This is a genomic window from Arthrobacter sp. 05L428 (assembly GCF_056397665.1).
In genome coordinates this window covers 1-112,402 of record NZ_JBFTNW010000004.1, presented here as the reverse complement: position 1 = coordinate 112,402, position 112,402 = coordinate 1, and the positions used below count along the sequence as shown (strand labels likewise).

Here is a 112,402-nt window from a genome sequence, read left to right as displayed (position 1 = left end):
ACCGCTGACCGGCTGCTGGGCGATGATTACCAGTGGTCCATCCTGGGCGCCGGCAAGAACCAGATGCCGCTCGCAACGATCGGTGCGGCCATGGGTTCGCATGTCCGCGTCGGACTGGAGGACTCGCTCTGGATCGGCCCCGGCCAGCTCGCCACGTCCAACGCCCAGCAGGTCACCCGGATCCGCACCATCCTGGAGGCGCTCAACTTCGAGATCGCCACCCCGGACGAGGCCCGCGAAATGCTGCAGCTCAAGGGCCGCGACAAAGTGGGATTCTAGGCCGGTGAGCATCCTCGTTGCCCCGGACAGTTTCAAGGGGACCTTCCCGGCAGCGGACGTCTGCGCCCACATCGCTGCCGGGATCCGCGCGGCCGGGGCGGCCGCCGTCCAACTGCCGGTGGCCGACGGCGGCGAGGGGACCTTCGACGTGCTGGTCCGGGGCCTCGACGCCCGGCCGGTCCGGGTCCGCACGGTGGGACCTTGGGGCGACGACGTCGAGGCGGTCATCGCGCTGGCGCCGGACGGCACCGCCGTCGTCGAGCTCGCGTTCGCCAGCGGCCTGAACCTGCCCAGCACCGGCGACCGGGACCCCTTCCGCGCCAGCACGTACGGCACCGGGGTGATGATGGCGGAGGCCGTCCGGCTCGGTGGCCGGCGGGTGCTGGTGGCGGCCGGCGGCTCCGCGACCACCGACGGCGGGGCCGGGGCCATCGCCGCCATCGAGGAGCGCGGCGGCCTGGACGGCGCCGAGGTGGTGGTGCTCAGCGACGTGACCACCCGCTTCGCCGACGCCGCCCGGGTCTTCGGCCCGCAGAAGGGCGCGGACCCGGCCACGGTGGAGGTACTCACGTGGCGGCTCGACGAGCTGGCGGACGGGTTTGCCCGCGAACTGGGCCGTGACCCCCGGCCGTTGGAGCGAACCGGGGCCGCCGGCGGCTTCTCCGGCGGCATGTGGGCGAAGTACGGGGCCAGCCTGGTCTCAGGCGCCGACCATGTGCTGGACCTGCTCGGCTTCGAGGCCCACGCCGCCGCCAGCACCGCGGTGGTGGTCGGGGAGGGCCGGCTGGACTCCCAGACCGGCCAAGGCAAGATCATCGCCGCCATCCTGGCCCGCAGCGGCACGACGCCCGTGTACGCCGTCGTCGGCTCCGTCCACGAGGACCTGGGCGACTATGCCGACAACTTTGCCGGCGTAATCGTGGCCAGCGATGCGGAAGCCCTGGTGGCCGCGGGGTCGCAAGTGGCACGCATCGCCGGACACGCCCTGCCCTGACCCCGGGCTGCTCCCCCGGAGGACGGACATGCCCATCCCCGGCCTCGAACGGTGGGCATAATCCCACTATGTCCATTCTTCGTGCCAAGGGTTGGGCATGTCCCCGGGGCGGCCGCGGGGAGAGGGGGCATGCGCGGCGGCAGGCGTCGAGGGTTGGACATGTCCCGCAAAAAAGAAGCGATCCGGCGGTCGGCTCCCCCAAGGAACCGACCACCGGATCGAATTATGGCTACACGCAAAGCTTGTCACACGTTTGACAACTTTGTCACATGACGCGCGGGCGGTACTGGCCGGACCTCTGTAATCTGGGAGTCATGGATGAGACTCCGGCACCCGGGCACAGCACCCGCAGCGTTTTCCTGGACAAGGCGCACCCCGCCGCGTGGCGCGCGCTCAACGGCCTGGGCCTGAAGGCCAAGGAAGCCGCGGAGGAGGCAGGGCTGGACCAGACGCTGATCGAGTTGCTGAACGTCCGCATCTCGCAGATCAACGGCTGTGCCTTCTGCCTGGACCTTCACGTGGGGGACGCGGTCAAGAACGGTGAATCAGCCCAGCGCCTAGCGGTGCTCCCGGCCTGGCGCGACACCACCCTTTTCAGCGAAAAGGAACGTGCGGCCCTGACTCTGGCCGAGGCGATCACCAACATCTCCGACGCCGAGGCCCGCGAGCGCGACGGAGGCCGGGCGCGCAGGCACCTCACCGACGTCGAGTTCTCCGCCATCAGCTGGCTGGCGATCACGATGAACGCCTTCAACCGCGTCTCGATCGTCAGCCAGCACCCGGTGCGGAACAAGGCCCAGGGCAGCAAGGACCAGGAAACCCAACCCAAGTAACAACCGGCCCCGCAGCCGGCGGCTACGGGATCAGCCGGTCCGCCCGGAGCCGGTCAAAGAGCACTGTGAACGAGTCCAGGGTCCGGCGGTACCCGGTGAAGCCCGCGAGGCGGCTCTTGCTCATGTCGGCCAGCACCTCGATGTTGCGTCCCAGGTCGCCGTCGGTGTGCCACCACGAGGAGACCCGCGCGAGGTCCGGTTCGGCGAGTCCATGCCGGGCGGCCAAATCCGCCCACACCGTTTCCATGCCCCGCATCTGCTCTTCCAGCGGCCTGGGTTCGTTCTCGAAGCCAACGGCTTCGACGCCGAAATATGCGGCAAGGCGCGGCCACATCCAGCGCCAGCGGAAGACGTCGCCGTCGACGATGTTGTACGCCTGATTGCCTGCCGACTCCGCGGTGGCTGCCCAGAGCATGTGCTCTGCCAGCAGTCCGCTGTCGGTCATATCGGTGAGGCTGTTCCACTGCGTCTCCGAGCCGGGGAAGATGAACGGCCGGTCCAGCTCCTTGCAGAGTGACGCCTGTACCGCGAGGGTGGTCCCCATGTTCATGGCGTTGCCCACGGCGTGGCCGATGACCGTGTGCGCACGGTGAACCGACCAGCTGAACCCCTGGCGTTCGGCCGCGGCCCACAGTTCGTCCTCCTGGGCGTAGTAGAAGTTGGGCACCGGCAGCCGCGGTTCCTCCTCATGGAAGGGCGTGTCCGGCATTTCCCCCGCGGCGTAGGCCTCAAAGGGGCCCAGATAGTGCTTCAGCCCGGTCATCAGGGCGACGTGTTCCACCGGGCTGTCGCGCAGGGCGTTAAGCAGGTTCCGCAGCAGCGCGGCGTTGACTTCGATGTTTTCCCGTTCGGTGTCCTGCCGCGACCAGGCGGTGAAGAACACGTGGGTCGGGCTTTCGCCGGCCAGCGCGGCCGTAAGGCTCTCCGGTGAGCTGAGGTCCGCACTAACGGGCCGCACCCCGGGGCGGGCAACGACGCCGCGGGACAGGGCCAAGACGTCCCAGCCTGTTTCCGCAAGGAGGGTGACGAGGGCGGACCCGGCGATGCCGCTGGCTCCGACCACCAGTGCGGTGCGTCCATGGGCTGGGGCTGGGTTGTTCTGCACGAGATTCCTCCTGGTTGCGGGGCGGGCCTCTCTCCACCCTAGGCCGTGGGGCCGGCCCGGCTGATACCGGGGCGTGGCCCAGAGCCGCCGGGACCGGGGCGTGGCCCAGACCCGGCCGGCACTCCAGTGCCCCTACGCCGGGTAAATCGACACCGCCGCCGCCTTGACCACGAAGTAGACGCCCACTCCGGGCGCCAGGCCGAGGTCCGCCGACGCGGCGGGCGTCACGTCCGCGGACAGTTCCCCGGCCCGGACCCGGATCTGGTCGCCATGCGGTTCCAGGTCGGTGACCGTGACCGGGAAGGAGTTGCGCGGGCTGCCGTGTGCTTCGCTGAGGAAGACGGAGACGGCCGACGGCGGGAAGGCCGCCACGCCGCTTTGGCCGGGAACCGGCGGATCCTCATGCCGGCCGGCGAATTCCTGGCCCGCGGCCGTCCGGAGCCCGGCCGCGGTGACGGTGCCGGCCACGAGGTTCAGCCCGGCCAGCCCGGCGGCGAAGCGGCTGCGGGGCCGCTGGAGCACGTCCCGGGTGGGGCCGTCCTCGGTGATCCGGCCCTGTTCCAGCACGATCACGCGGTCGGCGAGCATGTAGGCGTCCAGGACATCGTGCGTGACGATGATGGCCCGGCGCCCGGCCAGGACCCGCTTCAGCAGCCGCCGCAGCAGCGGGGCTGCGTGGACGTCCAGGGCGGCCATCGGCTCGTCCAGCAGGAGCAGCCCGGGATCGGCGGCCAGAGCCCGGGCCACCGCGACCCGCTGGGCCTGACCGCCGGAGAGCTCCCCAGGCCGCCGTCCGGCGAGGTCCGCCGCGTCGACCTCCGCCAGCCAGCGCCGGGCCGTCTGCCTTGCGTGGGCCCTCGGAACGCCGGCGCTCCGGGGGCCGAAGGCAACGTTTTCGAGGACCGTCAGATGCGGAAATAGCAGCGGCTCCTGGGCCAGCAGGGCGGTGCCGCGGCGGTGCGGCGCGGTCCAGGTGTTCTGCCCGGGCCCCAGCTCGAAGAGGATCCGGCCGTCCACCTGCGCCCGTCCGGCATCGGGGCGGAGCAGGCCCGCGACCACGGAGAGCAGGGTGGACTTCCCGGCCCCGTTCGGCCCGAGCACGGCCACCGTCTCCGCGTCCGCCAGGCTCAGCGAGACGTCGAACCCGCGGGCGGCGACGGCGGCGTCGAGCGTGAACGTCATCCCCGCACCTGCCCGGCGGCCGCGGGGCTGCCTGCACGGCGGCCGGCCGCGGCCGGTCCCCGGTAGCTGAGCCCGACGACGATGACCGCCACCGCGACGAGCAGCAGCGAGAGGGCGACGGCGGCGTCGGCGTCGGTCTCGCGCTGCAGGTAGATTTCCAGCGGCAGGGTGCGGGTGACGCCCTGGAGGCTGCCGGCGAAGGTGAGGGTGGCGCCGAATTCGCCGAGACTGCGGGCGAAGGAGAGCACGGCCCCTGAGGCGAGGCCCGGCAGGACCAGCGGTACGGTGACACGGCGCAGCACCGTGGTGGGACGGGCGCCTAGGGTTGCCGCCACCGCCTCGTAACGGCTGCCCGCGGAGCGCAGCGCACCTTCGAGGCTCACCACGAGGAAGGGCAGCGCGACGAAGGCCTGGGCGAGCACCACCGCCGTCGTCGAGAACGCGATCTGGATGCCGGCCACCTCGAGGCTCCGGCCCAGCAGGCCCTGCCGGCCGAAGGTGTAGAGCAGCGCGATGCCGCCCACCACCGGCGGCAGCACCAGCGGCAGCAGCACGAACGAGCGCAGCAGTCGCTGGCCCGGGAAGGCGCCCCGGGCCAGCACCAGGGCCAGCGGGACGCCGAGCAGCACGCAGAGCACCGTACTCGCCGCCGCCGTGCGCAGGCTGAGCCCCAGTGCCGTGAGCGAGGCTTCCGAGGTGAGCAGCGGGACGAACTGCGGCCAGTTGACCCTGGCGACCATGGCGGCGAGGGGCAGCAGAACGAACAGCGCCCCGGCCGCGGCGATGGCCTGCACCCAGCGCGGAATGCCGCTGTAGCCGTGGCGCGTCACGGGCTGCCGAAGCCCGCGTCGGCGAGGACCTTCCGGCCACCGGCTCCGGTGACCAGCGAAATGAAGGCGTCCGAGAGTTCCTGGTTTCTGCTGGTCTTCAGCGCGGCGATCGGATAGTGGTTGACGGCGGCGGCCGCCTCGGGGAACGGGATCCCCCTGACCTTGCTCCCGGCCGCCCGGACGTCGGTGACATAGACGAGTCCGGCGTCGGCTTCTCCCGAGGTGACCTTGCCCAGCACGTCGGTGACGGAGGATTCCTCGCTGACGGGCTTCAGGGCCACGCCGCTCTTCCCCTCGACCGACTTCGCCGCCGCTCCGCACGGGACCTGGGCCGCGCACACCACCACTTTGACCCCGGGTTTCGCCAGATCGGCGAAGGAGCCGATGCCCGCGGGGTTGGCCGGTGGCACGGCGATGGCCAGGACGTTGCTGGCGAAGTTCCGGGGCGCGCCTGCCACCAAACCTGCGTCGGCGACCTTGGCCATGTTCTTCAGGTCCGCGGAGGCGAACACGTCCGCGGGTGCGCCTTGGCTGAGCTGGGTGGCGAGGTCGGCGGACCCGGCGAAGCTGAGTACCACCTTGGTTCCGGGGTGGCCGGCCTCAAACTCCCGGGCCAGGGCAGTGAAGGGCGCCTTGAGCGAGGCCGCCGCGAACACTGTCAGGTTCTTCTCCGCCCCTCCCCCGCCGGCCGGTGCGGCGCAGGCGGCGGTCCCTGCTGCGAGGGCTCCCGCCAGCAGGAGGGCGGCGGCCTTCCGCAGCCGGCTCATACGAGGGCCCTTCCATGCGGGCTTTCGATGATCACCGTGGTGGCTTTCACGACGGCGGTGGCCACGGAGCCCAGTTCCAGGCCGAGTTCGCGGACCGCCTCGCTGCTCATCAGCGACACCACCCGGAACGGCCCGCACTGCAGCTCCACCTGGGCCATGACGGTGTCGGCCGTGATGGCCGTGACCAGTCCGACGAAGCGGTTCCGGGCCGAACTCCCGGCGCGGGCAGGGTCCTCGGGCAGTTTCGCCTGCTCCCGGGCCAGGGTGGCGAGCTCGAGCCCGTCCACGGCGAGCCGGCCCGATTCATCCCTGAGCGGCGTGAGGCTCCCGTTTTCGGTCCAGCGGCGGACGGTGTCGTCGCTGACGCCGAGGAACCGGGCGGCTTCCGAGACGCGAAAACTAGGCATAGAGACACTGTAACCCGCATTTGCGGAGAATCCGGCCGTTTTCCTTTTCATCTCCGGGTCACCGCTCAATTTGGCCGCCTCGTAGACTTCCTGCATGGCCGTATACCTCGATCCCCCGCTCTGGCCCGCCCACGGAACGCACTTTTCGCACCTCATCTCGGACAGCTCGCTGGATGAGCTCCACACCTTCGCGCGGGCCGCGGGCATCCCGGAGCGGGCGTTCGACGGCGACCACTACGACGTGGCCGAGGCCCGCTACGACGCCCTAGTGGCGGCCGGCGCCGTCCCCGTCGAGGGCCGGATCCTGGTCCGCAAACTGATCGAAAGCGGCCTGCGGATTCCTGCGCGGCGACGCAACGGATCGCTGAAACTGCCGCTGCTGACCCGCTGGAACGAGGCCCTCCCCGGCCACGACGCGCTCTTCCTCGACCTGCTGGACCGCTGGGGCGAGGACCACCGGAAGTACCACGGCCGCACCCACCTGCTCGCCGTGCTGGAGGCCCTGGACCGGCTGACCACGCCGGCACGGCCACCGCGGACCGTGCTGCTCGCGGCTTGGTTCCACGACGCCGTCTACCTCGGCATCGCCGGCGAAGACGAGGAGGAGTCTGCCCGGCTCGCCGAGGAGCGGCTGGAGCGCGCGGGGCTTCCCGCCGACGAGGTCGACGAGGTCGCGCGGCTGGTCAGGATGACGGCGGACCATCGGCCGGATCCCGACGACGAACCCGCCGCCCTGCTCAGCGATGCCGACCTCTCCGTCCTGGCCGGCGATCCCGGCGCCTACGCCCGCTATCTTGCGGCCGTCCGCGAAGACTTCGCCCACATTGGCGACGCAGATTTCGCCGCCGGACGCGCCGCCGTCGTCCGCCAGCTCCTTGAACTGGACCCCCTCTTCCACACCGCGCGCGGCCGCGAACTGTGGCAGGACACGGCCCGCCGGAACCTGCAGGGCGAACTTGCCTGACTCGGTCCCGCCACCACATCGCGGGGTCACTTAGCGCCTATTAATCCCTTCGGGATGGCGCTAAGTGACCCCGCGATGCTTGCTTGTTTCAGGCCGCCTTGCGGAGGTGGTCGGCGAGACGGTCGAAGGACTCCCGCCAGCCGGTGCCGTTGCTGTCCCGGTTCTCCGCCGTATCAAAGGGTCCCTGCGTGAACGTCATCCGGGTACCGCCGTCGATCTCCTCCAGCCGGAAAGTCACCTCGGTCTCAAAGCCGCGGGTGCCGTCGGCCTTGTCCCAGGCATGGGTGAACACGAACAGGTTCGGCGGTTCGATGTCCGTGTGGACGCCGCTCCACCAGTACTGCTGGCCAGTGGCGTCCTGGATCATGCAGGCGCGGTAGAGGCCGCCAATTTCCAGGTCGGCATCGATGCTCTCCCGCGGGGTATGGAAACCGCGCGGCCCCCACCACGCGGGCGCCTGCTCCGGGTCGGTCAGGGCGGACCATACCGCCGAAATCGGGACCTGGAACTCGCGGGTGATGACCAGCATCAGTTCATCGTTACTGGTCTCTGCCTCCGGGATTGTTGGCTCTGGCATTGCTCTTCCCTCGGCTTCCTGTGGTTGTCCGGCCCGGGCGCGCCCTAGCGGTAGCTGACGGCAAACGGCCGGTCTGTGGGCACGATCTGCTTGCCCAGCGGCATCAGGGATACCGGAATGAGCTTGAGGTTGGCGATGGCCAGCGGGATGCCGACAATCGTGATGGCCATGGCGAAGGCCGTGACAACGTGCCCGATCGCGATCCAGATGCCCGCCACGAGCAGCCAGATGACGTTGCCCAGCAGGGTGAACACGCCGTTTCCGCCGGGCTTGTCCACCACCATCCGGCCGAACGGCCACAGGGTGTAGGACGCAATACGGAACGAGGCCAGCCCCCACGGAATGGTGATGACCAGCAGGCAGCAGACGATGCCGGCAAGGAAATACCCGAGCGCAAGCCAGAGGCCGCCGAAAAGCAGCCAGATGATGTTGAGCAGTGTCTTCATGGCTTCATTGTCTCCCGCGAGCCGCAGATTCGGATCAGGGGTTGGCCCTGATCAATCCCTGATCTTCGGACCGTTCTTAGGTGTCAGCCTGCTTGACCATGGCCGCTTCGACGTTGATCTTGACCTTGTCGCTGACGAGCAGTCCGCCCGCCTCGAGGGCGGCATTCCATGTCAGGCCGAATTCCTTGCGGCTGATGTCCGCCTCGGCGCTGAAGCCGGCCCGGGTCGCGCCGAAGGGATCCACCGCGACGCCGGTGAACTCGACTTCCAGGTCCACCGGCTTGGTGACGCCGCGGATGGTGAGGTCGCCGGTGAGCACGTAGTCCTCGCCGTCGCCCCGGACGGACGTTGCGCGGAAGGTCATCTCGGGGAAGTTCTCGACGTCGAAAAAGTCGGGACCGCGCACGTGGCCGTCCCGGTTGGCGTCGCCGGAATCGAAGCTCGCGGTCTTGATCGTGGCGTGCAGGCTGGCATCGGCCAGGGAATCCCGGACCCGGGCCTCCGCAGTGGCCTCGTTGAAGCGCCCCCGGACCTTGCTGATCCCGGCATGCCGAACGCTGAAGCCGATCTCACTGTGGGACATGTCCAGCGTCCAGACGCCGGGGGTCAATCCTGTGGGCAGGGTCATCGCCGTTTCTCCTTCGCATAGGTGGCGGGGCAGGCCCGCCTGGATTCGGAAGTCCCCAAGAAGCATGCTAACGAGGAAGCTCCCGCGGCGATAGGTGCGCCCGCCGGATGGTGCCGCCTCACGCCGTCGGGCCGCCGTCGGGACGTCAACTGGCCGTCAGAACCCTTTGGCCGCCGCCACGAAAGCTCGGATTTTCGCGAGGTCCTTGACCCCCCGGGATTGCTCGACGCCGGAGGAGACGTCCACGCCCCAGGCGCCGGCCGCCGCGGCCGCCCCGGCCACGTTTTCCGGGTCCAGGCCGCCGGCCAGCAGCCATTCCCGGTCATCCAGCCCCAAGGCGCGGACCGACGCGTAGTCCCAGGCCTCACCGGAACCGGGAACCGCCGCGTCGATGAGCAGCAGCTCCTCGCCCCAGTCCGCAAACGCGTCTGGAGCCGCGGACATGGTGACGGCGCGGATAATTTTGAGGCCGGCGTCGTGCACCGTGCGGACATCATCGGCGGTGCGGTCGCCGTGCAGCTGCACCCATTCCAGCCCGGCTTCGCGGGCCACGGCGACGGCGTCGGCCGCCGCCTCGTGCCGGAAGACACCTACCGCGGGAAGCCCGCGCGGCACCGCGGCGAGGAGTTCACGGACGAGGTCCGGGGACACCTCGCGCGGGCTGCGGGTCAGCACGAAGCCGAGCGCATCGGCCCCGGCGTCGACCGCGGCCAGCACCGATTCTGGGGTGCTGAGGCCGCACACTTTGACGAACATTCCGGCTCCCTCCGCAGTTTTTCGCTGCTTTGACGTTAGCAAGCCCGCACCGGCCGTGCTGACGTTACGTTCATTGGGCCCCGCGCCGGAGGGTTCCCGGGGGGCCTGCGGCCGGCGGCTAGGCTGGGTTGATGGAGATCATCCGGTATGCCGAGCTCAAGCCCCGCCCCTGGAGCAACGGCGGCGGGGTGACCCGCGAACTGGCCAGGTTCCCGGAATCTGCCGCCGGGCGGGCTGCCGCTGCGGACGACGCCTGGGACTGGCGGGTGAGCATCGCCGAGGTGGCGCGGGCCGGCGCTTTCTCCCGCTTTGCCGGGATGGAGCGGGTGCTCACGGTGGTCGAGGGCGAGTTGCTGCTCCTGACCGTGGACGGCTCCGAGCATCCGCTGGAGAAATACCGGCCGTTCCGGTTCTCCGGCGACGCGGATGCCGCCGGCGCCCTGCCTACCGGCGACATCCGGGATCTGAACGTGATCACCCGCACGGGCGCCTTCAAGGGCCACACCTCCATCATCGAACTCTCCAAGAAGCGCGCCCACCCGGTCTTTGCCGGCCAGTTCGGCATCCTGATGCAGGGACAGGCCACCGTCAGCGTCGGTGACACAGCCGACCCGGCGCCGCAACCGCTCGGCCGGTACGACGCCGTCGTCGGCTCCGACAGCGACACCCCGGAAATCCTGGGCCGCGGCTTCCTCGCCGTCGTGTCAATCGACCCGGCTGAGCCGGCCGGCGAGGGCACCGGCTAGCTTTCGTCGGCCTTCGCCCTCGCCGCACCGACCCCCACGGATTCGGCCGAGAGCCGCTGCGCCAGCCAGATCGGGACGATTGAAACAACGATCAGCACAACGGCCACGACGTTGACCACCGGCGCCTGGTTAGGCCGGAAGAGGTTCTGCAGGATCCAGATCGGCAGCGTCGTATCGCCGGCGCCGATGGTGAACGTGGTCACGATGATCTCGTCGAAGCTCAGGGCAAATGCGAGCAGGCCTCCGGCCAGCAGCGCCGAGCGGAGTTGCGGGAAAGTCACCAGCCGGAAGGTGGTGAACACCCCGGCGCCCAGGTCAGCGGAGGCTTCCTCCAGGCCCCCGTGCATCCGGCGGAGCCGGGCAATAACGTTGTTGAACACGGTTACCATGCAGAACGTGGCGTGCGCTATCACCACTGTCCAAAGGCTGAGCGATACGCCGAGGATGGTGGTGAACATGTTGTTTAGGGCGATGCCAGTGACGATTCCGGGCAGGGCGATCGGCAGGATCACCAGCAGGCTGATGACGTCCCGGCCGAAGAACTTGTAGCGTTGCAGGGCGATCGCCAGGAGGGTCCCCAGCACCAGCGAAATGACAGTGGACACCACCGCCACCCAGACCGAGGACAGCAGAGCCTCCCGCACGCCGGTGGAATCGAGGGCCCGGCCCCACCACTCCAGGGTGAAACCCTTGGGCGGCCAGCCGAACGTCCGGTCCGAGTTGAAGGAGTTCACCACCACCAGCAGCAGCGGGAGGTAAATGAAGAGCAGCACCAGTGCGGTGACGACGCCGAGGATGGCCTTGGCGCTTCGGGAAAGTCTCACGGTGCTCCTTATTTCCGGCGGTCGTCAAAGGTTGTTGAGGGCGCCCGAGCGACGGACGATGAACAGGTAAGCCATGATGATGACGATCGGAACGAGGGACACCGCCGCGGCCAGCGGCAGGTTGTTCGCGGCGCCGACATTGGCGTACACCACGGTGCCCAGCATCTGGGTGGTTCCGCCGACAATCTGGGCCGTGATGTAGTCGCCCAGCGAGAGCGAAAACGTGAAGATCGTCCCGGCGATGATGGAGGGCACCAGCAGTGGCAGCATGACTAGCCGCATGGTCGCCAGAGGTTTCGCGCCGAGGTCGCCGGACGCCTCCAGGAGCGAGTCCGGGACACGGTCGAAGCCAGCGTAAATGGGCAGAATCATGTACGGCAGCCAGATGTAGGACAGGGTCAGAATGACGGCGGTCTCGCTGTAGCCGGGCGACGCCAGGCCGATCGGTGCTCCCACCCACTCCAGCAGGCCGCCCTCGGCGAGGACATTGCGCCAGGCGTAGGCCTTGACCAGGTAACTGGCCCACAGCGGCATCAGCACCGCGATTACCAGCAGCTTCTGCCAGCGGGCACTGGCCACCTTGGCGATGAAGAACGCCATCGGCAGCGCGATGACCATGTCGATCACGGTCACGGCCGCCGCGATCCACAGAGTCCGGAGCGCGATCCGCTGGTAGACCGGATCGGTCACCACCGTCACCAGGTTGTCAGTTGTCCAGACCGTGGACACCTTCCCGGTGAACGTGTCCACGGTCCACAGCGAGGTGATCAGCAGGGCCGCGAGCGCGGCGATGTACACGAGCACCAGCCAGCCGGCGGGAGCCGTGATCAGCCCCGCCAGCCGTAATCCGGGCGAGCGGTGCAACATCGCTGAGAACTTGTTGGGACGTGCCCGCGGCACGCCGGCGGCCGGCGGCGAGCCGGGCGCCGGGTGCAGCGTCTGCAATGCCATGTCAGCCCTTGATCTCGGTCCAGGCCTTGGTCCATTCGGAGTAATCCGTGCACTTGGCGTCCTTGCGGCCGTCAAGGCATTCGGCCACCGGCGTGGTCCAGTACCAGATCTTCTCTGCGTACGCCGCGTCACCCGAGTGGTAGGTTTCGCAGTGCTTCTTATCCTTGGTCAGCTCGCAGGCCTTCGGGTTTGCTGGTGACTCACCGAAGTATTCGGCCACCGCAGCATTGGCCTTCGGGCTGGCGATGTAGTCCAGCCACTTGTACGCGCAGTTCTTGTTCTTGGACTGCGCCCCGATCATCCAAGTGTCAGACCAGCCGGTGGCACCCTCCTGCGGGAGCACGGTCGCTACCTTGGTCCCGTTAGCGGCGGCGATATTGGCACCCACCTGCCACGTGGTTCCGACCACGGTGCTACCGCCGGCGAAAGCCTGGACCTCCTTGACGACGTCGCTCCAGTATTCGCCGATGTGCTTGCGCTGCTGCTTGAGCAGATCCACGGCGGCGGCAAGCTGGTCCTTGTCCAAGGCGTAGGGGTTCTTTATGCCGAGTTCCGGCTTGTGCGCCATCAGGTACACGGCGGCGTCGGCGATGTAGATGGGTGAGTCGTAGGCCGTGACCTTCCCGGTGTACTTGTCGGCGTCGTCAAAGACGGCGCTCCAGGAGGTGGGGGCGGGCGTGACCTTGGTGGTGGAGTACATCAGCAGGTTTGCGCCCCAGCCGTGGGGCATCCCGTAGTTCTTGCCGTCCACCGTGTTCCAGGCCTTGTCCTTGAGGAACGGGTAAACGTCGGCGTAGTTCTTGAGCAGGCTCATGTTGACCGGCTCCACGTTGTTGCCGGCGATCAGGCGCAGGGAGGCGTCACCGGAGGCCGAGACGACGTCGTACTGGCCGGTCCGCATCAGCGTCACCGCTTCGTCGGACGTGCCGAAGGGCTTGAAGCTGACCTTGCACTGGGTCTCTTTTTCGAAGGGCGTGACCCAGTCGACGGCGGGGTCGTTGCTCCCGTTCTCGACGTAGCCGGGCCACGCGAGGATCGAGAGCTGCCCTTCGCCCTGGCCGATTTCGGTTTTGAGCGGCTGCGCCGACGGGGCGGCCCCGCCGCCGCCGCTGGTTCCGCAACCCGCCAAGGCGAGGGCGGCTGCGGCCACCCCGGCCACGAGGGAGGCCTTCATTCTTGTAGCCATGATTCTTACCTTTCGTTGTGGGGTGGAAAGTTACCTGCGGTCCGGCCTCAGGCGACGTCGGACGGCAGCCAGACGACGGCGTCGTCGTCCCAGCTCACCGACACGCGGCGCCCCAGCAGCTCGACATCGCTGCCCGGCAGCGAATCCGGCTCTAGGACAACGACGACGGGGCCGTCGTCGAGCTGTACCCGTACCTGCGTGGCGTGCCCCACGTACACGAGCGAGGTCACAGTGCCGGGACGAGCCGTGACACCGACGCCCGTCTCCGGCGCGCCCGACCAGGACAGGCGCAGCCGTTCGGGGCGGACGCACACGGGCTCGGGGCGGCCGTAGAGCTGCCGGGCGTGTGCGGCGTCGAAGATGTTGGAGGTCCCCACGAAGTTGGCCACGAAGGTCCCCGCCGGGCGTTCGTAGATCTCATGGGCGGTACCGATCTGTTCCAGGCTGCCGTTGTTGAAGACGCCGATCCGGTCGCTCATGGTCAGCGCCTCCTCCTGGTCGTGGGTGACGAAGATGAAGGTGATGCCCAGCGAGCGCTGCAGTTCCTTGAGTTCCACCTGCATCTGCTGGCGGAGTTTGAGGTCGAGCGCGCCGAGTGGCTCGTCCAAAAGCAACACTTTGGGTTCCACCACGAGCGCCCGGGCCAGGGCTACCCGCTGGCGCTGGCCGCCGGAGAGCTGGGCCGGTTTGCGGCCCACGAATTTGCCCAGTTGCACTCGTTCCAGGGCCTCGCGGGCACGTTCACGGCGCTCGGCCCTCGGCACTCCCCGCACCCTCAGGCCGTACGCGACGTTGTCCACGAGGGACATGTGCGGGAACAAGGCGTAGTCCTGGAAGACCGTGTTGACGTCGCGTTCGAAGGGAGCCAGCCTCGTGACGTCCCGGCCCTCCAGTTCGATGCTCCCCGAGGTCGGCAGTTCGAATCCTGCGATCAGCCGCAGCACGGTGGTTTTCCCGGAGCCGGACGGGCCCAGCATGGAGAAAAATTCGCCCTGCCGAATGTCCAGGTCGATGCCGTCGACGGCGACCGTGTCTCCGAAGACCTTGGTGAGTTTGCGCAGGCGGATAGCCGGGACGCTGCCGGAGGCGGTCGACGTTCCGGCCGTGCGCGTTTCGGTCATGTGGATGCCTAACTCAGTTGCCGGAAGACCGTTGCCGGACCTCCGGTAAGGTGACGCCGCGTGATGTGATTCACGCCACAATGCGGTATTGGGCCAAATACTATTACTTCATAGGTTTTGTGTATAGACCCTGGCCACGGGCGGCCATAGGATGGCATCACCCGCCGCGCGGCCGGCAACCGCACCGCTTCCGGAAACCGCGGGCGGACCGGACGGGAGACGCCAGACCGGAGTGCGAGGGAGGAACGGATGCTGCTTTCACCACAGGGCGCATCCCGCAGCCTTGCAGCGGTGTTTACCCCCATCAAGTCCCGCGGCCTGGTCGACGAGGTGTGCGGGAGAATCGAGCAGGCGGTCGAGACCGGACTGCTCACCAGCGGTCAGCGGCTTCCCAACGAGACCGAACTCGCCTCCGCGCTCGGCGTTTCAGCCGTTACAGCCCGCGAGGCCCTGTCCCAACTCCGTTCCTCGGGGATCATCCGGACCGTCCGCGGGCGCAGCGGCGGAAGCTTTATCGCTGACAATGTCCTGCCATCCCGGGAACGCGCCCTGGAGCAACTCGATGAGCTGACCCGGCTCCAGATCAGCGACCTGGGGCTGCACTATCAGGCCATCGCTTCCGTCTGCGCCAGCCTCGCGGCACGCCGCTCCGACGCGGCCGACGTGGATACCCTGCGCTCCTTCATCCCGGCCACCGACGCCGACCCGCTGAGTTGGCGGCTGGCGCTCTCGGAGTTCCTGCTGGAGGTGGCCGCCATAGCCCGCTCCGCACGACTGGCCCGCGAACTCATCCGCCTACAGGCCGATCTGGGCACGCTGACACTCCTGCCGTGCGCCGACGCCGGCTACCGGAACGCGTCCGCCCGGATTCTGGAGGGGACCGCCGGCGCCATCGAGGCACACCAGCCGGCCGAGGCGGAAACCGGAGTCAAGTCGCTCATTTCGACAACGACTAGTTGGCTCCTGGCCGAGCACGCCAGGCGCATTTGAATGCCTGCGCCGCCATCTCCAGACCGAGGGAAGGATCCCAATGACGGATAGCTCCACTTTCAGCTCCGGCGGTGCCGATTCTGCCGCTACCGACGACGCCGCCCGGGCCGCGGCGTGCGAGCTGGACGCCGTCGTCGTCGAAATCGAGTCGAGGCTCTCGGTCTGGGCCCGGGAGGCAGGTGCGGCCTTGGCGGCACTGGACGGCAAAGTGTCCGGAACTGCGGTGGACAAGCTTATCCGGCCGGTGGTGGAGGGACTGGTTCGCACCCCGGAGGGCTACGCCGCGGGCGCCGGCTTCCTTGCCAATGCCGGGCTGCTTGGTCCCGAGCGCAGCTACATCGCTTGGTGGCAGGGAACCGAGATGGAGCATGTGGACGCCCTGGCCAATTTCAGCCCGAACGCCATCAGCCGCTACGTGCGGGCCGAGTGGTTCCGAATTCCGGTGGAAACCGGCCAGCCACACGTCACGGGACCCTACGTTGATTTCCTCTGCACGGACGAAAATGTCCTGACTTTCACCCACCCGGTGTTTTGCCGCCCGGACGGCCCGGTGGCAGGCATTGTGGGCATGGACGTCACCGTTCAGCGCCTGGAACGCGGTGCAGTGCCGGCGCTGAGGCGCATCGGGGACCGCGCCACTCTCGTCAACCAGGACGGCCGTGCAATCGTGTCCGCGGCGTCCGATATCGACGCCGGGGATCTCGCCGTCGCCGCTGAGGGATGCCGGGTCTTCGGGGTGGGCCGACGCTTCAGTATCTGGAGCGGCGCCGCGGGTATCTAAGCTTGCTACGCTGGAATCAAGGCCCCTCCTTCGGCGGCCTCCGGACGACGGTTCAGTACCCGGCACGCGACAAGACTGGCCACAGGAGCAGTCATGTCGTGGTTGATTCTCATCCTTTCCGGGTCGCTGGAAGCCGTGTGGGCCGCAGCCCTGCACCGGACCTCGCAGGCCACCGGCCGCGGCCGGATCGCGCCGGCCGCCGTCTTCCTCGTGTCCGTGCTGGCCAGCACCGGCGGGCTCGCCATCGCCATGCAGTCCATCCCGACCGGCACCGCCTACGCCGTCTGGGTGGGCGTCGGCGTCGTGCTGACCGCCGTCTACGCGATGGTCACGAAAGTGGAGTCGGCAACCCGCGGTCGGATCCTGCTGCTCGGCGGAATTGTTGTCTGCGTGGCCGGCCTGAAGGTCGTGGCGTGATGGCAGCGGACCGCACACCCGCGGCGGCAAAGGCACCGGCGGCGACGCTGGCCTGGCTGATCCTGCTCGCCTCCGCCGTGCTGGAGGCTGTCTGGGCCACGGCCCTGGGACTGTCCGACGGCTTCACTCAGCCGCTGCCCACGCTCGTGTTCGCCGTGACCGCCACCCTGAGCATGGTGGGGCTGGGCCTGGCGGTGAAGCGCATCCCGCTGGGCACCGCCTACGCCGTCTGGGTGGGGATCGGCGCGGCCCTGACGGTCGGCTGGGCGATGGCGACCGGCGTCGAGCCCGCCAGCCCGCTGAAGCTGGTGTTTATTGCCGGAATTGTGGGCTGCGCGGCCGGGCTGAAGCTGCTGCCGGCCGGGAAATCCTAGGCATCCTAGGCGCTCCCGCCCAGTTAATGCGTGCCCCGAGCGGTAATCCCGGGCGACACGCCGCGGCTCCGGACCGCCCGCCGGCATGAACTGGGCGGGAGCGCCGGAATAGCCGCGCGCCTGCCGGGGTTCTTGGCTGGGACGGCAAATTCCGGCAGCGATAGGAGATCAAAGATGACTTCAGCAACAGTCCAGCTCGGCGACGGACTCAGCGTCAGCCCGCTGGGGTTCGGCGGCATGGCCCTGACCCCGGTGTACGGGGAAGTGGATCCTGCGGAGGCCCTGGCCACCCTGCACCACGCGGTGGACGCGGGCGTGAGCTTCATCGACACGGCGGACATCTACGGCGGCGGGAGCAACGAGGAACTGATCGCCCAGCTGCTCAAGGATCGCCGCGGCGAGGTGCAGCTGGCCACCAAGTTCGGCCTGGTGGGAACCCCGTCGACCGGCTACTCGGACATCCGCGGTGACGCCGCCTACGTGAAGCAGGCGGTCGACCGCAGCCTGCAGCGCCTGGGCACCGACACCATCGACCTGTACTACATGCACCGCCGCGACCTCCGCGTTCCGATTGTGGAAACCGTGGAGGCCATGGCGGAGCTGGTGCAGGCCGGGAAGGTGCGGCACCTTGGACTGTCCGAAGTGACGGCCGAGGAACTGCGGGACGCCAGCAGCGTCCACCCGATCGCCGCAGTCCAGAGCGAGTGGTCCATCTGGAGCCGCGACGTGGAACGCAACGTTGTTCCTGCCGCCGCCGAACTTGGCGTAGGTTTTGTGCCCTACTCGCCGCTGGGCCGGGGATTCCTCACCGGCACAGTCGACGCCTCGAAGCTGGGCAGCAACGACTTCCGCCGGAACATCCCGCGCTTCGCCGAGACCGCGTTGGACGCCAACCAGGCCGTAGTCGCCGCGGTCCAGTCGGTCGCAGCGGAGCTCAGCAGCCCCGGTCACGCCGCGACGCCGGCCCAGGTGGCGCTGGCCTGGCTGCTCGCGCAGGGCCGGAAACTGGGGCTGCCGGTGGTCCCGATCCCCGGGACGCGCAAGGCCTCCCGGATTGATGAAAACCTCGGCGCCCTGTCGCTCGACCTGACCCCGGCGCAACTGGAGAGGCTCGACGCCGCCGCGGACGCCGTCGTCGGCTCCCGCTCGGCAGACCCCAACTGGGTCTCCCAGGGCCGCGAATAGGCCGTCCTAGACTAATGCCCATGGACTCGCTCATTCATTCACTTCGTGACATCACCATCCGCCGGATTTCGGTCAGCGAGATGGACAACAACGTGTACCTGCTCACCGCCAAGGCGTCCGGCGCGCAGCTCCTGATCGATGCGGCCGATGATCTGGCCGCCATCCAGGGGCTGCTGGCCGACGCCGCCGCGGATACCACCGCGACGCCGAAACTTGCTCTGATCGCCACCACCCACCAGCACTGGGACCACGTCCGTGCGCTGCCGGGCCTGGTGGAAGCGACCGGGGTGAAGACGGCTGCCGGGACGGATGACGCCCCGGAACTGCCGGTGAAGGTCGATGTGCTGCTCGATCACGGCGACGTCGGCAATTTCGACGGGTTCGACGTGACGGCGGTGCACCTGCGCGGCCACACCCCGGGTTCGGTGGCATTCGTGTACCAGGACCCGGAGGGACCGGCGCACATCTTCTCCGGCGACTCGCTGTTCCCCGGTGGAGTGGGCAATACACAGCAGGATCCGGAGCGGTTTGCCCAGCTGCTCACGGATGTCAGCGAGCGGCTGTTCGACGTGTATCCGGACGACACCGTGGTGCACCCGGGCCACGGGAAGCCGACCACTCTGGGCGCGGAACGCCCGCACCTGGAAGAGTGGCGCGCCCGCGGCTGGTAACTGGCGCTAGAGGTTGTGACTTGCGCTGCGCATAATGCCGGTCGCTGCGGGAATTCCCGTAGCGACCGGCATTTTGCGCGTCATCAGCTACTTTATCTAGCGCACAAGCGACCTTAGCGGCTGCGGCGTTCGTTCGACGCCGGGGCCGACGCGCGGCGGGGTCCGCCGCTGCGGGCCGGACGGCCTTCGCCGGAGCGGCCGTTGCCGCCGCCTGCGTAGGATCCGCCGGAGGTGCCGCCGGTGTTGGAGGACCAAACCGCTGCGGAGCCGCCGGACTTGGCGCCTGCCGCGGCACGCTGGCCGGTTGCGGGGCGTCCGCCGCGCTGGCCGCCGGTCGAGGCGCCGGTACGGCCTGCGCCGGCGCGGGGTGCGCCGCCGGTGCGCGGTGCAGAACCGGTGCGGGGTGCGGAACCGCCGCGGGAGTCGCTACGACCCTCCGCAGCGCGACCGTCCGAGCCACGGCCAGCCGAGGCGCGGCCGCCGGCTGCGGGAACATCGTTGTGGTGCGCGTAGGCCGTGGTGCGGCCACGGCCCCGGGCGTTGCGACGCTCGGCGCGCTCGGCGTCGGCCCGGTCCTGGTTCTTTTCCGCGACGCGCTCTGCGGCGTTGCGGGCAGCGGCCTGGCCTTCGTAGGCCACGGCGCGGCGCTCGGCACGGGGAAGATCGGTGCGGGGAGCCTCGGCTCCGACGCGTCCTCGTCCGCCACGGCCGCCACGGCCACCCGCGGTGGGTGCAGCCTGGGTGGTGCGGCGGGCGCGCTTGCGCTCGGCGTTGGCACCGGTGGAGGTGCCGCCGCCCTGCTGCTTGGCCTTGGTGGCCAGCAGCGCGGCGCGGGTGCGCGGATCGATCTTATCGGCCATCTCGCCGACCAGCTCGGCAACCAGCGGGGAGTTGGCAGTGACGCGCTCGAAGTTGACCTCGACGCCGGCAGCCTTCATCAGCTTCTTGACGTCGGACTGCTGCTCCGGCAGGGTCAGCGTGACCACGGTGCCGTCGGAACCGGCGCGGGCGGTACGGCCCGAGCGGTGCAGGTACGCCTTGTGCTCCGTGGGCGGATCCACGTGGATGACCAATTCGACGTCGTCGACGTGGACGCCGCGGGCGGCGACGTCGGTGGCCACCAGCACGCGGACGTCGCCGGAGGAGAACTCGGCGAGGTTGCGGTCACGGGCGTTCTGCGAGAGGTTGCCGTGCAGATCGACCGCGGGGATGCCGGCGTCGGTCAGGGTCTTGGCCAGCTTGCGGGCATGGTGCTTGGTGCGCATGAAGAGCACCCGGCGGCCGGCGCCCGAGGCGAGCTCGACGATCAGCTGCTTCTTGACGGTCTGGTCGTTGACGACCAGGACGTGGTGCTCCATGGTGGTGACCGCAGCCTGTGATTCGTCCACGGCGTGGGTCAGCGGGTTGGAGAGGTAGCGCTGCACGATCTTGTCCACGCCGTTGTCCAGGGTGGCGGAGAAGAGCAGCCGCTGGCCCTGGCTGGGGGTCATGTCCATGAGCTTCTTGACCACCGGGAGGAAGCCGAGGTCGGCCATGTGGTCTGCCTCGTCCAGGACGGTGATCTCGACGGCTTCGAGGGTCAGGATGCGCTGGCGGATCAGGTCCTCCAGGCGGCCCGGGCAGGCGATGACAATGTCCACGCCGGAGCGCAGCGCCTTTTCCTGGCGGGCCTGGGAGATGCCGCCGAAAATGACGGTAGTGGTCAGGCCCATGGCCTTGGCCATCGGCTCGATGGTCGCGTTGATCTGGGTGGCCAGCTCGCGGGTGGGCGCCAGGACCAGGCCCATCGGGCGGCCGGGCTTGCGGAAGTGCGCGGCTTCCCGCTCGGCGAGCCGTGCCACCAGCGGAATGGCGAAGGCGATGGTCTTGCCGGAGCCGGTACGGCCGCGGCCCAGGACGTCGCGTCCGGCCAGGGTGTCCGGGAGCGTCTTGACCTGGATGGGGAACGGTTCAACGATCCCCTGGGCGGTGAGGGTGTCGGCGAGGGCCTTGGGCGTGCCGAGGGCAGCAAAAGTAGTCATGTGTTTCAAAGGTCTTTCAGGCGGTATCCAAGCGGATATCGGCCCCCGGTGCCGGTTGGCCCAGGGGTTCGCCGAAGAAAAGTCAGGTGATCAACCGGGCCGCTTGCAAAGTTTTGCAGGCCGCCGGGACCAAATAGAACGCGTTCATCGACGCAGGATGTGCCTCTCACATGAATAAAGCCCACGGCCTGCATTTGGAGTCCGGAGGAATCCTGCAGGGGATCCGGCCGGTGAACCGAGGCTGACCGAACCGAATCCAAAGTGGGCATCACTGCACATCAAGTTCCTCCAGTCTAGCATCTGCGCGTGCCCTCCCGTTTTCAGGGCCTCCCAACTAGCTCGCAGTTGTTGTCGTTTTGCGCGCTCATAACGACAACTATTGCGAGTCAGTTGGGCGGGCCTGCGGCGCCTAGGCTCGCCCGGATCCGGACACCCGGGGAGCGACCGCCACGCCCGCCACGCCGATCGCCGCAGTAAGCGCGAAGACCCCCGCGAAGGGCGCGACGCCGGTGCCGGCCGCCGTCGTGAACGCCGCGAAGACGATCCCCGTCGCGGCCAGCGCCAGGGCGCCGCCGAGGGAGTCGGAGATGGACATTGCCGAGCTGTTGAAGCCCTCGGTGTCCTTCGTGGACAGCGCCAGGGTCATCACACTCAGCCGCGGATACATCAGCCCCATCCCGCCGCCGGCGAAGATCCAGCCGGTGATCGCGACGGCGGCCGGCCACGCCAGGAGCGTGGTCGCCAGCGCCAGCAGCACGGCGCCGAGGACCAGCGCCGAGCCGATCCTGATCGCGCGGCGGTGGTCCAGCCTGGCCCCGAGCCGGCCCTGGATCGCGGAGGCCGCGGCCCAGGCGAGCGCTCCGCCGGTGAGGGTCAGGCCGGCGAAGGTGGGCGAGAAGACATAGCGCTCCACCAGCAGGTAGGGCAGGTACACCTCGGCGCCGAAGAACGCCGCGGACGCGAGCCCGCGGGCGAGGATGACGGCGGGCAGGCCGCGGCGGGCCGTCAGCGTCCCGCTGGGCACCAGGGGGCGGACGGCCACCAGCGCGACGACGACGGCGGCCGCCGCCAGCACCCAGCCGGCCGCCGGCAGCTCCACGGACAGGTTCAGCCCCAGCACGGCGAGCGCCGCGAGGCCGGCCCAGGCCAGCCGGCCGTAGTCCCACGGTCTGGGCGACGCCGCGCCGTCCTCGGCGCCGCCGGAGAGTCCGCGCAGGGCCGGGACGATCATCAGCAGGGCCGGCACCACCAGCCCCACCACACCGAGGAAGACCCAGTGCCAGCTGGCCAACTGGGCGACCAGCCCGGCGGCGAAGGGGCCCACCAGCGAAGGAATGACCCAGGCCGCGGCGAAGGCGGCGAAGATCTTGGGGTGCAGCACGGGCGGATAGACGCGGGCCACCACCACGTAGAGGGCCACCGTCACCGCGCCGCCGCCGAGCCCCTGGACCAGCCTTCCGGCCAGGAGCATGGCCATGGTCCCGGCCGATCCGGCGATCAGCAGGCCCAGGACGAACAGCGCCACGGAAGCATAGAGCGGGCCCACCGGGCCGCGCCGGTCCGACCAGTTCCCGGCGGCCACCATCCCGATGACGCCGGTCGCCAGCGGCCCGGCGAATGCGAGGGCGTAAAGGCTGGCGCCATCCAGTTCGCGGCTGACCAGCGGCATGATGGTGGTTACCGCCAGCGATTCAAAGGCCGCCAGGAAGACGAGGGCCAGGGCGCCCAGGGTCACCAGCAGGTAGCGGCGGTGGAAGATGCCGCCGGTATCCGGGGCGGTATCAGTGCCCGGTACGGGAGGGTCTATTTGAGGCACGTGCCACAGCCTACTAGAGGGGTGCCGGGCGAGTGCCCCAGCCGGGACGGAGCGCCCAGCCCGCCGGACGGTCCCCGGCCATCACCGAAATGCTCACCCGGGCGCGTCGAGCCCCTGGGCCGAAACCACCACGGCGCCGCTCGCCCTGGAATCCGGATTCAGCATCCAGCCCACCCGTTTGACCGTGCTGAGCATGACGACGCTTTCGACCAGTTCGATCCCGGGCACCTTCTCCTGAAGCGCCAACTCGATGCCCATGACATCCGCCAGGGACTGCAGCCACATGATGATCACGAAGTTGGTGGGACCTGTGGTGGAAGCGCTGAGCCGCACATTCCGCATCGTCTTCAGCTCGGCGGCCGCCGCCTCGTGCCGGCCGGCCGGGACGTTGACGAACCACTGGCAAGTGACGGGGAAAGCCGAAAACCTCTGGGCGACCTCGCAGCGGAAAGACAGGATCCCGCTCGCGAGCACCCGATTCAGCTGGCGCTGGACGGTGGCCGGGTGCCTGCCCAGTCCGCGCGCGATCTCCGCCGCCGTCGCCCGGCCGTCCTTGGCCAGGAACGGCAGGAGCGCCAGGTGGCTGGCCGGCAGGCTCTCCCTGGCGGCAGTCGGGGCGACGCCGGTGGCCTCGGGGCCGGCCATTGCCTTCACGGCGGCCTGCTGTGCACGGCTGAGCACGTTGAGCCGCCAGGACCCGCCGCTTGCGTGCAACCTGGTGCACAGCGCGGTCTGGTATTTGAGCAAGCCGTCAATCTCCTTCAGCCGTTGGATCACTTTCGTGCTGAACTCGTCCAGGGAGGGCGTGATAACGGTCAGCATCAGGTCCCGGTTGCTGGCCGCCTCCTCGACCGTGATGATTTCCGGCATCTTGGCGAGCCTGGCCGTGACTTCAGCGCGCCGGTGCATTTCGCAATCTACGGCAACGAACGCCAGGCACATCTGATGGGGGTCGCCGATCAGGTGGGCGGTAATCCAGGAGACGCCGGAAGCCCGCAGCCGTTCCCAGCGGGCGGCCAGGGTGGTGGCATGGACGCCCAGCACCTCCGCGGCATCCGCCCAGCTCAAGCGCGGCGCGATCTGCAGGACGTTGATCAGGGCGAGGTCGTCCTCGCTGAGTTCCATCATTCACTCCTTCACTCATGCACAAAAACTGTGATACAGGTCAGTGCCTGCATATTTCCAGCCCTTTGGCCGCCTGTGAACCACGTCACTTCAGAATAGACGAGAAAGCCGAACCCACCACATAGGAGAACACGTGCCGATCACCGCAGACGCCCGGCAAATGCAGGCTGACCTTGCCCGGTTCCGCCACGAGCTGCACCAGGAGCCCGAGATCGGACTGACCCTGCCCCGCACCCAAGAAAGGGTGCTCCAGGCACTCGACGGGCTCGGCTACGAGGTCACCCTCGGCACGGACACGACGTCCATCACCGCGGTTCTGCGCGGCCAGGCGGCCGGGAACGGCGTGGATACCCGACCGGCGGTACTCCTGCGCGCGGACATGGACGGCCTGCCGGTGCAGGAGAAAACCGGCGTGGACTTCACGTCCAAGGTCGACGGCGCCATGCACGCCTGCGGCCACGACCTTCACACCGCCATGCTCACCGGCGCCGCAACGCTCCTGGCCGAGCGGCGGCACCGGCTGGCTGGCGACGTCGTGCTGATGTTCCAGCCCGGCGAGGAGGGCTTCGACGGCGCCGGCCACATGATCCGCGAGGGCGTGCTAGATGCCGCTGGCCGGCGCGTGGACGCTGCCTACGGCATGCACGTGTTCTCCGCGCTGGAACCGCACGGCACCTTCTGCACCAAGCCGGGCGTCATGCTCAGCTCCTCCGACGGACTGATGGTCACCGTGCTCGGCGCCGGCGGCCACGGTTCGGCCCCGCATTCAGCCAAGGACCCGGTCACGGCCGCCGCCGAAATGGTCACCGCCCTCCAGGTCATGGTCACCCGCCAGTTCAACATGTTCGACCCCGTTGTCTTGTCCGTGGGGGTGCTCCAGGCCGGCACCAAGCGCAACATCATCCCGGAAACCGCGCGCATCGAGGCCACCATCAGGACCTTCTCCGAGCAGTCCCGGCAGAAAATGATGGACACCGTGCCGCGCCTGCTGAAGGGCATCGCCGCGGCGCACGGCCTCGACGTCGACGTCGACTACCAGCAGGAATACCCCCTCACCATCACCGACGAGGACGAGACGCGCACCGCGGAAACCGTCATCGAGGGCCTGTTCGGCGACTCCCGGCTCGCCCGCTGGGCCACCCCGCTGAGCGGCTCCGAGGACTTCTCGAGGGTCCTCGCCGAGGTCCCCGGCACCTTCATCGGGCTGAGCGCCGTCCCCCGCGACGCCGACCACGCCACCGCCGCGTTCAACCACTCCCCGTACGCGACGTTCGACGACGGTGTGCTGGCCGACGGTGCCGCGCTCTACGCGGAGCTCGCCATTTCCCGGCTTGCCGCACTTGCGGCAGCCAACGCCCCCGCCGCGGCCACGGCCGCCGGCTCCACCCTTTCCTAGCCCCATCCCCTGAGGGAGAAGACCATGACAGCAACCGCGTCCATGCCGACGGCAACCCGGACCTCCACCCGCAAGACAATCATCGGCACCGGCATCGGCAACGCCGTCGAATGGTACGACTGGGCCATCTACGCCACGTTCACGCCATTCATCGCCAGCCAGCTCTTCAGCAAGGCCGATCCCGCCTCGGCGGTGCTGTCGACGCTGGCGATTTTCGCCGTCGGCTTCGTGGCGCGGCCCTTCGGCGGCTTCCTGTTCGGCTGGATCGGTGACCGGATCGGCCGCAAGGCTTCGATGACCCTGGCCGTGGGGCTCGCCTCGGTGGGCAGCCTGATGATCGGCATCGCGCCGACCTTCGCTGCGGTCGGCGCGTGGGCCTCGCTCATGCTCCTGGTGGCGCGCCTGGTCCAGGGGCTGGCCCACGGCGGCGAGCTGCCGTCGTCGCAGACGTACCTGTCCGAGATGGCGCCGAGGGAACACCGCGGCTTCTGGGCCACCCTGATCTACACCTCCGGCACGGTGGGAATCCTGTTCGGAACCCTGCTGGGCGCCGTGCTGAACATGGTCCTCAGCACCGAAGTGATGAACGCGTGGGGCTGGCGCATCCCGTTCCTGGTCGGCGCAGCCATGGGCCTCTACGCGCTGATCATGCGGTCCCGGCTGCACGAAACGGACGTCTTTGCCGGCGAAGCCTCGGCGGAGAAGCACGCTCCGATCTGGCCGCAGATCGTCCGCCACCGCAAGCAGGCCCTGCAGGTGATCGGATTAACGGTCGGCTTGACGGTGATCTACTACATCTGGGGTGTTGTCGCCCCCAGCTACGCCACCACGGCCCTGAAGATTGACCGCGGCGAAGCCCTGTGGGCCGGCGTGATCGGCAACATCGTCTTCATCGCGGCACTGCCCTTCTGGGGCAAGCTCTCAGACCGGATCGGCCGCAAGAAGGTCCTGTGGGCCGGGGCGATCGGCGCAGGCATCATGCACTTCCCGATGACCGCGCTGCTCAAGGACTCCGCCTGGCAGCTGGCCGTCAGCATGTCCGTGATGCTGGTCTTCATCGCCGCCAGCGCTGCGATCGTTCCGGCCGTCTACGCCGAACTGTTCCCCACGAGCATCCGCACTGTCGGCGTCGGCGTTCCCTACTCGATCTGTGTGGCGCTGTTCGGCGGCACCGCGCCCTACCTGCAGCAGTGGCTCGGAACCAGCCTGCAGATGCCGCAGCTGTTCAACGTCTACGCCGTGCTGCTGCTCGCCATCTCCGCCGTCTTCGTCTTCACCATCCCGGAAACGAAGGGCAAGGACCTCACCCTCTGAGGTGGCGCACCAGGGCCGGCCTGCGTCAGTCGCCGACGAAACGATCCTTGCCGGCCCGGTACCCGAACACGGCGGCCAGCGAGCCGACCACCAGGAAGAGCACGCCCGCCGCGGCGAAGGATCCGGTGGCCTGGTGCAACTGTCCGACCAGCAGGGTTCCGGCCGAGCCGACGCCGTAGCCCACCCCCTGCATCATGCCGGACAGGTGGGCGGCGGTGTGGCCGTCGCGGGTGCGGAGCATGATCATGGTCAGGGCCACCGCGGTGAGGCTGCCCTGTCCCAACCCCAGCAGCCCGGTCCACACCCAGACCAGGTCCAGGGGGCCGAAGATGCTCAGGGCGAAGCCGCCGCCGGTCATCAGCGCCACCACCGTGTTGATGGCGCGCTGGTCCCGGAGCCGGGCGGCGAGGGCGGGGGCAAACAGGGATCCGAGCATCTGCAGCACGATCGAGGCGGACACGATCAGGCCGGCCGTACCGCCGTCGACCCCGCGCTCGCGCAGGATCGGCGCCAGCCAGGCGAAAACGCTGAAGGACATCATGGCCTGGAGCACCATGAACCCGGTCACCTGCCAGGCGACCGCCGAGCGCCACACGTTGATCCCGCTGGCCGCGATCTGGTGCCGCCCGTGGCGCTGGGCCGCCGCCAGCGGCAGGAACAGCAGGAGTACGACGCCGGCCGGCAGCGCCCAGAACCACAGCGCCGCCGTCCACTGGCCGCTCGCGCTGAACAGCGGGTAGGTGAAGCCGGCGCCGAGGGCCGCGGACGCGCAGATCGCGGTGGTGTAGAGCCCGCCCATCAGGCCGAGCCGGTGCGGGAAGTCGCGCTTCACGAGGCCCGGAAGCAGGACATTGCAGAGCGAGATGGCAGCGCCGCAGGCCGCCGTGCCGGCCAGGAGCGCAGGCAGGTGGCCCAGGCCGGGTACGTCCAGGGGGCGCAGCAGCAGGCCTGCGGTCAGCACGGCCATGGCTCCAAGCAGCACCCGTTCGGCCCCGAACCGGCGGGCCAGCCGCGGCGCGAGCGGGGCGAACACACCAAGCAGGGTCACCGGCGCCGTGGTCAGCGCGACGACGGCCCAGCCGGGCAGGCCGACGTCGGCCGTCACTTCCGGAAGGACCGCGGCGAAACTGGAGAAGACGGTGCGCAGGTTCAGTCCGATCAGCACCAGGCACACGCCCAAATAGGCCAATGCGCGGCGGCTGCCGAGTAGGGTGGGCTCCGCGGCGGGAACGTCGTCTATCTCCGCGTCCACCAGGGGATCCAGCCGCTGGTGCGGGTGGCCGCCGGCAGCGGTGCGGGCGGGCACGGGTGCGTTTCCAGGTGTCGTCACCGACCCATTCTGGCAGGCGCGGGGCGCCGCTTCGAAAGAATGGCGGAGCGACGCATGGACGCCCGGACCGTCCTCCGCGTGGCCGTATGGTGGTTCCCCGGTCCGTCGGGCCTGCGCGAACTCCACTATTCTGGGAGTGATGAGCGAATCCCCAGAATCCCCCCAGACGCCGCAGCCTCCCCGCCCGGTTACTCCCGGCAGCCAGGCATCGTTCGGCACCTACGGCGGCCGGCCGGTCAGCTTCGTACGCCGCGGCACCCGCCTACAGGGACGCCGCCAGGCCGCGTGGGAAGAGCACTCGGACCGGTGGGCGGTGGAGGTCCCCCGGCACATCGCCAACACGTCCGTGCACCCCGCTTACGTGTTCGACGCCGAGGCCGAGTTCGGCCGGACGGCTCCCTTGATTGTCGAGATCGGCTCGGGGCTGGGCGACGCCGTCTGCCACGCGGCCGAGGAGAACCCGGACAAGGACTTCCTGGCCGTGGAGGTCTACACCCCGGGCCTGGCCAACACCCTCATCAAGATCAACAGCCGCGGGCTGAGCAACGTCCGGGTGGTGGAGGCCAACGCCCCCGAGGTGCTTGCCACCATGCTCCCGGCGGGCTCGGTCACCGAGCTCTGGGTCTTCTTTCCCGACCCCTGGCACAAGTCGCGGCACCACAAGCGGCGCCTTATCCAGCCGGCCTTCGCCGAGCTCGCGGCCCGGGCGCTCAAGCCCGGCGGTATCTGGCGGATCGCGACCGACTGGTCCAACTACGCCGTGCACGTACGCGAGGTCCTGGCCGGCTCCGCCGACTTCGAGAACCTGCACGAGGGCGAGCGCAGCGGCGCTGACAGCCCGCTCACGCAGGTCTGGGAGTCCGGGGTGGAGTCCGTTGTGGGCGGGGCCCCGGTCAAGGAGGGCCGCGCGCCGGTCAGCACCGAACACACCGGGCCCAACGAAGGCGTCGACGAGACCGGCGGCTGGGCGCCTCGGTTCGAGGGCCGGATCCTGACGAGCTTCGAGAACAAAGCCCACGAAGCGGGCCGGCTGATCTTCGACCTCTGCTACCGGCGCCGCTGACACACGCACCCGCCCGGTCCCGGTGCCGGGACAGCGGCCGGCGTGGCACAAGTGCTGTTGCGCAGCAGGTTCCCGTGGCACGATTACCGAAGATGCATGGCTAGCGGCGGCACGAAGGCGCCGGCCGAGCCAGAAGACGCGAAGGACCGATCATCAAAAAAGAACTTAAGGACGCCGCGGAAGTCGCCGAGGACGTCACCAACTCCAAGCCACTCGAGTACGCGGCACGGGCAGGGTTCGCCGTTTCCGGCGTCCTGCACTTCCTGATCGGGCTCGTCGCGATCCGGCTCGCGATGGGCGGGCAGGGGCAGGCTGATGTCAGCGGCGCCGTTGAGGAACTCGCCAAGCAGCCGGCTGGACCGGCGCTGCTGTGGAGCGCCTTCGCGGCCTGCGTCGCCCTGGCCATCTGGCAGACCAGCGACGCGGTGTTCGACTTCAACCGCCTGCCCACCAAGGACAAGGTCGGCAAGAAGCTCAAGGCCGCCCTCCAGGCCGTGGTCTATGCCGGGTTCGGGCTCACGCTGGCGTCCGTGGCCCTCGGGGCCCACGCAGACCACCGCCGCTCCACCAGCGACCTCACGGTCCAGCTCATGAAGGCCCCGGCCGGCGTGCTGCTGCTGATCGTCATCGGCGCTGCCATCGCGGTCACCGGCGTCGTCTACGCCATCCGTGGCTTCCGGAAATCGTTCCTCAAGTACCTGCGCCTGCCCGCCAACGAGCACACCCGCACCGCGGTGACCGTCGCCGGTGTCGCCGGCTATGCCGCCAAGGGTGTGGCCCTGCTGTTGACCGGGCTGCTGATAGTCATCGCCACCGTGAAGGCTAACCCGGCGGAATCAACCGGGCTCGACGGCGGGCTGAAGGCCCTGCGCGAGCAGCCGCTCGGGATGTACATGCTCGCCGCCGTCGGCGCGGGCCTGATCTGCTACGGCATCTTCCTGGCCGTCCGGGCCCGGCTCGCCCGGATGTAGGGGCTTCCCTACCGCGGCGGCACGGTGATGACCGCGACGGTCTGCTGCTGGCCGTTACGCATCTCGATGCTGGCGATGCTGGCCAGCTGCAGCGGCGTGGCCCCGGTGATGCGCACCTTGCCGCTGGGGGTGGCCGTCCAGGCGCACGCCCGGTCCTCGCCGCCGTCGCGGCCCTTCACCCAGAGCGAGAGGGTGCCGTCCACTGGCATGCTCCTGCCATCGACTGCCAACTCGGTGCCCCACGTTTTCTTCACGAGGCCGACGGTGAACTGCGGCCCGTTGCCGGCCGCCACGGAATAACTGGCGTCCGGCTGGGGCTGCTGTGCCAGCAGCGGCCCGGCCAGGAAACCTACCGCCAGACAGGCCGCGGCAACCGCCGCCAGCGCCGCCGACCACAGCCGTCGCGCCTTCCGCCGGCGGGCCGCGAGCGCGGCCAGCAGCCCCCGAGGGACGGACACCGGAGCAGCCTCGGCGGCCGGGGCGGGCCGCGTGAGTGTGGTGAGCGCGACGGCGTCGGGCACGGGGACGGCGTCGAGCAGCGCCGGGAGGCTGGCGAGTTCGTCGAGGGCCGTGCGGCAGTCCCGGCAATCGGCCAGATGCCGTTCGAAAGCCGCAGCCTCACCGGGTTCCAGGCCGCCGAGCAGATACGCGCCAAGCAGCTGGTGGAGTTCGGTTCCGTTCACTGCTGCACCCCCATTTCGTCGAGGATCGTCCGCAGGGCCCGCACCGCGTAAAAGGCCCGGGACTTCACCGTACCGGCTGGAATGTTCAGGTGCGCGGCGGCTTCCTGGACGGTGAAGCGGCGGTAGTGGAGGGCGACCAGGACGTCCCGGTGCTCGGCACTGAGGCGCAGCAACGCCTCCTCCATCAGGACCCGGTTGAGCAGCTCATCGACGCGTTCCGCGGCGCCCGCAGGGTCGGCGACCTCACGCTCGGCGGCCTCCCGCGGCCGGCGCTGGGCCTTGCGGTAGTTGTCGATCATGATGTTGCGGGCGGTCCGGAATAGATAGCTGCGCAGGCTGCCGGTGATCTGCGGCGCCTGCTGCCAGACGCGCAGCACCGTTTCCTGCACGACGTCGTCCGCCAGCTGCGGGTCGTGGCACGCGCCCAGGACGAACCGCCGCAGCGCCGTTCCGTGCTCGCGATAGATCGCGGCCACCACGTCTTCATCCAGCGGCATGCGGCACCTCCCGGGCTTGGTCCCTCTGCCCCACTAGGACGTACACGCCGGCCCGAAAGTTCAACGGAACACCCTTGAACCATTCTTCACCCGCCGCCGTCGTAACAGCTAGCCGGACAGCGAGATGGCCGGCACCTAGCCTAGGAGCCAACAATGACAAAGCACTTCGGCGCCACCCTGTCTGCCCTCGCTCTTGCCGTCGTCGTTTCCGGCTGCGCTGGGGGCAGCGGGACCACGACGCCGGCGCCGGCTGCCGGCACAACGGCGGCCTCCGCCACCACAGCGGCTGCCTCCCCGGCGCCGGCAACTTCGGCGACCGGCACCTCCGGGTCCAGCGCCCCGGCGTCGGCCGCTGAGCTTAAGACTGCCGCGACCAGCGCCGGGCAGGTGGTCGTGGACGCCAAGGGCATGAGCGTCTACCTCTTCACCAAGGACACCAAGGACTCCGGCACGAGTGCCTGCACCGGTTCCTGCATCGCCGCCTGGCCGCCGGTGCTTGCCGGCTCCGACGCACCGGCGGCGGAAGGCGTCACCGGCAAGGTGGGCACCATCCCCACGCCGGACGGCAAGAAGCAACTGACCATTAACGGGATGCCCTTGTACTACTATGCCAAGGACCGGGCGCCCGGTGACACCACCGGCCAGGGCGTCGGGAACGTTTGGTACCTCGTCAACCCAGCCGGTGAAATGATCACTTCCGCCGCTGGCGGCGGCTACTAGGCCCCGGACGCGAGGCCGTCGTCGGACTCGTCCTCGAACTCGACGGCGGCCACGATCTCCCGGGTCTCCGGGTGGATCATGTACGCCTCCTCGTCGTCCTCCAGCATGAGGAACTCGCCCTGGTCCGTGGTGAAGTGCCAGGCCAGGACGCGTTCGCCGTTGTGGTCATGGTTCGGGTCGCCCATGGTGATCTTGAGCAAGGTGTGTCCGGCCACCTCGCAGAGCTCCCGGATGATCAGCTCAAACTCCGGCGCGCTGCTGAGTTCCTCCTCGGCCGCTGCTGCCTGACGCTCCGACAGGTTCGGGATCCGGGACACCCGCTCGTGGATGTGCCGGTCGAGTTCGTCCTCGTCCAGGACCAGCAGGTCCGGCTGGCCGCGGAGCCAGGCGGCATTGAGCGCGACAATGTCCTCGGTTTCCAGCAGCGGCTCGAATTCGTCGTCGAGCTGCTCCAGGAGCTGGACCGCCTCGGGTACCGCCGCCGCACCGCCGTCTTCACCACCCAGCTCGGCGTCGCCGTCGAGATAGGCCTCCGCTTCCTCCTCCGAGAGCGAGTCATAGGCAGCCACGCTGCGGTTGAACAGGTCCAGGTGCGCGGCGGCGCCCATGCCGGCCAGCCCTTCGCGGACGTACTCGTCGATCTCCTCGCGCTCCGGCACGGTGAAGACGTACTGGGCGAAGCCGCCGCCGAGCGACTGCGTCAGATAGAAGTCCACGTAATAGCTGCGCAAGGCGTTGGCCGCGATTTCCTCGGCATCCAGCAGTTCCGCGTACATGGCGTTGACGACGTCGACGTTGTTGTCCACGATGTCCACGTTGCCGCCGTTGAGGCTCTCCCTGGTCAGCACCGGGGCATGGCTGGTGGCGGTCGGGCTCTGGGTCAGGCTGGTGCTCATGGGGATCCTCACGGTGGTGGCGGGCGCTGCTCCGGTCCCTTCCACGGTAGGCCCGCCCGGTTCCGGGGCGTCCGAGCGCGAGGTGAACGTCAGGCGAAGTTTCCGGGCACCGCCAGGCTGGCTAAGATGGATCAGATGACCAACTGCTGGAAGTAGTGCGCACATGCCATCCCATCCGGACGAGAGTGCGGCACTGGCAATACAGACCCCCGCAATCAACGACCGCTCCCTCGCGGCCGGACTTGCTTACGCCATGGGGAGCCGGGTTTCCGGGATTTCCTTCGACGCCGCCACCGGGCTGATGCTGGGCAAGGTCCGCGGCGGCGCGGACGTGCCGTATTCGACGACGGCGAAGCTGGTCCGCAAGGGCGGCGGCTGGAGCTGCACCGTCGGTGTCTGCAGCTGCCCGGTGCGCAAGGACTGCAAGCACGTGGCGGCCCTGCTGTTTGCCGCCGAGGACAACCCGGCGACCCGCGTCCAGCTGCTCGCGCCCGCGGAATCCTCCCGGCTGTCGCGCCAGCCCTCGGCGCTGGACCTGCCGGACTGGGAGCAGGCCCTGAGCCCGCTAATCGCCCGGCCTGGGATCACCCAGTCGACCAACGGCGTGCCGCTGGCACTGCAGTTCGAGATCGAGGAACCGGCCCCACACTTCTCCTACACGGGCCGCCGGGACCCGCTGCGCAGCGTCCGCCAGCTCAAGGCCCGGCCCGTCATCATGGGGGCCAAGGGCAAGTGGATCCGGGGCGACGTCTCCTGGAACACCCTGAGCTACCTGAACTACCGGCGCGAATGCAACGAAGCCCACGTGGAGTGGATGCAGGAATTCCTCGCCTCGCACACGGCCCTGGCCAACCGACAGCACGCCGGCACCGCGCCCTGGCTGGGACTGAACACTTACGCCGGCAAGAACCTCTGGAGCCTGCTGGCCGAGGCCCGGAAGATCGGCCTCGCCCTGGTCCACGGCCGGGGCGACGAACCCGTACGGCTGGCCGACGAGCCAGCCGCCGTCGGACTCAACCTGACCCGGCTCGGCGCCGAGGAGGCCGACGGCGGCGGGCTGGCGCTCGCACCGACGATCACCGTCGAGGGCGCGGTGGTGGATCCGGCATCGGTCGGGACCATCGGCCGCCCGGCCCACGGCATCTTCCTGACCTCCGGCGCCGACGCGCTGCCCGGCGTCGCCCCGGGCGACTCCGCGATCACCCTCGCACCCCTGGAGGCCGGACTCAGCGAGGAACTCCTGACCTTCGTCACCGCCGGCACCACGCTGCATATTCCGTCCCGGGACGAGGGGCGCTTCCTCACCGGGTTCTATCCCAAGCTCAAGCAGACCGCCCGGGTGACCGCCTCCGACGAATCCGTCGAGCTGCCCGCCCTGGCCGTCCCCACCCTGTCCCTGCTGGCCAACTACGGCGCAGACCACCGGGTCCGGCTGCACTGGGAGTGGCACTACAAGGCCGGAACCCTGGTCACGGCCCAGCCGCTGTGGCGGCACCCCGGCGACCACGGCTACCGCGACGACACCGCCGAGGCCCGCATCCTGGAAACCGTGGGCCAGCCGTGGGACATGGTGCCGAAGCTCGGCGAATCGGCTACCGGAGGCTGGGGCACTCCGCGGCTGGCGGCGTCCGCGGAGCTCAGCGGCCTGGACACCCTCGCCTTCACGGAGGAGGTCCTCCCTAAGCTGCGCGAGCTTTCGGAAGTTTCCGTGGACACGGCCGGCGAGATTGCCGACTACCGCGAGGCCGAGGAAGCCCCGGTGGTGTCGATCTCCACCAAGGCCACCGACCAGCGGGACTGGTTCGACCTGGGCATCCAGATTTCGCTCGAGGGCCAGCCGGTGTCCTTCGCCGCCGTTTTCTCCGCCCTGGCGTCGGGCCAAACCAAGATGCTGCTGCCCAGCGGCGCGTACTTCTCCCTGGACCTGCCCGAGCTGCACCAGCTGCGCGCCCTGATCGAAGAGGCGCGGGAACTGCAGGACAACAAGGACGCGCCGCTGCAGATCAGCCGGTTCCAGGCCGGGCTCTGGGACGAGCTGGCACAGCTGGGCATCGTCGACGAACAGGCCGCCGCGTGGCGCGAGGCCGTCGGCGGGCTGCTCGAGGGCGGCGTCAAGGGCCTGCCGCTGCCCGACACCCTGGACGCCGAGCTGCGCCCGTACCAGCTCGAGGGCTTCAACTGGCTCAGCTTCCTCTACCGCCACGGGCTCGGCGGCGTCCTGGCCGATGACATGGGCCTGGGCAAGACCGTCCAGGCGCTGGCGCTGATCTGCGCCGCCAAGGTCGCCGCCGCCGAGACCGCCGCGTCCGCCGTCGCCGCCACTGTCGCCCCCGGGGCCGCGGCCGACGTCGTCGTCAGCCCGCCCGGCGGCGCACCCGGCGGGGCGCCCTTCCTGGTGGTCGCGCCCACCAGTGTGGTCGGCAACTGGCAGGCTGAAACCGCGCGGTTCGCGCCGGGCCTGACGGTGCGGGCCATCAGCGAGACCTTCGCGAAAAGCGGCTCGGTGCCGGCCGAGGCAATGGCCGGGGCCGACATCGTGATCACCTCCTACGCGCTGTTCCGGATCGACTACGAGGCCTACGCCTCCCGGCAGTGGGCGGGGCTGGTGCTCGACGAGGCGCAGTTCGTAAAGAACCACCAATCCAAGGCCTACCAGTGCGCCCGGAAGCTCCCGGCCGCCTTCAAGCTGGCGATCACCGGCACACCGCTGGAGAACAACCTGATGGAGTTCTGGGCGCTGACCTCGATCGTGGCGCCGGGACTCTTCTCCAGCCCCAAGCGCTTCGCCGAGTACTACCAGAAGCCCGTGGAGAAGAACGGGGACCGGGCACAGCTGGAGAAGCTCAGGCGCCGGGTCCGGCCGCTGATGATGCGCCGCACCAAGGAACAGGTCATCCACGACCTGCCGCCCAAGCAGGAGCAGGTCCTCGAGGTCGTGCTGAACCCGCGGCACCAGAAGGTCTACCAGACGCATCTGCAGCGCGAGCGGCAGAAGATCCTGGGCCTGATCGAGGACGTCAACAAGAACCGTTTCACGATCTTCCAGTCGCTGACCCTGCTGCGGCAGCTCAGCCTGGACCCGTCCCTGATCGACCCCTCGCTCTCGGGGGTGCGCTCCAGCAAGCTGGACGTGTTGTTCGAGCAGTTGGAGGACCTCGTGGCCGAGGGCCACCGCGCGCTGATCTTCAGCCAGTTCACCGGCTTCCTCGGCAAGGTCCGCGAACGGCTCATCGAGGAAAATATCGAGTTCTGCTACCTCGACGGCAGCACCCGCAACCGCACCGACGTCGTCAACGAGTTCAAGAACGGCGCCGCACCGGTGTTCCTGATCAGCCTCAAGGCAGGCGGCTTCGGCCTGAACCTGACCGAGGCGGATTATGTGTTCCTGCTGGATCCGTGGTGGAACCCGGCCTCCGAAGCGCAGGCCGTGGACCGGACGCACCGGATCGGCCAGGCCCGCAACGTGATGGTCTACCGGCTGGTGGCGAAGGACACCATCGAGGAAAAAGTCATGGCGCTCAAGGCCAAGAAGTCCCAGCTGTTCGCCGACGTGATGGAAGGCGACGCCCTCTCCGGCGGCGCACTGACGGCGGAGGATCTGGCCGGGCTGTTCACCGACTGACGGCTGGTCCGGCCCGTCCGCGCAGGGGCGTCCAGCCCTAGCGGAGGGCGTCGATCCGGGTGTCCAATGGTGCGTATCGGGAAGAGCTTGGGCGAAGGAGCGGGTGGCCATGGCCGCGCGTATGAGGTTCATTGACACCGCGGCGCACCCGCGGCGGCCCGCATCGGCGCTGGCGTCGGTGGTGGCAGCCTTGGCCCTGGTGTTGGGCCTGCTGCCGGCCACCGCTCCGCCGGCGCAGGCGGCCACCCTGTACGGACATGACATCTCCTGGCCGCAATGCCCGACGGCGGTCGGCGGCCTGGGCCTGCCGTTTCCTCCGGCGACTACCCAGTTCGTGGTGCTGGGCCTGACCCGGGGACTGCCCTTCACCGAGAACCCGTGCCTGGCCAGCCAGGTGGCCTGGGTCGGCACCAATAACAAGCGCGCCCACGCCTACACCATGGCGGCTTTCCCCACCGCCGCCCAGCTTGCCACCTACCGCGCGCAGGGGCCGTGGTCCGCCAGTACCCGGGCCGGAGAGCTCTCCAACGTCGGTTACGCCGAAGCCCGCTACGCCCTCGCCAGCCTCCAGCGGGTGAGCTTCCGGCCACCCGTCGTCTGGATCGATGTGGAGCCGCGGCCGGCCCAGCCCTGGCCCGCCGCCACCGCGGTGCAACGGCGCGAGAACCGGTACGTGGTGGAAGGCCTGATGCGGGGCCTCCGGGACGCGGGATACTCCTACGGCCTCTACTCCTTCGCCTCCGGCTGGCAGGACATCACCGGCTCGTGGAGGTTGCCGGGGGTGCCGGTCTGGGCCACCGCCGGGCGCCTCGACTACCCGTCCGAAGCCCTGGACCGGTGCCGGCAGGCCAGCTTCTCCGGCGGCCGGGTCTTCCTGTCACAGTGGTACGACGACGTCCGCGACTACGACCTCACCTGCGCCCCCTACGCGTTTACCGCGCTGCCCGTGCCGGCCTCCGCGCTCTCGGGGGCGACCGCGGATTTCAACGGCAACTGGAACAACGATGTCCTGGCCCGGGTCGCCGCCACCGGCGAGCTGCGGCTGTACCCGGGGACGGGGCGCGGCGGGCTGTTTCCGGGCATCCGGATTGGGGCCGGCTGGGCCGCGTACAACGCCCTCGAGACTCCCGGGGACTTCAACGGCGACGGCCCCCTGGACGTCCTGGCACGGGAGGCCGCGACCGGCAAGTTGTGGCTGTACCGCGGCAACGGCACCGGCGGATGGCTCAGCCGTATCCTGGCCGGCAATGGCTGGCAGATCATGAATGGCATCCTCGGCCCGGGCGATTTCAACGGCGACCAGCGCGTCGACGTGCTGGCCCGCGAGGCAGCGACCGGCTTCCTCTGGCTCTACCCGGGCAACGGCGCCGGCGGCTGGCTCCCGCGGGTGCGGGTCGGGGGCGGCTGGAACATCTTTAATGCGCTGGTGGCCCCGGGCGATTTCGACGGCGACGGCGCCGCGGATGTCGTGGCGCGGGAGACTGCCACCGGCCGGCTGTGGCTGTACCGCGGCAGCGGCACGGGCGGCTGGCTCCCCCGGGTGCTGCTCGGCGGCGGCTGGAACGGCATGACCGCCCTGATGAGTCCCGGGGATCTCAACGGTGACCGCACACCGGACATCCTGGCCCGCGATAGCGCCGGAAGCCTCTGGCTTTACCCGCGAAGCAGTGGCGGCACGTGGCTGGTGCGGGTGCGGGTCGGAGGCGGCTGGAACACCGTCAACGCGATTTTTTGAGCCGGCGCCCCGGGGATCACACGGCGGCGGATGCCACAGCCCGCGGCGCCGGCAGGCTCTTGCGGAGCCAGCGTCCCAGGGCCTTGCCCTTGCCCGTCCACCAGCTGTCCTCGTCCGTGTCGTGGTGCCAGCGGAAGATCACCGCAACCAGGACGAAGACCCCGGCGGCCACCTGTTCCCAGGCGCCGGACGCGGCATGGACCAGCACAACGAGGGACATGCAGAGGATGGACGGAAGCGCCAGCGTCCGGAACACGGTGTTGGCTACGTAGCGCCGCCTGGAGCGCGGCACCGAGACTGCCCGGACCATATCGAAACAGACGCAGACCACCACAACGGATTGGCCAAGGGTGAGCAGGAGCAGGCCCGGCAGGGAATGTCCGAAGAGTGCGACGGCGTACAGTCCGCTGTTCATGGCCGGCCCGCGATCGTTGCGGACGCCGGCGCTGCTGCGTCCGGAATAGTTGACTGAAGCATGTGCTGTGCCCCCCGACATTTTGCACTGGAGCCGAGTCATATCGGCTGTCCACTCGGCGGCCACCCGGCTGCCAAGACCATTCAACCGGCCGCGCAGGCGGGAAGTCACTGCCTGGCGGTACCCGACTATGCGGATTAGGCCACCCGAATTTGCGACCGAGTACTCAGTTCGCCCGGGCCGACTACTTGGAGGCGGTCAGGGCGTCTCATGCGGCCGCCATACCACCAGGGCCTGCGAACGGGCGCGGGGCCGCTGTCCGCGGGCCAATGTGACGACGTCGCCGGCTGCCCCCGCGGCGAAAATGCGGGAGTCCAGCGGCTGCCGGCGCCGGCCCAGTTCCTCGGTCAGCTCGGTGACCCGGCGCTGCAGCGCCGCAACCTGGTTTTCCAGTTGCAGGATCCGCTTGATGCCCTCGAGTGAGACGCCCTCCTGGGAGAGCCGCTGCACCTCGCGGAGCATGTTCACGTCGCGCTGCGAGTACCGCCGGGACTTGCCGGGGGCGCGGCTGGGCGAGACGATGCCGAGCCGGTCGTACTGGCGCAGCGTCTGCGGGTGCATGTCCGCCAGTTCCGCGGCGACGGAGATGACGAAGATCGGCTGGTCGAACTCGATGTCCATGGCAGGACTCCTACAGCCGGGCCTTGGCTGCCAGGCCGGCGCGGACGTCCTCGCCGGAGGTGGCCGCGGCGAAAGCCTTCACGGCTTCCTCGGCGTCCTTGCTCAGCTTCTTCGGCACGGCGACGTCGATGGTCACCAGCAGGTCACCGGTGGCCTTGGTGTGCTTGACGCCGCGTCCCTTGACGCGGAGCGTGCGCCCTGACGGGGTGCCGGCGGGAACGCGGACCCTGACCTTGTCCCCGTCGATGGTCGGAACCTCGATGTCGGCGCCCAGGGCGGCCTCGGCGAAGGTGACCGGGACATGGATGCGCAGGTTGTCGCCGTCGCGGGTGTAGAAGTCGTGCGGTTTCACCGTGACGGTGACCATGAGGTCGCCGTTGCCGGCCGGACCGTATTGGCCCTTGCCGCGGACGCGGACCTTTTGGCCGTCCTTGATGCCGGCCGGGATGCGCACGTCGATGACTTCGCCGTCCGGTTCGCGCAGCCCGATGGTGGTGCCGCGGATGGACCCGGCGAAGGAGATGCTGGTGGACGCGGTCCGGTCGGCACCCTTCTGGGGTGCGCGCTGGAACGACTGGCCACCGCCGCCGAAGCCGCCGCCGCCAAACAGGTCGGCGAACTCGGGCGGGATGCCGCCGGCGGTGCTGTAGCCGCCGGAGTGGCGTCCGCCGCCGCCGGTGAACAGCCCGCCGAAAAGGTCCTCGAAGCCGGCACCGCCGGCCGCCCCGCCGGCGCCGCCGGGGGCGAAGCGGGCGCCGCCGCCCATGGCCCGGATGGCGTCGTACTGCTGGCGCTCGTCGGCGTCGGAAAGCACCGAGTAGGCCTCGGAGATGTCTTTGAACTTCTTCTCCGATGCAGTGTCCCCGGCGTTGGTGTCCGGGTGATGCTGCCGCGCGAGCTTCCGGTAGGCCTTCTTGATGTCGGCGTCGGAAGCGTCCTTGGCGACACCAAGGATCTTGTAGAAGTCCTTGTCCACCCAGTCTTGGCTAGCCAATGGCGTTTCCTTTCAAAAGTGTGTGCCGAGATGACAGTTCGCGCCAATGTTTGCGGGAAACACCGGCGCGAACTGTCATCTCGATGACGTGCTGCTAGGCAGGGACGGCCACGATGACCTGGGCCGCGCGGAGCACCCGGTCGCCGGACTTGTAGCCCGAGCGCAGGACCTGGCTGACGGTGTCGGTCTCGACATCCGGGCCGGGCTGCTGGATGAGGGCCTCGTGGATCGTGGGATCGAACTCCACGCCGGTCTCATCGATGCGCACCAGGCCGTACGTCTTCAGCGCGTTCTCCAGCTTCGCGGCGATCGCGGCGAACGGTCCGTCCGCCAGGTCGCCGTGCTGCCGGGCGGCGTCGACGTCGTCCAGCACCGGAAGCAGGGCGTTGAGGACGCCGATGACGGCCATCTCCCCTGCCACGGCGCGGTCACGTTCAACGCGCTTGCGGTAGTTGACGTACTCGGCCTGCAGGCGGCGAAGGTCGTTCTTCAGTTCCTCCGCCTCCCCGGCACCTGCGCCCTGCGCCACGGACTCCGCTGCCGGAACCTCGACGCTATTGAGGATGTCCTCGGCCTGGGACAGTGCGTCCCCGGAATCGGGCTCCCCTGCGGCGGCGCGCTCCTGGTCGGGATGGCGTGCCTGGCCGGTCTTCGGATCAACCTTGCGGTTGTCGTGGATCACCGGCTTCTGGCTGTCATCACGGCTCTCGTCGCCGTGCTCTTCTTCGTTACCGTGGTGCGGCATGATTACTTCTTCTCGTCTTCGTCTACGATCTCGGCATCAACGATGTCCTCGTCGGAAGCCGCCTGCTCGCCGGCCGGAGCACCCTGGGCGCCAGCGGCACCGTCGGGGGAACCGGGCTGGGCGTAGATGGCCTCGCCGAGCTTGGTCTGGGAAGCCTGCAGCTTCTCAAACGCGGTCTTGACGGCGGCGTCGTCGGTGCCTTCGAGCGCTGCCTTGAGGGCGTCGACGTCGGCCTGGACCTCGGTCTTGACCTCTTCCGGCAGCTTGTCGGCGTTGTCGGCGATCAGCTTGTCCACGGAGTACGCGAGCTGCTCGGCAGTGTTGCGGGTGTCGGTCGCCTCGCGGCGGGCCTTGTCCTCTGCTGCGTGCTCCTCGGCGTCGCGGACCATGCGGTCGATGTCTTCCTTGGAGAGGCTGGAGCCGCCCGTGATGGTCATCGACTGTTCCTTGCCGGTGCCCTTGTCCTTCGCGGAGACGTGCACAATGCCGTTCGCATCGATGTCGAAGGTGACCTCGACCTGCGGCACGCCGCGCGGGGCGGGTGCGATGCCGGTCAGTTCGAAGGTGCCCAGCGGCTTGTTGTCGCGGGTGAACTCACGCTCGCCCTGGAAGACCTGGATCGCCACGGACGGCTGGTTGTCGTCCGCCGTGGTGAAGGTTTCGCTGCGCTTGGTGGGGATGGCCGTGTTGCGCTCGATCAGGTGCGTCATGACACCGCCCTTGGTCTCGATGCCCAGGGACAGCGGGGTGACGTCGATCAGCAGCACGTCCTTGCGCTCACCCTTCAGCACACCGGCCTGCAGTGCGGCGCCGACGGCGACGACCTCGTCCGGGTTGACGCCCTTGTTCGGCTCCTTGCCGCCGGCGAGTTCCTTGACCAGCTCGGAGACGGCGGGCATACGGGTGGAGCCGCCGACCAGCACGATGTGGTCGATGTCGGAGAGCTTGATGCCGGCTTCCTTGATGACGTCGTGGAAGGGCTTCTTCGTGCGCTCCAGCAGGTCCTTGGTGAGGTCCTGGAACTTCGCGCGGGTCAGCTGCTCGTCCAGGTGGACCGGGCCGTCGGGGGTGACGGAGAGGTACTGGAGCGAGACGTTGGTGCTCGAGGAGGAGGAGAGTTCCTTCTTGGCCTGCTCGGCAGCTTCACGCAGGCGCTGCAGGGCGATCTTGTCCTTGGAGAGGTCGATGCCCTTGACCTTGAGCTGGTTCAGCAGGTAATCCACGACGCGCTGGTCCCAGTCGTCGCCGCCGAGGCGGTTGTCACCGGCGGTGGCGCGCACCTGGATGGTGGAGAAGTCGTCTTCGTCCTTGCCGACTTCGAGGAGGGACACGTCGAAGGTTCCGCCGCCGAGGTCGAAGACGAGGATGAGCTCGTCTTCCTTGCCCTTGTCCAGGCCGTAGGCCAAGGCAGCCGCGGTGGGCTCGTTGACGATGCGCAGGACCTTGAGGCCAGCGATCTCGCCGGCTTCCTTGGTGGCCTGGCGCTCGGCGTCGTTGAAGTATGCAGGAACGGTGATCACGGCGTCCGTGACCTTTTCACCGAGGTAGGACTCGGCGTCGTTCTTGAGCTTCATCAGGATGCGCGCGGAAATTTCCTGGGCGGTGTACTTCTTGTCATCGATCGCGACGTTCCAGTCGGTGCCCATGTGGCGCTTGACCGAGGCGATGGTGCGGTCGATGTTGTTGACGGCCTGGCGCTTGGCGATCTCGCCGACCAGGACTTCGCCGGACTTGGAGAATGCAACAACCGACGGCGTGGTGCGGCCACCCTCGGCGTTGGCAATGACGGTGGGCTCGCCACCTTCGAGAACGGAGACGACGGAGTTAGTGGTTCCGAGGTCAATACCTACTGCACGTGACATGTGTTGCTTCCTTCTTTCCTTGGAAACTTGCTGGCCCCCGGCAATCGGGCGGGTGCCCGGCGGCCGGGCCATACCCGGCGATCGAGCCCGTCGAAAACGAGGCGCGCCCACTTATTGAGCGCTCTGCACTCAACTTTACCCAGCCCGGGATGGATGTCAATCCGAAGTTGAGTCCATTCGACTCAACTTGGAGTTACGAGTGGTGCTTCCGGGCCGGGAAGCGCCGCAAAGCCGCGGATTTGAGCGGATTTAGGGCAGCGCAAACGCTCCGCAGCCGTGATTTCGCTGTGCGAGAACGGGCCCGCGCCAGGTGCGGCAGCGGAACTAGAGCTCTTCGCGGCCCGCATCGTCCCGGACGGTGCCATCCCGCCCTGCCGGTTCGTCGTGGGCGGCATCCTGGGTGCGGCGGCCTGTGCGCTGGGCGCCCGCGGCCCCGGCGGCCCCATAGTCGCCCTCCGGATATTCGCCCTCCTCGACGCCGGCGGCGTCCGGACCGGTTGCGCCCGCCGCCCCGTAGTTGCCTTCGGGGTAGTCCCCCTCTTCGGCGCCGACGGTGGAGCCGCTGGCTACTCCGGCCCGGCCGTAATCCCCTTCTGCATATTCACCCTCGGGGGCCGCTGCCGGATTCTCCCCCGCAACGCCCGCCCGGCCATAGTCGCCCTCGACGTACTGGCCGGCGTCGCCCTCGGTCGCCGGTTCTTCGGCGGCAGCCGGAACCGGGGCGGTGCCGTGCTGCTTCTCTGCTGCCGTTCGATCAAACTCACTGTTTTCAGACATGTTTGGATCCCTCCTGCAAGCGTGGGCGCCCGCGCGGGCGCAGTCGCAGTCTATCGAGCGCCGCGGGGAGGCAACAGGGGTCCGCCCGAGCGTGCGGCACCCCGGCTGCCCCCCGGCGCCGCTTAACGAAGCAGCCGCCGCCACCGCACCTGGTGGGGGCCAGGGACGGTGACGGCGGCTGCGGCAGGGGGTTCGCCGGGTTCCGGCTAGCGGAGTCCCGCCTCGGCGGATTCCGGCTCCGGGGCGGCCGGCAGCTCGCGTGCCGCGGCATCGGATGAGGGCCGTCCCAGCTTGCTCGGCCACCAGATCCGCGGGCCAACGTCGTAGGCCAGGGCAGGGACCAGCAGGGACCGGACCAGGACGGTGTCCAGCAGCACGCCGAACGCGACGATGAAGGCCAGCTGCACCAGGAACATGATCGGAATGACGCTCAGCGCCGCGAAGGTGGCCGCCAGGACCACGCCGGCCGAAGTGATCACGCCGCCGGTGACGCCGAGGCCCCGCAGGATGCCCGGACGGGTGCCGTGTTTGAGGGACTCCTCGCGGGCCCGGCTCATCAGGAAGATGTTGTAGTCCACGCCCAGCGCCACGAGGAAGACAAAGCCGAAGAGCGGGACCGTGGCATCGGCCCCCGGGAATCCGAGGATGTGGTTGAAGACCACGGCGGAGACGCCCATCGCGGCCCCGTAGGAGAGCACCACCGAGGCGACCAGCAGGACCGGCGCCAGCACGGAACGCAGCAGCAGCATCAGGATCACCAGGATGACCGCGAGGACCACCGGGATGATGGTGACGAGGTCGCGCTGGGCCGTGGTGTTCGTGTCCAGCGCCGTGGCGGTCACTCCGCCGACGAGGGCGCCGCCGTCGATCTTCTTCAGTTCCTGCCGCAGGTTTAGCACGACATTTTCGGCCTCATTTGAGTCCGCGGCGTAGTTCAGCGTGGCGTTGATCAGCACCTTGCCATCCCTGACCGCCGGGGCGGTGGGGGCTGCGGGGGCGCCGGGGGCGCCCTGCGCGCCGGGGATGATCGGCACGTTGCCTTCGGCCAGCAGGTAGGCATCCCCGACGCCGTCGCTCGTCTTGGTCCTGTCCAGCACCTCCTGCGCCTTGGCCTGGTCGGCGACGATCACGGCGGGGCTGCCGGAGCCGGCGTCGAAGTGCCGGGCCAGGGCGTCCTGGCCGTCCACCGCGTTGGAGGCTGCGAGGATGACGTCGGTCTGCGGTACCCCGTTGGCCTTGAGCTGGAGGACGCCGGCGGATGCCACCAGGAGCAGCAGTACGGAGGCGATCCAGACGGTGCGGGGCCGGCGGGACACCAGGGACCCGGTGGCGCGCCAGATGCCCTTCTGGCCCTCCAGTCCGGTGACGAGTTCGGGTTCGCGCTCTGTCTCCGGGAGCAGCTTGGGGCGGAACGGCCAGAAGGCGACGCGGCCCAGCAGCGCCATCATCGCCGGCAGCAGGGTCAGTGCCGCGAAGAGCGAGCACAGGATGCCCGCGGCCGCCACCGGGCCGAGGGCCTTGTTCGAGTTGAGGTCGGAGAAGAGCAGGCAGAGGAGCGCGATGATGACCGTGGCGCCCGAGGCCAGGATCGGCTCCCAGGCGGCCTTCCACGCCGTGAGCGCCGCGGCCGTGCGGTTGGCGGTGTGCGTCAGGGCTTCCCGGAAGCGTGCCACGTAGAGCAGCGCGTAGTCTGTGGCGGCGCCGATCACCAGAATGGAGAGGATGCCCTGGCTCTGCCCGTTGAGCTGGATCCAGCCCAGCTTCGCCATGCCGAAGACCAGCAGGATGGCGGCGCAGAGCGCGAACACGGAGGTGAACAGCACGGCGATCGGCAGCAAGAGCGAGCGGTAGACGACCAGCAGGATCAGGAAGACCGCCGCCAGTGCCACGAGCAGCAGGATGCCGTCGATGCCGGCGAAAGCACTGACCAGGTCCGCCGTCAGCCCGGCCGGGCCGGTCACAAAGGTCTGCATTCCCTCCGGAGCGGAGGACTTCACCTCGTCCCGAAGTTCCTTGATGACGGTCTTCACCTCATCGGAGGACGCGATGGGCACCACGAACTGCACCGCCTTCGCGTCCTCCGACGGGATGGGTCCGATCACGGTGCTGCCAAGCTGCAGGGCTTCGAGTTTGCCCTTCAGCGCAGCGGCCTCGCCGAGCTGGGCCCGGGTGAACTCGGTATCGCTTTCGATCACAATAACGGCCGGGATCTCCTTGGAGTCCCGGAATTTAGCCTGCCAGTCCTGCGCCTCGGTGGCCTCGGCGCCCGCGGGAAGGAACGACGCCTGGTCGTTGGAGGAGACCTCGCTTAGCCGCCCGAACGTGGGGCCGCCGATCCCGGCGATAGCGAGCCAGGCGACGACGAGTACCACGGGCACCAGCCAGCGCAGCCAGAACGGGACACGGGTGGAGTTTTGCCGGTTGCGTTTCATGGTGTCCTTCTCGGGGTGGCGGTGCGGAGTAGACTTTAGTAAATCATAGATTATCTCCATGATCGATATAAGTGACAGGCTAGAAAGATTTTGACCGTGAAGGCTTACGGGCTGGAGTAAACTCCGGAAGGCGAGAACCGCGCAGGCCTCCCGAGGCGCCGAGCAGGAAGGGTGAAATGTCAACAGAGATGCCGGCAATCCCCGACGCCGCCGGCCCGCCCCCGCTGGTCAGTCTGCTTCAGGAGTTCAGCCTCGAAGCCAACCGCTACGCGGACTCGGCGGGCGCCCGCAACGACATGCACCGCACCGACCTCAACGCGTTGTCCGTGATCATGCAGCACACCGCGAAGAACCAGGTGGTCACGCCGGGCGTGCTGCGTAGGGAGCTCCATCTCAGCTCGCCCGCCACCACCGCGCTGATCGACCGGCTGGACAAGTCCGGGCACGTGGTCCGGGAACGGCAGGGCGCGGACCGCCGGCAGGTCCAGCTCAGGATGACCCCCAAGGCGTACCGCGACGGCGGCGCCATGTTCCTGCCGCTCGCCCGGCACATGGGGGCCGCCCTGGAGGAGTTCACCCCGGCCGAGCTGGAAATCGCCACCCGGTTCCTGCACGCGATGATCGATGCCACGGTCCGCGCCGGCGAGGAAGCCGCCGCGGCCCCGACTGACTCGCAGTAGTCGCCGGCAACTGGCGCCGGTCAGTTGGGCCCGCCCCGGCCGCGGGAGGCGTAGCGTTTCCTTATGAGTGCCGAGCAGCCTGACGATGTCTACACCCACGGCCACCACGAGTCGGTGGTCCGCGCACACGCCTCGCGAACGGCGGAGAACTCCGCAGCGTTCGTCCTCCCGCATTTGACCCCCGGAGTTTCGGTGCTCGACGTCGGTTGCGGGCCCGGCAGCATCACCTGCGATTTCGCCGCGCTCGTCGCCCCCGGCGAGGTCACCGGAGTGGACCGCTCCCCCGAGATCATCGCCCACGCGGGCGCCCTGGCCGCGGAGCGCGGCGTGGCCAACGTCCGCTTTGTCGCCGGCAACCTCTACGAGCTGGACTTCCCGAACGAGACGTTCGACGTCGTGCACGCGCACCAGGTGCTGCAGCACCTCACCGATCCGGTGGCCGCCCTGCGGGAAATGCGCCGGGTGGCCAAGGCCGGCGGGATCGTGGCGGTCCGCGACGCCGACTTCCACGGCATGAGCTGGTACCCGGCCGTGCCGGAGTTGGACGAGTGGATGGAGCTCTACCAGCGGATCGCCCGACGGAACGGCGCCGAGCCCGACGCCGGACGGCGGCTCGTGTCCTGGGCGCAGGCCGCCGGGTTCACCGACGTCGCGCCGTCGAGCAGCAACTGGCTCTACGCAACCGGCCAGCAGCGGCGCTGGCAGGCCCGGGTCTGGGGCGAGCGCGTGCTGCACTCGGCCTTCGCAGACCAAGCGCTCGAGTACGGTTTCGCCACCGAAGCGGACCTGGCCCGGATTTCCGCGGGCTGGCACCGTTGGGGCTCCACGGACGACGGCTGGTTCCTGATCCCCAACGGCGAAGTGATCGCCCGGGCCTGAGCCACAAAGCAGGTTCCCGCCAGCCATTCCCTGCTTTCCAAACTCCCGCTAGGGTGCACTCAAAGACCCAGCAGCGAGGAGAAACCATGCGCAAAGTGACGGCCGGCCTGTTCAGTTCCGTGGACGGAGTGGTTGAAGACCCGTTCTTGTGGCAGTTCGACAGCTTCGACGAGGAACTGGGGGCCGGGATGGGCGAGATGATGGGCCGGATCGACACCGGGATTCTGGGCCGGGTCGGGTACCAGCAATGGGCGCAGTACTGGCCCAACGCCGAAGCGGACGCGGATTTCGCAGGGTTCATCAACCCGCTGCCCAAATTTGTGGCGTCCCGGACCCTGACCGGTGACCTGGAATGGCAAAACTCCCGGCTGATCGGAGGCCCCTTGGAGGACTTCGTCGCGGACCTGAAACAGGGCGAGGGCGGCGACATCGGCATCTTCAGCAGCATCTCGCTGGTCCACCAATTGCTGTTCGCCGGCCTGCTGGACAGCCTGATGCTGATCGTCCATCCGGTGATCGCGGGCAGCGGCCGGCGGCTCTTCAACGACGGCGATCCCCTGACGCGGCTTGAACTGCAGTCGTCCCAGCAGACCAGCAAGGGCAACATGATTCTCAGCTACGGCCTCCGCGAGGGCTGACGACGGGCAGAGCCGCGTCATCAGGCAGGGCAGCCGGGGCCGGAACCGTAGACTTGGTAGGTGCAACTTTCCCTCTGGCTGGCCCTGGCCGGCGCCGGCGTCCTGATCAGCTTCACGCCGGGTGCGGGCGCCATCAACACCATGAGCAACTCCCTGAACTCCGGCTTCCGGCGTTCCATCTGGGGCATCCTTGGCCAGCAGGCCGCCTTGGTGGTGCACATCCTGATCGTGGCCCTTGGCGTCGGGGTGCTGGTGGCGAGCTCGCCGCTGGCCTTCAACATCATCCGCTACGCCGGAGCCGCCTACCTCGTCTACCTGGGCATCCAGCAGTTCCGGCACAAACCCGATCTGGACCAGGATAAGGCCGCCGCGCTCCGCAACGAGCCGGCGCTCTCAATGTTCCGCCGCGGCCTGTGGGTCAACCTGCTCAACCCCAAGGCGATCGTCTTCTTCCTCGCCTTCATGCCGCAGTTCATCCGCCCGGACCAGCCACTCCTGCCGCAGTACCTCGTGCTGTCCGCCACCGTGATCGTGATCGACATCCTGGTCATGTGGTTCTTCTTCGCGGCAGCCGCCACGAGCTTCCAGCGCTTCACCCACGACGCCCGCGGGCAGCGGATCCTCAACCGGACCTTCGGCGTGCTGTTCATGGCCGTCGGCGTGCTGCTGGCGCTGATCCACTAGCCGCCGCGGACCCGGGCCGCTACTGTCCGTTCGCCGTAGTCAGTTTCCGCAGATCTGCCTTCCGGATCTTGCCGCTGGCGGTCCGGGGCATTTCGGCCACGAAAACCACGGACTTGGGGATCTTGTACCGGGCCAGCCGGCCCTCCAGGTGGCTGCGCAACTGCTCTTCGGTAAGCCGGGCGCCGTCGCGAAGCAACACCACGGCCCGCGGCACCTCACCCCACCTCTCGTCCGGCACGCCGATCACCGCGACGCTTCCGACGGCGTCGAGCTCGGCGATCGCCTGCTCCACCTCGGCCGGGTAGATGTTCTCCCCGCCGGAAATGATCATGTCCTTGAGCCGGTCGGAGATGAACACGAAGCCGTCCGGGTCCTTGTAGCCCATGTCACCGGACTTGAACCAGCCATCCGGGGTGTAGGAATCGGCCGAGGCCTCAGGACGGTTCCAGTACTCCCGAATGACGTTCGGGCCCTTGATCTGGATCTCCCCGACCGTTCCGGGCGCGGCCGGGCCGGCCTCCGGATCAATGGGGTCGGCCACCCGGACATCCGTGAAGAAATGCGGAAGCCCCGATGACCCGGCCTTGTCCCGGGACCGCGCGGCAGGCAGGGTGGTGGCACCCGGGGCCGTTTCGGTCATGCCATAGCCGTTGGAGAACCGCAGGCCCCGCCGCTCGTAGGCCTCCAGGACGCGCATCGGCACCGCGGAGCCGCCGCAGGTCAGCTTGTTCAGCGAGCCGAGGTCCGTGGCGTCCCAGTCCGGGTGCTCACACAGCATCTGGTAGGTGGTGGGAACCCCGCTGATGGTCGTGGCGCGGTGCTGCTGGATCAGTTCCAGCGTCCGGCGCGGATCGAACTTGGCTTCCAGCACCACGGTGCCGCCCTTCAGGAGCGTCGGCAGCACGCCCATATCCAGCGAGGCCACGTGGAACATCGGAGAGATCATCAGGGCCACGTCGGTGGAGGAGAAATCGAAATCCACCAGCACGTTGAGGCAGTTCCAGGTGATATTGCCGTGCGTCAGCAGCGCCCCCTTGGGGTTGCCGGTTGTTCCCGAGGTGTAGAGAATCATGGCCCCGTCGTCGAGGCCCACGGGCTCATCCGGCGCCAGCTCGGAACCGGACGCCACCACGTCTTCAAAAGCCTCGACGCTGCTGGAATCGGACCCTGTGCCCTCGGTACCGCCGTCGGGCGCTGCCCCGTCGGGCAACGGCGAGTCGACGACGACGATGCGGGCACGCACCTCGGTCGCCGCCGAGCCGCGCTCCGCGAGCCCGGCGAGCGCCGCCGCGTGGACCAGAAGCGCGGCGCCGCTGTCCCGGAGCTGGAACTGGATCTCGGGCGGAGCCAGCCGGGTGTTGAGCGGCACGAAGACCGCACCGAGCAGCCCGGCGGCAAACAGTGTTTCCAGGAAGGACGGATCGTTCTCCCCGAGGTAGGCCACCCTGTCACCTTTGACCACCCCGCGATCGCGGAAGGCGTTGGCGAGGCGGGCGGCCCGCCGGGCAAGCTCCTCGTAGCTGAGCTCCCGTGTTCCGGCGATGACGGCAGTCTTAGTGCCCGACTTTGGTCTGCGTCGTTGCAGCCACGAGCCGATGCCAAGATTCTCCACGGCAAATCCTTTCTAGTTAGACGGTAATGCCTGCGGGGCCGGTTAGGACCGGACGGCTTCCAGAACGTTGTTCTTCGGCTCCCGCGTCAGCAGGATGAAGACGATCGATACGACAGACATGATGGCGAGGTACCAGACGACGGACGAGGTGTTCTGGCCGGAATCCTTGAAGATCTGCGCCACAATCCCAGGCGTGAACCCTGCCCCCAGGAGGGTGGCGAGCTGGTAGCCCAGCGACGCGCCCGTGTAACGGGAGGTGGTGCCGAACTGTTCGGAGACAAAGGCCGCGAGCGGGCCGAACAGCGTCGAGTGGATCATCAGGCCCACCGCGAACGCCACGAAGATCAGGCCGATGTTGTTTGAGGACAGCAGTTGGAACATCGGGACGAGGTACGCGATGAAGAGGAGCAGCCCGCCGATCATCACGGGCCGGCGGCCCAGCTTGTCGGAGAGCCGGCCGCCCATGACCACGAAGATGATGGAAACGAACGACGCCGCCGCGAAGGCGTAGAGCACGCCCTGCCGGTCGGCGCCCTTGGACACCGCGTAGGTCACGGAGAAGGTCGCCAGCACCACCTGCAGCGCAAATCCCGCCGCACCGGCCAGCATGGTGAAGATGAGGGTCTTGGGCCGCCGCAGGACCTGGAGCAGCGGGATTTCGCGGCGCCCGGCGCCCTCTTCGGCCTGTTCGGCTATTTCCTGCTCGAGGGCAGCCTTGAAGATCGGGCTTTCGGAGACCTTGAGCCGGACAAACATGCCCACCCCCAGCAGGACGAAGGACAGCAGGAACGGCACGCGCCAGCCCCAGGCGAGGAACTGTGCGTTTGGCAGGGCGGAGAAGGCGCCCATCACGAGGGTGCCAAGCACGGCGCCGGTGGGGGCGCCCGCGTTGACGAAGGACGCGGCGAAGCCGCGCTTTCCGGACTCCGAGTGTTCCAGCGCCATCAGGGCGGCCCCGCCCCATTCGCCGCCGACGGCGATGCCCTGGAACACCCGCAGGATCACCAGCAGAACCGCACCCCAGGGGCCGGCCACCGAGGCGTCCGGTACGAGCCCGATCAGGGTGGAGGCAATCCCCATCACCAGCATCGAGACGATGAGCATGCCCTTGCGGCCCAGCTTGTCGCCGAAGTGGCCAAAGATGATGCCGCCCAGGGGACGCGCGACGTAGCCCGCGGCAAAGGTGCCATAGGCGGCTACGACGCCCACCCAATCGTCCATGCCGGAAAAGAAGACCTTGGGGAAGACCACGGCGGCAGCCGTGGCATAGAGCAGGAAGTCGTAATACTCGATGGTGCTGCCGAGGTAGCTGGAGGCGATGACGGTCCGCGCCTCCCTGCGACGCGTGCCAGCGTCCATGGACTGCAACTGGGAAATCTGGGACATCGTTGTTCCTTGGGGCGGTGGGGATACTGGGGGTGAACGGTTTACTTGTAGAAGCGGGCGAGGAATTCGGCGACGACGGCGGGTCGTTCCTGGCCTTCGATCTCGATGGTGTTGGAGACCTTGATCTGGGCGCCGCCCTTGACCTCGGTCACTTCGGCGATCGTGGCGCGCATCCGGATCCGCGACCCCACTTTGACCGGGGAGGTGAAGCGGACCTTGTCGAGGCCGTAGTTCACCTTGGTGGTGACGCCTTCGACGTCGAACAATTCGCCCCAAAACGGGATGATGAGCGAGAGCGTCAGGAAGCCGTGCGCGATCGGGGCGCCGAAGGGCCCCTCCTTGGCGCGCTCCGGATCCACGTGGATCCACTGGTCATCGCCGGTGGCGTCGGCGAATTTGTTGATCTGTTCCTGGGTGATTTCGCGGTATTCGGTGATGCCGAGGTCGGTGCCGGCGAGGGTGAGCAGTTTGTCGAAGTCGACGACGAGGTTGGGCATCTTTGGCTCCTGGTGTAGGTGGGTGGGGCGACGGCGGACCCGGCTGGAGGGCACCGCCTGGTGGCAAGAGGGTGGACGCTTAGTGGGTGAAGGCGCTGTGCCCGGTGAGTGCGCGTCCGATGATCAGGGCATTGATTTCGTGGGTGCCTTCATAGGAATAGACGGCCTCGGCGTCGGCATGGAACCGGGCGACGTCGGCCTCGAGCGTGATGCCGTTGCCGCCCACCACTTCACGGGCGAGCGCCACCGTTTCGCGCATCAGCAGGGAAGTCTGCATCTTTGCCAGGGCCGAGTCCTGGTCCCGGTAGATGCCTTTGGCTTGTTGTTCGGTCAGCCTGACCACGAGGGACAGGGCCGAGGTGACGTTGCCGAGCATCCGGGCGAGCTTCTCCTGGACGAGCTGGAAAGACCCCAGGGACCGGCCGAACTGCTCCCGCTGCGTGACGTAGCGGGTAGCTGCCTCGAACGCGCCGGCGGCCACGCCGGTTGCGATCCAGGCGACGTCCGAGCGCATGGCCCGGAGCATGGCGGCCACATCCCGGAACGAGTTGACGTTGTGCAGGCGCATGGACTCGGGGACGCGGACCTCTTCGAGCGTGATGTGCGCATTCTGCATCATCCGCAGGGATGTCTTGCCGTGGATTTTCTCCAGGGTCACCCCGGCGGCCTCACGGTCCACGAGGAACGCTTTGACCTGTGCGTCCGCCTCGTCGCGGGCGAACACCGCCAGGACGTCGGCGGTGGCTGCTCCCCCGATCCAGCGCTTGGCGCCGTTGATGACCCAGGTGTCGCCCTCCCGCCGGGCGCTTGTGGAGAGCCCGCCGGCGATGTCCGAGCCGGACTCCGGTTCGGTCAGCGAAAAGACGCCTTTGAGGGAGAAATCGAGGACCTTGGGCATCCACTCGGCCTGCTGTTCCGCGGAGGCGCCGACCCGGATGGTGGTCCGGAACAGCCCGGCCTGGGCCGTGTAGAACGTGGCCAGGGACGCATCGGTTCTGGCGAGTTCGAAGATCCGGAAGCCGTGGTAGATGCCGCGGGCGGGTGTTTGCCCCGCACCCGGGGCGCCTGTCAGTTCCGCGGGCTCCATCAGGTCCAGGTCGATCAGCGGCCGGGCCAGCTGGTCCGGGAACTCGCCGCGCTCCCAGTACTCGGCGAGCAGCGGCCGGGCCTGTTCGTCCAGGAAGGCGCGCAGCCGGCCCAGGACCCGCCGTTCGGCGGGGGTGAGCAGGGATTCCGCGTCGTAGAAATCGCAGACGCCGTAGAGCCGCTCCTGCGCGGCGAGTTCCGAGTCCACGCTCACCTCAGGCCTCCAGACCGAGCAGGCGGACGGCGTTGTCCTTGAGGATCTTGGGCCGGACCTCGTCCTTCAGCGGCAGGTCCGCGAAGGCGCCCAGCCATTTCTGCGGGGTGATCAGCGGGAAGTCGGTGCCGAACAGCACTTTGTCCTGAAGCACCGAGTTGGCCATCCGGACCAGCGACTCGGGGAAGTACTTCGGGGACCAGCCGGACAGGTCGATGAACACGTTGGACTTGTGCGTGGCGATCGAGTTGGCCTCGTCCTGCCACGGCACCGAGGGGTGCGCCATGATGATCTGAAGCTCCGGGAAGTCTGCGGCGACGGCGTCGAGCAGGAGCGGGTTGGAGTAGGCGAGCTTGATGCCGAATCCGCCGGGCAGTCCTGCGCCCATGCCGTTCTGGCCGGTGTGGAAGATCGCCGGCAGGCCCAGTTCCTGGAGGGCTTCCCAGAGCGGATAAAACTGCTCGTTCGAGGGGTCGAAGCCCTGCAGGCTGGGATGGAACTTGAAGCCGCGTGCGCCGAGATCCACGGCCTGGTGCTTGGCGCCCTGGATGGCCTCGGCGCCGGTGCGCGGGTCAACGCTGCCGAACGGAATCAGCACATCGTTGTTCCGGGCCGCCCCGGCGATCAGCTCGGGAATGCTGTTGGGTTCGTGCTTGAGCTGGGTGCGGGCGTCGACGGTGAAGATGACGGCTGCCATGTTCAACTCACGGTAAATCTCCGCGATCCGGTCCAGTGACGGCGTCCGGTCCTCGGCTTTGAAGTACTTGGCCGAGGCTTCGGTGAGTTGGTCCGGCAGGGAGCCGTGCCCGTGGCCGTCGACCTCGAGGTGGACGTGCATGTCGATCGCAGCGAGCTTTGCGGCGTCGACGCCGAGTTCGTAGCGTGCGACGGTCATGGCTGGCCGACCTTCGCAGGTGCCGCTGCCGGTTCCGGCTGCAGGTCCTCCGGCAGCGGCAGGAACTCCTCCCCCACGCTCTGCAGTTTGTCGCCGAAGAGCGCGCCGAAGTTCTCGACAAGGTCCTCGTAGCCCCAGCCGCCCTCGCGGTACTCGGTGGCCGCCGCCTCGGGATGCGTCCAGAGCTGCAACCTGTCGCCGCCTGCGCCGATTGCCTGGCCGCTGATTCCGGAGGCAGCGTCGGAGGCCAGGAAGGCTACCAGCCCGGCGACGTCGTCGGCGGTGCCGAAGCCGAGGTCGTGGCGGAAGAAGGCCGGCATGGCCTCGCCGCGTTCGTCCGCCTCGACGGCCTTCTGGAAGTACGGCACGGTCTTGGTCATCGCCGTGGCGGCCACCGGGATGACGGCGTTGGCGGTGACGCCCGCCTTCTTCATCTCCAGCGCCCAGGTGCGGACCATGCCCACGATTCCGGCCTTGGCGGCGGCATAGTTGGTCTGGCCGAAGTTGCCGCGCTGGCCGGTGGGAGAGCCGATGGTGATGATCCGGCCGGGGATCCCGTTCTCCTTGAAGTAGCCGAACGCTTCCCGGGCACAGGTGAAGGTGCCGCGCAGGTGGACGTTGATGACGGCGTCAAAATCGTCATCGGTCATCTTCAGCAGTGACTTGTCCCGCAGGATTCCCGCGTTCGTGACCAGGATGTCCAGCCGGCCAAACTCAGTAACGGCGGCCTGCACCAGCTGCCTGGCGACCTCGGAGCTGCCCACCGGCGCGACGACGGCGGCCGCCCGTCCGCCGTCGGACTCAATGGTCCGGACCGCATCGGCCGCGACACCTTCATCCACATCGTTGATCACGACGGCGGCGCCCTGCCGGGCCAGCTCCCGGGCGTAGGCCAGGCCCAGGCCGCGGCCGCTTCCGGTGACGATTGCTACTTTTCCTGCCAGGCTCATCGCTGCTCCTTTGCTAGCTGCCGTGTGCATCCTGCCGCTCGGCATGGGATGCTGTTCTGCATCCATGAAAGTATGGATAATTGAGAATGTCAATGATTTATTTTCTGGACTATTGGAGTGGCCATGACGACCGAAGTAGACGAAGCGCCGGGCACCCGGGCCGCGGACAAGCTCGTGGCGGCGTCGATCAGCCTGGATGCCGGTTTCCTGCTGGCCAAGCTGCACGCCGCCGGCTCGATCCTCAACAACCGGGCACTGGCCGAATTCGGACTCAAGGAACGCTCCTACTCGGTACTGGCCCTGGCCAACAGCGGACTGGAGCCCACGCAGCGCGAAATGGCGGAATTCCTGAGCCTCGATCCCAGCCAGATCGTGGCCCTCATAGATGAACTCGAGAAGCGCGGCCTGGTGCTCCGCGCACCCGGAAGACAGGACCGCCGGGCCAAAATTGTTTCCGCCACGGCGGAGGGATCCGCCGTCTTCCGGCAGGCCGAGTCAGCCGCACGGGCGGCCGAATCCGAGGCCCTCGCCGGTCTCAGCCACGCCGAGGTCGTCGAGCTGAAGGGCCTGCTCCGGAAGGCGCTCTGGAACGAATAACTCTGAGTCCGCGCCCCACCCGCCCGCAGGGGGCGAGCCGCCCCGGTACCCGCGGGCGGGATCAGCCGCCCGCGCGAAGGCCCGGCAGCAGCGCCCTGACCGTGTCCGCCGCGATCGCGAAGCTGATCCCGTTCGCGGCGGTCCGCGAGGTCGACGTGGCCACCATGGTGTTGATGCCGACCACGCGGCCCCCGGCGTCAAGCAAGGGGCCGCCGGAGTCGCCCGAGCTGATCGACGCATCCGTCTGCAGCAGATTCACCAGCCGGGACTTCCTGCCGAAGCCGGCCTCGGCCGCGGTGGTCCGCCCGGTGGCCGAGATGATGCCGGTGGTGACGCTGGGTCCCCCGTTTAACCCCAAGGCGTAGCCGATGGCAACGACGGCGTCCCCGGGCGCCGCAGACCCCGAGTCGCCCAGCTCCAGCACCGGCAGGTTCTTCACGCCCTCGACCCTCAACAGCGCCAGGTCGTGATCGCTGTCCGCGGCGACGATGCGGGCAGCGCGCGTGCTCGAGTCGTGGAAGGTTACGGTCACGCTTGAGGCTCCACCGACCACGCCCCTGACCACATGGGCGTTGGTCAGGATTTCCCCCGAGCTGCCGATTACTATCCCCGTCCCCTCGGCCGTCGCCCGGCCGCCGCCGCCGGGATCCAGGAACGGGTTGGACTGCGTGGTGGTGGCCTTCACGGCGACCACCGCGGGCAGGGCTGCCGCGAGCAGTGCCTTGATATCGGCGGGATGGTCGGACACCCCGCCGCCGGTGACGTACTGCTTGACCACGGTTTCGGCTCCCCAGCCACTGGCGCGGGCAACAAGCAGGGCCGAACCGGCTCCGGCGAGCGCGGCGACCAGGAGGATGCCCAGCAGCTGCAACAGGCCCAGCGAGAACCGGTTGGCCCGGCCGCCGGATGCTTTTGTCCCTGTCCGCGCGGCGGCCGCCTCTGCAGATGGCGCAGGCCTGGCTGGCCCGGCCGTACCGCCCGTCCCGTCCGACCCGTCCCTCCCGTCCGAGGCGGCCTCCGGCGCAGCCCCGTACGGCGCGTCCCCGTCCGCGGCTCCGAACCCAGGCGTTTGGACCGGGGAATCCTGATCCGTCATGGGACACAGTCTGGGAGCGGCACCGACGGCGGTCCAGAGCATTAGGGCCCGCCGGGACCGCCAAGGGCGGCGGTCCCGCCAACAGCGGCGGCCCGGCACACTTGACGCGAACGGAAAGCCGTATGACAGGACTTGTAATATTGCTCGGGTTCCGGCTAGCCAAGAGGCCTCGGCATCCGCCATGCTTAGTCATGACCTCAATGTCGAGCCAGTACCGGATCATCACGGTCTGCACCGGAAACATCTGCCGGTCCCCGATGGCCGAACTGATGCTGGCGGAGGCCGCGGCCGCTGCCGGGCTTACCGGCGTCGACGTCGATTCTGCCGGCATCACCTCCTACGAGGCGGGCCGCCCGATCGATCCCCGGGCCGCCCGCAAACTGGCAGCCCACAACATCCCTTCCGAGCTGCATGTCGCGCGCGAGTGGCGCAGCGAGTGGTTCCACTCGCGCGAGCTGATCCTGGCTCTTGATGTGGACCATTACGGCTGGCTGCGCCAGGCCGCGCCGGATCAGGCCTCGCTGGCGAAGATCCGAATGTTGCGCAGCTTCGACCCCGCGGTCGCCGACAGGGATCCGCTGGATCAAGGCATCGAAGACCCCTGGTTTGGCGGGCACACCGACTTCGACAACACCTGGGAGCTGATCCACGCCGCCGTCCCCGGCATCCTCAAGCACGTCCGCGCCGCCCAGCTGCAGGCCCGGGCAGGGCAGCCGAAGCAGCAACAAGACCAGCCGCACCGGGACGACGCGGGGCACCGGGTACGCTCTAGTTCATGAGCCGCGCACCCGTCATCATCGCCATCGACGGGCGCTCCGGCGCAGGAAAGACCACCCTCGCGATCGAACTCGCGGCCCGGCTCCGGGAGCACCATAAGGTCTCGCTCTTCCACTTGGAGGACATCTACCCGGGCTGGAACGGCCTGGCCGCCGGCATCGAACGCTATGCCGCCACCGTGCTTGCCCCGCTGCGCCGCGGCGAACCGGCCCGTTGGGTCAGCTGGGACTGGGAACAGCACTACGACGGCGCGACCCGCCTCACCCAGCCGGCCGAAATCGTCCTGGTCGAGGGTGTGGGCGCTGCCGCCGCGGCCGCCATGCCGTTCCTCGACGCCGTCGTCTGGGCCGATTCCCCCGAGCAGGAGCGCCGCACCCGGGCCCTTGGCCGCGACGGCGCGAGCTATGAACCCTACTGGGAGCAATGGGCCGGGCAGGAAGACGAATGGCTGGCCGCCGACGATGTGCCCTCCCGCGCCGACGTGCGGGTGCTCAACCGCGCCGACGGTGCTGCGCCGAGCGAGGTGCTGCAGGCCCTCCAGTACCTCCCAGCCCTGGCCCCGGTGCTGCTTCCCGAGCTGTCGGCCCGCCGCGGACTCCAGCTGACCGCCGAGCGGATCGATGCCGCGCCGGACCCCGCCCGGCTCTTCGAAACGCTCTACGGCCGTTCGCCGAATGCGGTCTGGCTCGACTCCTCCCTGCCCCCGGACGGCCGGGCCTGGGCCCGGGAGGCCGCCGAACGCAGCCGCTTCAGCATCCTGGCGGACGACGGCGGCAGCTACGGCCAGTCGGTCCGGCACCGCTCCGGCCGGACCCGGGTGCGTGTCGGCAACGCCACCGTGCAGACCGAGGGAGGGTTCTTCCGCTGGCTCGACGGGGTCTGGGGGCGCCGGGCCCTGCGCGCTCCGGAGGGCTACCCGGGCGAGTTTACCCTCGGCTGGCTCGGCTACCTCGGTTATGAACTCAAGCGCGAGACGGGCGGCAGCGACGTCGAAGCCGACACCCCGGATGCCAGCCTGATCTTCGCCGGCCGCGCCGTGGTGCTGGACCACCGGGAACGCACGGTGTGGCTGCTCGCCCTCGACGCCCCGGACGCCGGCGATTGGTTGGCCGCGGCACGCGCGGCCATCGCGGCGGCGGCCACGGACCTGGAGCCTCCCGGCGGCACGCCCGGCGGCGCCGCCGGGAACACCCCGGCCGCGGAGTTCAGCGCCCGGGACACCGAAGCCGCGTACAAGGCCAAGATCGCCGCGGCGCAGCACGAAATTACCGAGGGCAACAGCTACGAGGTCTGCCTGACGACGGCGCTGACGGCCACCGCGGCCGCCGGGGAGCTCGATCCGTGGCAGGCATACCTGGCGCTGCGCCGTCGCAACCCGGCACCGTTCGCGAGCTACCTGCGCCTGGCCGGCCTCACCGTCGCCAGCACCTCCCCGGAGCGCTTCCTGCGGATCGCCGCCGACGGCGCGATGCGCGCCGAGCCGATCAAGGGCACCCGGCGCCGGGCTTCCGACGCCGCCCGCGACGAGTTGCTGCGCCGCGAGCTGGAAACTTCACCCAAGGACCGGGCCGAGAACATCATGATCGTGGACCTGCTCCGCAACGACCTGAGCCACTTCGCGGTGCCCGGTTCCGTATCGGTCAGCAGGCTGTGCGCGATCGAAAGCTACGCCACCGTCCACCAGATGGTCAGCACCATCGATGCGCGTCTCCGGCCGGGCATGCCGCGGGCCGAGGCCGTGGCGGCCTGCTTCCCGGCCGGCTCCATGACCGGTGCCCCCAAGGTCAGCACCATGGCCATCCTGGACCGGCTTGAGGCCGCACCGCGGGGCGTCTATTCGGGGGCGATCGGCTACTTCTCGCTCAGCGGGGCCACCGACCTCGCGGTGGCGATCCGGACCCTGGTGGTGGCTGCGGGCGCGGACCGGGGAACCACGCTCAGCCTCGGCGTCGGCGGCGCCATCACCGCGGATTCCTCACCCCAGGAGGAGTACGAGGAGATCCGGACCAAGGCCTTCGGCGTGCTCTCGGCGCTCGGCGCGGAGTTCCCGGCGGGCTAGTCCACGCGTGAGCCGGCCTGGCTACTGCAGGGTCGACGTGAGCCGGGCGACGTTGTCCACGTACTTGACCCCCATGGGCCGCTTCATCCAGTCCTCGAGCGTCAGTTCCCTCGAAATGCCGCGGTACGTGTCCTCGACGGCGCTGATCCGCTGCACGATGTCCTCGCCCAGGAGCATCACCGAGACCTCGAGGTTCAGCGAGAAGGAGCGCATATCCATGTTGCTCGAACCCAGCACGGCAACCTCGTTGTCGATCGTGAAGTGCTTGGCGTGCAGCACGAACGGGGCCTTGTAGAGGTAAATCCGCACCCCGGCCTCCAGCAGCGCCTCGTAGTAGGACTGCTGGGCGTGGTGGACCAGGAACTGGTCGCCCTTTTCCGAGACAAAGAGTTCGACGTCGACGCCGCGCTGCGCCGCCGTCGTCACCGCGTAGAGCAGCGAGTCGTCCGGGACGAAGTACGGGCTGCAAATGGAGATCGTGCGCTGCGCCGAGTAGATCAGCGTGTTGAACAGGCGCAGGTTGTTTTCGGTGATGAAGCCGGGACCGCTGGGCACCACCTGGGCGGTGATGTTGCCGGCGTGCAGTTCGGGCCGGTGGGCGAGCTGGTGCTCCAGGGATTCGTCGGTCTCACTGAGCCAGTCGGTGGCGAAGACCACGTTGAGGGTGGTGACGATCGGCCCGCGCAGGCAGGCCATCAGCTCGACCCATTCCCGGCCGATCTTGCGGTGCCGCGGGTTGTTGTAGGACGGTTCGATCAGGTTCTGTGACCCGGTGAAGGCGACCTCGCCGTCGATCACCATGATCTTGCGGTGGTTGCGCAGGTCCGGGCGGCGCCACTGGCCGTGCACGGGCCGCAGCGGCAGCATGGGCCGCCAGCGGATCTTGCTGGCCTTGAGCCGGGCGATGAGCTTGCTGTACCCCTTGATCCGCAGGGTGCCCAAGTGGTCGAACAGGAGGCGGACTTCGACGCCGCGCTCGGCGGCCTCTTCCATCGCCGTCAGCAGGTCATCCGTGATGTGGTCCGAGCTGAGGATGTAGAACTCGGCGTTGATAAAGGACTCGGCTTCGCGCACGGCCGCCGCCATCGCCTTGATCGAATCCGGGTAGCCGGGCAGGAGCTCCACGTGGTTGCCGTCCACCATGGGCAGGGAACCGAGCGTCTTGTTCAGCTCCGCTGCGGAGGACACCCATTCCGGGCCCTCGTACTTGCTTTCCACCATGGCCAGTTCCGACGTCCCGGCCCGCACCCGGGTGTTCACCGCGTCCTGCTGCGCCCGGCGCTTGCGGGAGAGCCGGAAGTTGCCGAAGAGCAGGAAGAGGACCACGCCTACGGCCGGAACGAAAAAGATGATCAGGAGCCAGGCCATGGCCGTGGTGGGGCGGCGGTTGCCCGGGATGATGCCGAGGGCAACGACCCGGATACCGAGGTCGATGACGGTCAGGATCAGGATCACCCAGGACGGAAGTGACCCCGCCAGCGAAAATGGCCACAGCACAGGCAAACCCCTCAAGCTCCAGACCCGCGGAACAGTTCCGGAACGGGCAACCCGCACAGCTTATCCCGACCCGGGCCGCACTAAGCTGAAGGCATGACTACCCCCGCCTCTGTTCCGGCCCGCGCGACGGTGCTGGTGTTCCTCGATCCCGCGTTTGAGAACGGCCGCGTCGCCGACTCGTCCAAGCCGCAGCTGATGGCCACCGACCAGGGTGCCACCCGCGGCGACGGCGTTTTCGAGTCGCTGCTGGTGGTGGGGGGACGCCCGCGCAAGCTGCAGGCCCACCTGACCCGGCTGGCCGGCTCGGCGCGCGCGCTGGAGTTGGACATCCCGGCGGAGGACGCCTGGCGGCGCGCGATCGAGACCGCGGTCAGCGAATACCGCGGCCGGGCCGCCACGGCGGTCGGAGCCGCCGGCGACGGGGCCGGCGGAGCGGACGAGGTCGTGGTGAAGCTGCTCGCCAGCCGCGGCGTGGAGGGCGCGGCCACGCCGACGTGCTGGGTGCAGGCCTCCCCGCCGCCGGAAGCCGGCCGCCGGCAGCGCGAGACCGGCATCGACGTCATCCTGCTGGACCGCGGCTACGACAGCGAGGTGGGCGAACGCGCCCCGTGGCTGCTGCTGGGCGCCAAGACCCTGTCCTACGCGGTCAACATGGCGGCGCTCCGGTACGCCCACCACCAGGGCGCGGACGACGTCATCTTCACCTCCGCCGACGGCCGGGTCCTGGAGGGCCCGACGTCGACCGTGCTGCTGGCGCACCTGGAGACCAGCGACGACGGCGCCGGCGGCGTCCGCACCGTGCGCCGGCTGATCACCCCGCAGCTGGACAGCGGAATCCTCCCGGGCACCTCGCAGGGCGCCCTGTTCACCGCGGCCAAGGCCGCCGGGTGGGAGCTCGGCTACGGCCCGCTGGTACCTGCCGATCTGTACGACGCCGACGCCGTCTGGCTCATCTCAAGCATCCGGCTCCTCGCCCCGGTGAACCACATCGACGGCAAGGAGATCGGCACCCCCGAACTGCGGCGGCAGCTCACGGCCGAGCTCAACGAACTGTTCGCCACGATCGAGTAGGATCCGGCCGGTCCCGGGTGATGCTGCTCCGCCCCCGGAAAGGTGCCATGCCAGCGTCCGCGTGACTTAACATGACGACGCCGCCGGTGCCGCCGGCGTCGTAAGTGCTACGTTTTTGGGGAGTAATGAGACCCGGCGCCAAGCCCTGACTGGCCGGTCGGCAACCCTCCCTTTCGCGGCGGGGTGCCTCAGGTGAATACTCGGCATATCGACCATTCGAGCTGCAAGCGTGAAAGTAAGGAGATCCGTCGTGCCCGACGCATCCGCACCCGCTGTGCCCGCCACAGCCCCAGCCCAATCCCCCGCCGCACCCGGACCCGCCGAGGAAAGACTGGCGTACCGGCTGTTCACCGGGCCCGATGACCGCAGCTTCTGCGAGCGCGTTTCGGCCGCCCTGGCCGAGGGCTACGTCCTGCACGGCAGCCCCTCCGCCACCTTCAACGGCAGCACCGTGATCGTGGCCCAGGCCGTCGTGCTGCCGGCCGCGATCGCGAGCGCCGACGCCGCCGTCGCCAACGCGGTGGATGAGCTCGACGGCGCCGAGTTCACCGGCGAGGGCCACGCATGAGTTACGCCGGAGACCTGAGCCCGCAGGAAGCCTGGGCCAAGGTCGGGGCGGGCGCCATCCTGGTGGACGTCCGCACCGAGGCGGAATGGTCGCAGATCGGCGTCCCGGTCACCGGGGCCGGCACCGAAGACCGGCAGGCTCCGCTCTTCGTCCAGTGGACCCTGGCCGGCGGAGCCCCCAACCCGCGTTTCCTGGAGCAACTGCAGCAGCAACTCCAGCGGCAACTGCGGCAGCACGCGCCTGGCGCCACGGCGGCCGAGCTCATCTTCCTGTGCCGTTCCGGCGCCCGCTCGGTCGCCGCCGCGAACGCCGCCACGGCGGCCGGCTTCACCGCCTACAACGTCCTCGAGGGCTTCGAAGGCGAACCGGGCCCGACCGGCGCCCGGACCGTGAACGGCTGGAAGAACCACGGCCTGCCGACCAACCTGGAAAGCACTAAGTGAGCTTCAATCCCAATGCCCAGGGCTGGAGCCCGGACACCCAGGCCGTCCGCGGCGGACTCGACCGCACCGGGTTCCAGGAAACCACCGAACCGATCTTCCTGAACTCGGGCTTCGTCTACGAATCCGCCGCCGCGGCTGAGCGCGCCTTCACCGGCGAGGACGAACGGTTTGTCTATTCCCGCTACGGCAACCCCTCGGTGGCCACCTTCCAGGAACGCCTCCGGCTGTTGGAGGGAACCGAGGCGTGCTTTGCGACGGCGTCGGGCATGTCAGCGGTGTTCACCGCGCTCGGGGCATTGCTGGGGGCCGGCGACCGCGTGGTCGCCGCCCGCTCGCTCTTCGGATCCTGCTTCGTCATCCTCAATGAGATCCTGCCGCGCTGGGGCGTGGAGACAGTCTTCGTGGACGGCCCGGACCTAGAGCAGTGGCGGTCGGCGCTGGCCGTGCCGACGACGGCCGTGTTCTTCGAATCTCCCTCGAACCCCATGCAGGAAATTGTGGACATCGCCGCCGTAAGCGAACTGGCGCACGCCGCCGGTGCGACCGTGGTGGTGGACAACGTCTTCGCCACTCCCCTGCTGCAGCGGTGCGGGGAGCTGGGCGCGGACGTGGTCGTGTACTCCGGCACCAAGCACATCGATGGCCAGGGCCGGGTGCTCGGCGGCGCGATCCTGGGCACCCGGGAATTCATCGAGGGCCCGGTCAAGCAGCTCATGCGCCACACCGGCCCGGCATTGTCCGCCTTCAACGCCTGGGTGCTGAGCAAGGGACTGGAGACGATGGCCCTGCGGGTGAACCACTCGTCCGCCTCGGCGCTTCGGCTGGCCGAATGGCTGGAGGCCCAGCCCGCGGTCAGCTGGGTTAAGTACCCGCTGCTGCCGTCCCACCCGCAGTACGAGCTGGCCGCCAGGCAGATGAAAGCCGGCGGCACGGTGTTGACTCTGGAGCTTTCGCCCTCGCCCGGCCGCTCCGCCAAGGAAGCCGCGTTCGCGCTGCTGGACGCGTTGCGGATCATCGATATTTCCAACAACCTCGGTGATTCAAAGTCCCTGATCACCCATCCGGCCACCACCACGCACCGCGCCATGGGCCCGGAGGGGCGCGCGGCTATCGGGCTGAGCGACGGCGTCGTGCGGCTCTCGGTGGGGCTGGAAGACGTCGAGGACCTGATCCGCGACCTCGGGCAGGCGCTCAAGCAGGTCTAGCCCCGGCGCACCCGCGAAAGCACGGGGGCCGGTTCTGACATTCCCTCGGCGTCCGCACCGTGCATCGTGACCCGCACGGCATGGGCGACGACGGCGGCCAGGCCGGCGTCGTCGGAGGGGGTGTCCAGCCCCGGAGCGCAGAGCGCCTGGCGCTGCAACTGCGAGCCCGTGCCGTGCGCCAGGACGCGGTCCACGCCGCGGCGCACCAGGTCCAGCTCCCCTTGCTCCGCCAGGACGGGGGCCACGAAGTCGACCAGGGCGTGCGCCACCTCGCCGGCGGGAGCGGGACGGAAGCTGCCGAAGTCCAGCAGCTCGCCGCGCAGCCCGCAGTTGCTGGCCTGCCACGCGGCCATTTTTAGCAGGACCGTCGGCACCGGGGCCGGATCCACGCCGTCGCGCCACTCCCGGCTGGCGGACTCCACGAGGGCGCGCACCAGCACCGCGATCAGCGCCGCGTCCTCCGCCCGCAGGCAGACATCCGCGACCCGGACCTCCACAGTGGGGTGGTGGCGGGCCAGCCGGGCATCAAAATAGATCATCCCTTCGTCGAACAGCACCCCGCTTTCCAGCAGCCTCGTGACCACCCGCCGGTAGACCGGAAGGCTCCCAAATATCATGGAGGGCCCCGCCGCCGGCCAGCGGTTCCAGGCCTGGGTGCGGTAGCTTTCGAAGCCGGTCTCCGTCCCGTTCCAAAAGGGTGAGTTGGCGCTGAGCGCGATCAGCACCGCCAGTTTGTCCCGGATCCGGTCGAGGACGGCGACGCCCTCCTCGGGGGACTCGATGAAGGTATGGACGTGGAAGCCGCACGTCAGCTGCTCCTGCACCGTAAGGCCGAAGCGCTTCTGCATGGTGGCGTACCGCGGGTTGGGCGTCGTGTGGGTGGCAGCTGCCAGCGGCGATGTGGCCAGGGCTGCCACCCGGGCTCCGTGCATCCGGGCTACGCGGCCCGCGAAAGCCCGGGACTGCCTGATTTGCTGGAGCAGCGCGCTGTGGTCAAGGCAGGGCACGGTCTGGGTCTCGATCTGCTCCAGCTTGAGCTCGAAACTGAAGCCCGAGTCATCGTGGTTCGGATCCGCGGCAGACGCCGCCGTGGCGTCGGCAGACGCCGCGGCCGCTGCCGCGGTGGCGGGTTTCAGTCCGCGCAACAGTGCGTCGGCCAGTGCCAGCGGGACCCCGGTAACGGGATCCACGATCAGCAGTTCCTCCTCTACGCCAAAGGTGCGCATGCAACCATTGTGCGTCAGCACCCGCCCCGGCGCGCTACCCCAAAATCGCCGCTCAGACGATTCAGTCCTGGAAATACTCGATCTTGGCGCCGATGGTGTTAAGCCGCTCGGCCAGGTCCTCGTAGCCGCGTTCGATCACGTAAATGTTGCGCAGCTCTGACACACCACGCGCGGCGAGCATGGCCAGCAGCAGGCAGGCAGCCGGGCGCAGGGCCGGCGGGCAGCCGACTTCCGCGGCCCGCCACTTGGTGGGCCCGTTGACGTAGATCCGGTGCGGATCCAGCAGCTGGACCTGGGCGCCCAGCTTGTTCAGCTCGGTCAGGTAGATGGCCCGGTTCTCGTAGACCCAGTCATGGATCATCGTCTGGCCGTGGGCGTTGGCGGCGATGACGGCGAAGAACGGCAGGTTGTCGATGTTCAGGCCGGGGAATGGCATCGGGTGGATCTTGTCCGTTGGCGCCCGCAGCTCGGAGGGTTTGGTGGTGACGTCCACCAACCGGGTGCGGCCGTTGCGGGCAAGGTACTCCGCGGATACCTCCAGCCGCTGGCCCATCTGCTCGAGGGTCGCCAGTTCGATCTCCATGAACTCGATCGGGACGCGGCGGATCGTGACTTCGGAGTTGGTCACGATGCCGGCGGTGATCAGGCTCATCGCCTCGATCGGGTCCTCGGACGGGAAATACTCGATGTCGGCGTCGATCGACGGGCGGCCGACGATCTTCAGCGTCGTGGTTCCCACGCCGTCGATCTCCACGCCCAGCATCTGCAGGTAGAAGCAGAGGTCCTGGACCATGTAGTTTGGGCTGGCGTTGCGAATGATCGTGGTGCCGCGGCGGTGGGCGGCGGCCATGATGGCGTTTTCGGTCACGGTGTCGCCGCGCTCGCTCAGGACGAAGGAACGGTCGTGGCCGTCTGCCGGCGGTGCCTGCACGCTGTAGAAGCCGGACTTCGCCTCGACGCTGAGGCCGAACTGGCGCAGGGCCTGCATGTGCGGCTCCACGGTGCGGGTGCCAAGGTCGCAGCCACCGGCGTAGGGCAGCCGGTATTCGCTGGACTCATCGAGCAACGGGCCGAGGAGCATGATGACGCTGCGGGTGCGGCGGGCGGCCTCGACGTCCATCGAGTCGAGGTCCAGCACGGCCGGTCGGCGGATCTGCAGGTCGTTCGCGTCGAGCCAGGTGCACTCGACGCCGATGCTGGTCAGGACCTCCACGATCCGGTTGACCTCTTCGATCCGGGCCAGCCGCCGCAGGACGGTGGTGCCGCGGTTGATGAGACTCGCGCACAGCAGCGCGACGCCGGCGTTCTTGCTGCTGTTGACGTCCACGGCGCCGGAGAGCGTGCGGCCGCCCTCCACCCGCAGGTGGGTCATCTGCGGCCGGCCGACTTTGACGATGGCGCGGCCGAAAATGGATTCGAGCCGCTCAATCATTTTCAGGCTCAGGTTCTGCTTGCCCTGCTCCATCCGGGCGATGGCGCTCTGGCTGGTTCCCAGCTCGGCCGCGAGCTGTCCCTGAGTCCAGCCCTTCTCGCCGCGGGCGTCCCGGAGTACGGCGCCGACATATTCAGCAGTCTGTTGAGTCATATGCAATAAATATCACGGATGAGCTATTTTGACGGGCCAAATCCCCAGAACTGCAATAAAGCTCACAGAATATCCATCTCGTGCGATATGTAGCGGCTACTGCTGGCCGAGGAACACCATGTTCCACGTCCCGGCAGCGACGGCTGCGGCCACGGCGGCACCTGAGATCAGCAGGCCCCCGAGAACCACCCACGCGTCCAGCCGGCTGAACGTCGCCTTCCGGGCCCAGGTCCGCTGCGCGCCGCCAAAGCCCCGTGCTTCCATGGTCACGGCGAGCCGGGAGGCGCGGCGGACGGCCTGGACCATCAACCCGAAGCTTTGCCCCAGCGTGGCCCTGAGCCGCTGCACCGGGTTTCCGTGCGAGCCGACACCGCGGGCTCGCCGGGCCATGCCGATGGTCTGCCATTCCTCGGCCATGAGCCCCACCAGCCGCATCGCGGCCAGGGTGCCGAGCACGAAACGGTGCGGCAGCTTCGCCTGCTGCGCCAGGGCGTCGGCCAGGTCCGTGGGGTCGGTGCAGCTCATCAGCAGCACCGCCGGCAGCGCGATCGCGAGGCCGCGCAGCAGGAAGCCCAGCCCGAGCTGCAGCGAGCCCTCGGTGATGGACCAGACGCCGACGTCGAGCAGTATCCTGCCATGGTCCGGGGCCAGGATCGCGGTGCTCCAGCCGCCCACGGCGGCCGCGAGGATCAGCGGCCAGCCGCGCTGCCAGAGCAGGGCCAGGGTCAGGCCCGCCAGCGGGAACAGCAGCAGTTCGAAGGCGAGCGCCACGGACGCGGACACCCAGTCGATGGACAGCGCCAGCGCGACCGTGATGAGCACGACGCCGGAGAATTTCGCCAGCGGGTTGGCGCGGGTCAGCAGAGCGTGGTTTCCGCGCAGGGTCAGGGCGTCCCTCATGGCGCCGCCACCCCCGGATTCGTCCTGCCGGGTAGTCCCGGCGCGCCCGACTGCGGTGCGCCGAGCTTCAGCTCGGTGCCGCCCAGGACCTCGCTGAACTCCGCGTCGTGGGTCACCGAGACCACCGCGGTCCCGGCGTCGAGAAGCTCGGAGAGGAAGGAGGCCAGTTCCGCCCAGGTGTTGGCGTCCTGGCCGAAGGTGGGTTCGTCCAGCACCAGCACCTGCGGGTGGGCAGCCAGCACCGTGGCCACGGAGAGCCGCCGTTTTTCCCCGCCGGAGAGCGTGTAGGGGTTGGCGTCCACGAGTTCGCGGAGCCGGAGCCGTTCCAGCAGCTCGTCGACCCGTTCTTCGCCGCGGCCCAGCTGGCGGGGACCGAACATCAGTTCGTCCAGCACCCTGCCGGTGACGAACTGGTGCTCGGGTTCCTGGAACACCGTGCCGATCCTGGCGATCAACTGCTGGGCCCTCCATTTGTACGGATCGATGCCTGCGCCGGCGCTCAGCTCGGTGGTGGCGGACACCGCGCCGGAGACCGGGGAGAGCAGGCCTGCCAGGGTCAGGGCGAAGGTCGACTTCCCGGAACCGTTGGGGCCGGTGATGGTCAGCGCCTGGCCGGCCCGGACCCGGGCCGTGATGCCGGACTGCACCGGGACGGGTATTACCGTGCTGAAGCCCCGCAGCAAACCGGTGCGGCGGGGCCGTTCGCGGGACACGGCCAGTTCCTCTGCGGCCAGCAGCAGCTGGCCGGCCCCGGCGTCCCCTTCGGGTCCTGTTCGGCCGCGGCGGGCCCGGGTGGCGGGCACATGGCCCGGCACCCAGACGCCGGCGGAGATGAGCATGTCCCGCGCCCGCTCCAGGACCAGGTCCGGGGGCCCGTCCAGCAGCACGGCGGAGTCCGTGGCGGATCCGGGCTGCAGCACGACGATCCGGTCCACAAGGTCTTTCCAGACAGCAACCCGGTGCTCCACCACCACCAGGGTGGCCCCGGTCTTGTCCAGGCACCGTCCCACGGCGTCGCGGACCTCCAGGACACCGGCCGGGTCAAGGTTGGCGGTGGGCTCATCGAGGAGCAGCAGCCCGGGCCGCATCGCGAGGATCCCGGCGAGCGCCAGCCGTTGCTTCTGGCCTCCGGAGAGCGACGACGTCGGGTGATGCAGCGGCAGGCCGCCCAGCCCGACGTCGTCGAGCGCCTCCCCCACCCGCCGCCAGATGTCCGCCGGGGGGACCGAGAGGTTTTCGGCCCCGAAGGCCACGTCGTCGCCGAGCCGCGACAGCACCACCTGGGTCTCCGGGTCCTGCTGCATCAGCCCGGCCCGCCCGCGCCGGGCCCTGGGCGGGGCTCCGTCGATCAGCAGGCTGCCGGTCTCATCGGAGTCCTCGGCATCAGCGGAAGCAGCAGCGGACGCGGCTGCCGCAGTGCTGTCCCCCAGCACACCGGCCAGGGCGTGCAACAGCGTGGACTTGCCGGCGCCGGACGGGCCCAGCAACAGCACGCGCTCGCCCGGACGGATGTCCAGGTCCAGGCCGCTCACGGCGGGCCGGGCCCGGCCGGCGTGCCGCCAGCCCCAGCCGCGGGCGCTGACCGCGGCCGGGCGTACGTCGTCGACAGACCTCATGCGTGTGCGGGCATCAGGAGAAGACGGGTTCCGATGCCGCCTTGCGGGACCCGAACGAGGCCAGCACCCCGGTCTTGGCCAGGCCGCGGGTGGCGAGCCAGGACAGTCCCCCGGCAATCACCGCTCCGGAGATGGCGCAGAAGATGATGTAGGCGAGCTTGTCACCGGTTTCGTACGCGATGTTCCAGCCCCAGGGCAGGAAGGAGTCGTTCAGGCCGCAGAACAGGCCCGCACCGGCACCGGCCAGCAGGGACACCGGAAGGTTGAACTTCTTGTACAGGAACGCGGCAAAGATGAGTTCGGCGCCCAGGCCCTGCAGGATGCCGGAGATCAGCACGGTGGTGCCGTACTGCGAGCCCATGATCAGCTCGCCGGTGGCGGCCACCGCTTCGCAGAACAGCGCCGCCCCGGGCTTGCGGATAACGAGCATGCCCAGCACCGCCGGGATCATCCAGCCGCCGGCGTAGAGCCCGGTCAGCGGCGGGTAGACCGCGTTGAGCGGGACGGAAACAAGGTTGGAACCCTGGGACCAGGCCCAGAAAATCACACCGCCGGCAACAGCGATCAACGCGGCCACCACAATGTCGACCACGCGCCAGCTGTATTTGCCGGTGGTCAGTGTCTGCTTCGCAGAAATGTCAGTCATATCGTCCTCCTGAGGAACAGGAGGGGAGGGTGCTCCGGCGGCACCGCGGCCTTCGCCACGGGTGCCGGGCACCCTGAGAACTCGACTCCCTTGCGCCGGTACTAACCGGATCAGGTTCGAGGGTCTGCGGCTGTCCGCACTCTCAGCGCCCACCTACGGTTACCTTGGATTTCTCCAGTGATGCCCGACGGCGGCGCTCCCCTGTCGTATCTAAATCGCCCTTGTGGGCTGGCTCAGTTTACACCCGGCGGCACTCCCAAGTGACTCGCAGTCGTTGTCGTTTTGAGGGCTCATAACGGCAACAACTGCGAGTCAGTTGGGCTTGCGCGGCGGCGGCCACCTAACGGAAGCTGAGTCCCATGACCGACGCACCAGTGCCTTCCCCCGAGTACGACCCGGACTCCGCGGAACCACAGCCGCCGGGATCCCTGGCCGCGCTCATCGGCCGCATCCTGGCCGAAATCGACGAACTGCAGTTCCGGTCCTTCAGCAAGGACGACGCGCTGGACCTGGGCCTCCTCCTGGTCCAACTCGGCCGCCAGCGCTCCTACCCGATCGCCATCGACATCAGCAAGGGCGATCAGGTCCTCTTCCACGCCGCACTGGAGGGCGCCACCCCGGACAATGAGCGCTGGATCAAGGCCAAACAGCGCACCGCGGTGCGGTATGAAGTCCCGTCGCTGCTGGTGGGCCTGCGGGCGCGTGCTGCCGGTCAGAGGATCGAGGACAACGCCTGGTTCGACCAGCGGGAGTTTGCAGCCCACGGCGGCTCGTTCCCCATCTACCTGCGCGGAACCGGGGTGGTAGGCACCGTCACGGTGTCGGGGCTGCCGCAGAAGGACGACCACGAGCTGGTGGTCGAGGCACTGACCGAAATCCTCGGCCGCCCGGGGACGCTAGGCTAGGGGAAGCCCTGTTTCCTCCCGCAAGGAGTACGAAGTATGAACATCTTCATCAAACTGCTTGGCACCGGCGTCAGCCTCCTCGCCGGCTTCGTCGGCACCAAGGTAGTCGACACCGTCTGGGAAAAGACCACCGGCAACAAACCGCCCAAGGGCCACGACGACGACGTCCCCACCACCCTGCGCCAGGCCCTGACCTTCGCCCTCATTTCGGCCTCGGTCAGCGCCATCATCCAGGTCCTCGCCAACCGCGGCACGCAGCGGGCGATCACCCGCTTCGCCAAGACCCAGGACCTGGTCTAAGCCATATCGCCGCCGGCGGCGTTACTCGTCGTCGTCGTCCGTGAATCCGCGCTTGCCGGCCGCCTGCTGCACCACGGCTTCCAGCTCGTCGGCGCTCAGCAGCTCGGGGTGCAGGTGCTTGGTGCGGTAGCCGGCGCGGCCAACCATGTGGGCGGAGACCGGCACTGTGAGCAGCTGGAAGATCCACGCGACCACCAGCACCGGCCACACCCACCAGGTGCGCAGCTGCAGCCCCACGGCGCAGAGCAGCAGGAAAAGCCCCAGCACCTGCGGCTTGGTCGCGGCGTGCATCCGGCTCATGAGGTCGGGGAACCGCAGCAGGCCGATGGCCGCGCCGAGGGACATCAGCGCCCCGACCACCATGAACACAGCCGAGACGGTGTCGATTACGGCGTCGGCGGAAATCGTGTCAGGACTCATTGGGCTGCTTCCTCCGGTCGGCCACGAATCGGGCCACCGTCACCGAACCGACAAAGCCGATGATCGAGATGGACACCAGCAGCATCAGGTTGTTCAGGTGCCGGTTCACGGCCATGTCGATGCACAGCGCCGCGCCTAGGATGGCCAGCAGCACGTCGGCGGCCAGCACCCGGTCCAGCAGCGAGGGCCCCCGCGCGATGCGGATGATCGCGCCGGCCGCGGCGAGCGACAGCACGACCGCGGTAATGGTCAAAACCAGCGGCATCATGCCCCGGCCTCCTGCTTCAGTGCGGACAGTTCGGCCCTGGTGCCCATGATCCGGATCAGCCCGGCCTCCGTGTCGCGGACCTCCTTGCGGAGCTTCGCCGCGTCCTCGGCGTCTCGGACGTTGATGCCGTGGATGTAGAGCGTGGACGTGGACCTGTCCACCTCCACCACCACGGACCCCGGGATCAGGGAAATGACGTGTCCCGTGGCGGTCACCAGCAGGTCTGAATGGCTGCGGAGCGGGACGGCTATGACGGCGCTGATCACCCGCGGACCACGGACCACGGCCAGGTACAGGACCTGGAAGCTGGCCGCCACGACCTTGGCCAGGAAGACCAGCGCGAACGGCACGGCGCGCAGCACGTTGAAGCGGCCCCCCAGTTCCACCGGCGGCAGGTAGAACAGCCGGGCCACCACCACCGCGATCAGGGCGCCGAAGAGCAGGTTTCCGGCGCTGAAGTCCTGCCACAGGGCGCCCCAGACAATAACGAGCCAGACCAGCAGCGGCAGCTCCTGGCGCAGCGAGACCCTCTTCCGTGTCATTTGCCGCCCTCCTGCCGCATCGGCTGGGCGATTACCGGAACCGGCGCCTCGTCCCCAAGCACGGCCTGGATATAGGCGGACCGGTTCAGCATCTCCCCGGCGGACTGGTCCGCCACCCGGAAGAGCGGCCCGGCAAACACCGTCAGCGCCACCCCGAACAGCACCAGGCCCAGAGTGGAGCCCACCATGGTCCGCGGCAGCAGGGTCACGTTCTGCTGGCCCGCGCGGTGGCCGGTGGCCGCGTCGGCGGGGGCGGCGAGCAGCACGGGATCGGGATGTTCGGCGTCCTCGGGCTTGCGCCAGAAGGCGCGGTTCCAGACGCGTGCGATGGCCAGCAGGGTCAGCAGGCTGGTCAGCACGCCGCCGGCCACGAGTGCGTAGGCCAGCGGGGTGCCGAGGGCGACGCCGGCCTGCAGGAGGCCCAGTTTGCCGAGGAACCCGGAGAACGGCGGGATCCCGGCCAGGTTCATGGCCGGCACGAAGAACAGCACCGCCAGCAGCGGCGAGAGCTTGGCCAGCCCGGCGATCCGGTCCACCGAGGAACTCCCGGCGCGGCGCTCGATCAGGCCGGTCACCAGGAACAGGCTGGTCTGGATGGTGATGTGGTGCGCCACGTAGAACACCGCGGCCCCCAGCCCCGCCACGGACGACATCGCCAGGCCGAACACCATGTAACCGATGTGGCTGACCAGGGTGAAGGAGAGCAGTCGCTTGATGTCGCTCTGCGCCAGGGCGCCCAGGATCCCCACCACCATGGTCAGCAGGGCAGCGACCATCAGCGGGGTGTTGAACGTGTCCCCCGGGAAGAGCAGGGTCTCGGTCCGGACCATGGCGTAGACCCCCACCTTGGTGAGCAGGCCAGCAAACACGGCGGTGACCGGGGCGGGGGCCGTCGGATACGAGTCCGGGAGCCAGAAACTCAGCGGGAACACGGCGGCCTTGATGCCGAACGCCACGAGCAGCAGCACGTGCAGCAGGTTCCGGGTGCCCTGGTCCAGATCCATCAGCTTGATGGCAAGGTCCGCCATGTTGATGGTTCCGGTGGCGCCGTAGATCATGGCGATCGCGATCAGGAACAGCACCGAGGAGACCACCGAGACCACCACGTACGTCACACCCGCGCGGATCCGCGGACCCGTCCCGCCCAGGGTCATCAGCACGTAGCTGGCGGTCAGCAGGATCTCGAAGCCCACGTAGAGGTTGAAGAGATCACCGGAGAGGAACGCGTTGGACACGCCCGCCACCAGGATCAGGTAGGTGGGGTGGAAGATCGAGACGGGCGCGTCGCGGTCGCCGTCGGCCATGCCCTGCCCGGTGGCGTAGACCAGCACGGCAAGGCTGACGGTCGAGGACACCACCAGCATGAGCGAGGAGAACTGGTCCACCACCATCACAATGCCCCAGGGCGGCAGCCAGCCGCCGATGTTGACCGCCGCCGTGCCGCCCTGCCAGACGGAGGCCAGCAGCAGGCATTCGAGCAGCAGCGTCAGCGAGAGGAGGGCAATGCTGACGGTCCGTTGCGCCCGTGGTTGCCGGATCAGCAGGAAGGTCAGAGCGGCCCCCAGGATGGGGAGGACGACGGCGAGCGGGGCAAAGCTTGCGATGTTCACTTGGTCCCTCCTTCCGGGCCTGGCGTGATGTTGCGGGATCCGGGTTGTTCCTCGGCGGCGGCGTCCATGGCCGGCATCCGGCGGGCGCCCGCCTGCACGGTCTCCGTCGGGTCGGGTCCCCCCGCAGCGTCCGTCGGATCGGCCGCCACGAGAGGGAACTCGGAGGTCTCCGCCGGGATGACGGCGTCGTCCTCGGCATCGAAGCTGGGGGTCTCGGCCACCCGGCGGTCCTCGGCGTCGTCCTGGATTTCGTCCTGCCGGGCCAGCACCCAGGTTCGGTAGATGATGCCCAGCATGAAGGCCGTGACGGCGAAGGAGATCACGATCGAGGTCAGGATCAGCGCCTGCGGAAGCGGGTCGCTGTAGTCGCCGGCGGCCGTGTCTTTGTTGAACAGCGGTGCGAGGCCCGCATAGCCGCCAGTGGCCAGGATCAGCAGGTTGGTGGCGTTGGCCAGCAGCATCAGGCCCAGCAGGACCCGGGTGAGGCTGCGTTCCAGGATCAAATAGATGCCGCAGGCGTAGAGGGCTCCCATGACCGTCAGCAGAGTCAGATTGACGCTCATGCGCTCCCCTTGGCGGTGGTTTCGGCCGGGACGCCGTCGGCTTCCCGGTCGTCGGACGGCTCCGCGGGTTCTTCCGCGGGCTGTTCCTCGAAATGTTCGTCGATTTCCGCGCCGAGGCTGCGGAGCACGTCCAGCGCCAGGCCGACAACGACGATGTAGACGCCGATGTCGAAGATGGTGGAGGTGACGAACTTGATGTCGCCGAAGACCGGCAGCCAGAGTTCGATCACGGCACTTTGGAAGACCTGGCCGCCAAGCAGCAGCGGCGCGACGCCGGACGCCGCGGCCGTCGCGAGCCCGATCCCCAGAAGGGCGCCGGCGCTGACCGGGGTGGCCTCGCGCAGCTCGAAGCGGCCCCCGGCGAGGTAGCGGATGGTGAGGGCGAGCCCGGCCGTGAGCCCGCCGGCGAAACCGCCGCCGGGAAGGTTGTGTCCGGCGAGCAGCAGGTAGATGGAGAAGACGATCATCGAATGGAAGATCAGCCGGGTGACGACTTCAAAAATGATCGACCGCCGCTCCGGGGCCATGGTCCGTCCCGCCACTAGCCACGCGTCGCGAGTCGACGCGGCAAACCGCCGGCTCAAGGCCAGCGCCGCGTTGTCCCTGGTGTGGGCGGGCTGATGCGTCCGGCGGCCGACGGTTCCTTCCGCCACGGACGACGAGGGCCCGATGCGGTCGCCGCGGCCGCGGACGAAGATCAGGCTGGCAACGCCGGTGGCGGCGAGCGCCAGCACGGAGATCTCGCCAAAGGTGTCCCAGGCCCGGATGTCCACGAGGGTGACGTTGACGACGTTCAGTCCCCCGCCGCCCTCGTAGGCCAGGCGCGGGAACTCCAGCGAGACCGGAGTGGCGACCCGGGAGCTCAGGGCGTAGATCGCTACAAAGACCATGGTGAGGCCGAACGCCGCGCCGATGATCACCCGGGTCACCCGGTACTTACCGCCGGTGCGGTCCCGCAGCTCCGCCGGCAGGCTCCGCATGGCGAGGACGAAGGCCACCAGGATGATGGTTTCCACCAGCATCTGGGTCAGGGCCAGGTCCGGGGCGCCCTGGAGCGCGAACATCAAGGCGATGCCGTAGCCGGTGACCGACACCATCAGCACGGCCAGGAAGCGCTTGTTGGCCCGCACCGCGGCGAGTGCGCCGATCACGATGCCGGCGCCCGCGACGAGCTGCAGCGGCGAACCGGGGTCGATGAAGTACAGGCCGCCGGGCAGCGGCTTGTTGGCCAGCAGCATCGCCGTGAGCGGCAGGACGAAGGCCACCGTCAGGATGACGGCCAGGTAGAAGAAGAGCGAGCCTCGCTGGGTGCGGCCGGTGACCCAGACGGCGACGTCGTCGAGGGCGCCGATGGTGCGCTGGTAGCTGCGGTCGCCGTCGATCCAGCCGGGCACCAGCGCCTGCGCGCGGGAAACGGCGTTGCGTCCGTAGAACATCGCCAGTCCAAGGGCGAACGTGATCGCGGCCAGGCCCAGCGCCGGGGTGAACCCGTGCCACAGCGCGAGGTGCCCGGCGGCGTCGGGATCCACGCCACCGGCTTCGGCGTGGCCGGCGAAGAGCGCCGCGTACGGCTGGATCCAGGCGTCCACCGGCGCCGGCCACACGCCGTAGAGGAGGGTCAGCAGGCTCAGCACGGCGGGGGCGGCAAGGAATGCCGGCTTGACGGCCTTGAAACGGGTGGCCGGCACGCCGGATTTGACCGCGAAGGCGCCCCACATGAAACGTGCGCTGTAGGCGAAGGTCAGGACGGAGCCCAGCACCAGGCCGACCAGGATAACCAAACCCCACGGCCCGGTCCCGGCGTGATGCACGAAGGCCTCGAAGACGGATTCTTTCGCCACGAAACCTGCCAGCGGCGGCACTCCGGCCATCGACGCGGCACCGATCGCAGCCACCACGGCCAGGGCGCGGGAGGACCGGTAAACCCCGGAGAGCTTGCGGATGTCGCGGGTCCCCGCCTGGTGGTCGATGATGCCGACCACGAGGAACAGCGTGGCCTTGAAGAGGCCGTGGGCCAGCAGCAGGGCGAGGCCGGCGAGCGCCGCATCGGGCTTGCCGAGCCCCACCACCATGGTCAGGAAGCCGAGCTGGCTGACCGTGCCGTAGGCGAGGATGAGCTTGATGTCCGTCTGGCGCAGGGCCCGGTAACCGCCCACCAGCATGGTGGCCAGGCCGAGGCCCAGCACCAGCGGGAGCCAGTACGCCGTCTCGGCGAACCCGGGGGCAAGCCGCGCCACGAGGTAGATGCCCGCCTTCACCATGGCGGCGGCGTGCAGGTAAGCGCTCACCGGCGTCGGCGCGGCCATCGCCCCGGGGAGCCAGAAGTGGAACGGGACCAGCGCGGACTTGGTGATCGCGCCCACCAGGACCAGCACGACGGCGGCCGCCACGGCGGCCGCGGCCGGTCCCGTCAACAGCTCGGGCGCCATCTGCAGGATGGTCGAGATCCGGTAGGTACCCGCGGTTGAGCCCAGCATGATCAGGCCCACCAGCATGGCCAGGCCGCCTGCAGTGGTCACCACCAACGCCTGCAGCGCCGAGCGACGGGCCGACAACCTCGTGCGGGCGTAGCCGATCAGCAGGTAGGACAGGACCGTGGTGAGTTCCCAGAAAATAAACATCAGGAGCAGGTCGTCGGCGGTGACCAGGCCGAACATGGCCCCGGCAAACGCCAGCAGTTGGGCTCCGAAGCCGCCGAGGTGGCTGTCCTTGTCCTTGAAGTACCGGGCACAGTAGACCAGGACCAGCGCACCGACACCCAGGACCAGCAGGGACATGACCCAGGCCAGGGCATCCATCCGGAACGCCAGCTCCAGCCGGAGGTCCGGAATCCACGGGAGGGTCACCGCGGTGGACCCGGCGTATGAATACACCGCGCCGTGCTGGAGGAGCAGCCAGACGAACGAGCCTGCGGGCACCGCGGCCAGCGCGAAGAACGCGTTCCTGCCCAGCCTGCGGAAGAGGAACGGCGCCACAGCAGCCACCGCGAAGTGCACGGCAAGGACTGTGATCACTGGTATCTCCGCAACGTCAGGAATTCGATTGTCAAAAAGTTGGAGCAGGCGGGGCAATTGGTTAGGTTCGGTGCGGCTAGTTTACCAAGCGTGCACAAATTGTTTTTACGGTGACGTGCGCGGAGGACGGCGACCATTGGAGCCGCGGTTCCACCGGCCCGGCAACGAAGACCCGGCGTTGCCTAGCCGTTTCTCCGCCGGCGGTCCGCCGCGGGCGGCTAACATTCAGGCTATGAACTCCGCCACCGCCCCCGAGGCCATGCGTCCGGCCTCGGAATTCGAGTCCGGCAGCCATGCCACCGGCAAGGGCCAGGTCGTGGCCTGGGCCGCCTGGGACTGGGGCTCCGCGGCCTTCAATGCGGTCATGACCACCTTCGTCTTCACCGTCTACCTGACCTCCAAGGCCTTCGGCGGCGAAGACGAAGCCTCGGCGGTCCTCGGCTCCGCCCTGGCCATAGCCGGGGCGGCCATCGCCCTGCTGGCCCCGGTCACCGGCCAGCGTTCGGACAGCGGAGGCCGCCGCAAGCTGTGGCTGGGGGTCAACACGGCCGCCGTCGCGCTGCTGACGGGGCTCTGCTTCTTTGTCTTCCCGCGTCCCGAATTCCTGCTCCTCGGGGTGACCCTGATCGCGCTTGGCAACGTGTTCTTCGAATTCGCCGGCGTCAATTACAACGCCATGCTCGCCCAGATCTCCACGCCCGCGAACATCGGCAAGATCAGCGGCTTCGGCTGGGCCTCTGGCTACCTCGGCGGCATTGTCGCGTTGCTGATCGTGCTCCAGCTCTTCGTCCAGCCCAGCTTCGAGTGGTTCGGGGCATCCACCGAGGAGAGCCTGAACATCCGTCTCGTGGCGGTGTTCTCCGCGCTCTGGTTCCTGGTCTTCGCGATTCCGGTGATGCTCGCAGTCCCGGAAGTGCCCAAGGCCCGGCAGTCCGGTCTGGGGTTCTTCGCCTCCTACAGCCTGCTCGTGCGCCGCATCCGCGCCATCTACCGGACAAGCCCGCACACCATTTACTTCCTGCTGGCCAGCGCCATCTTCCGCGACGGGCTGGCCGCGGTGTTCACCTTTGGCGGGATCATCGCCGCCGGCACCTTCGGCTTCGAACTCAAGCAGGTCATCTTCTTCGCCATCTTCGGCAACGTTGTGGCCGCGGTTGGCGCGCTGCTGGGCGGTTTGCTGGACGACCGGGTAGGGCCCAAGGCGGTCATCATCGGTTCGCTGATCGGCCTGCTGATCGCGGGCAGCGTGCTCCTGGCGCTGGGGAACGGGAACTATTCCTTCTTCGGCATGGACTGGGCCGGAAGCACGACGTTCTGGGTGTTCGGCCTGTTCCTGTGCCTCTTCGTGGGTCCGGCCCAGTCCTCGTCCCGCGCCTACCTGGCCCGGCTCGCGCCGCACGGTGAATCGGGCGAGCTCTTCGGCCTGTACGCCACCACCGGCCGCGCCGTCAGCTTCCTGGCGCCGGCACTCTTCACCCTGTGCATCGCGGTCGCGACGCCCCTGGTTGCGCCCGGCGAAGCGCAGCGGTGGGGCATCCTCGGCATCATGGTGGTCCTGCTGGCCGGGCTGCTGGTGATGCTGCCCGTCAAGCCGCCGGGCAGGACGGAAATCGCCGTCGTGCCGGGGGCCTGAACCCGCCCCAAAACTCCGCCGGGACACTAGGCTGGAGGCATGAACGTGGATGAGACAGACCTTCCCGGCCTGGGCCGGCGCAAGGACTTCATGACCGCCTCGGGACGCCGGATCGGCGTCGTCGAGTACCGCGAAGGCCAGACCGAGCTGATCGTCTCGACCTGGGACGACCCGGACACCTGCCAGGCCTCCATCCCGCTGACCGCCGACGAGGCCGCCGCCCTCGGCAACCTTCTGGGCGGACAGCGCATTGCCATGCAGCTGTCCGAAGCGCACCGGGAGATCCCCGGGATCGTCACCCGGCAGTTCTCCATCGCCGCGGATTCCCCCTTCCAGAACCAGCCCATGGGCAAAGCCTGCATCCGGACCCGCAGCGGCGCCTCGATCGTGGCCATCATGCGCGAGGGCGAAGTCCTCCCCTCGCCGGGCCCCGACGTCGTCCTGCACCCCGGCGACCTCCTCGTCGCCGTCGGCACGCAAGAAGGCCTGGACACGGCAGCCAGCATCCTGCGCAACGGATAAGCGGCATGGATCCGCTCGCCCTGACCCTCATCGAACTGGGGGCCGTCGTGTTCTGTCTTGGCCTGCTGGCCAGACTGGCCGGGCGGATCGGCATGTCCCCCATTCCGCTTTACCTCGTCGGCGGCCTGTTCTTCGGGGCAGGCGGTCTGGTCAAGCTGGAAGGGATGCACGAGTTCGCCCATCTCTCCAGTGAGATCGGCGTCATCCTCCTTCTGCTTATGCTCGGGTTGGAATATACGGCGGCCGAGCTGGTGACAGGCCTGCGGCGGTCCTGGCAGGCCGGCGTCCTGGACCTGGTGCTGAACTTCCTGCCGGGGGCGGGCCTGGCACTGCTCCTGGGCTGGGGGCTGGTGGGGGCGATGGTGATGGGCGGTGTCACTTACATTTCCTCGTCCGGGATCGCCGCGAAAGTCATCACGGACCTCGGCCGGATCGGTAACCGCGAGACACCCGTGATCCTGTCCATCCTGGTCTTCGAGGACCTGGCCATGGCCGTCTACCTGCCAATCCTGACGGCCACGCTCGCCGGAGTCAGTTTCCTGGTGGGGCTGCAGACGGTGGGGATCTCCCTCGCCGTCGTCACCCTGGTGCTGGTGGTCGCCTTGCGGCACGGCCACCACGTGTCCAAGGCCGTCCACAGCGAAAACTCCGAGGTGTTCCTGCTCAACCTGCTAGGGGCCGCGCTGTTGGTCGCGGGACTGGCCGCCGCCATGCAGGTCTCCGCCGCCGTCGGCGCCTTCATGCTCGGGATCGCGATCTCCGGAGCCACCGCGCACAGCGCCACACGGATCCTTGAACCCCTGCGCGACCTATTCGCCGCGATCTTCTTCGTGGTCTTTGGCCTCAACACGGACCCGACGTCCATCCCGCCCGTGCTTGGCTGGGCCCTGGTCCTGGCCGTCCTGACGGCGGCCACCAAGATGATCACCGGAATCTGGGCAGCCAAGCGGGCCGGCATCGCCCTGCCGGGCCGCTTCCGTGCCGGGGCGGCCCTGATCGCCCGCGGAGAATTCTCCATCGTGATCGCCGGGCTCGCGGTGGCTTCCGGCGTGGTGCCCAGGGAGCTCGCTGCCCTGGCCACCGCCTATGTGTTGATCATGGCCGTGATGGGTCCGCTGGCTGCCCGCTTCGTGGAGCCGATCGTGCGGACGCTGCGCCGCCCGGCCAGGCGCACTGCCCTCCCGGTCCGGCCCGCTGGCTAGGACCCTTCCGGGCCGCCTAGATCTCGGTGCGGTGGAAGTTCAGGTGGCTGCGGCTTGCCGTCGGGCCGCGCTGGCCCTGATAGCGGTTGCCATACTCGCCGGAACCATACGGGTGTTCGGCGGCCGAGGACAGCCGGAAGAAGCAGAGCTGCCCGATTTTCATGCCCGGCCAGAGCTTGATCGGCAGGGTGGCCATGTTGGAGAGCTCCAGTGTGACGTGTCCGGAAAATCCGGGGTCGATGAACCCCGCCGTCGAATGCGTCAGCAGGCCAAGGCGGCCCAGCGAGGACTTACCCTCGAGCCGCGCCGCAATATCGTCCGGCAGCGTGACGGTCTCGTAGGTGGAGCCCAGCACGAACTCGCCCGGGTGCAGGATGAACGGCTCGCCCGCGTCAACCTCCACCAGGCGGGTCAGCTCGGGCTGGTCCTCGGCAGGGTCAATATGCGCGTACTTGTGGTTATCGAAAAGCCGGAAAAAGCGGTCAATCCGCACGTCCACCGACGACGGTTGAACCATGTCAGGGTCGAACGGCTCCAGCACAATCCGCTGGGAGTCGATTTCGGTACGAATGTCGCGGTCAGAGATCAGCACAGGATCAAAAATACCCCAGTAATTGCCGGCTGGTCCGCGTGGGGCAAGTGTTACTCCCGTGAGGCCCTATGCGGCGGCCCGCTGGTGCTCCAGCACGGCCTTGAGCCGCTCGAGCTGCGCGACCTGCGCCTTCATGGCCCGGCGCACCCTTGGATACATCAGTACCCCGGCGCCGGGCGGCCGGTACCGGAGGGCGAAGCGGACGCGGGTGCTGCCGCCCTCTGTGCTCAGGTAGTAGCCGCCGTGCGGACGCGCCGGTCCGGCAATGACCTGGAACTGGATCTCGGCTCCGGGCCGGGTCGCGGTGAGTTCGAAGTCGGCAACCGCCGGCCGCCCCGTGCCGGCAAAGACCGGGCGGTAGACCGCCCCCATCGATCCCGCTGCGCCGGAAATGAGTTCAACACCGCTGATCCCGTCCCGCCAGGACGCCAGGTTCCGGGGATCCAGCAGGAAGTTGTAAACGCTCATCGCGTCGCGTTGGATCACGACTTCGTACTCGGCAAAGGCCACGGAAATCCTCGTTAGGCGGACGGCTAATGGACGTAGCCCGTTCCCCGGAGACTGCAGCTAACCCCTTCAGGGTACCCAGCAGGGCCCGGCACACCACCCCTGCGCGGCAGGCCTTTACCGAAGAGTTACCGACGGAGTTGGTGTCCGGGCATCACGGTGGGGCCGGTCCCGGCTGCGTAGCCGATGCGAGAAGTCATCGCCCCTCAGTACGCGCCGACGGGGCTGCGCATGGCCCTGAAAGTCCTCCACATGATGATGAGGTCTCCGGTGAGGGACCAGTTCTCCACGTAGTAGAGATCCAACCGGACGCTCTCCTCCCACGGAAGAGTGGAACGGCCATTAACCTGCCACAGTCCGGTGATTCCAGGCTTGATGAGCAGCCGGCGGTTGGTGAACTTCTCATACCGTTCAACTTCCGATGGCAGCGGCGGCCGAGGGCCGACCAAGCTCATCTCACCGGTGAGTACGTTCCAGAACTGCGGGAGCTCATCCAAGGAGTACTTGCGCATCCAGCGTCCGCATCTGGTGACCCGCGGATCGTTCCGGATTTTGAACAGCAGTCCGGATCCTTCGTTGAGTTCCCGCACGGACTCCAGGTCCTTTTCGGCGGTTTGGACCATCGATCGGAACTTCAGCATGTAGAAAGGCTCGCCGTTTCTGCCTGCCCTCAACTGGCGGAAGAAGATGGGGCCGGCGCTGTCCCGCTTGACGATGATGGCGAGAACCAGCATGAGCGGCGACAGCACCAGCAATGCCAGCGACGCGACGGCGATGTCGATGACGCGCTTGAGAACGTGCTTGCCGCCCGCATATTGGGGAAGCTCGACGTGCACGAGCGGCAATCCATCAACCGGACGCCAGTGGATTCGCGGACCGGCAACGTTGGTGAGGGTGGAAGCCAGGACGAGTTCCGTCGCCGTCGCCTCCAGCTTCCATCCCAGCTCCCGGATGTACTTGCTGCCACCGGGTACCCGTCCCGCGACGATGACCGCGTCCGCGCCCGCGACTTCTACCATCCTCGACACGTCCGCCAGGGTGGACACCACCGGGATCCGGTACCAAGGCGACCGGAGCTCGGTGGACTTCTCCAGGGTCGGCAACCCCACGCCGGAAATTTCGTAGCCGGCGGTAGGGTTCTTTTCGATCTGGTTGATGACGTACTCGACGTCGCTCCGGTCTCCGATCACTATCACCCGCGACAGGTACTTGCCTTCCGCCCTCTTGCGGTTCAACCACCGGCGCCAGAGCCAGCGGTTGCCGGTAAGCAGCAGGAGCCCCAGGGGCAACGCCACAGCGAAGTAGCCGCGAACCACTTCAAAGCGGAAGAAAACCATCGCAATGGCCAGGGCGCCGAACAGCTTGAGCGTGGCCTGTGCAACTCTCTTGTATTCGGCTCCGCCGACGCCAAACGTCCGGCAATCGCGGGTGTGGTAAATCTCGAGGGAAGCGATCCAGGCAACAAGGAGCAGTGTGGAGACCACCAGATATTTCGCTTCAAATTCCGCCCCGGCCGAGGTTGTTGCCTCGGAGCCAAACCTGAACACGTAGGCCGACGCCACCGCGACGGCAATGGCTGCCCCGTCGGTGATTCGAAGGCGGTTGGCGAAGTTCCTCCACCGAAGTGAGACCGCCCTCCTGGAGGCCGCCATGTCAATCCGGGATTCGTCGTCCCACACCGAGTGCTGCGGCCTCGCCGAAGCCAACTTGCGCTGCGGGATGCTCGCTGGGGCGGCCAACCGGGCCGCTGCGTGCAAAGGCCGGCGGTGTTTGAGTTCGCTCATGACCGCCGCCGCGCGGAGCCGGAAGCCTCTTCAGCCCTTTGAGCGGGGGGCTGGACATTGTCAAAGCCAGAGCCCCGCCATTTGCCTATATCCAATAGTCGGACAACAGGAACAGGGATAAGCGCTCCACGAACCATGATGAGACCTTCTAGCGACTAGGGGTTGGCTGCGATCTCCCCTAGTCAAGTGGATGGTCTTTGGGGGCACACGAGTGTGGGCTACCTCTTTTTGCCTTCTGACCACGCGACAGTGGAGGCAGGTGTACGCGCATCTGAGATGGGTCTACCCGTTGAAATTCGAGTCCGTCCTGAATTGGCAAAGCGAGGTGTCCGCCGGACGGGAAGGGGAGGCCGGAGATCCGGTCTTCCAGGGGTAGAGGCCCTGGGCTCCTCGCAGAATGGCCCCGGTGTGGCTGTTCCAAGTGGGCTTCAGACTGCGGTAGTGTAAATCTCGTTGTTTTCGCCGGGATTATTGGTCAGATTTTTGGCCAGTCCCACTGCGGCTGTAGCTCAATGGTAGAGCGCTAGCTTCCCAAGCTTGATACGCGGGTTCGATTCCCGTCAGCCGCTCCAGTTCGTCCACCGCTCCGCGCCCGCACCACTGCACCGGAGTCGGTTAGGTAGCTACCTGTATCGTCAGGAGTCAGGAACCTCTTCGGTTCCGCTACAGGAGCAATCATGGCTGACAAGTCCCCCCGTCAAGCAGCATCCAAGAAGTCCGGCAAGTCCATCAAGGAAAAGCGCGCTGACAAGAGGGCCGCCGCGGCGCCGCCCAGCTCCCTCGACAAAGTGACCGCCGCCAAGACGGCGAGCCCCAAAAAGAAGTGACCGGTTCCCCGAACCACCTCACCCTCGGTGTCCTGGCCACCACACGCAAGCCGGACGAACGCCGCCTTCCCATCCATCCCCGGCACTTTGAACGCATTGCCCCGGAGCTCAGGCAGCAACTGATCCTGGAAGAAGGCTACGGCGAGCGCTTTGGCGTTTCGGACGCCCACTTGGCCGGTCTCGTGGGCGGCATCGTGCCGCGGGCGCAGCTGTTGGCCGAGGCCGACGTCGTACTGCTGCCCAAGCCGCAGCCGGAGGACCTCGCCGAATTGCGCGACGGGCAGGTCCTCTGGGGCTGGCCGCACTGCGTCCAGGATGCGGCAATCACCCAGCTGGCGATCGACAAGAAGCTCACGCTCATCGCGTTTGAGGCGATGAACCACTGGGCCAGCGACGGCGGCTTCGGCCTGCACGTCTTCCATAAGAACAACGAGTTGGCTGGCTACTGTTCGGTGCTGCATGCCCTGGCCCTGACCGGCACCACGGGGGACTACGGCCGCCGGCTGAGCGCCGTCGTAATCGGTTTCGGCGCCACCGCCCGCGGCGCCGTGACGGCCCTCAACGCCCACGGCGTCCACGACGTGCAGGTGCTGACCAACCGCGGAGTCGCCGCGGTGGGTTCACCCATCCACTCGGTGCGGATCGCGCAGTTCGACCACGACAATGAGGCGCCGTTCCTGAGCGAAGTCATCACCGAACGGGGCCGGGTGCCGCTGGCGCCCTTCCTCGCGGAGAGCGACATCGTGGTCAACTGCACCCTGCAGGACCCGAACGCTCCGCTGACCTACCTGCGCACCGAAGACCTGGACGCTTTCCGGCCGGGCAGCCTGATCGTGGACGTGTCCTGCGACGAAGGCATGGGCTTCAGTTGGGCGAAAACCACCACCTTCACCGAGCCCATGTTTACGGTAGGCGACCACATCGACTACTACGCGGTGGACCACAGCCCGTCCTATCTCTGGAACTCGGCCAGTTCCGAGATCAGCGAGGCGCTGCTGCCGTTCCTGGAGACGGTGCTCGCCGGGCCCGCAGCCTGGGACAGCAACGAAACCATCCGCCGCGCGATTGAAATCCGCGACGGCGTGGTGCTCAACCCGGATGTGCTGGAGTTCCAGCAGCGGCAGTCGGGGTACCCGCACCTGCCCGTGGCCGGCTAGCAGCTTCGCGCCGCACCCGGTTTTCTGCTCCGTTTCCGGACAGCCGCTACGCCGATCCGCGTAGCGGCTGTCCGTTTTCGGCGCGAAAAGTCGTAGCCGGCGCGGAAAGCTTAGGCCGGGACGATCCGGAGCAGGCGCCGCCGGTCCTTCAGGTCCACCTTGAGCGTCAGCTCGCCACGCCGGGCCAGCACGACGGCGACCACCGCGGCCGCCAGCGCGGGCACGCCGCCGGAAACCAGGATCGCCGTGCGGGGATCCAGGTGCTCTGCCAGCCATCCCATCAGCGGACCGCCGATCGCCTGCCCGCCGATCAGCACCATGATGTACAGGCTCATGACCCGGCCGCGGATTCCCATGTTGGCGCTGACCTGGACGAGCTGGTTGGCCGCGGTGAGGAACATCAGGCACCAGAAGCCGGCCAGCACCATGGCCGCACCGAACCACTCCTTCGAAGGTGCCGCGGCGGCCAGGCAGAGCATCAGCCCGTACATTCCTGCCCCCAGCATGACCGAGCGCAGCCGGAGCTGCCGGCGCCGGGCGGATGTGATGGCCCCGGCCAGTGCCCCGAGTGCCACCAAAGAGTTGAGCAGCCCGTAGCCGCCCGCACCGGCGTGGTACACGTGGTCGGCGAAGGCCGCCAGCAGCACCGGCAGGCTCATCGCGAACACCGCGACGAAGCCCGCCATCAGCCAGGGCCAGTAGATCGTGGGCTTGGCCAGGGCGTAGCGCAGCCCCTCTTTGAGCATGCCCTTCCGTTTGGCGGCCGGCAGCGTGAGGTGCAGCTCGTCCCTGCGCAGGACCAGGAGCATCGTCAGCGTGGAACAGCATGCCACCGCATTGGCGGCGAACGCCCAGCCCGCCCCCACCGCGCTGAGCAGGACCCCCGCAACGGCCGGGCCGATCAAGCCGCCGAGCTGGAAGATGGTGGAGTTCACGCTGATGGCGTTCCGCAGATACGCCGGGCCCACGAGTTCGTTGACGAAGACCTGCCGCGCCGGCTGGTCCAGCACCGTGACCAGACCCAGGACCAGCGCGATCGTGTAGACGTGCCAGACCTCGATCCGCTGCGTCAGGGCCAGGCTTGCGAGGGTTGCCGCCAGGACCGCGGCCGCGCACTGGCACAGCACCAGGATTTTCCGCTTGGCGAAGCGGTCGGCCATCATGCCGCCCCAGGGGCCCAGAAGAAGCGAGGGCAGGAACTGCAGGGCCACGGTGACGCCGACGGCGGTGACGGAACCGGAGAGCTGGAGCACCAGCCAGTCCTGGGCGATCCGTTGCATCCACAGGGCGACGACCGCGATGAAGTGCCCGACCGCGAAAATCCGGAAGTTGCGGACCTTGAGTGAAATGAAGGTGTGCCGCCACGGCAGCCGCTCACTGACGACGCCGACCGGCTGGGTGACAGGTGGCAGCGAGAGCTGCGCGGGGTGGTCATGCTGGGAATCGGCGGCCTGGAGAGGCGGAGGGGGTGGCACGGAAGATCCTCAGGGGAACGGGGCCTACGGGGGTTGGCTTAACGCTAAGCTAGCCGCAATCGATAATGGAAGGCTATTCCGCGCATAACTAGCATCACGAAACGCAATGGACTGGGGGCGATGGTGGACCGAGCAAGAGACGCACTGACCGGGAGGCCGCATGTTTGAACCCGCCCAGCTCCGTTCCTTCCTGGCGGTGGCCGAGACGCTGAGCTTCACGAGGGCGGCAGAACGCCTCGGACTGGCGCAGCCGACCGTGAGCCAGCACGTCAGGAAACTGGAGGCCGCGGCCAGGCGCACCCTGATAGCCCGCGATACCCGCGATGTGCGCCTGACGGACAACGGCGACGCCATGGCCGGCTTCGCGCGCAGCATCCTTGCCGCCCACGATTCCGCCGCCCGCTACTTCTCCGGATCGGCCATGCGCGGCCGGCTGCGCTTCGGCACAGCGGACGATCTGGCGATCACCGGGCTCCCCCGGATCCTGCGCGAGTTCCGCCAGATCTACCCACAGATCAACCTCGAACTCACGGTGGGCCAAAGCGACCAGCTCTACAAACGGCTCAATGCCGGCCAGCTGGACCTCGTCTTCGTCAAGTGGGTGGCCGGGGCCAAGGACGGCACCGTGGTGCAGCAGGACTCCTTCTCCTGGGTGGGGCTGGAGCAAACTGTCCTGGACCCGGGCAATCCGGTGCCGCTGATCGCCTACCCCGCGCCCAGCCTGAGCAGGAAGCTGGCCATCGACGCCCTCGAAGCCACCGGCCGGACCTGGCGCATCACCTGCACCACCCGGCAGATCAGCGGCGTGCTCGCCGCCGTCCGGGCAGGCATCGGCGTCGCCGTGATGCCGTCCTCTCTGGTTCCGGAGGACCTGAAAATCATCACCCGGCGTTTCGACCTGCCGCCCGTCGGCGACGTCGACTTCACCCTGATTCGCAACCCGCTGGCCAACACGGAGGTCATTGAAGCGCTCACCCAGACCATTGTTGGCCGGGCCCTCAACCGCTCCACCTAGCTCGCCTACCCGGGTACCTACTCAGCCGGGACCCGGTACCTACTCCCAAATTACTCGGCCGGACGGGTCGGTACGCACCCATTGAACACAGGTGGTACTTGCCCTATCCTGACCTTGTTGAAGGTCAAGCAGAGGCCCGCCACCACTATTCGAAAAACGAACGCTCTCCCCTGTCGCTCCGAGCGGCAACGGCGGAAAGCGCTCGGGATAGGCCAGCAATGACGCCAGCCATAAACCACCCCCACCCCACAGTGCGGTCCAGCCGCCCGCTGAATGCCGCCCGGCCCCTGGCGGCAACGGCACGCCTCGAGAGCGTGCCGCATCCCGGCCTCGGCCGGCTCGACCCGCACGCCCCCCTCGCCCGGAGCGACGACGACTTCGTCGGGATCCCCTATTGCGAGCGGTGCGGGACCGACGAGTTTGTGTACCTCGAGACGTTCGTTCCCGCCAAGCACCGCCGGGATGGCTCCGTCAGCAGACTGGGCGAGGTCACCTACTTCTGCTCGGGATGCGAGGACTTCTCAGCGCACGCCGTCCCGGCGTCCTGGGTGCCGCCAGGCTGGTACCTAGGCTGAGAACTGCACCCGGGCTGCTGGAACCGCACGCCCCTTAAACGGCCATCGCCGCCGCTCCCGCACCCTGGTGCGGTTGCGGCGGCGATGCTGTCTGCCGGGAAACTCTACCTGCCTCGGCGGCGCCACGGCCCGGGAGAACTAGGCCGGGCCCGGAGAGTCAGACCAGCCCGTCCGAGAGGTGGTTGGCGGTGCCGAAGCGGTGCGCCGTGATGCTGACGGCCTGCTCGTGCAGGAACGGCAGCAGCTCCACCCGCCCGGCCTCCGTCACCGGGTGGGAGTAGACGGCCAGGTCGGGACGGCCGCCGGTGGCGTCTGCCAGCGCCTTCGCGTCCCCGCCGATCAGGCGGATCCGCGTCACGGACGGCTTAGCGGCCCCGGCGAGCCGGGCCACGGAGGTCAGCCAGTCGGCGTCGTTCTCCACCGTGATCGCGATGCCCAGGCCGGCGAGTACGGCGCGCAACTGGGACGGCAGCTCGACGGCGCTGGACACCGCGAGCGTTGATCCCGCCTGGACGCCGGCGGCAACGGTCCGGACGAGTTCGCCAAGCGGTTTCCCTTCGGAGAGGCGCACCGTGACCGGCAGCGGGCGGTAGCGGAACACGTTGCGTTCGGCGCTCAACCCGGAGACGTCCTTGGCGGTGCCGAACTCCCCGGCCCAGGCCACGGCATCGGAGGCCAGCGAGCGCTGCAGCGGGGCCAGTTCCTCGGCGGTCAGGAAACCCTTGGCCGCGTCCTCGATCCGGCGGACGCCGGAGTGCAGCGGGGCGGGGGCCACCGCCCCGGTCTCGGCTGCGGTGCTGGGCTTGCTGACCCATTCGCCGAGTCCGGCGAGGTAGTTGGGTCCGCCGGCCTTGGTGCCGGCACCCACTGCGGACTTCTTCCAGCCGCCGAACGGCTGGCGCTGCACGATCGCGCCGGTGATGCCGCGGTTGACGTAGAGGTTTCCGGCCTCGACGGTGTCCAGCCAGAGTGCCAGTTCGTCCGAGTTGAGCGAGTGCAGGCCGGAGGTCAGGCCGTACTCGATCTGGTTCTGGATCGCGATGGCCTCCTCCAGGGTCTCGGCGGTCATGACGCCGAGCACCGGGCCGAAGAACTCGGTGAGGTGGAAGTAGGACCCGCGCCGGACGCCGTGGCGCACACCCGGGCTCCAGAGCTTGCCGGAGTCGTCCAGCTGCTTCGGCTCCACGGCCCAGGCTTCACCCTCGCCGAGGGTGGTCAGCGCATTGAGGAGCTTGCCGCTGGCGGGTTCGATAATCGGGCCCATCTGGCTGGCCGGGTCCTCCGGGTAGCCGACCTTGAGCGAGGTCACGGCGTCGATCAGCTGGTTGTGGAAGCGCTTGGACTTCGCGGCGGACCCCACGAGGATCACCAGGGACGCCGCGGAGCACTTCTGGCCGGCGTGGCCGAAGGCGGAGTAGGCAACGTCCTTCGCCGCCAGGTCCAGGTCGGCGCTCGGGGTGACGATGATGGCGTTCTTGCCGCTGGTTTCGGCAAGCAGCGGCAGGTCCTTGCGGAAGGAGCGGAACAGTTCGGCCGTCTCGTAACCGCCGGTCAGGATGACGCGGTCCACGGCGGGGTGGGAGATCAGCTGCCGCCCGAGCTCACGCTCGCCCAGTTGCACCATGGTGAGCACGTCGCGCGGGACGCCGGCCTCCCACAGGGCCTCGATCATCACGGCGCCGCTGCGGCGGGCCTGCTTTGCCGGCTTGATGACGACGGCGGACCCGGCGGCGAGTGCCGCGAGGGTGGAACCGGCCGGGATGGCCACCGGGAAGTTCCACGGCGGCGTCACCACGGTCAGCTTCGCCGGCACGAAGGTAGCGCCGTCGACGTCGTCGAGCTTGCGGGCCGACTCGGCGTAGTAGTGCGCGAAGTCCACGGCTTCGCTGACCTCGGGGTCGCCCTGGTCGATCGTCTTGCCGGTTTCGCTGGCCATCACCTCGAGGAGATCGGCGCGGCGGGCTTCGAGCACGTCACCGGCGCGGTGCAGGATCTCGGCCCGCTCGGCGCCGGAGAGGGCGCCCCAGGCTTTGCCCTTCTCAAGGGCGGTATCGATGACGGCGTTGAGCGTTGCCTCGTCGTTGATCGTGGCTGCTTCGACGGCGGCATTGCCCAGGGTCGACGTCGCCACGCGGCCCAGGATGGCACGGCCCCAGTCGCGGTTCGCGGGCAGCGACGGATCGGTATCCGGGGTGTTCTCGAACGAGTCGTGCGGCATCGGCGCGGCCGGAAGGGCGCGGTTCTGCCGGCGGTTGGGGGCCGGGACCTCGTCGTCGAGCTTGGCGAGGGAGGCGAGGAAGCGCTGCTTCTCACGCTCGAAGAGGGATTCGTTTTCGCTGAGTTCGAAGACCGCGGACATGAAGTTGTCCTGGCTGGCGCCCTCTTCGAGGCGGCGGATCAGGTAGGCGATCGCGACGTCGAACTCGGCCGGGTGGACCACCGGCGTGTAGAGCAGGAGCGAGCCGACGTCCTGCTTGACCGCTTCGGCCTGGCCCTGGGCCATGCCGAGCAGCATCTCGAACTCGATACCCTGCTGTGCGGTATCCGCGATGCCGCGCTGCTTGGCCAGCAGCCAGGCGAAGGCGATATCGAAGAGGTTGTGGCCGGCGACGCCGATCCGGATGTTGCGGATCCGGTCCGGGTGCAGCGCGTAGTTGATGACGCGCTTGTAGTTGGTGTCCGAGTCCTGCTTGGTGCTCCAGGTGGCGAGCGGCCAGTCGTGCAGCGAGGCTTCGACCTGTTCCATCGGCAGGTTGGCGCCCTTGACCACGCGGACCTTGATGGCGGCACCGCCGTCGGCGCGCCGGGCGGCAGCCCAGTCCTGGAGGCGGATCATGGCGGCGAGGGCGTCCGGCAGGTACGCCTGGAGCACGATGCCGGCCTCGAGGTTCTTGAACTCGGGCTTGTCCAGGATCCGGGTGAAGACCGCGATGGTCATGTCCAGGTCCTTGTATTCCTCCATGTCCAGGTTGATGAACTTGGCTTTCTGCCCGTCGGTGGCAAAGGATGCGGCGCGGGTGAAGAGCGGGGTGAGCTTTTCGACCACGTGCTCCACGGCCTCGTCGAAAGCCCAGGCGGAGTGCGGGGCCACGGTGGAGGAAACCTTGATCGAGACGTAGTCCACATCGGGCCGGGCAAGCAGGGTGTGCGTGCCTTCGAGCCGGCGGGAGGCCTCGTGTTCGCCAAGCACGGCCTCGCCGAGGAGGTTGACGTTCAGCTTGATGCCGTCCTTGCGGATCTTCGCGATGGCCGGGCCCAGCTTGGCGTCGGTAGCGTCGACAATGAGGTGGCCGACCATTTCGCGGAGCACCCGGCGTGCGATCGGGATGACCACCCGGGGCAGTGCCGGGGCCATCGTTCCGCCGAGGCGGACGGCGCTGCGCATGTACCACGGCAGGAACGCCGGGACTTTGGGGGCGAGGGCGGCGAGGTTGCGGGCGGCGACCTGCAGATCCTCGGGGCGCACGACGCCGTCGACGAATCCGACGGTGAAGTCCAGGCCGTTCGGGTCCTTCAACACACCGGCGAGCTGCGCGGCGGAGGCGTCGACGGGGACCTTGGCTGCCGCCGTGAGCCAGCGGCGGACCAGCGAGATGGCCTCCTCGGCGAGGGCTGCAGCCTCAAGCACGGGCGAGCCTTCCGAAACGGCGGCGTGCGTGGCTCCCTTGCCCGCGTGCGCGCCGGCGTTCAGGCCGGATTCCGTTGAGGTGTTGGTCATGGTGGCACTCGTTCTTTCTCAATATGTGGACCGTTCTTGAATCAGTATGCGACCGGATTTTCATAAGATAAAGCGATGTTTTCCGAGCAATACTGGTTAGGAAAATCGCACGTTCCAGCGCCCCTCCCCCACCTCGGGCACACCAACGGCGAACCCTCCCCCACGAGGTGAGGGAGGGTTCGCCGGAATTGGGCCGGATCTGACGGAGCACCCGGATAAGGGCCGCAGACCGTGAGGGAGCGTAGGCGGTTTAGCCGACGTGGCGGTGCATCTCCACGGCTTCTTCATGCCGCGGGCTGTCCGGGTTCATCAGCGAGTGCTTCCGGCCGTAGCCGAAGTAGATGGCCAGCCCGACGACCAGCCAGACGCCGAACCGGACCCAGGTCTCCCAGTGCAGCTGAAGCATCAGGAACGCGGACGCGAGCATGCCGAAGAGCGGAACCACCGGCATGAAGGGCAGCCGGAAGGTGCGCGGGGCGTCCGGACGCTTGTAGCGGAAGATGATCACCGAGAGGCAGACGACGACGAACGCGGCCAGGATGCCGATGTTCGTCAGGTCGGCCACGGCCTTGATCGGGAAGACGCCGGCCAGCACGGCCGAGGCCACGCCCGCGATCCAGGTGACGCGTTGCGGGGTGCCGTGCCGGTCGGTCTTGGCGAACCAGCCCGGCAGCAGCCCGTCGCGGCTCATCGAGAACCAGACGCGGGTGACGCCGAGCAGGAAGGTCAGCATGACGGTCAGGATGGACAGCACGGCGAAGACGGAGATGATCGTGGCGATCACCGGCAGGCCGACACCGTTGAAGGCGGACGCGAAGCCGGCCTTGGGATCGATGTCCTTGTAGTTCTGCATGCCGGTGAGGACCAGGGTCGCCGCGACGTAGAGGAGCATGGCCACGATCAGGGACAGGATGATCGCCTTCGGCATGTGCTTCTTGCCGTCCGTGGCCTCCTCCGCAGCCGTACTCATCGCGTCGTAGCCGAACACGGCAAAGAACACGGTGGCGGAGCCGGCCAGCACCGGGCCGAAGCCGCTGGGCATGAACGGGTTGTAGTTGTTGGTGTTGATGTAGAAAATGCCCAGGCCGATGATGAACAGGATCAGGACGACCTTGATGGCGACGGCCACGAGCTCGAAGCGCCCGAAGGTCTTGGTGCCGCGGGAAAGGATCCAGGTCACGAGCAGGCAGACGGCAATCGCGGGGAGGTTGACGATGCCGCCCTTGCCCTCGTCGAACGTGGAGGTCATCCAGGTCGGCATGTGGATGCCAATGCCGGAGAGAAACGCGTCGAAGTAGCCGGAGATACCAATGGCCACCACCGCCACGATGGCAATGTATTCCAGCAGCAGGTCCCAGCCGATGAACCAGCCGATCACCTCGCCCAGGGCCACGTACCCGTAGGTGTAGGCCGAACCGGCGCGGGGGATCATGCCCGCGAATTCAGCGTAGGACAGGGCGGCGGCCGCGGAGGCCAGGCCGGCGATCAGGAAGGAGAACAGCACGGCGGGGCCGACGCCGGGTTCACTCTCGCTGCCGTGGGCGACGAGGCCCGCGAGCGAGAAGATGCCGACGCCGATAATGCCGCCGACGCCGATGGCCGTCAGCTGCCAGAGGCCAAGGCTTTTGAACAGGCCGCTGTGCTTGTTCTCTTCTTCGATGTCGTCGATGGGCTTGCGCCGCATGATTGATTTGGTTAAATCTCTGGTGCTCATCAGGGTCTCCTGCTCGGAAGTGGCGCCCATCAATCCACCCTGTGATGGGGGTAACTCAGTGACAACAGTATGCAAGCCCGATTGCATTAGATAAAGTGAATTCTCCTAATCAATAACCATTAGAATTCACAAAGGAATAGCGATGCTCGACGTCCGGCGGCTGCGCCTCTTGCGCGAACTCAAGATCCGGGGCACCCTCGCCGAAGTCGCCGAAGCTCTGCAGTACAGCCCGTCCTCGGTCTCGCAGCAGCTGGCGTTGCTGGAAAAGGAAGCCGGCGTCGAGCTCCTGCGGAAGACGGGCCGCCGGGTGCAGCTCACCCCGCAGGCCGAAGTGCTGGTCGCCCACACCGCCCAGCTGCTGGAAACCCTGGAGCAGGCGGAGGCCGATCTCGCAGCCTCGCTGACCACCGTGACCGGAACGGTGCGGATCGCCGTCTTCCAATCCGCGGCCCTGGCCCTGATGCCCGATGCCCTGACCCGGATGTCCGCAAGCTATCCGGAGGTCCGGATCGAGATGATCCAGCGCGAACCCGAAACGGCCCTGCATGAAACCTGGGCGCGGGACTTCGACCTGGTCATCGCCGAGCAGTATCCGGGCCACGCGGCACCCCGCTACGCCGAACTGGACCGGATCCGCCTGACCGGCGATGCGATCCGCCTGGCAGTGCCGCCCGCTTCCCCGGAGCGTCCCGCCGTCACGTGCCTGGCCGACACCGCGGGGATGTCCTGGGTGATGGAACCCCGCGGTGCGGCGTCCCGGCACTGGGCCGAGCAGGCCTGCCGGAGCGCGGGGTTCGAGCCGGACGTGCGCTTTGAAACCGCCGACCTGCAGGCCCAGATCCGGCTCATCGAGTCGGGCAATGCGGTGGCGCTGATGCCGGACCTGGTCTGGACCGGGCGAGGCACGACGGCGCAACTGATCGATCTCCCGGGGGACCCGCACCGCACCGTCTTCACCTCCGTCCGCCGCTCCAGCGCTACGCGCCCGGCCATCCTGGCGGCGCGCGAGGTCCTCGCCGAGACGGCCGCTTCCATCGCCCCCGCGGCCTGACACGGGCCTCCTCGGCGGTGTTTCCTGGCTCACAGCGCGCCGCGTGCGCCGGCGTTAGACTGGTGACGTTATGAATCGCACAATGTTCAAGTCCAAAATCCACCGCGCCACGGTCACCCACGCGGACCTTCACTATGTCGGCTCGGTCACCGTGGACCTGGACCTGCTGGAGGCCGCCGACATCCTGCCAGGCGAACTCGTGGCGATCGTTGATGTCACCAACGGTGCCCGGCTTGAGACGTACACGATCGCCGGCGAGCGCGGCTCCGGTGTCATTGGCATCAATGGCGCGGCCGCTCACCTGATGCACGAAAATGACATCGTCATCCTGATCACCTATGCCCAGATGACCACGGAAGAGGCCAAGGCCTACACCCCCAGGGTGGTCCATGTGGACAAGGACAACAAGGTGGTCCAGATCGGCAGCGACCCCGCGGAGGGCCACACCGCCGGCCTGACGCGCCCGCCGCACGCACTGAACAACGCCGCGCTGAACTAACGCGCCAGCCGCAGACCCCGCCGAAAGTTCCCGGGACGCTCCCGCGCGGACAGGTTCATGTCGCCCCGTTGCCAGCCCTGAAGGGTTGGCGGGGAAAATCTGATTATTGTGGGACGGTGCCTGACACCCTTGACCCGACCACGCCGTCACGGACTGCCGCATGCTAGGCGTCCTGGCCGGCTTCTTCGTCGTCTGGTTCATCATCCTGGTCGGCATGTTCGTCGGCCGGCGCAACATTCTGGGCGATAACGCCCGCTCCGTCCTGAGCGCGCTGACATTCTTCGTGGCGAGCCCGGCCCTGCTGTTCGAGACGCTCAGCAAAGCCAGGCTGAACGACGTCTTCGCCGCTCCACTACTGGTGACGGCGGTGGGGGCGGTCACGACGGCGGCCATCTACTTCGGCGTCGTGCGCCTTCTGCTAAAGCGCTCCCTGCCCGAAGCCCTGGTCTCCTCCATGAGCGCGTCCCTGGCCAACTCCGCCAACCTTGGCATTCCGATCGCCGTATATGTCCTGGGTGACGCCAGCTATGTGGCGCCCTTGTTGATCTTCCAGCTGGCCTTCTTTACGCCTCTGTTCCTCATGCTCCTGGATGCCACCACTAGCGCCCACCGGACAACGCCGCTGAGTTTTGCCCTGATGATCCTGCGGAATCCCATGATCGTTGGTTCCGGGCTCGGGCTGCTGGTGGCCGGGACGGGCTGGGAGATTCCGCAACTCATCTTGCAGCCCATCCACCTGATCGGAGGCGCCGCGATCCCGGCCATGTTGTTGTCCTTCGGTATGAGCCTGAACGGCTCCCGGCCGCTGCAGGCCTCGGCGGAACGCCGGACCGACACCCTGCTGGCCAGCGGTTTCAAGCTCATCGTCCACCCGCTGCTGGCTTTCCTCTTCGCCCGGTTCGCCCTTGGCCTGCAGGACCAGGCACTCTTCGCCGTGGTGGTGACCTCCGCGTTGCCGACGGCGCAGAACGTCTTTGTGGTGGCCAACCGGTACAGAACCGGGCTCACCGTCGCCAAAGACACCGTGCTGATCACCACCGTGGTGGCCGTCCCCGCGATGATCGGGGTGGCCCTGCTCCTCGCCTGAGAAGCACCCGGCGCGGGCGGACGACGGCGCCCAGCACCTGCGTGATGCGCCGCTCCTTAGCCCGGGGCAGTAGCCACTGAGATGCTGTAGGGCGGCAGCGTTATGGTGGCGTGCCTGTCCGTGCCTACGCTGGTGCTCACCGGCGGGTCATTCGGGTCCGGATACCCTCCGTTGCCCCTGCCGTGTGACGGGTTCCACTTGTACTGCTCGGCCGAGTACTGGTCGAGCTCCAGGCCGCCCTTAACAACCTGGGAATTGCCGTCTTTTTCCTGCATCAGCCGGACGGTGATGGCCCGTTTGGGATCCTTGTTGAACAGGAGCACGCTGAGCTTGCCGTCGGGGCGTCGCACCGTATAGGCAGTGACCAGCTCCTGGCCCTTCGCGTTGCGCACGTCACTGGTGGTCTGGAACATGGTGTGGCTGCCGGTGCCGGCCTCCAGCCAACTGTGGTTCACCAGCCTGGCAGCTTGGTAGGCGGCCACGGGCCGGATTTCCCACTCATCGTAGAACTGGAACAGCATCAGGTTGCCCCGCGTATCGCATTTCTCGCCGACTTCGTCCTGGAACACCCAGTTCGGCTCAATGCCGTAGAAGTAGCTGCTCTCCCCGCCCATCGCCAGGAACATGGCGGACGTTTCCGCGTTGACTATGGCGCCGGGCAGCTCCAGTTCGACCTGTCCGACAAACGAGGAATAGCCGTACTCCGTGATGACCTTGGGAACTTCGGCGGGCAGGCCGGCATCCTCCTCGCGTTTGAGCAGCCGCCTCAGCAACTCCGGGTTCTGCGGCAGAGTCCCGGCGGGGTCGGCACACACATTATCGAAGGGGTACCACTCGAAGGAAAAGAAGTCGAAGTCCGACATTGCGTCGCGGTGCCGCAGGTAGGAAACAAAGCGACCGGTCCAGGACCGGACCCCCTTGTCGTCCGGCCAGTGCACCCAGTCGGGCAGTGTGGTCTGGTAGCCCGGGCCGCCGAACTCCAGGGACGGGTTCACAGCCCGCATGGCCGCGGCCATCTGGACGTACAGCGCCCCGTAGTGCTCCGGCTGTGCGAGCTGACCGTCCGGTTCCTCACCGATCTCAATCCGTTTGATCGGATAGCCGCGCTTACCGAGGTAGCGGGCCAGGGCCGCGGCGTCGTCGGGCGTTCCGTACAGGGCCGGAACCGGGACCATCATGGGCTCGTCCTTGGTAATCCCGCTGGCAAGAAGCCGCTCGAAGCTGGCGTGCTCATAATCTTTGTCGATGTCGTCCTTGCTGTGCCACGGGTCCGTCGAGGAGGTCCACATGACCGTTTGCCGTTGGGACGTCCGGTGCCGAACGTGGTCGAGGAACGCACCGCCTTGCTGCTGCCCGATATAGATTTCTCGCACGGCCACCCCCAGCCGGTCGCGGATGTCGCGGGACCCAGCAGGGGCGGTGTTCGAGTCCGCAGTGAACAGGATGCGCACGTATTGGGCGTTTATCGGCGTGGAAGCGATCCGTACCGTCTGGGTCCCCCCGGTTCCCTGCTGCACGGCGTGCGGGAAGTCACGCCAGGTGCCCTTGTCAACGGGGAAGCGCGCGTCGCGGCCGGTCCAGTACTGCACCTTGAACCGGGTGGCGTACGGGGTACCCCAATCGAAGCGGACGGTGTCCATCGGCAGGGCCTGCGGGAACTCAACCATGATCCACTGCGGATTGAGGCTGTCAGGTTCTCCGGTGAAGTGGGCGTCCAGGTAGGGGTTGCTCTTCCAGAAGGTGTCAACGTCGCCGTCGTTCAAGCGGGAGTGGCCGCTGTTCTTTCCTTGATCGATGGTGTTGCCGCGCCGGGGAAGGCGGTAGCCGTACGAGACCCCATAATCTTCCGCGGGCTCGGACGACGACGTCCAGTACCCCTGCTCCTTGTCCGGCTGGCTCCACGTCCCGTGCGGGTTCCAGTGCCACGCCTTGACGCCCAGTTCGGTGCGCAGCCGGTAACTCACCGGGCCGAATCCGGCTGACTTCATGGCTTGGACATTCGGTGGCGACCACACCCGGTCGATCTCGTTTTCTTCGAGGCCGTCGACGCCGACCCCCATGGCGCGGTGGCCATCGAACTTGTTCACCGGATTGTCCATCTCGATGCTAATGATGCCGTCGGCGTGCGGAAGCGGCTCTGGCCCCGCGCCCCGCATCGCGACGGTCGAACCAAGCCAGAGACCCACCGCAGCAAGGGCCGCCACGGAGATCATGGTTGCACGCCGAGATGGTCGAAGAGTCCGCTTCTTACGCTCGGGGTCAGGCGCCATGGCATCCTCGGGTCCGGTGTTGTCCGTTCAAGGCTCGGGGGAACTTGTTGGGGCAGCCCCGGCCTCATGCCGCGCGCCACCCGCCCCCAAAGGGCATCGCTGTACTGGTTGTTGACGATCAAATCCCAGTGTGCACGGACGTGCCGGAAATAGCTACGGACTTCTTGCCCTTCCCCGCTGCATGACCGAGCGGTCCCTCGCCCGCCGGGACCCCGGCGTGGCACCGGCCCGACGTCGGGGACTCCGCCGGTAGGCTGTGAAAGGCCGGACACCGGCCCGCCGACGGGCAAGCAGTGGGGCAAGCAGCGGGGCAAGTAATGGGGGAAGAATTGCGCAGGATTAATACACGCGGAGCTGGTAACGGGCGGGTTCCATCCGACACCGGCCGCCGCAGGGGCGCCGTCGACTGGATCGCCTGCGGCGTCGCCGGGCTGCTGCTGGTCTCGTCCACCGCCTGCGCCGGAACCGCAGCTGTCCCCGGTAAGTCCGCCGTCGAGAGTGCATCACCTGGTGTGGCGCCCCCCGGGTCCGCCACGTCCCGTTCCGCTCCGACGCCGGTGGCCGCGCCCACAGCCGCTTTGACCGGGGCGTCGGCCCCGCATAAGCAGCCGGCCTACGCCAGCAAGGCGCTTGAGGTGCTGGCCACGCTGCCGGTCAAGGGGAGGGCGCCCAAGACCGGGTACTCCCGTGACCAGTTCGGACAGGCCTGGGCCGACGTCGACCGGAACGGCTGCGACACCCGCAACGACACGCTGCGCCGCGACCTCACAGCGGAGGCGCTCAAGCCCGGAACCCGGGGCTGCGTGGTGCTTTCCGGGATTCTGAAGGACCCCTACACCGCGAGGCTCATCAACTTCCGCCGCGGAGCCGACACCAGCAGCGCGGTCCAGATCGACCACGTCGTGGCCCTCAGTGACGCCTGGCAAAAAGGCGCACAGCGGCTGAGCCCCGCCCAGCGGCTCGCCTTCGCCAACGATCCGCTCAACCTCCTGGCCGTGGACGGCCCGGCGAACATGCAGAAGAGCGACGGCGACGCCGCCACCTGGTTGCCGCCGAACAAGTCCTACCGCTGCGCTTACGTGGCGCGCCAGATCTCGGTCAAGGCCAGCTACGCATTGTGGGTCACCCGGGCCGAGCACGACGCGATGGCGCGGATCCTGGCGGACTGCCCGGGCGCCCTGGCCCCCACCAGCCGGCAGCCGACGACTCCCGCGCCGGCCGCTCCGCCGTCGCGGAAAGCCCCGGCCACGGCACCCGCCCCGGTGGCACCCGCCCCGCCTGCGCCCGTTCCGGCAGCGTCCGTTCCGGCAGCGGTGTACTACGCAAACTGCACTGCCGTCAGGGCCGCGGGCGCCGCACCCATCCGGCTGGGGCAGCCCGGTTACAGCAGCAAATTGGACCGCGACGGCGACGGCGTCGGCTGCGAGTAGCCCACGCCTGAAAGGCTGATCGAGGCGCCCTTCAGGGCACCGAGCGGGCGCGTCTGGCGGGCGCTATCCCGGCTCAGACCCGGGCGAGCCCGGCCACCTCCGCGAGGAGCTCCACGGAACGCAGCCTGTCCTCCACTCCGGCGCTCTGGTGCGCGACGATCAGTTCGTCGGCGTCGGCGTGCGCCGTGAACTCGTCCAGGTATTCCAGCACTGCGCCCGGGGTGCCCACGGCGGAGTACTTCATCATCTGCGCCATGTGCTGGCCCTGCGGGGAGTCCAGGATCATATCCGCCTCGTCGTCGCTGAAAACGCGGCCGTTGCCGAAGAAGAGCGAGACCCGGGCCCGTTTGGTGGCCTGGAACATTGCCTGCGCGTCGGCGGCGGAATCCGCGGCGATCACGTTGACGCCGGCGATCACGTGCGGGGCCTCCAGCTGCGCGGACGGCCGGAATTCACGGCGGTAGAGCGCTACGGCGTCCTGCAGGGCGTCGGGGGCGAAGTGCGAGGCGAAGGCGTAGGGCAGGCCCAGTTGCGCCGCCAGCTTCGCCCCGAACAGCGAGGAGCCGAGAATGTAGAGCGGCACGTTGGTGCCCTTGCCGGGGGTGGCCTCCACACCGGGGATGCGGGTAGGACCGGTCAGGTAGCCCTGCAGTTCCAGGACATCCTGCGGGAAGCTGTCAGCGCTCATCGGGTCGCGGCGCAGGGCGCGCATGGTGTTCTGGTCACTGCCGGGGGCCCGGCCCAGGCCGAGGTCGATCCGGCCCGGGTGCAGGGTCTCGAGCGTGCCGAACTGCTCGGCGATGGTCAGCGGCGCGTGGTTGGGCAGCATTACACCGCCGGATCCGAGCCGGATGGTCTTGGTATGCGCGGCGATGTGGGCGATCAGCACGCTCGTCGCGGAGGAGGCGATGGACGACATGTTGTGGTGCTCGGCGTACCAGATCCGGCGGTAGCCCAGTTCCTCGGCGCGCTGCGCCATGGCCACGCTGCCGGCGAAGCTTTCCGCCGCCGTCTGGCCCTTGCCGATGATTGCCAGGTCAAGGATGGAAAGCGGAACAGTCACGGAAAAGCCGGCCTTTCGTAGCGGAGCAGGGTGTCTGGAAAATCTGGCGCAAGCCGGATTCCGGCAGGCGCATACTGGTGCCAACGACGGCGGGGCCGGGCTTATTTCTGCGCGGCCGGAATCACCGGCAGGAGTGCGCGGAAGGAATACTCAGCACCCTTAGTGGGTTGCCGCCCTTATGAGCCACGACAACCCACAGCATCCGGAATCATCCGCAACGATCGAGTTGAAGGACCTGGGCACGGTGCACCGCCTGGGCTTCGGCGCGATGCGCATCGTCGGCGACGGTGTCTGGGGCGAACCCGCTGACCGGGGCACGGCCATCGCCGTCGTCCGCCGGGCCGTCGAGCTCGGCGTCGACTTCATCGACACGGCCGACTCCTACGGGCCCAATATCAGCGAGGAGATCCTTGCGGAGGCCCTGCATCCCTACAAGCACGGCCTCAAAATCGCGACCAAGGTCGGATTCACGCGCACCGGTCCGAACGAATGGGTGCCGCTGGGCCGGGCCGAGTACCTGCGCCAGCAGACCGAGCTGAGCCTGCGCAAGCTCAAGGTGGACGCGCTGGATCTGCTGCAGCTGCACCGGATTGATCCCAAAGTCGATCCGGAAGAGCAGTTCAGTGTCCTCCGCGACCTGCAGAAAGAAGGCAAGGTCAAGGCCCTGGGCCTGTCCCAGGTCAGCGTGGCCGAGCTGGAGCAGGCCAGCCAGTACTTCACCGTCTCCACCGTGCAGAACCGCTACAACCTGACGGATCGCAGCTCGGAGGATGTCCTCGACTACGCGGAGGAGCACGGCATCGGCTTCATCCCGTGGGCCCCGATCTCGGCCGGCGAACTTTCCCGTCCGGGCGGCCCCCTGGATGAGGCCGCCACGCGGCTGGGCGCCACCACCTCCCAGGTGGCCCTCGCCTGGCTGCTTCGCCGCTCACCCGTCATGATGCCGATCCCGGGCACCGGCTCGGTCAAGCACCTCGAAGAGAACCTGGCCGCCGCCGGCGTCGTCCTCGATGACGCGACGTTCGCCGAACTCGAAGCCGCACGCTAAGAACCCACCCCCATCCCCACCTTTGACCGGCTCCTTGGCCGGCAGAACAGGAGCAAGAACATGGCTAACATCCTGATGGTCGTATCCGCAGCAGATTCCCTCACCATGCGCGACGGCAGCAAGCACCCCACCGGTTACTGGGCCGAGGAACTCGTGGTCTCCCACCAGACCCTGCTGGGCGCCGGACACACCGTCCGCATCGCCACTCCGGCCGGCGCCAAGCCCACCGTGGACGAGGTCAGCCTGGCCGCAGAATCCGCCGGCGGCCAGGACCGCGCCGACGGCTTCCGCAAGTACCTGGCCGAGATCGACGCCGAGCTCTCCGCCCCGCTGGTGCTGGCCGACGTCGACCTTTCCGGGTACGACGCGATCGTGATGCCCGGCGGCCACGGCCCCATGGCCGACCTGTTTGAGGATGCGGACCTCGGCCGGCTGCTGATCGAGGCGAACAAGGCCGGCAAGGTCATCGCGCCTTTCTGCCACGGTCCCGCCGGCCTGCTGAGCGCCGTCGACGACGCCGGGAACTTCGCCTTCGCGGGGCGCCGTCTCACCGTGTTCACCAATGAAGAGGAACTGGGTGGCGGCACCGGGGAGAACACGCCGTGGTTCGTCGAGGACGAGCTGAAGGAAAAGGGCTCAGTCGTGGAAAACGGGGCCGCCTGGAGTTCACACGTGGTCCGCGACGGCAACCTCATCTCCGGACAGAACCCGCAGTCCAGCGAGGACGTGGCGAAGGAAGTCCTCAAGGCCCTCGCCGAATAACGACGTCGGCGAAGCAGAAAAATAAACATCGGCCGTGGCCGGGTCCGGTCTTCCGGACCCGGCTAAGCTAACGGCATGGCCATCAAATCCACTGCAGATAAAGTCGCCACCATCCAGAAGGGTTACACCCTGGAGGGGCCCACGATTGAGCTGGGGGCCGCGATCGTCGACGGCGAGCTCCACAAGGAAGCCCCTGTCCGGTTGCCGCTGGCCATGATGAACCGCCATGGCCTGGTGGCGGGTGCGACCGGGACCGGCAAAACCGTCACCCTGCACATGATGGCTGAGCAGCTCTCCACCGCCGGTGTCCCGGTGTTCCTCGCGGACATCAAGGGCGACCTCTCCGGCCTCGCCACGGCCGCCGCCGGTTCAGAGAAACTCAGGGCGCGTACCGACAGCATCGGGCAGGCCTGGTCCGGCAAGACTTTTCCGGTGGAATTCCTGGCCCTCGGCGGCGACGGCGCCGGCATACCGGTCCGGTCCACCATCACTTCCTTCGGCCCCATCCTGCTGTCCCGCGTGATGGAGCTCAACGAAACCCAGGAGTCCAGCCTGCAGCTGGTCTTCCACTTCGCGGACAAGAACAACCTCGAACTGATCGACCTGAAAGACCTGCGCGCGGTCATCCAGTTCCTGACCTCGGACGAGGGCAAGGACGAACTGGAGAACCTCGGCGGCCTCTCGAAGTCCACCGCCGGCGTCATCCTGCGCGAACTCATCACGCTTGAGGCGCAGGGGATGGAGAAGTTCTTCGGCGAGCCCGAGTTCGACACCGCTGAACTGCTGCGGACCGCCCCCGACGGCCGCGGCGTCGTGACCTGCCTGGAGCTGCCGACCCTGCAGACGAAGCCCATGCTGTTCTCCACCTTCCTGATGTGGCTGCTGGCGGACCTGTTCGAGGACCTGCCCGAGGCGGGCGACTTGGACAAACCGAAACTCGTGTTCTTCCTGGACGAGGCGCACCTGCTGTTCAACGGCGCCTCCAAGGCTTTCCTTGACGCGATCACCACGACGGTCCGGCTGATCCGGTCCAAGGGCGTGGGCATCTTCTTCGTGACCCAGACACCGAAGGATGTCCCCGCGGACGTCCTGGGCCAGCTGGCGAACCGGGTGCAACATGCCCTGCGCGCCTTCACCCCCGAGGACGCCAAGGCACTCAAGGCAACGGTTTCCACGTTCCCGATCAGTGACTACGACCTTGAGGAGACGCTGACCTCGGCCGGAATCGGCGAGGCCGTGATCACGGTCATGAATGAGAAGGGCGCGCCCACCCCGGTGGCCCTGACCCGGCTGCGGGCGCCGGAGTCCGTGATGGGACCGAGCGATGATGCGCTAATAGCCAGCACTGTGGCCGGGTCCGCCCTGCTCGCCAAATACGGCACCGCCGTGGACAACGTCTCCGCCTATGAGAAGCTCGCGAGCCAGTCGGCAGCGTCCACCGGCCCCGCCGCCGGGTCCGACGCCGGTTCGGGTTCCGGCACCGGCCTGGACCCCAACGCCGTCGATGCCGACGCCCGGCGGATCGAGGAAGAAATCCTCGGCCGACCCAGCAGCCGCTCCACACAGTCGCCGACGCCCGATCGGGAACGCACCCCGCAGCGTCGCGCCCCGCAGCCGCAGGAATCCAGCGGCGGAATGGCCGGCGACCTCGCCGGCGCGCTGGGCGGCGCCCTCGGCGGTGGGCTCAAGAGCATGGCACGTTCGCTGGGCACGCAAATCGGCCGGGAGCTGCTCCGGGGCGTCTTCGGCACCTCATCCCGGCGGCGCAGGCGCTAGGCGGTCTTCCGCAACCGGGCCGCCGCGGCCGGGACCGCCCGGCGGGCATGGTGCACGTCACAACGGGCGCCCGTGACACCTGCGTTCAGCGGGCGTGCAGGTAACGTAAGGTACGTGCAGATGAGTCAGGCGTTGGTCAGGATTGCAGCCGTGTGGCTGTTGGGCCTGATGCTCGCCATAGCCGGCGCGGTCGTCGCGATCAATCTGGTGAACAATTCCATTGCCAGCCCCCAGCAGCCGGTCCGCGAGTATCTGGACGCGCTGCAGAAGGGCGAAGGCGAGAAGGCGCTCGGCCTTCTTCACGCCTCCGTGCCGCAGAGCAACCCGGCGATGCTGGACGGAGAGGCGCTGAAGACCGCCGCCGCGAGGATATCCGACGTGAAGATCGGCAACGCGCAGGACCAGGGCGGCAACCAGGTCATGGTTCCGATCGATTACACCATCGACGGCAGCCAGTTGCGCACCGAGTTCCTGCTGCAACGGTCCGGCACCCAGTGGCTCTTCTTCCATGACTGGTCCTTCGTCCCGGCCGCGCTGCCGGTGATCGACGTCACCGTCGTGAATTCGAACCAGGCCCTGCTCAACGGGGTCCCGGTCAACATGCCCAACGGTCGCAACTCCTTTGCCGTGTTCTACCCCGGCGAGTACGAGGCGGCCCTGAACGGCCAGTTCTTCGCCGCCCCCGCGACCCGGACAACCGTGACCAGTCGGGATATGCCCTCGGCGCCGTTGAACCTGCTCACCCAGGCCACGGACGGGCTCAAGGACGCCGTCACCGCGAAGGTCAAGGAGTTCCTGGACAGCTGCGCGGAGCAGGCGGACAAGCAGCAGCGGCTTCAGCCGGACTGCCCGTTCTACCACGCCACCAACAACCGGGTCGTGGACGGCACGATCGACTGGAGCATCGCCGACTATCCGGCCGTCAGCATCGAGCCCTTCGGCGGCCGCTGGGTCGTCGCGCCGCTGGACGGCAAGGCACGGATCAAGGCACGTCAGGTGGACCTGTTCACCGGCGCGGTTACGGAGCTCAACGCAGTCCACGATTTCAGCTTCACCACGCGCCTGGACATCGACGGCGACACGGTCAAGCTCACCCCGCAGCTAAGCAACTAAGCCTGCTGTGCGGCGGCCGCGGCCGCCGGCTCCCCCGGACACGCAAAAGGCTGCCGTCCGTGACACCCAAGCCACGGACGGCAGCCTCACAGCGCCAAGTACCTCAGGACTCCAGCCGGCCGCTTAGTCCATGCCGCGCAGGTCCAGGACCAGCTCGGTGTCCCCGTCGGCCTGCAGCAGCACCGGGATGCCCCAGTCCTGCTGGTACAGGTGGCACGCCGCGTGATCCGGGATCTCCCCGTCCTCGGTCTCCGGACCGTCGCAAGCCGCGGCCCGTGCGGTTATGTGCAGCACGCCCTCGGGGACGTCGGAGGCGAGCTCCAGGGTGCGGAGCAGGCCCACGGAGGTCCCGCCGCCGGCCACCAGCAGCTCCGGCGGGGTGGAGGAAATCTTCAGCTGCGTCGGGTCACCCCAACGGTCATCCAGCTTCTGCCCGGTCGGGGCCGTGAACCGCACGGTCAAGGACAGCAGACCTGGGGCCACCGGGCTCTTGGGCCGGTGGGTCTGCGCCGCCCCTTCGTCCACCTGCTGCGCTTCCTTGGGGATGGGCACATAGACCAGCTGGTGCTTGTTCGCCTCGACCACCACCAGCAGCGGCTCGGTGCCGGCCACCTGGGTGTGGTCCACGATGACGTCGGAGGGCTCGGACAGCCCCCGCGCGAGCGTTGACACCGTGCCGGTAGCGGGGTCGTAGCGCCGGACGGCACCGTTGTAGGTGTCCGCGATCGCCACCGAACCGTCGGGCAGGACTGTCACACCCAGCGGGTGCTGGAGCCGGGCCTCGGCCGCCGGTCCGTCGCGGAAGCCGAAATCGAACAATCCCTTGCCGACGGCGGACTCGACCGTGATGGCGCCGTCGTCGGCGATCACGAGTTTGCGCAGTGCCGAGGTCTCCGAGTCGGCGACCCAGATGTTGCCGTCGGCGTCTTCGGCGAGGCCGGAGGACTGGGCGAACCAGGCCTCCGCGGCCGGGCCGTCGAGCAAACCTTCGAGGCCGTTGCCGGCGATGATGGACACAGCACCGGTAACCGGGTCGAAGCTGAAGATCTGGTGCACGCCGGCCATCGCCACCACGACGGCGTTGAGCTTGCTGGACCAGACGACGTCCCAGGGCGAGCTCAGCGAGACCTGCAGCGGATCCGCTTCAAGCCGGCCACCGTAGGCGGCGCCCTCTTCGTCCACGCGCGCCGGACCGGTCTCGAGCAGCCGCTGTACCCCGTTGCCGGCAAGGGTGGTGGCGCTGCCGTCCGCGAGGAAAAGCCCGCGGAGCCGGTGGTTGACCGTGTCGGCAATCACGACGTCGTAGCCGGCCTTCGCGGCCACGTCCTCCGGAAGCAGGACCAGGCCCTGCGGTTCGTTGAAGCGGGCCTCGGCGGCACCGCCGTCGGCGTGGCCTTTCTCGCCCGAACCATAGGTGCCCAGCACCGTCTCAAAGTCGGTGGACAGCTCCACCAGGCGGTGGTGGCCGGTGTCGGTCACCAGCCAGGAGCCGGCGTCGGCCGCTGCGGCCGAGTCGCCGCGGCCGGCCGGAAGGTAAAGGGCCTTGCCCGGGAACCGCAGCGTGCCCGACGTCGGCTCCGGGGCCACGTACGGGCCGTCGCCGCGGTGCAGGGTGCCCTTCGCTTCGTGCTCGGCGATCAGTTCGGGGATGAGCACGGCCAGGCCGTCCGCATGGCCTTCACCGGAAAGGTGCGCCACGATGTAGCCCTCGGGGTCGATGACCACCAGGGTGGGCCATGCACGGGCGGTGTACGCCTTCCACGTGTCCAGCTCCGGGTCGTCCAGGACCGGGTGGCGGATCTCGTAGCGCTCCACGGCGGCCGCCAGGGCCACCGGATCTGCTTCGTGCTCGAACTTGGGCGAGTGCACGCCGACGGTCACGAGGACGTCCGAGTACTGCTGCTCGAGCGGCCGGAGCTCGTCCAGGACATGGAGGCAGTTGATGCAGCAGAAGGTCCAGAAGTCGAGCAGCACGATCTTGCCGCGCAGGGATTCGAGGTCCAGGGATTTGCCGCCGGTGTTCAACCAGCCTCGGCCTACGAGTTCGGAGGCCCGGACCCGGAGGTGGGTGCGTACGGTTTCGCTCATCAGCGTCCTTCCAGCTTTGAATTGCGTTCTGCCAGCTTCGCGTCGCGTTCGGCGAGCTGGGCAAACATATCGTTGTAAGCGGTGAGATCGGCGTCGTTATTCCTGTCCGCGGCACGGTCGGTCCGTTTGGACTCCCGTGCGTCGGAGCGGGACCACATGACGGCGACGCCGATCGCCACCAGCAGGGTGGGCACTTCGCCGATCCCCCAGGCCACCGCGCCGCCCATCTGCTGGTCCAGCAGGGCCGAGGGGCCCCAGCTGCGGCCCAGGTTGCCGAAGTAGTCGGCGGCCAGCAGCCCGGTGCCGCCCATGATGGCGACGCCGAAGAAGGCGTGGAAGCCCATGGTGGCCAGCAGGAGGAGCAGCCGCATCGGGTACGCCGCCCGGCGGGGCAACGGGTCTGTGCCGATCATGGTCAGCACGAAGATGTAACCGGTCAGGGCGAAATGCAGGTTCATCAGTTCGTGGCCCACGTGGTCGCGCATGGCGTAGCCGAAGGCATCCGAGTAGTAGAACAGCACAATCGACCCGGCAAAGTTCGCCGCGGCGAAGAGCGGGTGAGTGACGAGCTGCGAGAACTTCGAGTGCACGAAGATCAACAGCCATTCCCTCGGCCCGCGGGAGCTGTCCCGCCGCGCGGCCAGTGCCCGCAGCGCCAGCGTGACGGGGGCACCGAGGACCAGGAAGATTGGGGCCACCATGGTCAGCGCCATGTGGTCGACCATGTGCGCCGAGAACAGGACCCGGCCGTAGACCGAGGGCGGGCCGGAGGTCACGTAGGTGAGGACCACCAGGCCGATGACCCAGTTGACGGTCCGGAACCAGGACCAGGCGTCGCCGCGCTGGCGGACTTTGCGGATGCCCAGGAAGTAGGACACCAGGCCAAAGACGGCGACGGCGACCCAAAGCCAGTCGAGCCGCCACTCCGTGAGCCAGCGTTGCGGGGTCAGCTCGGGAGGCAGTTCGTAGCCGGAGAGGATGAAGGCCGGCGACGCGTCCGCGGCGAAGGTGCTGGGCTGCGGCGGGGCCGAGCGGCCGAGCGCGACGGCGATTCCCGACGTCGCACCCATGATCAGCAGCTCCACGAGCACCAGCTGCCAGAGCACACGGCGGGCGGTCAGGCCGGCCCCCTTGACGCCCAACTGAGGGATGACCCATTGGCGGTGCATGAATCCCACGCCGCCCAGGACGAGCGCGGCCACCGTCTTGGCCAGGATCAGCTGTCCGTAAGCCGACCCGAACAGGTCTGCCCAGCTGGAGATCCTGATGCTGGCGTTGACCACGCCGGAGGCGAAGACCAGTGCGAAGGCGAAGCCGGCCAGGGCCGAGAAGCGGTGGAGGGTCGGTTCCGTGATGTCGGCCCGGCCCGGGGCTCCGGCGGCCGTAGCGGCACCAAGAACGCCGGAGAGGAGGGCCAGCACAATGATGCCTCCCACCCAGGCCGAGACTCCCAAGAGGTGAAGGCCCAGGGAGTTGATCGCGCCTTCGTGGTCGCTTGAGCTGGACGAGTGGCCGATCAGCGCCGCCGGCACCAGCCCTATGACGGCAAGGATCAGCGTGAACGCCAGTGCACCCCTCGAACGGACGCCGAACAGCGCAGTGGTGGTCACAGCAGCGATGATGACGACGGCCAGCCAGGCCCTGCCGGTTTCGATGTCGGTCATGAAGTAGACGAGGGACTTGGTGAATTCCGGGTCCCCTGAGATCGCCTGGCCCGCGATGTCCGAGTAGCTCAGGACAAGCACTGCAACCGCTGAGAGGGTCCAGGCGATGCCGGCGACGGCGGCGACGGCCAGGGCGCGTGTGAAGGCGGGATGCTCGGGGGCGGCTTTGTCCTTGGACTGGCGGCCGGAGAGATCCTTGGGCAGGATGCCGACGGCGAAGATGAGGCCGCCGATTACCGTGGCGAGGGAGACGTTGTGGATGGCCTTGCTGATGGGCAGCCCCCAGCGGACCAGCGCGCCGGGATCCGAAACTTCGCGGGCTCCGGCCGCCCCGGAGAAGAGCAGTGCCGCCACCAGGCCCAGGAACAGCGCGGCCAGGCCGGCGAGCTGCCAGGGCCCGGAGATTCCCGGCGCTCCGGCACCTCGGCCGCGCGCTCCGCCCGTCGGGGTGGGCGCTGGTGAAGTCTGGGGTTTCGCTGCGGAAGGCACAACTCCATTGTCCGCTACCCCTGCCCGCGCGCCGAATCCTCTCGGCGGCGGTTAACGCAAAGGAGCGGCAACCCGAGGGGTTGCCGCTCCTTTCAAGCGTTTGAAGAAGACTACTTCTTCTTGGCGACTGCAGCCTTCAGCTTGGAACCGGCGGTCAGCTTGACGCTGTGGCCGGCGGCGATCTGGATGGTCTCGCCGGTCTGCGGGTTGCGGCCGGTGCGGGCTGCACGGTCGGTGCGCTCGACGGCGAGCCAGCCCGGGATGGTGATCTTTTCGCCCGCGGCGACAGAGGTCTCGAAAACCTCGAACAGTGCATCGAGCACGGAGTTGACGGCTGCCTGGCTGGTGCCGGCCTTGCCAGCTACCTCTGCAACAAGTTCACTACGGTTCTTAGCCATTTATGTCCTCCTGGACGGTTCTAATTTCTGAAGCCTGCACGCGGCATGCGTGCAAGCCACTCTTCGAAAACTTACCAGCTTGCCGCCGCCGAGGTGGCAAATTCCGCGTGTTTTCGCCCTTTTTTGGGAAAAATTCCGGATTTCGAGGGCCTTGGAGTACCTTTTCAGCCGTCAGCGGACGCTACCCGGGCCGGTGCCGGCCGACGACGCAGCGGCGGCGGTGCGCGACGGCGGTGGGCGGGTGCCGTGGTGGGTGGTTTTGGGGTTAAAGGGGGAGAGCCTCCAACCTGGTGGTTGGAGGCTCTCGACCTAATGTATGTCCGGCGGTGACCTACTCTCCCACACCCTCCCGGGTGCAGTACCATCGGMGCTGTGGGTCTTAGCTTCCGGGTTCGGGATGGGACC

At 68.2% G+C, this 112,402-nt stretch carries 103 protein-coding genes, 1 tRNA gene, 1 rRNA gene and 3 riboswitches (1 of these 108 cut by a window edge); of the genes, 47 read left to right on the top strand and 58 right to left on the bottom strand.

The window, feature by feature from the left end:
• From kce to AC1DH3_RS10335, 3 genes are all read left to right on the top strand, one after another.
• Positions 1-279, top strand: the 3' end of a protein-coding gene (gene kce / locus AC1DH3_RS10345) for a 3,5-dioxohexanoate:acetyl-CoA acetone transferase (protein ID WP_476909242.1). It extends 654 nt beyond the left edge of the window; 279 of the gene's 933 nt are visible here — the last part of the coding sequence; the start codon falls outside the window, past its left edge; the stop codon is at positions 277-279.
• Positions 280-283: 4 nt separating this feature from the next.
• Entirely contained in the window at positions 284-1,273 is a 990-nt protein-coding gene (locus AC1DH3_RS10340; protein WP_476909241.1) for a glycerate kinase, read from the top strand.
• A 314-nt stretch (positions 1,274-1,587) separates the two neighbouring features.
• Positions 1,588-2,106, top strand: coding sequence for a carboxymuconolactone decarboxylase family protein (locus AC1DH3_RS10335; RefSeq protein ID WP_476909240.1), 519 nt, complete (start codon positions 1,588-1,590; stop codon positions 2,104-2,106).
• 22 nt (positions 2,107-2,128) lie between these two features.
• Here AC1DH3_RS10335 and AC1DH3_RS10330 read toward each other — a convergent pair whose 3' ends face one another.
• From AC1DH3_RS10330 to AC1DH3_RS10310, 5 genes are all read right to left on the bottom strand, one after another.
• Positions 2,129-3,211 (bottom strand): SDR family oxidoreductase, encoded by a 1,083-nt coding sequence (locus AC1DH3_RS10330; protein WP_476909239.1) that lies wholly within the window; start codon positions 3,209-3,211, stop codon positions 2,129-2,131.
• Positions 3,212-3,343: 132 nt separating this feature from the next.
• On the bottom strand, positions 3,344-4,393 hold the full coding sequence (locus AC1DH3_RS10325; protein ID WP_476909238.1) for a sulfate/molybdate ABC transporter ATP-binding protein: 1,050 nt from the start codon (positions 4,391-4,393) through the stop codon (positions 3,344-3,346).
• A complete protein-coding gene (locus tag AC1DH3_RS10320) occupies positions 4,390-5,223 on the bottom strand; it encodes an ABC transporter permease (protein WP_476891926.1) in 834 nt (277 codons plus the stop codon). The genes AC1DH3_RS10325 and AC1DH3_RS10320 overlap by 4 nt, the downstream gene beginning before the upstream one ends.
• Positions 5,220-5,990 carry a molybdate ABC transporter substrate-binding protein gene (gene modA, locus AC1DH3_RS10315; RefSeq protein WP_476909237.1) on the bottom strand — a complete coding sequence of 257 codons (771 nt, stop codon included), beginning with the start codon at positions 5,988-5,990 and terminating at the stop codon, positions 5,220-5,222. Before modA ends, AC1DH3_RS10320 begins: the two co-directional genes overlap by 4 nt.
• Entirely contained in the window at positions 5,987-6,397 is a 411-nt protein-coding gene (locus tag AC1DH3_RS10310) for a TOBE domain-containing protein (RefSeq protein ID WP_476909236.1), read from the bottom strand. Before AC1DH3_RS10310 ends, modA begins: the two co-directional genes overlap by 4 nt.
• Before the next feature lie 94 nt (positions 6,398-6,491).
• Here AC1DH3_RS10310 and AC1DH3_RS10305 point away from each other — a divergent pair, with 94 nt between their 5' ends.
• The gene (locus tag AC1DH3_RS10305) at positions 6,492-7,361 is read left to right on the top strand and encodes a DUF4031 domain-containing protein (RefSeq protein WP_476909235.1); all 870 of its coding nucleotides are present in this window, start codon (positions 6,492-6,494) and stop codon (positions 7,359-7,361) included.
• A gap of 88 nt (positions 7,362-7,449) precedes the next feature.
• Here AC1DH3_RS10305 and AC1DH3_RS10300 read toward each other — a convergent pair whose 3' ends face one another.
• The 4 genes from AC1DH3_RS10300 to AC1DH3_RS10285 all read right to left on the bottom strand — a co-directional run bounded on the left by AC1DH3_RS10300 (position 7,450) and on the right by AC1DH3_RS10285 (position 9,768).
• Positions 7,450-7,938: an SRPBCC family protein gene (locus AC1DH3_RS10300; protein ID WP_476909234.1), complete on the bottom strand. Its 489-nt coding sequence runs from the start codon at positions 7,936-7,938 to the stop codon at positions 7,450-7,452.
• Positions 7,939-7,982: 44 nt separating this feature from the next.
• Positions 7,983-8,384: a YccF domain-containing protein gene (locus tag AC1DH3_RS10295; RefSeq protein WP_476891921.1), complete on the bottom strand. Its 402-nt coding sequence runs from the start codon at positions 8,382-8,384 to the stop codon at positions 7,983-7,985.
• Positions 8,385-8,460: 76 nt separating this feature from the next.
• Complete coding sequence (locus tag AC1DH3_RS10290; RefSeq protein ID WP_476909233.1) at positions 8,461-9,012, bottom strand: YceI family protein; 552 nt, start codon at positions 9,010-9,012, stop codon at positions 8,461-8,463.
• 156 nt (positions 9,013-9,168) lie between these two features.
• Positions 9,169-9,768 (bottom strand): phosphoribosylanthranilate isomerase, encoded by a 600-nt coding sequence (locus AC1DH3_RS10285; RefSeq protein ID WP_476909232.1) that lies wholly within the window; start codon positions 9,766-9,768, stop codon positions 9,169-9,171.
• 131 nt (positions 9,769-9,899) lie between these two features.
• On the opposite strand from AC1DH3_RS10285, the gene AC1DH3_RS10280 reads away from it, so the two are divergent.
• Positions 9,900-10,514 (top strand): HutD/Ves family protein, encoded by a 615-nt coding sequence (locus AC1DH3_RS10280; RefSeq protein ID WP_476909231.1) that lies wholly within the window; start codon positions 9,900-9,902, stop codon positions 10,512-10,514.
• On the opposite strand, the gene AC1DH3_RS10275 is transcribed toward AC1DH3_RS10280, so the two are convergent.
• The 4 genes from AC1DH3_RS10275 to AC1DH3_RS10260 are packed head-to-tail and all read right to left on the bottom strand — an operon-like array spanning position 10,511 to position 14,596.
• Positions 10,511-11,338: an ABC transporter permease gene (locus tag AC1DH3_RS10275; protein WP_441416628.1), complete on the bottom strand. Its 828-nt coding sequence runs from the start codon at positions 11,336-11,338 to the stop codon at positions 10,511-10,513. The two genes, AC1DH3_RS10280 and AC1DH3_RS10275, sit on opposite strands and share 4 nt — an antisense overlap.
• Before the next feature lie 24 nt (positions 11,339-11,362).
• The gene (locus AC1DH3_RS10270) at positions 11,363-12,289 is read right to left on the bottom strand and encodes an ABC transporter permease (RefSeq protein WP_441416627.1); all 927 of its coding nucleotides are present in this window, start codon (positions 12,287-12,289) and stop codon (positions 11,363-11,365) included.
• Between the two features lies 1 nt (position 12,290).
• On the bottom strand, positions 12,291-13,475 hold the full coding sequence (locus AC1DH3_RS10265; protein WP_441416626.1) for an ABC transporter substrate-binding protein: 1,185 nt from the start codon (positions 13,473-13,475) through the stop codon (positions 12,291-12,293).
• Positions 13,476-13,522: 47 nt separating this feature from the next.
• A complete protein-coding gene (locus AC1DH3_RS10260; RefSeq protein ID WP_441416625.1) occupies positions 13,523-14,596 on the bottom strand; it encodes an ABC transporter ATP-binding protein in 1,074 nt (357 codons plus the stop codon).
• Positions 14,597-14,845: 249 nt separating this feature from the next.
• Here AC1DH3_RS10260 and AC1DH3_RS10255 point away from each other — a divergent pair, with 249 nt between their 5' ends.
• The 6 genes from AC1DH3_RS10255 (at position 14,846) to AC1DH3_RS10230 (ending at position 19,014) form a co-directional block, all read left to right on the top strand.
• Positions 14,846-15,586 carry a FadR/GntR family transcriptional regulator gene (locus AC1DH3_RS10255; protein WP_441416624.1) on the top strand — a complete coding sequence of 247 codons (741 nt, stop codon included), beginning with the start codon at positions 14,846-14,848 and terminating at the stop codon, positions 15,584-15,586.
• A 40-nt stretch (positions 15,587-15,626) separates the two neighbouring features.
• Positions 15,627-16,367, top strand: coding sequence for a cache domain-containing protein (locus tag AC1DH3_RS10250; protein ID WP_441416623.1), 741 nt, complete (start codon positions 15,627-15,629; stop codon positions 16,365-16,367).
• 16 nt (positions 16,368-16,383) lie between these two features.
• Positions 16,384-16,451, top strand: a riboswitch (guanidine-III (ykkC-III) riboswitch).
• A gap of 9 nt (positions 16,452-16,460) precedes the next feature.
• A complete protein-coding gene (locus tag AC1DH3_RS10245; protein ID WP_441416622.1) occupies positions 16,461-16,784 on the top strand; it encodes a DMT family transporter in 324 nt (107 codons plus the stop codon).
• The gene (locus AC1DH3_RS10240) at positions 16,784-17,158 is read left to right on the top strand and encodes a DMT family transporter (protein WP_476909230.1); all 375 of its coding nucleotides are present in this window, start codon (positions 16,784-16,786) and stop codon (positions 17,156-17,158) included. Before AC1DH3_RS10245 ends, AC1DH3_RS10240 begins: the two co-directional genes overlap by 1 nt.
• Before the next feature lie 174 nt (positions 17,159-17,332).
• A complete protein-coding gene (locus tag AC1DH3_RS10235) occupies positions 17,333-18,343 on the top strand; it encodes an aldo/keto reductase (RefSeq protein ID WP_476891916.1) in 1,011 nt (336 codons plus the stop codon).
• A gap of 20 nt (positions 18,344-18,363) precedes the next feature.
• On the top strand, positions 18,364-19,014 hold the full coding sequence (locus AC1DH3_RS10230) for an MBL fold metallo-hydrolase (protein ID WP_441416620.1): 651 nt from the start codon (positions 18,364-18,366) through the stop codon (positions 19,012-19,014).
• Between the two features lie 113 nt (positions 19,015-19,127).
• Here AC1DH3_RS10230 and AC1DH3_RS10225 read toward each other — a convergent pair whose 3' ends face one another.
• From AC1DH3_RS10225 to AC1DH3_RS10215, 3 genes are all read right to left on the bottom strand, one after another.
• Positions 19,128-21,035 (bottom strand): DEAD/DEAH box helicase, encoded by a 1,908-nt coding sequence (locus AC1DH3_RS10225; protein ID WP_441416619.1) that lies wholly within the window; start codon positions 21,033-21,035, stop codon positions 19,128-19,130.
• 409 nt (positions 21,036-21,444) lie between these two features.
• Positions 21,445-22,851, bottom strand: a complete 1,407-nt coding sequence (locus AC1DH3_RS10220) for an MFS transporter (RefSeq protein WP_476909229.1) — start codon at positions 22,849-22,851, stop codon at positions 21,445-21,447.
• Between the two features lie 93 nt (positions 22,852-22,944).
• A complete protein-coding gene (locus tag AC1DH3_RS10215) occupies positions 22,945-23,976 on the bottom strand; it encodes an Lrp/AsnC family transcriptional regulator (protein ID WP_476909309.1) in 1,032 nt (343 codons plus the stop codon).
• A gap of 133 nt (positions 23,977-24,109) precedes the next feature.
• On the opposite strand from AC1DH3_RS10215, the gene AC1DH3_RS10210 reads away from it, so the two are divergent.
• Positions 24,110-25,372 (top strand): M20 metallopeptidase family protein, encoded by a 1,263-nt coding sequence (locus AC1DH3_RS10210; RefSeq protein ID WP_476909228.1) that lies wholly within the window; start codon positions 24,110-24,112, stop codon positions 25,370-25,372.
• A gap of 24 nt (positions 25,373-25,396) precedes the next feature.
• On the top strand, positions 25,397-26,686 hold the full coding sequence (locus tag AC1DH3_RS10205) for an MFS transporter (protein ID WP_476891911.1): 1,290 nt from the start codon (positions 25,397-25,399) through the stop codon (positions 26,684-26,686).
• Between the two features lie 25 nt (positions 26,687-26,711).
• Here AC1DH3_RS10205 and AC1DH3_RS10200 read toward each other — a convergent pair whose 3' ends face one another.
• The gene (locus tag AC1DH3_RS10200; protein WP_476892279.1) at positions 26,712-27,992 is read right to left on the bottom strand and encodes an MFS transporter; all 1,281 of its coding nucleotides are present in this window, start codon (positions 27,990-27,992) and stop codon (positions 26,712-26,714) included.
• Between the two features lie 163 nt (positions 27,993-28,155).
• Between AC1DH3_RS10200 and trmB the strand changes: the two genes are divergently transcribed.
• The gene (gene trmB / locus AC1DH3_RS10195; protein WP_441416614.1) at positions 28,156-29,079 is read left to right on the top strand and encodes a tRNA (guanosine(46)-N7)-methyltransferase TrmB; all 924 of its coding nucleotides are present in this window, start codon (positions 28,156-28,158) and stop codon (positions 29,077-29,079) included.
• 152 nt (positions 29,080-29,231) lie between these two features.
• Positions 29,232-30,050, top strand: a complete 819-nt coding sequence (locus tag AC1DH3_RS10190; protein WP_441417822.1) for a DUF1206 domain-containing protein — start codon at positions 29,232-29,234, stop codon at positions 30,048-30,050.
• Between the two features lie 8 nt (positions 30,051-30,058).
• Here the strand turns inward: AC1DH3_RS10190 and AC1DH3_RS10185 are convergent, their stop codons facing one another.
• Positions 30,059-30,733: an anti-sigma factor family protein gene (locus AC1DH3_RS10185; protein ID WP_441416613.1), complete on the bottom strand. Its 675-nt coding sequence runs from the start codon at positions 30,731-30,733 to the stop codon at positions 30,059-30,061.
• Complete coding sequence (locus tag AC1DH3_RS10180; protein WP_441416612.1) at positions 30,730-31,230, bottom strand: sigma-70 family RNA polymerase sigma factor; 501 nt, start codon at positions 31,228-31,230, stop codon at positions 30,730-30,732. The genes AC1DH3_RS10185 and AC1DH3_RS10180 overlap by 4 nt, the downstream gene beginning before the upstream one ends.
• 153 nt (positions 31,231-31,383) lie before the next feature.
• Between AC1DH3_RS10180 and AC1DH3_RS10175 the strand changes: the two genes are divergently transcribed.
• Positions 31,384-31,950, top strand: a complete 567-nt coding sequence (locus AC1DH3_RS10175; RefSeq protein WP_476909227.1) for a COG4315 family predicted lipoprotein — start codon at positions 31,384-31,386, stop codon at positions 31,948-31,950.
• Here AC1DH3_RS10175 and AC1DH3_RS10170 read toward each other — a convergent pair.
• Complete coding sequence (locus AC1DH3_RS10170) at positions 31,947-32,846, bottom strand: DMP19 family protein (RefSeq protein WP_476909226.1); 900 nt, start codon at positions 32,844-32,846, stop codon at positions 31,947-31,949. The two genes, AC1DH3_RS10175 and AC1DH3_RS10170, sit on opposite strands and share 4 nt — an antisense overlap.
• A gap of 163 nt (positions 32,847-33,009) precedes the next feature.
• Between AC1DH3_RS10170 and AC1DH3_RS10165 the strand changes: the two genes are divergently transcribed.
• Together AC1DH3_RS10165 and AC1DH3_RS10160 are read left to right on the top strand one after the other, a co-directional pair.
• On the top strand, positions 33,010-36,468 hold the full coding sequence (locus AC1DH3_RS10165) for a DEAD/DEAH box helicase (RefSeq protein WP_476909225.1): 3,459 nt from the start codon (positions 33,010-33,012) through the stop codon (positions 36,466-36,468).
• A gap of 109 nt (positions 36,469-36,577) precedes the next feature.
• Positions 36,578-38,203 (top strand): FG-GAP repeat domain-containing protein, encoded by a 1,626-nt coding sequence (locus AC1DH3_RS10160; RefSeq protein WP_476909224.1) that lies wholly within the window; start codon positions 36,578-36,580, stop codon positions 38,201-38,203.
• A gap of 16 nt (positions 38,204-38,219) precedes the next feature.
• Here the strand turns inward: AC1DH3_RS10160 and AC1DH3_RS10155 are convergent, their stop codons facing one another.
• The 7 genes from AC1DH3_RS10155 to AC1DH3_RS10125 form a co-directional block, all read right to left on the bottom strand.
• Positions 38,220-38,618: a hypothetical protein gene (locus AC1DH3_RS10155; protein WP_441416607.1), complete on the bottom strand. Its 399-nt coding sequence runs from the start codon at positions 38,616-38,618 to the stop codon at positions 38,220-38,222.
• 258 nt (positions 38,619-38,876) lie between these two features.
• Positions 38,877-39,299 carry a heat shock protein transcriptional repressor HspR gene (locus AC1DH3_RS10150; protein WP_441416606.1) on the bottom strand — a complete coding sequence of 141 codons (423 nt, stop codon included), beginning with the start codon at positions 39,297-39,299 and terminating at the stop codon, positions 38,877-38,879.
• Positions 39,300-39,309: 10 nt separating this feature from the next.
• Positions 39,310-40,293, bottom strand: a complete 984-nt coding sequence (locus AC1DH3_RS10145; RefSeq protein WP_441416605.1) for a DnaJ C-terminal domain-containing protein — start codon at positions 40,291-40,293, stop codon at positions 39,310-39,312.
• A 94-nt stretch (positions 40,294-40,387) separates the two neighbouring features.
• On the bottom strand, positions 40,388-41,038 hold the full coding sequence (locus AC1DH3_RS10140; RefSeq protein ID WP_476909223.1) for a nucleotide exchange factor GrpE: 651 nt from the start codon (positions 41,036-41,038) through the stop codon (positions 40,388-40,390).
• 2 nt (positions 41,039-41,040) lie between these two features.
• Positions 41,041-42,900, bottom strand: coding sequence for a molecular chaperone DnaK (gene dnaK, locus AC1DH3_RS10135; protein ID WP_175322345.1), 1,860 nt, complete (start codon positions 42,898-42,900; stop codon positions 41,041-41,043).
• 324 nt (positions 42,901-43,224) lie between these two features.
• Positions 43,225-43,677, bottom strand: coding sequence for a hypothetical protein (locus AC1DH3_RS10130; RefSeq protein WP_441416603.1), 453 nt, complete (start codon positions 43,675-43,677; stop codon positions 43,225-43,227).
• Between the two features lie 206 nt (positions 43,678-43,883).
• Positions 43,884-46,109 carry an MMPL family transporter gene (locus tag AC1DH3_RS10125; protein WP_476909222.1) on the bottom strand — a complete coding sequence of 742 codons (2,226 nt, stop codon included), beginning with the start codon at positions 46,107-46,109 and terminating at the stop codon, positions 43,884-43,886.
• A gap of 176 nt (positions 46,110-46,285) precedes the next feature.
• Between AC1DH3_RS10125 and AC1DH3_RS10120 the strand changes: the two genes are divergently transcribed.
• From AC1DH3_RS10120 to AC1DH3_RS10105, 4 genes are all read left to right on the top strand, one after another.
• Complete coding sequence (locus tag AC1DH3_RS10120) at positions 46,286-46,789, top strand: MarR family winged helix-turn-helix transcriptional regulator (RefSeq protein ID WP_476909221.1); 504 nt, start codon at positions 46,286-46,288, stop codon at positions 46,787-46,789.
• 63 nt (positions 46,790-46,852) lie between these two features.
• Positions 46,853-47,668 carry a methyltransferase domain-containing protein gene (locus AC1DH3_RS10115; protein ID WP_476891906.1) on the top strand — a complete coding sequence of 272 codons (816 nt, stop codon included), beginning with the start codon at positions 46,853-46,855 and terminating at the stop codon, positions 47,666-47,668.
• Between the two features lie 86 nt (positions 47,669-47,754).
• A complete protein-coding gene (locus AC1DH3_RS10110; RefSeq protein WP_476891905.1) occupies positions 47,755-48,306 on the top strand; it encodes a dihydrofolate reductase family protein in 552 nt (183 codons plus the stop codon).
• 60 nt (positions 48,307-48,366) lie between these two features.
• Entirely contained in the window at positions 48,367-48,990 is a 624-nt protein-coding gene (locus AC1DH3_RS10105) for a LysE family transporter (RefSeq protein ID WP_476891904.1), read from the top strand.
• Positions 48,991-49,009: 19 nt separating this feature from the next.
• On the opposite strand, the gene AC1DH3_RS10100 is transcribed toward AC1DH3_RS10105, so the two are convergent.
• The 6 genes from AC1DH3_RS10100 to AC1DH3_RS10075 all read right to left on the bottom strand — a co-directional run bounded on the left by AC1DH3_RS10100 (position 49,010) and on the right by AC1DH3_RS10075 (position 55,630).
• On the bottom strand, positions 49,010-50,602 hold the full coding sequence (locus AC1DH3_RS10100; protein WP_476891903.1) for an acyl-CoA synthetase: 1,593 nt from the start codon (positions 50,600-50,602) through the stop codon (positions 49,010-49,012).
• A gap of 42 nt (positions 50,603-50,644) precedes the next feature.
• A complete protein-coding gene (locus AC1DH3_RS10095) occupies positions 50,645-51,988 on the bottom strand; it encodes an MFS transporter (RefSeq protein WP_476909220.1) in 1,344 nt (447 codons plus the stop codon).
• 41 nt (positions 51,989-52,029) lie between these two features.
• A complete protein-coding gene (locus tag AC1DH3_RS10090; protein WP_476909219.1) occupies positions 52,030-52,485 on the bottom strand; it encodes a MaoC family dehydratase in 456 nt (151 codons plus the stop codon).
• 79 nt (positions 52,486-52,564) lie between these two features.
• On the bottom strand, positions 52,565-53,785 hold the full coding sequence (locus AC1DH3_RS10085) for an acyl-CoA dehydrogenase family protein (RefSeq protein WP_476891901.1): 1,221 nt from the start codon (positions 53,783-53,785) through the stop codon (positions 52,565-52,567).
• A 1-nt stretch (position 53,786) separates the two neighbouring features.
• Complete coding sequence (locus tag AC1DH3_RS10080; RefSeq protein ID WP_476891900.1) at positions 53,787-54,680, bottom strand: amidohydrolase family protein; 894 nt, start codon at positions 54,678-54,680, stop codon at positions 53,787-53,789.
• Positions 54,677-55,630, bottom strand: a complete 954-nt coding sequence (locus tag AC1DH3_RS10075) for an SDR family NAD(P)-dependent oxidoreductase (protein ID WP_476909218.1) — start codon at positions 55,628-55,630, stop codon at positions 54,677-54,679. The genes AC1DH3_RS10080 and AC1DH3_RS10075 overlap by 4 nt, the downstream gene beginning before the upstream one ends.
• Before the next feature lie 123 nt (positions 55,631-55,753).
• Between AC1DH3_RS10075 and AC1DH3_RS10070 the strand changes: the two genes are divergently transcribed.
• A complete protein-coding gene (locus AC1DH3_RS10070; RefSeq protein WP_476909217.1) occupies positions 55,754-56,227 on the top strand; it encodes a MarR family winged helix-turn-helix transcriptional regulator in 474 nt (157 codons plus the stop codon).
• Positions 56,228-56,288: 61 nt separating this feature from the next.
• Here AC1DH3_RS10070 and AC1DH3_RS10065 read toward each other — a convergent pair whose 3' ends face one another.
• Positions 56,289-57,323, bottom strand: a complete 1,035-nt coding sequence (locus AC1DH3_RS10065) for a S1C family serine protease (RefSeq protein WP_476909216.1) — start codon at positions 57,321-57,323, stop codon at positions 56,289-56,291.
• A gap of 191 nt (positions 57,324-57,514) precedes the next feature.
• Here AC1DH3_RS10065 and AC1DH3_RS10060 point away from each other — a divergent pair, with 191 nt between their 5' ends.
• Together AC1DH3_RS10060 and pabB are read left to right on the top strand one after the other, a co-directional pair.
• The gene (locus tag AC1DH3_RS10060) at positions 57,515-58,102 is read left to right on the top strand and encodes a low molecular weight protein-tyrosine-phosphatase (protein WP_441416589.1); all 588 of its coding nucleotides are present in this window, start codon (positions 57,515-57,517) and stop codon (positions 58,100-58,102) included.
• Positions 58,099-60,159, top strand: a complete 2,061-nt coding sequence (gene pabB / locus AC1DH3_RS10055; RefSeq protein ID WP_476909215.1) for an aminodeoxychorismate synthase component I — start codon at positions 58,099-58,101, stop codon at positions 60,157-60,159. The genes AC1DH3_RS10060 and pabB overlap by 4 nt, the downstream gene beginning before the upstream one ends.
• A gap of 21 nt (positions 60,160-60,180) precedes the next feature.
• Here the strand turns inward: pabB and cls are convergent, their stop codons facing one another.
• Positions 60,181-61,656, bottom strand: coding sequence for a cardiolipin synthase (gene cls / locus AC1DH3_RS10050; RefSeq protein ID WP_441416587.1), 1,476 nt, complete (start codon positions 61,654-61,656; stop codon positions 60,181-60,183).
• A gap of 93 nt (positions 61,657-61,749) precedes the next feature.
• Between cls and AC1DH3_RS10045 the strand changes: the two genes are divergently transcribed.
• The 4 genes from AC1DH3_RS10045 (at position 61,750) to AC1DH3_RS10030 (ending at position 64,943) form a co-directional block, all read left to right on the top strand.
• A complete protein-coding gene (locus AC1DH3_RS10045; protein WP_441416586.1) occupies positions 61,750-62,727 on the top strand; it encodes an aminodeoxychorismate lyase in 978 nt (325 codons plus the stop codon).
• Between the two features lie 121 nt (positions 62,728-62,848).
• A riboswitch (SAM riboswitch) is annotated at positions 62,849-62,963 on the top strand.
• 14 nt (positions 62,964-62,977) lie between these two features.
• Complete coding sequence (locus tag AC1DH3_RS10040; protein WP_441416585.1) at positions 62,978-63,295, top strand: DUF1737 domain-containing protein; 318 nt, start codon at positions 62,978-62,980, stop codon at positions 63,293-63,295.
• On the top strand, positions 63,292-63,738 hold the full coding sequence (locus AC1DH3_RS10035) for a rhodanese-like domain-containing protein (protein ID WP_441416584.1): 447 nt from the start codon (positions 63,292-63,294) through the stop codon (positions 63,736-63,738). Before AC1DH3_RS10040 ends, AC1DH3_RS10035 begins: the two co-directional genes overlap by 4 nt.
• Complete coding sequence (locus tag AC1DH3_RS10030) at positions 63,735-64,943, top strand: O-succinylhomoserine sulfhydrylase (protein WP_476909214.1); 1,209 nt, start codon at positions 63,735-63,737, stop codon at positions 64,941-64,943. The genes AC1DH3_RS10035 and AC1DH3_RS10030 overlap by 4 nt, the downstream gene beginning before the upstream one ends.
• Here the strand turns inward: AC1DH3_RS10030 and AC1DH3_RS10025 are convergent.
• The 5 genes from AC1DH3_RS10025 to AC1DH3_RS10005 form a co-directional block, all read right to left on the bottom strand.
• Positions 64,940-66,169 carry a glutamate--cysteine ligase 2 gene (locus AC1DH3_RS10025; protein WP_441416582.1) on the bottom strand — a complete coding sequence of 410 codons (1,230 nt, stop codon included), beginning with the start codon at positions 66,167-66,169 and terminating at the stop codon, positions 64,940-64,942. The two genes, AC1DH3_RS10030 and AC1DH3_RS10025, sit on opposite strands and share 4 nt — an antisense overlap.
• 61 nt (positions 66,170-66,230) lie before the next feature.
• The gene (locus AC1DH3_RS10020; protein WP_441416581.1) at positions 66,231-67,754 is read right to left on the bottom strand and encodes a UDP-N-acetylglucosamine 1-carboxyvinyltransferase; all 1,524 of its coding nucleotides are present in this window, start codon (positions 67,752-67,754) and stop codon (positions 66,231-66,233) included.
• 96 nt (positions 67,755-67,850) lie between these two features.
• Complete coding sequence (locus tag AC1DH3_RS10015; protein ID WP_476909213.1) at positions 67,851-68,654, bottom strand: energy-coupling factor transporter transmembrane component T family protein; 804 nt, start codon at positions 68,652-68,654, stop codon at positions 67,851-67,853.
• Positions 68,651-70,270: an ABC transporter ATP-binding protein gene (locus AC1DH3_RS10010; RefSeq protein WP_476909212.1), complete on the bottom strand. Its 1,620-nt coding sequence runs from the start codon at positions 70,268-70,270 to the stop codon at positions 68,651-68,653. Before AC1DH3_RS10010 ends, AC1DH3_RS10015 begins: the two co-directional genes overlap by 4 nt.
• 13 nt (positions 70,271-70,283) lie before the next feature.
• The gene (locus tag AC1DH3_RS10005; RefSeq protein WP_476891888.1) at positions 70,284-70,916 is read right to left on the bottom strand and encodes an ECF transporter S component; all 633 of its coding nucleotides are present in this window, start codon (positions 70,914-70,916) and stop codon (positions 70,284-70,286) included.
• Positions 70,917-70,985: 69 nt separating this feature from the next.
• Positions 70,986-71,129: riboswitch (TPP riboswitch) on the bottom strand.
• Between the two features lie 146 nt (positions 71,130-71,275).
• Here AC1DH3_RS10005 and AC1DH3_RS10000 point away from each other — a divergent pair.
• Positions 71,276-71,821: a heme-degrading domain-containing protein gene (locus tag AC1DH3_RS10000; protein WP_441416577.1), complete on the top strand. Its 546-nt coding sequence runs from the start codon at positions 71,276-71,278 to the stop codon at positions 71,819-71,821.
• A 36-nt stretch (positions 71,822-71,857) separates the two neighbouring features.
• Positions 71,858-72,121, top strand: a complete 264-nt coding sequence (locus AC1DH3_RS09995; protein ID WP_441416576.1) for a DUF4235 domain-containing protein — start codon at positions 71,858-71,860, stop codon at positions 72,119-72,121.
• A gap of 21 nt (positions 72,122-72,142) precedes the next feature.
• Here the strand turns inward: AC1DH3_RS09995 and mnhG are convergent, their stop codons facing one another.
• The 6 genes from mnhG to AC1DH3_RS09965 are packed head-to-tail and all read right to left on the bottom strand — an operon-like array spanning position 72,143 to position 78,538.
• Positions 72,143-72,541, bottom strand: coding sequence for a monovalent cation/H(+) antiporter subunit G (gene mnhG, locus AC1DH3_RS09990; RefSeq protein ID WP_441416575.1), 399 nt, complete (start codon positions 72,539-72,541; stop codon positions 72,143-72,145).
• On the bottom strand, positions 72,531-72,809 hold the full coding sequence (locus AC1DH3_RS09985) for an MrpF/PhaF family protein (RefSeq protein WP_175322314.1): 279 nt from the start codon (positions 72,807-72,809) through the stop codon (positions 72,531-72,533). The genes mnhG and AC1DH3_RS09985 overlap by 11 nt, the downstream gene beginning before the upstream one ends.
• Positions 72,806-73,351, bottom strand: a complete 546-nt coding sequence (locus AC1DH3_RS09980) for a Na+/H+ antiporter subunit E (RefSeq protein ID WP_441416574.1) — start codon at positions 73,349-73,351, stop codon at positions 72,806-72,808. The genes AC1DH3_RS09985 and AC1DH3_RS09980 overlap by 4 nt, the downstream gene beginning before the upstream one ends.
• Positions 73,348-74,961 (bottom strand): Na+/H+ antiporter subunit D, encoded by a 1,614-nt coding sequence (locus AC1DH3_RS09975; RefSeq protein WP_476891887.1) that lies wholly within the window; start codon positions 74,959-74,961, stop codon positions 73,348-73,350. Before AC1DH3_RS09975 ends, AC1DH3_RS09980 begins: the two co-directional genes overlap by 4 nt.
• Positions 74,958-75,524: a Na(+)/H(+) antiporter subunit C gene (locus AC1DH3_RS09970; protein WP_476909211.1), complete on the bottom strand. Its 567-nt coding sequence runs from the start codon at positions 75,522-75,524 to the stop codon at positions 74,958-74,960. The genes AC1DH3_RS09975 and AC1DH3_RS09970 overlap by 4 nt, the downstream gene beginning before the upstream one ends.
• On the bottom strand, positions 75,521-78,538 hold the full coding sequence (locus tag AC1DH3_RS09965) for a Na+/H+ antiporter subunit A (protein WP_476909210.1): 3,018 nt from the start codon (positions 78,536-78,538) through the stop codon (positions 75,521-75,523). Before AC1DH3_RS09965 ends, AC1DH3_RS09970 begins: the two co-directional genes overlap by 4 nt.
• A 232-nt stretch (positions 78,539-78,770) precedes the next feature.
• On the opposite strand from AC1DH3_RS09965, the gene AC1DH3_RS09960 reads away from it, so the two are divergent.
• The 3 genes from AC1DH3_RS09960 to AC1DH3_RS09950 are packed head-to-tail and all read left to right on the top strand — an operon-like array spanning position 78,771 to position 81,895.
• Positions 78,771-80,171 (top strand): MFS transporter, encoded by a 1,401-nt coding sequence (locus AC1DH3_RS09960; protein WP_476909209.1) that lies wholly within the window; start codon positions 78,771-78,773, stop codon positions 80,169-80,171.
• A gap of 39 nt (positions 80,172-80,210) precedes the next feature.
• Complete coding sequence (locus AC1DH3_RS09955) at positions 80,211-80,693, top strand: cation:proton antiporter regulatory subunit (RefSeq protein ID WP_441416569.1); 483 nt, start codon at positions 80,211-80,213, stop codon at positions 80,691-80,693.
• Positions 80,694-80,698: 5 nt separating this feature from the next.
• A complete protein-coding gene (locus tag AC1DH3_RS09950; protein WP_476909208.1) occupies positions 80,699-81,895 on the top strand; it encodes a cation:proton antiporter in 1,197 nt (398 codons plus the stop codon).
• A 16-nt stretch (positions 81,896-81,911) separates the two neighbouring features.
• On the opposite strand, the gene dcd is transcribed toward AC1DH3_RS09950, so the two are convergent.
• The 3 genes from dcd to AC1DH3_RS09935 all read right to left on the bottom strand — a co-directional run bounded on the left by dcd (position 81,912) and on the right by AC1DH3_RS09935 (position 84,778).
• Positions 81,912-82,487, bottom strand: coding sequence for a dCTP deaminase (gene dcd / locus AC1DH3_RS09945; protein ID WP_441416567.1), 576 nt, complete (start codon positions 82,485-82,487; stop codon positions 81,912-81,914).
• Between the two features lie 66 nt (positions 82,488-82,553).
• A complete protein-coding gene (locus AC1DH3_RS09940; RefSeq protein WP_441416566.1) occupies positions 82,554-82,997 on the bottom strand; it encodes an SRPBCC family protein in 444 nt (147 codons plus the stop codon).
• Positions 82,998-83,200: 203 nt separating this feature from the next.
• Positions 83,201-84,778 carry a sugar transferase gene (locus AC1DH3_RS09935; protein ID WP_476909207.1) on the bottom strand — a complete coding sequence of 526 codons (1,578 nt, stop codon included), beginning with the start codon at positions 84,776-84,778 and terminating at the stop codon, positions 83,201-83,203.
• Between the two features lie 498 nt (positions 84,779-85,276).
• Between AC1DH3_RS09935 and AC1DH3_RS09930 the strand changes: the two genes are divergently transcribed.
• The 3 genes from AC1DH3_RS09930 (at position 85,277) to AC1DH3_RS09920 (ending at position 86,762) form a co-directional block, all read left to right on the top strand.
• A tRNA-Gly gene (locus AC1DH3_RS09930) sits at positions 85,277-85,350 on the top strand.
• Between the two features lie 105 nt (positions 85,351-85,455).
• On the top strand, positions 85,456-85,605 hold the full coding sequence (locus AC1DH3_RS09925) for a hypothetical protein (RefSeq protein ID WP_441416564.1): 150 nt from the start codon (positions 85,456-85,458) through the stop codon (positions 85,603-85,605).
• Positions 85,602-86,762, top strand: a complete 1,161-nt coding sequence (locus tag AC1DH3_RS09920; RefSeq protein WP_441416563.1) for a N(5)-(carboxyethyl)ornithine synthase — start codon at positions 85,602-85,604, stop codon at positions 86,760-86,762. The genes AC1DH3_RS09925 and AC1DH3_RS09920 overlap by 4 nt, the downstream gene beginning before the upstream one ends.
• A 110-nt stretch (positions 86,763-86,872) precedes the next feature.
• On the opposite strand, the gene AC1DH3_RS09915 is transcribed toward AC1DH3_RS09920, so the two are convergent.
• Positions 86,873-88,237: an MFS transporter gene (locus AC1DH3_RS09915; protein ID WP_476909206.1), complete on the bottom strand. Its 1,365-nt coding sequence runs from the start codon at positions 88,235-88,237 to the stop codon at positions 86,873-86,875.
• Between the two features lie 160 nt (positions 88,238-88,397).
• Between AC1DH3_RS09915 and AC1DH3_RS09910 the strand changes: the two genes are divergently transcribed.
• Positions 88,398-89,252 (top strand): LysR substrate-binding domain-containing protein, encoded by an 855-nt coding sequence (locus AC1DH3_RS09910; RefSeq protein WP_441416561.1) that lies wholly within the window; start codon positions 88,398-88,400, stop codon positions 89,250-89,252.
• A gap of 218 nt (positions 89,253-89,470) precedes the next feature.
• The gene (locus AC1DH3_RS09905; RefSeq protein ID WP_441416560.1) at positions 89,471-89,827 is read left to right on the top strand and encodes a hypothetical protein; all 357 of its coding nucleotides are present in this window, start codon (positions 89,471-89,473) and stop codon (positions 89,825-89,827) included.
• Positions 89,828-89,984: 157 nt separating this feature from the next.
• Here the strand turns inward: AC1DH3_RS09905 and AC1DH3_RS09900 are convergent, their stop codons facing one another.
• Positions 89,985-93,545, bottom strand: a complete 3,561-nt coding sequence (locus tag AC1DH3_RS09900) for a bifunctional proline dehydrogenase/L-glutamate gamma-semialdehyde dehydrogenase (protein WP_476909205.1) — start codon at positions 93,543-93,545, stop codon at positions 89,985-89,987.
• Between the two features lie 250 nt (positions 93,546-93,795).
• Entirely contained in the window at positions 93,796-95,259 is a 1,464-nt protein-coding gene (locus tag AC1DH3_RS09895) for an amino acid permease (protein ID WP_441417821.1), read from the bottom strand.
• A gap of 142 nt (positions 95,260-95,401) precedes the next feature.
• Between AC1DH3_RS09895 and AC1DH3_RS09890 the strand changes: the two genes are divergently transcribed.
• From AC1DH3_RS09890 to AC1DH3_RS09880, 3 genes are all read left to right on the top strand, one after another.
• Positions 95,402-96,310 carry a LysR substrate-binding domain-containing protein gene (locus tag AC1DH3_RS09890; protein WP_441416558.1) on the top strand — a complete coding sequence of 303 codons (909 nt, stop codon included), beginning with the start codon at positions 95,402-95,404 and terminating at the stop codon, positions 96,308-96,310.
• A gap of 70 nt (positions 96,311-96,380) precedes the next feature.
• Entirely contained in the window at positions 96,381-96,809 is a 429-nt protein-coding gene (panD, locus tag AC1DH3_RS09885) for an aspartate 1-decarboxylase (RefSeq protein ID WP_441416557.1), read from the top strand.
• A 160-nt stretch (positions 96,810-96,969) separates the two neighbouring features.
• A complete protein-coding gene (locus AC1DH3_RS09880) occupies positions 96,970-97,896 on the top strand; it encodes an AEC family transporter (RefSeq protein ID WP_441416556.1) in 927 nt (308 codons plus the stop codon).
• Between the two features lie 56 nt (positions 97,897-97,952).
• On the opposite strand, the gene AC1DH3_RS09875 is transcribed toward AC1DH3_RS09880, so the two are convergent.
• The gene (locus AC1DH3_RS09875; RefSeq protein ID WP_476909204.1) at positions 97,953-100,100 is read right to left on the bottom strand and encodes a discoidin domain-containing protein; all 2,148 of its coding nucleotides are present in this window, start codon (positions 100,098-100,100) and stop codon (positions 97,953-97,955) included.
• Positions 100,101-100,483: 383 nt separating this feature from the next.
• On the opposite strand from AC1DH3_RS09875, the gene AC1DH3_RS09870 reads away from it, so the two are divergent.
• On the top strand, positions 100,484-101,596 hold the full coding sequence (locus AC1DH3_RS09870) for a GmrSD restriction endonuclease domain-containing protein (protein ID WP_476891886.1): 1,113 nt from the start codon (positions 100,484-100,486) through the stop codon (positions 101,594-101,596).
• Positions 101,597-101,669: 73 nt separating this feature from the next.
• Here the strand turns inward: AC1DH3_RS09870 and AC1DH3_RS09865 are convergent, their stop codons facing one another.
• Positions 101,670-102,659: an LLM class flavin-dependent oxidoreductase gene (locus tag AC1DH3_RS09865; RefSeq protein ID WP_476891885.1), complete on the bottom strand. Its 990-nt coding sequence runs from the start codon at positions 102,657-102,659 to the stop codon at positions 101,670-101,672.
• 178 nt (positions 102,660-102,837) lie between these two features.
• Between AC1DH3_RS09865 and AC1DH3_RS09860 the strand changes: the two genes are divergently transcribed.
• The 4 genes from AC1DH3_RS09860 to AC1DH3_RS09845 all read left to right on the top strand — a co-directional run bounded on the left by AC1DH3_RS09860 (position 102,838) and on the right by AC1DH3_RS09845 (position 107,358).
• On the top strand, positions 102,838-103,707 hold the full coding sequence (locus AC1DH3_RS09860) for an aldo/keto reductase (RefSeq protein ID WP_476891884.1): 870 nt from the start codon (positions 102,838-102,840) through the stop codon (positions 103,705-103,707).
• Positions 103,708-103,767: 60 nt separating this feature from the next.
• On the top strand, positions 103,768-104,469 hold the full coding sequence (locus tag AC1DH3_RS09855) for a type 1 glutamine amidotransferase domain-containing protein (protein WP_441416551.1): 702 nt from the start codon (positions 103,768-103,770) through the stop codon (positions 104,467-104,469).
• Between the two features lie 75 nt (positions 104,470-104,544).
• The gene (locus AC1DH3_RS09850; protein WP_476891883.1) at positions 104,545-106,245 is read left to right on the top strand and encodes a helicase HerA-like domain-containing protein; all 1,701 of its coding nucleotides are present in this window, start codon (positions 104,545-104,547) and stop codon (positions 106,243-106,245) included.
• A gap of 120 nt (positions 106,246-106,365) precedes the next feature.
• Positions 106,366-107,358, top strand: coding sequence for a hypothetical protein (locus AC1DH3_RS09845; protein ID WP_441416549.1), 993 nt, complete (start codon positions 106,366-106,368; stop codon positions 107,356-107,358).
• 123 nt (positions 107,359-107,481) lie between these two features.
• On the opposite strand, the gene AC1DH3_RS09840 is transcribed toward AC1DH3_RS09845, so the two are convergent.
• The 4 genes from AC1DH3_RS09840 to rrf all read right to left on the bottom strand — a co-directional run.
• Complete coding sequence (locus AC1DH3_RS09840) at positions 107,482-109,446, bottom strand: NHL domain-containing thioredoxin family protein (RefSeq protein WP_476891882.1); 1,965 nt, start codon at positions 109,444-109,446, stop codon at positions 107,482-107,484.
• Positions 109,446-111,599 carry a bifunctional copper resistance protein CopD/cytochrome c oxidase assembly protein gene (locus AC1DH3_RS09835; protein WP_476891881.1) on the bottom strand — a complete coding sequence of 718 codons (2,154 nt, stop codon included), beginning with the start codon at positions 111,597-111,599 and terminating at the stop codon, positions 109,446-109,448. The genes AC1DH3_RS09840 and AC1DH3_RS09835 overlap by 1 nt, the downstream gene beginning before the upstream one ends.
• A gap of 110 nt (positions 111,600-111,709) precedes the next feature.
• Positions 111,710-111,997, bottom strand: a complete 288-nt coding sequence (locus tag AC1DH3_RS09830; protein WP_011776355.1) for an HU family DNA-binding protein — start codon at positions 111,995-111,997, stop codon at positions 111,710-111,712.
• 318 nt (positions 111,998-112,315) lie between these two features.
• Positions 112,316-112,402: ribosomal RNA gene (gene rrf / locus AC1DH3_RS09825) — 5S ribosomal RNA — on the bottom strand; the annotation flags it as partial.

Excerpts from the sequence above, each read along its gene's own strand:
- AC1DH3_RS10335 (WP_476909240.1), top strand. The coding sequence starts at position 1,588 with ATGGATGAGACTCCGGCACCCGGGCACAGCACCCGCAGCGTTTTCCTG.
- AC1DH3_RS10325 (WP_476909238.1), bottom strand. The coding sequence starts at position 4,393 with ATGACGTTCACGCTCGACGCCGCCGTCGCCGCCCGCGGGTTCGACGTC.
- modA (WP_476909237.1), bottom strand. The coding sequence starts at position 5,990 with ATGAGCCGGCTGCGGAAGGCCGCCGCCCTCCTGCTGGCGGGAGCCCTC.
- AC1DH3_RS10310 (WP_476909236.1), bottom strand. The coding sequence starts at position 6,397 with ATGCCTAGTTTTCGCGTCTCGGAAGCCGCCCGGTTCCTCGGCGTCAGC.
- AC1DH3_RS10305 (WP_476909235.1), top strand. The coding sequence starts at position 6,492 with ATGGCCGTATACCTCGATCCCCCGCTCTGGCCCGCCCACGGAACGCAC.
- AC1DH3_RS10300 (WP_476909234.1), bottom strand. The coding sequence starts at position 7,938 with ATGCCAGAGCCAACAATCCCGGAGGCAGAGACCAGTAACGATGAACTG.
- AC1DH3_RS10295 (WP_476891921.1), bottom strand. The coding sequence starts at position 8,384 with ATGAAGACACTGCTCAACATCATCTGGCTGCTTTTCGGCGGCCTCTGG.
- AC1DH3_RS10290 (WP_476909233.1), bottom strand. The coding sequence starts at position 9,012 with ATGACCCTGCCCACAGGATTGACCCCCGGCGTCTGGACGCTGGACATG.
- AC1DH3_RS10285 (WP_476909232.1), bottom strand. The coding sequence starts at position 9,768 with ATGTTCGTCAAAGTGTGCGGCCTCAGCACCCCAGAATCGGTGCTGGCC.
- AC1DH3_RS10280 (WP_476909231.1), top strand. The coding sequence starts at position 9,900 with ATGGAGATCATCCGGTATGCCGAGCTCAAGCCCCGCCCCTGGAGCAAC.
- AC1DH3_RS10270 (WP_441416627.1), bottom strand. The coding sequence starts at position 12,289 with ATGGCATTGCAGACGCTGCACCCGGCGCCCGGCTCGCCGCCGGCCGCC.
- AC1DH3_RS10265 (WP_441416626.1), bottom strand. The coding sequence starts at position 13,475 with ATGGCTACAAGAATGAAGGCCTCCCTCGTGGCCGGGGTGGCCGCAGCC.
- AC1DH3_RS10260 (WP_441416625.1), bottom strand. The coding sequence starts at position 14,596 with ATGACCGAAACGCGCACGGCCGGAACGTCGACCGCCTCCGGCAGCGTC.
- AC1DH3_RS10255 (WP_441416624.1), top strand. The coding sequence starts at position 14,846 with ATGCTGCTTTCACCACAGGGCGCATCCCGCAGCCTTGCAGCGGTGTTT.
- AC1DH3_RS10250 (WP_441416623.1), top strand. The coding sequence starts at position 15,627 with ATGACGGATAGCTCCACTTTCAGCTCCGGCGGTGCCGATTCTGCCGCT.
- AC1DH3_RS10245 (WP_441416622.1), top strand. The coding sequence starts at position 16,461 with ATGTCGTGGTTGATTCTCATCCTTTCCGGGTCGCTGGAAGCCGTGTGG.
- AC1DH3_RS10240 (WP_476909230.1), top strand. The coding sequence starts at position 16,784 with ATGGCAGCGGACCGCACACCCGCGGCGGCAAAGGCACCGGCGGCGACG.
- AC1DH3_RS10235 (WP_476891916.1), top strand. The coding sequence starts at position 17,333 with ATGACTTCAGCAACAGTCCAGCTCGGCGACGGACTCAGCGTCAGCCCG.
- AC1DH3_RS10230 (WP_441416620.1), top strand. The coding sequence starts at position 18,364 with ATGGACTCGCTCATTCATTCACTTCGTGACATCACCATCCGCCGGATT.
- AC1DH3_RS10225 (WP_441416619.1), bottom strand. The coding sequence starts at position 21,035 with ATGACTACTTTTGCTGCCCTCGGCACGCCCAAGGCCCTCGCCGACACC.
- AC1DH3_RS10215 (WP_476909309.1), bottom strand. The coding sequence starts at position 23,976 with ATGGAACTCAGCGAGGACGACCTCGCCCTGATCAACGTCCTGCAGATC.
- AC1DH3_RS10205 (WP_476891911.1), top strand. The coding sequence starts at position 25,397 with ATGACAGCAACCGCGTCCATGCCGACGGCAACCCGGACCTCCACCCGC.
- trmB (WP_441416614.1), top strand. The coding sequence starts at position 28,156 with ATGAGCGAATCCCCAGAATCCCCCCAGACGCCGCAGCCTCCCCGCCCG.
- AC1DH3_RS10180 (WP_441416612.1), bottom strand. The coding sequence starts at position 31,230 with ATGCCGCTGGATGAAGACGTGGTGGCCGCGATCTATCGCGAGCACGGA.
- AC1DH3_RS10175 (WP_476909227.1), top strand. The coding sequence starts at position 31,384 with ATGACAAAGCACTTCGGCGCCACCCTGTCTGCCCTCGCTCTTGCCGTC.
- AC1DH3_RS10170 (WP_476909226.1), bottom strand. The coding sequence starts at position 32,846 with ATGAGCACCAGCCTGACCCAGAGCCCGACCGCCACCAGCCATGCCCCG.
- AC1DH3_RS10165 (WP_476909225.1), top strand. The coding sequence starts at position 33,010 with ATGCCATCCCATCCGGACGAGAGTGCGGCACTGGCAATACAGACCCCC.
- AC1DH3_RS10160 (WP_476909224.1), top strand. The coding sequence starts at position 36,578 with ATGGCCGCGCGTATGAGGTTCATTGACACCGCGGCGCACCCGCGGCGG.
- AC1DH3_RS10155 (WP_441416607.1), bottom strand. The coding sequence starts at position 38,618 with ATGAACAGCGGACTGTACGCCGTCGCACTCTTCGGACATTCCCTGCCG.
- AC1DH3_RS10150 (WP_441416606.1), bottom strand. The coding sequence starts at position 39,299 with ATGGACATCGAGTTCGACCAGCCGATCTTCGTCATCTCCGTCGCCGCG.
- AC1DH3_RS10140 (WP_476909223.1), bottom strand. The coding sequence starts at position 41,038 with ATGCCGCACCACGGTAACGAAGAAGAGCACGGCGACGAGAGCCGTGAT.
- dnaK (WP_175322345.1), bottom strand. The coding sequence starts at position 42,900 with ATGTCACGTGCAGTAGGTATTGACCTCGGAACCACTAACTCCGTCGTC.
- AC1DH3_RS10130 (WP_441416603.1), bottom strand. The coding sequence starts at position 43,677 with ATGTCTGAAAACAGTGAGTTTGATCGAACGGCAGCAGAGAAGCAGCAC.
- AC1DH3_RS10125 (WP_476909222.1), bottom strand. The coding sequence starts at position 46,109 with ATGAAACGCAACCGGCAAAACTCCACCCGTGTCCCGTTCTGGCTGCGC.
- AC1DH3_RS10120 (WP_476909221.1), top strand. The coding sequence starts at position 46,286 with ATGTCAACAGAGATGCCGGCAATCCCCGACGCCGCCGGCCCGCCCCCG.
- AC1DH3_RS10115 (WP_476891906.1), top strand. The coding sequence starts at position 46,853 with ATGAGTGCCGAGCAGCCTGACGATGTCTACACCCACGGCCACCACGAG.
- AC1DH3_RS10110 (WP_476891905.1), top strand. The coding sequence starts at position 47,755 with ATGCGCAAAGTGACGGCCGGCCTGTTCAGTTCCGTGGACGGAGTGGTT.
- AC1DH3_RS10095 (WP_476909220.1), bottom strand. The coding sequence starts at position 51,988 with ATGTCCCAGATTTCCCAGTTGCAGTCCATGGACGCTGGCACGCGTCGC.
- AC1DH3_RS10090 (WP_476909219.1), bottom strand. The coding sequence starts at position 52,485 with ATGCCCAACCTCGTCGTCGACTTCGACAAACTGCTCACCCTCGCCGGC.
- AC1DH3_RS10080 (WP_476891900.1), bottom strand. The coding sequence starts at position 54,680 with ATGACCGTCGCACGCTACGAACTCGGCGTCGACGCCGCAAAGCTCGCT.
- AC1DH3_RS10075 (WP_476909218.1), bottom strand. The coding sequence starts at position 55,630 with ATGAGCCTGGCAGGAAAAGTAGCAATCGTCACCGGAAGCGGCCGCGGC.
- AC1DH3_RS10070 (WP_476909217.1), top strand. The coding sequence starts at position 55,754 with ATGACGACCGAAGTAGACGAAGCGCCGGGCACCCGGGCCGCGGACAAG.
- AC1DH3_RS10065 (WP_476909216.1), bottom strand. The coding sequence starts at position 57,323 with ATGACGGATCAGGATTCCCCGGTCCAAACGCCTGGGTTCGGAGCCGCG.
- AC1DH3_RS10060 (WP_441416589.1), top strand. The coding sequence starts at position 57,515 with ATGACCTCAATGTCGAGCCAGTACCGGATCATCACGGTCTGCACCGGA.
- pabB (WP_476909215.1), top strand. The coding sequence starts at position 58,099 with ATGAGCCGCGCACCCGTCATCATCGCCATCGACGGGCGCTCCGGCGCA.
- AC1DH3_RS10045 (WP_441416586.1), top strand. The coding sequence starts at position 61,750 with ATGACTACCCCCGCCTCTGTTCCGGCCCGCGCGACGGTGCTGGTGTTC.
- AC1DH3_RS10035 (WP_441416584.1), top strand. The coding sequence starts at position 63,292 with ATGAGTTACGCCGGAGACCTGAGCCCGCAGGAAGCCTGGGCCAAGGTC.
- AC1DH3_RS10025 (WP_441416582.1), bottom strand. The coding sequence starts at position 66,169 with ATGCGCACCTTTGGCGTAGAGGAGGAACTGCTGATCGTGGATCCCGTT.
- AC1DH3_RS10020 (WP_441416581.1), bottom strand. The coding sequence starts at position 67,754 with ATGACTCAACAGACTGCTGAATATGTCGGCGCCGTACTCCGGGACGCC.
- AC1DH3_RS10015 (WP_476909213.1), bottom strand. The coding sequence starts at position 68,654 with ATGAGGGACGCCCTGACCCTGCGCGGAAACCACGCTCTGCTGACCCGC.
- AC1DH3_RS10010 (WP_476909212.1), bottom strand. The coding sequence starts at position 70,270 with ATGAGGTCTGTCGACGACGTACGCCCGGCCGCGGTCAGCGCCCGCGGC.
- AC1DH3_RS10005 (WP_476891888.1), bottom strand. The coding sequence starts at position 70,916 with ATGACTGACATTTCTGCGAAGCAGACACTGACCACCGGCAAATACAGC.
- AC1DH3_RS10000 (WP_441416577.1), top strand. The coding sequence starts at position 71,276 with ATGACCGACGCACCAGTGCCTTCCCCCGAGTACGACCCGGACTCCGCG.
- AC1DH3_RS09995 (WP_441416576.1), top strand. The coding sequence starts at position 71,858 with ATGAACATCTTCATCAAACTGCTTGGCACCGGCGTCAGCCTCCTCGCC.
- mnhG (WP_441416575.1), bottom strand. The coding sequence starts at position 72,541 with ATGAGTCCTGACACGATTTCCGCCGACGCCGTAATCGACACCGTCTCG.
- AC1DH3_RS09985 (WP_175322314.1), bottom strand. The coding sequence starts at position 72,809 with ATGATGCCGCTGGTTTTGACCATTACCGCGGTCGTGCTGTCGCTCGCC.
- AC1DH3_RS09980 (WP_441416574.1), bottom strand. The coding sequence starts at position 73,351 with ATGACACGGAAGAGGGTCTCGCTGCGCCAGGAGCTGCCGCTGCTGGTC.
- AC1DH3_RS09970 (WP_476909211.1), bottom strand. The coding sequence starts at position 75,524 with ATGAGCGTCAATCTGACTCTGCTGACGGTCATGGGAGCCCTCTACGCC.
- AC1DH3_RS09960 (WP_476909209.1), top strand. The coding sequence starts at position 78,771 with ATGAACTCCGCCACCGCCCCCGAGGCCATGCGTCCGGCCTCGGAATTC.
- AC1DH3_RS09955 (WP_441416569.1), top strand. The coding sequence starts at position 80,211 with ATGAACGTGGATGAGACAGACCTTCCCGGCCTGGGCCGGCGCAAGGAC.
- AC1DH3_RS09950 (WP_476909208.1), top strand. The coding sequence starts at position 80,699 with ATGGATCCGCTCGCCCTGACCCTCATCGAACTGGGGGCCGTCGTGTTC.
- AC1DH3_RS09935 (WP_476909207.1), bottom strand. The coding sequence starts at position 84,778 with ATGAGCGAACTCAAACACCGCCGGCCTTTGCACGCAGCGGCCCGGTTG.
- AC1DH3_RS09925 (WP_441416564.1), top strand. The coding sequence starts at position 85,456 with ATGGCTGACAAGTCCCCCCGTCAAGCAGCATCCAAGAAGTCCGGCAAG.
- AC1DH3_RS09910 (WP_441416561.1), top strand. The coding sequence starts at position 88,398 with ATGTTTGAACCCGCCCAGCTCCGTTCCTTCCTGGCGGTGGCCGAGACG.
- AC1DH3_RS09905 (WP_441416560.1), top strand. The coding sequence starts at position 89,471 with ATGACGCCAGCCATAAACCACCCCCACCCCACAGTGCGGTCCAGCCGC.
- AC1DH3_RS09900 (WP_476909205.1), bottom strand. The coding sequence starts at position 93,545 with ATGACCAACACCTCAACGGAATCCGGCCTGAACGCCGGCGCGCACGCG.
- AC1DH3_RS09895 (WP_441417821.1), bottom strand. The coding sequence starts at position 95,259 with ATGAGCACCAGAGATTTAACCAAATCAATCATGCGGCGCAAGCCCATC.
- AC1DH3_RS09890 (WP_441416558.1), top strand. The coding sequence starts at position 95,402 with ATGCTCGACGTCCGGCGGCTGCGCCTCTTGCGCGAACTCAAGATCCGG.
- panD (WP_441416557.1), top strand. The coding sequence starts at position 96,381 with ATGAATCGCACAATGTTCAAGTCCAAAATCCACCGCGCCACGGTCACC.
- AC1DH3_RS09880 (WP_441416556.1), top strand. The coding sequence starts at position 96,970 with ATGCTAGGCGTCCTGGCCGGCTTCTTCGTCGTCTGGTTCATCATCCTG.
- AC1DH3_RS09870 (WP_476891886.1), top strand. The coding sequence starts at position 100,484 with ATGGGGGAAGAATTGCGCAGGATTAATACACGCGGAGCTGGTAACGGG.
- AC1DH3_RS09860 (WP_476891884.1), top strand. The coding sequence starts at position 102,838 with ATGAGCCACGACAACCCACAGCATCCGGAATCATCCGCAACGATCGAG.
- AC1DH3_RS09855 (WP_441416551.1), top strand. The coding sequence starts at position 103,768 with ATGGCTAACATCCTGATGGTCGTATCCGCAGCAGATTCCCTCACCATG.
- AC1DH3_RS09850 (WP_476891883.1), top strand. The coding sequence starts at position 104,545 with ATGGCCATCAAATCCACTGCAGATAAAGTCGCCACCATCCAGAAGGGT.
- AC1DH3_RS09845 (WP_441416549.1), top strand. The coding sequence starts at position 106,366 with ATGAGTCAGGCGTTGGTCAGGATTGCAGCCGTGTGGCTGTTGGGCCTG.
- AC1DH3_RS09840 (WP_476891882.1), bottom strand. The coding sequence starts at position 109,446 with ATGAGCGAAACCGTACGCACCCACCTCCGGGTCCGGGCCTCCGAACTC.
- AC1DH3_RS09830 (WP_011776355.1), bottom strand. The coding sequence starts at position 111,997 with ATGGCTAAGAACCGTAGTGAACTTGTTGCAGAGGTAGCTGGCAAGGCC.